Origin of the sequence: Rufibacter hautae (genome assembly GCF_008271695.1) — a bacterium.
Classification (GTDB): domain Bacteria; phylum Bacteroidota; class Bacteroidia; order Cytophagales; family Hymenobacteraceae; genus Nibribacter; species Nibribacter hautae.
The window spans coordinates 1,094,660-1,210,002 of the sequence record NZ_VKKY01000002.1; the positions used below are offsets into that span (position 1 = coordinate 1,094,660).

Below are 115,343 nucleotides of genomic sequence, written 5' to 3' on the forward strand. Positions count from 1 at the left end.
TAGTTACGAGCAGAACCTATCCTTCCTGGGTTTTCCGCTGCGGCACAAAATGGGCGCGGGTTTCCGGTATGATGATATCAGGGGTTCTGAGTTGTCCCGCACCAAGAACCGGACTACTACCCTCTCCCAGGTTCAGAAAGGCGACATTGACGAGCTGAATGCATTTACCTACCTGAGCGAGACCTGGGAACTGACTTCCCGCTTTACTGTGAACGCAGCCCTCCGCGCCGACCGCATCTTTTTCACTTACAGAAGTGCCTTAGTGGGGGAAGGAACACCAGCCGTGCAGAAAAACGCACAGAACCGCTTCAGTTCTAAGCTGAACCTCACCTATGCCGTGTCACCGGTGATGCAGGTGTACCTCAATTCCGGTATGGGCTACCACTCCAATGACACGCGCGTCTCGGCGGGTTCCAGCGGCAGAGCGGCTTTACCCGCTGCCAGGGGCACCGACTTGGGCTTGACGTTTAAACCGGCTAACCGCTGGTTCCTGAATACCGCCGTATGGTTCCTGGACTTAGACCAGGAGTTGGTGTATGTGGGCGATGAAGGCGTGGTGGAACCCTCGGGTAAATCGCGCCGATATGGGTTGGATGTTTCGGTGCGGGGCCAGTTAACCGATTACCTGTACCTGGATACGGATCTGAACCTAGCCAAACCCCGCGCCCGCGAGGAGGAAAAAGGCAATGATTACATTCCGCTGGCTCCTACCATCACCAGCACCGGCGGCCTGAGTTTTCAAAACAAGAAAGGCTGGAAAGCTAGCATGCGCTACCGCTTTGTAGGTGACCGCGCCGCCAACGAGGACTACAGCCTAACCGCTGATGGTTATTTCCTGCTGGATGCCGTGGCCAGTTACACCTTTAAGAACCTGGAATTCAAGCTCAGCGGCGAAAACCTGTTGAACAGCAACTGGAAAGAGGCGCAGTTTGAAACCGAGTCACGGCTGGCCAATGAAGTAGACCCTGTTTCTGAAATCCACTTTACGCCCGGTACGCCATTCTTCCTCAAACTCGGCGTTTCGTATACCTTCGGCTTATAAGTCAACGGCTTCTCATAAGCTGTTTCGGAGCTGTTTTGCTGAAAACGGCTCCGAAACAGAACCTTTCCGTTTCTACCCAATAGGAAACCTAAGCGCCAACTCTTAGAACAATCTGGTAAGAAGTAGCGGATGAACGGAAACCTGGCTAGCTTTGGACCGTCAATCATAAGGTACCAGACAGAAGCAGGATTGGAAAACATCAGATTTCATAAAACCCAGTGCGGAGTTGAGCTGTTACTTAATGTAGGCGCTGGCCATGAACTGCAGCAGATTAGCCCCAGTTTCAACGTCCATGATTCTGGCGTGTACACCACCGACTCCTTTGAAATCTACTTTTTCAAGAAGGCCAGCGGCTACGTGGTCCTTAACCAGCGCAAGATTCAGGTAAGGGACAATACGGTTCTGTTTATGTCCCCTTTTCAGAAAAGGCAGTGGGAACTGGATAAGGGTCCGTTGGATTACACCTTTCTTATCTTTCAGGAAGACTTTCTGAATGACTTCTTCGCCGACAAATTGTTCACGTACCGTCTGCTCTACTTTTACCAATTGGATTATCCGCTTGACCTGGCGGTGCAAAAGGAGGAGTTGGAGAGCCTCTGCGGAAAACTGACCGAGATCAAATCAGAGCTTGTGCGGCCCAAAGTGGACAGTGAGCACCTTGTACGGTCACTGCTGTACTATATCCTCCTGAAACTGAACCGGCAGTATGCCACCCAGAACAACCTGCCGCTGGAGAAACCCGAGCACAACTACGCCTTCCAGTTCAAGAAACTGATTGAACAGCACGTAAAGGAAAAGCAGCGGATAGATGAATATGTGGCCCTCCTAGGCATCAGCCGGATTACGTTGAACAAAGCGGTGCAAGCACAATTCCATGTCACGGCCACGCATCTACTGAAACAAAGGCTGGTGTTCGAGATCAAAAACTACCTGATCCATGCCGAACTGAAGGTCAATGAAATCGCCCAGGTTCTTCACTTCTCAGAACCCAACCACCTGATGCGGTTCTTCAAGGCGCAGACTGGTCTTACCACCTCCCAGTTCCTGGCAGATTATCAAAATGGTACCATTGCCTAACGCTTTGGTAGGAGTACCTCCTTTTCTTTTCCGGACCTTTGCCCTGCGTTCTTCCTCTCTTACTTATGAATGCCAGAGGGGTGAAACGCAATCAGTCACCAAAAAGAAAAGAAATGAAAAAAGTACTTCTAGCAGTAGCGTTCACCTTAACGGCTACCTTCTCCTTTGCCCAAGGCAAAACAAACACCAAAGCCAGTCTTCAGCTAATTAGAAATGCTACCATAGTTCTGGAGTATGCCGGGCATAAAATCCTGGTAGACCCTATGTTGTCGCCGAAAGGAACCATTGAATCTTGGGGAGGGGTGGAAAGAAACCCTACGGTGGAATTGAAAATGCCCGTGAGCGACATCACCAACAATCTGGATCTAGTTATGGTGACGCATAGCCACGCAGATCACTTTGATGAAGCCGCCAGCAAAGCCCTTCCTAAAACCATTGCCTTGATGTACCAGCCCTCTGACAAGGACTTCTTTGCCAAGGAAGGATTCACCAACGCAACGGCCGTGGAAGACAACCACACCTGGAAGAACCTCAACATCCATCGGGTAGCGGCCCAGCATGGCACCGGCGAAGTTTTGAAGATGATGGGCAAAACCTCTGGGTATGTGCTGCAAGCCAAAAATCTGCCTACCGTCTATGTGGTGGGCGATGCCATCTGGACAGAGGAAATCAAAAAGACTATCAAAACCTATAAGCCTGACTATATCATTGTCAACTCCGGTGGGGCTGTCATGAAGGGATTTGAGCAAACGCCCATCCTCATGGAGGAAGAGCAAACCATGGCCCTGATACGGGAAAGCGGCAAAGCGAAAGTTATTGCCGTCCATATGAATGCCCTGGACCATTGCCGCACCACCAGAGCCTCCCTTCGGAAGAAAGCCGATGAGTTGAAGATCAGCCCTAAAAAACTGCTGATACCGCAGGATGGAGAAACCATTGTTCTGTAAAGCGCAAGATCACTAGCGAGATATTGTTTACAGCGGAGGCTGATGAAGGCACTGGTTTCGGTGGCTTTCATCAGCCTCCTTGCGTTTCCGGCACCTGAGGTTTGTGCGGGGCTTTCTCAACTACTCCCTTCGGCTACCGTAGAAAGAGAACCCTTTTGGGAAAACACTCACTAAACGGATGCACACCATGGAACAGAATGATAAAGAACAGGATCCAAATCCTACCACCGGCAAAAAGAGCGAAGCAGATCCTAATGCCACCTACCATTTAGACAGCGAAGAACTGAGAAACAGCCCTTCGTCTTCTATCTATGATGCAGGCTCCTCGGGGAACACTGGCCACGAAGGTTTCCTTTCCCGCCAGGACGAGGACGACCTGAAAAGCAGATCGAACGAACCGGAGAACAGATAATTAATCTCCGCCGGAAGTGGAGTTTTGGGTAAGTACCTAATGAACCGAGGAAGCAACTAAAAGGCTTTAGGTGAAGTAGGTACTTATTTTTTTGTACTTGCAGACCCAGGCTCCCCCGCTTTCCTCCGAGAAACCATCCCGGGTAATTAGTTCCTCCAGAAAAACTTTACCTTACTCCCGAAAGCCATGCGTTTTCAGCCCTGAAACCAAAAAAACAACCCAAAAACTAAAAAAGCCATCATATGAACATAGGAATCTCTGCCGCAACCGGCCAATTGGGCCGCTTGGTGGTGAGCAAACTCAAAGCCCTGGCAACAGACCATACCCTAGTAGCGCTGGTGCGCAACCCGCAGAAAGCGTCTGACCTGGGCGTGGAAACCCGCGAAGCCGATTACGCCAAACCAGAAACGCTGGAAGCCGCTTTGCCCGGCATTGATACGCTGCTGCTCATCTCTTCCAGCGAAGTAGGCCAACGCGCTACCCAGCACAAAAACGTAATTGCCGCCGCTCAAAAGGCAGGTGTAAAACACATTGTCTACACCAGCCTGCTGCACGCCGATACTTCTTCGCTGAGCTTGGCCGAGGAGCACCTGGCCACTGAGGCAGCCCTGAAGGAGTCCGGCATTCCGTACACGCTCCTGCGCAATGGCTGGTACACCGAGAACTACACTGGTTCCATTGGCGGAGCTTTGGCCGGGGGCGCGTTCATCGGCAGTGCCGGCGAAGGCAGAATCTCAGGCTCCACCCGCGAGGATTACGCCGAAGCCGCGGTAGCCGTTCTAACTTCCCCTGGGCACGAGGGCAAAGTCTATGAACTCGCCGGCGATGAAGCCTTCACCTTACAAGACCTGGCTGCTGAGATCTCCCGCCAGACGGGCAAAGACATTCCCTACAAGAACCTGCCAGAGGGAGATTACGCCGCCGCGCTAGCCAGCTTCGGCGTGCCAGAAGGTTTCGCCCACGCCATTGCCGGTTGGGATGTATCTGCCTCTTCCGGTGCCCTGTATGATGAAAGCCACCAACTCTCTAAATTGATCGGTAGGCCAACCACTCCCCTTGCCAAGGCAGTGTCGCAGGCATTGCCATCGGTGTAACTCTTTTTGGCCTTCTTTTCAAGAAAGAGGTTTAAAACAGAAAAGCCTGGGCCAAAAGTTTGGCGCAGGCTTTTCTGTTTTAAGAAGGTAGGCTAATTACTTAATCGCCACCGGCACTTCCAGGTTCTCCCACATCAGGGAAAAACCTTTGCCCGTGATGGCATACTTCAGGCTTTCATTCATTTGGGCCGATTTTTTTGGCGTCACGTTCACTGCGAGCACATTGTTGGCTGGGTCAAAGTTGGCGCCTTCGCGGTTGGTGCCCCACTGGCCGGTCTGCGAATTGAAGATGATTTGCCACTGACCTTCGGTAGGCACCATAAACACGCTGTACTTGCCGGCTTTCAGGGCTTTGCCTTGTACCATGATGTCTTTGTCTGTGGTGAAGGTAGTGGCCTCATTGGCCCCGGCTCTCCAGGCTTTGCCATACGGCACCAGCTCTCCCCACACTTTCCGTCCTTTCACCGATGGGCTGCTGTAGGCGATAGAAATGTTAGCGGCACCCACTTTGCCAGTAGCCGTTTGCGCCGGGCTGGCTTTCGGTTTAGGAGCGTCCTGGGCAAATACCGAGGTAGTCATGGCTAACAGGAAAAGGACTGTTAGTACTAAGAAGTTGTTCTTTGGCGTATTCATAGTTGCATTTTATTAGTTACACCTCTAAAATTAAAGGATTTTCCTTCTAAACGAAATCTTTAGGGATTATTGCTATCCTTGGGTTCCAGAAGAAAAGCTAGTATGATATAATCTTTTGCCTTAAAAAGAAGATTGGCTACAACAACCATAGATTTGGCTACAGAACCCCAGCGCTTTATAAGGAAATTTGCTTCTGTTAAACCTAAAAGCAAATACCATGAAGATTGTAGTAACAGGCTCGTTGGGGCACATCAGTAAACCACTTTGTGAAGAGTTAGTGCAAAAAGGACACGCCGTAACCGTCATCAGCAGCAACCCCGAGAAGCGAAAAGCCATTGAAGCCTTGGGTGCTGCGGCGGCCATCGGCACTCTGGAAGATATCCCATTTCTGGTTTCTACTTTTAGTGGAGCCGATGCGGTCTATACGATGGTGCCCCCCAACAACTATTTTGATCCCTCCCTGGATTTACTGGCCTATTACCGTAGGTTAGGTAAAAACTATGAACAAGCCATCCGGCAGGCAGGTGTAAAACGAGTGGTAAATCTTAGTAGCATTGGAGCGCATCTGGTGAAGGGCAATGGTATTCTGTTAGGGGCCCATGATGTAGAACAAATCTTAAACAAACTGCCTGAGGAGGTAACCATCACCCACCTACGCCCTACCTCATTCTATTATAACCTTTATGGCTATGTAGACATGATTAAACAGTATGGTTTCATTGCAGCAAATTACGGAGCCGAGGACCTGATTCCGTGGGTCTCTCCTATTGACATTGCGGCGGCTGTGGCCGATGAATTAACCAGTCTGGGTCAGGGCCGAATAATCCGCTATGTTGCCAGTGAAGATCTTACCGGAAGCCAAACAGCCCATATCATAGGGGCTGCTATTGGAAAACCAGAATTGGAATGGAAGGTGGTTTCAGATGAGCAAACTAAAAATGGCTTGGTAGCTGCCGGTATGAACCCGCAAATTGCCGCCGGATTAACTGAAATGTATGCCGGTTTCCACAGCGGGTTACTCGCTGAAGATTATTTCAGAAACCGGCCGGCAGAAATGGGCAAGGTGAAACTAAGCCAGTTTGCTCAAGAGTTTGCCGCCGCTTTTCATTAATTTAACTTGAAAACGCGTTATGACAGGCCAGGGACCAATCAGATTCAAAACCATTGCAGCGTATCATCAATACATGGGGCTGCCGAAGCCGGAGCACCCTTTGGTGAGTGTCATCAACCTTGACGCAGTTCCGTATTCCGCGGACCAGGGTACCAGAAGTTTTGTCCTTGATTTTTATTCCATCGCCCTAAAACGCAACGCAAATGTGCGTTTTAAATACGGGCAGCAGGAGTATGACTTTTCTGAAGGCCTGCTATTTTTCATCTCGCCGGGCCAGGTGTATAGAATTGAGGTAAGCAACGAGGAAGATGTCAAAAGGTCTGGATGGATATTACAACTTCACCCAGACTTCCTTTGGAACACCCCGCTGGCGCAGACCATCAAGCAGTATGAATTCTTTGACTACTCCGTGAATGAAGCCTTGTTTCTGTCTGAGAAAGAAGAAACCATTATGACAAGTCTCCTGAAAAGCATACAGCAGGAATATCAATCAAATCTTGACAAGTACAGCCAACCGGTGATCATCGCCCAAGTAGAATTGTTACTAACGTACGCGGAACGGTTTTACCACCGGCAATTCCTCACCCGAAAGATCACCAACCACCAAATCCTGAACCGGGTGGAAGAAATCCTGAACAGCTATTTCAAGAGCGAAGATTTAGAGAAAACCGGATTGCCTACCGTTCAATACATCGCCGATGCCTTACATCTTTCCCCCACTTACCTAAGCAGTTTGCTGAAAGCCCTAACGGGACAAAGCACCCAGCAACACATTCATGACAAACTGATTGAGAAGGCAAAGGAACGATTGTCTACCACCACCTTATCTATCAGCGAGATTGCCTTTGAGTTGGGGTTTGAGCATTCGCAATCCTTCAGCAAATTATTTAAAACCAAGACAAACCTTTCCCCTCTTGAATTTAGGCAATCCTTTAACTAATGAATTCTTACAATTGAAATGGATGCCTCCTTAATTAAATGAATAGATTATCTCCCTGATTTAAAAAAACAGAAGAAAAGCCATGGAAGTATCTCTCCCATGGCTTTTCTTCTGTTTTCTGCAGTTACTCCTTAATCCCGGTTATACAACTTGGTCCACTCGCGCAGCTGATCCTCGGTTTGCTTGTTGATCTGACCCGGCATTAAGCGCCAGCCCCAGTTGCCTTCGCCTTTACCGGGAGTATTCATGCGGCCCAGTTCATCAATGCCCAGAACGTCTTGCAGTGGCAGGATGGCAGTTTTCGCCACAGAGGCATAGGCCAGACGGGCGAAGACCCACCAAATGTCATCTTCGCTTAGGCTGCGGCCCACGTAGTGCTCGATTTGCTGGTGGAACTCCTTGCCTTCGTTGCGGTACCAGCCCAAGGTGGTGTTGTTATCATGGGTACCAGTGTAGGCGATGAAGTTGCGGGCGTAGTTGTGCGGCATGTACGCGTTCTGCGGCATCTCGTCGCCCCAGGCGAACTGCAGGATCTTCATGCCCGGTAGGTTGAAATCATCGCGCAGTTTCAGCACCAGGTCGTTGATCTCACCCAGGTCCTCGGCAATGAACGGAAGGCTGCCCAGCTCCTTCTCCACGAAGGTGAAGAAATCGGCGCCCGGCCCTAGTTTCCACTCGCCTTTTTTGGCGGTGGTTTCCCCGGCGGGTACTTCCCAGTAATCGGCGAAGGCCCGGAAATGGTCTAAACGCACTATGTCAAATAGCTCCATGTTCTTGCGCAAACGGCCAATCCACCAGCCGTAGTCCTGCTCTTTGAGTACCTCCCACTTGAATACCGGCATGCCCCAAAGCTGACCGTCTTCTGAGAAATCATCGGGTGGCACGCCCGCTACGCCTGTCATCTGCCCCTGCTCGTCCACGGCAAAGATCTCGCGGTTACCCCAAACATCTACAGAGTCATAACTGATGTAGAACGGCATGTCACCGAACATCTGGATGCCGCGGTTGTTGCAGTACGTGCGCAGGCGCTTCCACTGTTTGTTGAAGATGAACTGCACCCATTTGGTTTTGTCTACCAGATCGGCGTTATCCTTGGCCAGTTTCTCCAGCGCCTCCGGGTCACGTTGCTTGTACTCATCGGCCCATTGAAACCAGGCGCTGCCGCCGTTCTGCTCTTTCAATAGCACGTACAGTGCAAAGTCATGGAGCCAACTGGCCTCTGAGCCGCAGTAATCAATGAACTGCTGCTGCAGCGTAGGGAAATCACCAGACTTGAACGTCTGCCAGGCTTTTTCCAGTAACTCATCTTTTACGCGCTGGGCCTGCACATAGTCCACGTTGCCGGTCTGCGGCAGGTGGTGCTGGTTCAGGTCGGCCTCGTTCAGCAAGCCTTCTTTGGCCAGCAGCACCGGACTGATGAGCAACGGATTGCCCGCCCGGCTGGAGATGGAGCTGTACGGTGAGTAACCCTGCCCTGCCTCAATGGGATTGAGCGGCAACAACTGCCAGTACTTCTGGTTGCTGGCCTGCAGGAAATCAGCGAATTTACGCGCCTCTGGTCCCATGTCGCCAATCCCGAAGGCCGATGGCAGTGAGGTGATGTGCAGCAGGATTCCCGCGCCGCGCTCGTTCTGTGCCTGCAGTTTGAGCAAGGCCAGCGGGAAAATTCCGAACAAGTCGGCCACGCTCAGTTCATGCGCGTAATTGCCGGTGCTCCGGATGAACATGTCCTGCCAATCCTTTGGTGCGTCTTCCGGGATGATCACCTTGGTGTCTTTCCAGTCGATGTCCTGCACGGTTTCCACGCCTTGCGCTTTGGCCAGGGCGGCCAGGTGCAGCGGTACGGCTACCACGTACCAGGTACGCAGGTGTTTCCGCACGAAAGCCAGCACATGGTCTTTGTATTCACCTTCCACCGCCAGCGGCAGGTATTCGCCTTTGGCAAAAAGGTCGGCGTTGTTTTTGCGCTCGGTGAACAGGGTGCGGGTGAGCCACAGTTTGATGCGGGCATCATAGCGGTTATCCCAGAGTTGCTCCCACAGCACATCCTGCTTGTTGAGGTCATAGTCATGGAGTTCCTCCAGCCATGCCTGCCGCTGCTCATAGTTCACCGCCCGGCGGTTGTCTGGGTCTACCAAGCTGAAGTCCCACAGCTCGGTGCCTTGGTAAACATCCGGAATGCCCGGTGTGGTGAATTTCAGGAGCGTCTGGCTCAAAGAGTTCACAATCCCGAAATCGGTGGTTTTGGCCCTGAATTCCTCAAAACGGGCCCAAAACGGACGGCTCCTGTCCAGCAGTTTCACCGCGAAGTTCTTCGTGGCGGTTTCGTATTCCTCGTTGGGGGTGGTCCAGTAGGAATTGACTTTGGCTTCCCGCAGGGCTTTCTGCAGGTATTCCTGTACGCGGTTCTCAAAATCATCCTCGTCCTGGCCGGGCATTGGGAACGCGCCCAACAAGGTCTGGTAGATGAGGTATTCGTCGTTGACGCTGGGCGCATCGTTCTGCTTCAGGTCTTGGTTCAGCTCGCGCCATTCCTGCACGGCAGCGGTCCACTCCTCTGGTAATTCGGTAAGCACGTTCAGGCGGGCGCGGACGTCCTCGCCGCGTTTGGTGTCATGCGTGGAGGTTCCGTTGATGGCTAGTGGCCATTTCTGCCGCCGCTCCTGCATGGCCGTATGGAATTCCTCGGCGCTCATCCCGAAGGCTTCGGGTGCATCCCCCACTTCGTTGTGCCCGATAAACCGGTTGTAGGTGTACATGATGGTGTCTTCCACCCCTTTGGCCATGAGCGGACCACTGAACTGCATCAGGCGCTGGTAGAACTTCTGCGAGCGCTCCAGGTACGTATCGTCCTCGCCTTCAGGGGCAGCCCCCAGAATCGCTCTTTCCAGCAACTCTACGGCTCCGGCCATTTCGGGCTTACTTTCGCGAATTCGGTTGAAAATCAGCTGCACGGCTTCGGCCTCAGCGCCGTCCAGCGGCATCTGATTTCCATAATAGCGGTACACCGGGCACTGAATCAGGAACTCCCCGATGGCTGCTTTCATGGTCTGGGGCTCCACGCTGCTCAGCACTTCTTCATCTACCAATCGCTGGTGCAGGAACAGTTGGTAAAGGTTCTCCAGTTCACCGCCCATGTGCTCGTTCAGAATGTAGGCTTTCTTCTCATGGATTTGCTCCTGCACCTCGGCACCCTCGCCTACCAGCTGGTGGTAGAGTTGGTTGAAAGCTTCCTCGCCGGGTTTGTAGGTAAAAAGGTTGTTCACCAACGAAAGGAAATCATAGCCGCTGCTGCCCTGGATGGGCCAGTTCTGCGGAAGTTCCTCACCGGGTTCCAAGATTTTCTCTACTACGATATAGGTTTCATCGCCGGCCAGTTCGCGCAGTTGCTGCAGGTACCCGGTAGGGTCATACAGGCCGTCTACGTGGTCAATGCGGAGGCCCTGGAATACACCTTCGTCCTGAAGTTGCTTGATGTACTGGTGATAGGTAGAAAATACCTCGGGGTCCTGGATGTTGAGGCAGATGAGCCCGTTCACCGTAAAGAACCGCCGGAAGTTGATCTGTGAATCGGTTTCCTGCCAATGGCAGAGTTGGTACACTTGTTCCTGGGCTAATTGCAACAGGCGGTCCTTGTCTTGGTTGAAGGCCTGCAGACTCGCCTCCACCGATGTCTGTACCACGTCGTTTTTCATCAGTGACGTGAGTTGCTGCCGGAACTCATCCCATTTCAAAGAGTAGGTCATAGGCTCCTCGGACTGGTGCGCTTGCTCCAGTTTCTCCAGGAGTTGGTCAATTGCCTGGTTGGGCTCTCCCTCTCCTTTCAATAAGGTCTCATAAGAGCGTGGGCTCAAGGGATAGGCACTGTCATAGTACTTGAACACCAGACGCATCTGCTCCTCGTCAAAGGCCACCTGCAGTTCGCCGTTTTGCACCACTTCTTCCAATTTCGCCCCTAAAAACGGCACCATCACCCGGCCGTTGTACAAGGAGCTGGTCCACCCTATGTCAAAGAATGTATGGTATTGGCTCAAGGTCCCTTTCTCCAGCACATCTATCAACCAGGGGTTGTTAGGATGGTAGGCCATATGGTTCGGCACGATGTCCTGTAGCCAACTGATGCCGTTTTCCTTCAAGTGCCCGCTTACCGTTTTCAACTGCTCCTCGGTCCCTACTTCGGGATTCACGCGGTGCGGATTCACCCCGTCATACCCGTGGGTACTGCCCGGCGTGGCCTCAAAGATGGGCGACGCATAAATGGTGCTCACCCCCAATTTCTGTAGATATGGAATAATGCGCTCAAAGTCCTGAAAGGTAAACTCTTTGTGGAACTGCAAGCGGTACGTCGCGACAGGGTTATGCATAGGTTGATGTTTTGGGGATATGGAAATAGCCAGAGGTGATAATGAATCTTTGTGTGGCTTGTCTTACTAGTAAGGCCATGTAGTGTACGGCGGTTTTGGCCGGTTTTACGGAAAATGACCTTAAAAGAGTTATATCTTTTTCACTCTTTCTTTCTGGTCTGGTTTCACAGGAGGTACTTCCCGATAGAAGTTTGCAGGAATGGTTTCAATAGAATGGTCATGATGGCTGATATTCCTATTACCTATTAGAGAAGGGCAACCACAAGGAATTTCTGCTACGGCTTCTCCGCTGGCGCGAGCTTGCAGCTCGTGTCCGCACGCATTCCATGCCAATTGATTTATCAACAATGTGAAGGCATGAGCTGCAAGCCTGCGCCAGCTTGCAGCAACATGCCGCAAGTTTGAGCGAAGCGGTAACTTGTGGCTGGCCTTGATGCCAGTTTGTAACTGGCGTGATTCATAATCAGGTTATTGGGTTTCGCCAGTTGCAAACTGGCGGTCATAGTTACTCCAAGTTACCGCTTCGCTCAAACTTGAAATAGAATAGGAATGGTTTAGGGGCTTCTTTTTGAAAACAGCCCCTAAACCATTTGGTGCGTTGCCTTATGCTCCGTACACCACCACGCTTTCTGGTTGCAGGGTCACTTCTGTTCCGCCGTTTACGGAAGTATCAGTGGCTTGGGGACCGTTCCATTCTGGGGCTGCGGAATCTAGGATCATGTTCCAGGTCTTGCCACCGGATGGCAGGTTCATGGGTTGCGGGGAGGCGGAGAAGTTCATCAGGCAGACTACTTGCTGATCTCCGTGCCAGCGGCGCAGGGTCAAGGTCTTCCGGGCCTCATCACAGGAAACTTCCACAGATTGGCGGTCCAGGTGCTTCAACGCGGGGAGTTCCCGGCGAAGGCGCAGCAGGGTTTGGTAGTACCGGAACATGACTTGGTGCTGTCCTTCCTGAATCAGGTTCCATTGCAGTTTGGAGTTCTGGAAGGTTTCCTCGGCCATGGGGTCAGGTGCTTCGCCTTGGGCGTGGAAAGCGGCGAATTCCGCTTTGCGGCCTTTGCGCACGGCCTCTGCCAGCTCTGGATCCGTGTGGCTCACGAAGTACTGAAAGCGGTTTGGCTCGGCGTACTCCTCGCCCATCCAGAGCATGGGCAGGAACGGGCTGAAGATGACCGCGGTGGCAGCCAGTTTCTGCATCTCAAAGCTTACCAGTTCGCCCAAGCGTTCTCCCAACATGCGGTTCCCTACCTGGTCGTGGTTTTGGGTGAAGACAATGAACTGCTGTCCGGGATTACTTTCGGCTTTGATCCCGAAGGTTTTGTTGCGGTGCGGGGAGAACTGCCCGTCATAGACGTAGGCGTCTTCATAGGCTTTGGCCAGGTGCGCAATGCCGCTGAAGTCTGAGTAGTAGCCGGTGTTCTCACCGGTCATGGTCACCCGTAACGCATGGTGGAACTCGTCTACCCATTGGGCATCCATTCCGTAGCCTTGCTCTTCCAGCGGATTGATGAAGCGGGTGTCATTCAGGTCCAGTTCCACAATCATGTAGTGCTGGCGACCGGTAGAGGCCGTGAGCTCGTTCACGTGCTGCTTCATCTCCCGCAGGATATGGTTCGGGCTGAAGTCTTTGATAGCATGCACCGCGTCCATGCGAACGGCGTCAATATGGAAGTCCCGGAACCACATCAACAGGTTCTCGGTGAAGTAGCGGCGTACGCCATCGCACCAGGCATCGTCAAAGTTGAGGGCTGGGCCCCAAGGAGTATTGTATTTGTCGGTGAAGTAATGGCCATAGAGACCCAGGTAATTCCCTTCGGGTCCCAGGTGGTTGTACACCACGTCCAGCACCACGGCCAAGCCTTTCTGATGACAGGTATTCACCAGGTGCTGCAAGGCTTTGGGCCCGCCGTAAGAATCTTGTACTGCGTACGGGAAAACGCCGTCATACCCCCAGTTGCGGTTTCCGGGAAACTGCGCCACGGGCATGATCTCAATGGCGTTTACGCCCAATTCCTTGAGGTAGTCCAGTTTTTCCTCCAAGCCGGCAAAAGTACCGTCTTCCGAGAAAGTGCCGGTGTGCAGCTCGTAGAGCACATAGTCCTGCAAAGGCAGGTTGTTCCAGTTGTCGTCCGTCCAGTTGAACTTTTGCAGGTCCAGGGCCTGCGAAGGACCGTGCACACTCTGCGGCTGGGAAATAGACGCAGGATCGGGGAATTCCTGGTCTTCGTCTATCCTATATTTATAAGTGTCACCGGGGGCGAGTTGGTCGGTGGTTTCATGCCAGTAGCCAAACTCCCCTTTTCTCAAGGGAATGATGGTGTTGCCCTCGTTCAGGCACAATTCTACTTGTTCTGCCTTGGGAGCCCAGACCAGCACCTCGGCCAGGCCGTTGCTGGTGAAGGAAACTCCCAAGGATCTTTTGGTCACGTCTATTTTATTCATGGTGGGTATGAAAAATAGGGTTCTTCAAGACTAAAACTGAGCGGCCTTCTACGTAGAATGACTCACCGGCCTTATACGTAACGGGTTCTTCCGGTTCCACCTGGTCGCGGAAAGTATCCAGCACCACGGTCCATTTCTCGCCGTATTTTGCATTTGGGGCATGAAACACAATAGAGTCATGGTAAGCATTGAAGATCACGAAGAACGAATCATCTAGTACCACCTCGCCTTTGGGCCCGCGGGAATGCACCCCCCGGCCGTTGAGGTAAACCGCCAGCGATTTAGCGTGGTCCTGCTCCCAATGCTCATAGGACATTTCCTCACCGGTGGGCAGGAACCAGGCAATGTCCTCTACCCCTTGCCCTTTGATAGCCCGGCCCTGGAACCACCGGCGGCGTCTGAACACCGGGTGGTTTTTCCGGAAGTGAATGAGCTTTTTGGAGAACTCCAGGAGGTGTTGGTCTGCCCCGGCCCAGTTAAGCCAAGAAATCTCATTGTCCTGGCAGTAGGCGTTGTTGTTACCGCCCTGGGTACGCCCTAACTCATCACCGGCCACCAGCATGGGTACGCCCTGTGACAGGAACATAGTGGCCAAGAAATTGCGCTTCTGCCGGTTTCTAAGGTCAATGACCCACTGGTCATCGGTTGGGCCTTCCACGCCGCAGTTCCAGGAACGGTTATGGTCATCGCCGTCTTTGCCGTCCTCGCCGTTAGCGTCATTGTGTTTCTCGTTGTAAGAAACCAGGTCATGCAGGGTGAAGCCGTCATGGGCAGTGATGAAGTTGATACTGGCGGTAGGCCGGCGGTAATCATCATAGTAGAGGTCGGAAGAGCCGGTGAACCGGTTGGCGAACTCAGCCAGCATACTTTCTTCGCCGCGCCAGAAATCACGCATGCAGTCGCGGTATTTTCCGTTCCACTCGGTCCAGCCCGGCGGAAAGTTGCCCACTTGGTAACCGCCCTCGCCCACATCCCAAGGCTCGGCAATCAGCTTCACCTGAGAAATCACAGGGTCCTGGTGGATGATGTCAAAGAAGGAGCTCAGCCGATCTACGGCATGCAGTTCCCGCGCCAAGGCAGAGGCCAGGTCAAACCGGAAACCGTCTACGTGCATGTCCAGAATCCAATAGCGCAGGCTGTCCATGATGAGGCGCAGCACGCTAGGCAAGTTGGCATTCAAGGTGTTCCCGGTGCCGGTATAGTCCATGTAATACCGCGGGTTGTCATCTACCAGGCGGTAATAAGAGGCGTTGTCAATGCCTTTGAAAGAAAGGGTTGGCCCACGCTCGTTGCCTTCGCCGGTATGGTTGTAGACCACGTCCAGAATCACTTCAATGCCGGCTTTGTGCAAGGCTTTGACCATGTTCTTGAACTCAATGACCTGCTCCCCCAGAACGCCGCTGCTGGAGTACCGCACATCGGGCGCGAAGAAACCAATGGTGTTATAGCCCCAGTAGTTCGTGAGCCCTTTGTCTTGCAGGTACCAGTCGGTCACGAAGTGGTGCACGGGCAGCAGTTCAATAGCCGTTACGCCTAAATCCAAAAGGTACTGGATGGTGGCCGGATGCCCGATACCCGCGTAGGTTCCCCTGATTTCTTCCGGGATGTCTGGATGGGTCTGGGTAAAGCCTTTGACGTGCGCCTCGTAGATGATGGACTTGTGGTAAGCTGTTTTAGGCGGGGTATCGTCTTCCCAGTCAAAGAACGGGTCAATCACCACCGATTTTGGAATATAAGGCGCGCTATCCAGATCGCTGTAACTGAGGTCTTCATCCTCGTGCCCGAACTTATAGCCGAACAGGGACTCGTGCCAGTTGATGGTGCCGGAGATGGCTTTGGCGTAAGGGTCAATCAACAACTTGTTGGGGTTGAACCGATGGCCCTCTTCTGGCTCATAGGCCCCGTACACCCGGTACCCATACAATTGGCCGGGCTTTAGTTCTGGCAGGTACATATGCCACACCTCATAAGAACGTTCCTCCATTTTAATCCGGGCAGATTCCTTTTCAGACTCAGGGGAATCAAAGAGGCAAAGTTCTACGCCGATGGCGTTATGGGCATATAAAGCAAAGTTGACGCCCTCTCCGTCATAAGTGGCTCCTAATGGGAAAGGCTTTCCCGGATAGGTAATGATGTTCATAGATGCTGGGTCAGGTAAATGGGATGGCAGAACAATGGATTTGTTTTACTCGCGTACCGTCTACGCATAAACCGGGGCAAGGTCTACACCCAAAGTATGAGAATATAGAATTATGTATAAGTTCGGATATTTATACGGATGCCCTCCTGCCCCATATTTTATTCTCATTTACAGAAACTTATACTTGGTGTAGGTGAGCAAAAAAGAAGCTTAAAAAAAATTAACCAATTCCTTTACAAAAGGCCAAAAAAATAAGCCACCCCGGATACCCGAAGTGGCTTTGAGGCCATTTTAGCCAAAACAAGCCTAAAACAGTTTAGAAGATAAACTTGGTGCTAAGGAAGTTGGACTGCTCCTCGCTCACAATCTGGTTTAACAACTGCTTGTTGTTCTCGTTGAACTTGGTGGCCACCAAAGACCTGATGGAAAACGACCGCAAGGCATCCACCACGGAAAGCGTACCCTCGGCAGAATCTTTGCGCCCCGTGAACGGGAAAGCATCCGGTCCGCGCTGGCACTGGCAGTTGATGTTCACGCGGCTCACCTGATTTACCAACGGATCAATGAGCGAGGCGATCTCTGAGGCATACTGGCTGAAGACACTCACCTGCTGACCGTGGGTAGATTCTATCAGATATTGGATGGGTTCCTCCAAGTCATCAAAAGCCACCACCGGAATAATAGGCCCGAACTGCTCCTCGCGGTAGAGTTTCATCTTCTCGTTGACAGGGTACAAAATGGCCGGGTACACGAAAGACTCAAAAGCGGTGCCTCCGCCCGGGTTCACTACCTTGGCACCGTGGGCCTGGGCGTCTTCAATGCATTCATTGAGGTAGGCTGGTTTGTGCGGCTCAGGCAGAGGGGTCAATGAAACGCCTTTCTCCCAGGGCATGCCGTATTTCAGTTTGCTTACGGCTTGGGTAAGCAGTTCCAGGAAAGCGTCTACTTTGGACCGGTGCACAAACGCAATCTTCAAAGCCGTGCAACGCTGCCCGTTGAAAGACAAAGCGCCCAATACCGTTTCCTCCACCGCCAGTTTCAGGTCTGCGTGTTGGGTGATGATGGCAGCGTTTTTGGCGTCTAATCCTAAAATGGCGCGTAAACGGTTCACCTTTGGGTGAAGCTTCTTCAGTTCATCAGCCACCTTGCTGGCCCCGATGAGTGTAAGCACATTCACTTTCCCGGACTGCATCAAGGCTGGCACAATAGCGTGCCCCCGGCCATAAATGGTGTTCACCACACCCTCAGGGAATGAGTCGCGGAAGGCTTCCAGCAGCGGGTAGAACAAGAGCGTACCGTGCTTGGGTGGTTTGAAGAGGATGGTATTGCCCATGATGAGCGCCGGGATCAACGTGGTGAAGGTCTCGTTCAAGGGGTAGTTGAAGGGTCCCATGCACAAGACTACGCCCAAAGGCGAGCGCCGCACCTGTGCCACAATGCCCTGCTCAATCTCAAAGCGGGAGCTCTGGCGGTCAAGGTTCTTGAGGGCGTCAATGGTGGCGTAGATGTATTCCACGGTGCGGTCAAACTCCTTCACCGAGTCGGCGTAGGATTTGCCTATCTCCCACATAATCAGCTTGACCACAATGTCTTTCTGAGCAATAATTTTCTGGGTAAAACGCTCCACGCACTTGATGCGTCCGTCCACCCCCATGGTGGGCCAGGCGCCACGCCCGTTGTCATAAGCGGCTACGGCTGCGTCCAATGCCTCCAGGGCTTCCTTCTCCGTACACACTGGGTAAGTACCAATGAGTTTCCGGGCGTAAGAGCCGTCTGGTTGGGCCAGCGCCACCGGTGAGTACACCTCATGTGAGGGACCGTTCCAAGCCTTCATGAATCCGTTGGAGAGATACTCTTTCTGGTGTACGTCCTGGGGCAGCGCGAACTCTACCGGCACCTCTGCCTCCGTCACGAAAATGGACCTGAGCAGGTCCGCGGTTACTGGTTGGATTTGATCTTTTACTTCCATTAAGATTGGGTCTGAAGACGCGTTTAACATCAAGCTGATTTGCCAATCTTATGCATTATTGAAATAGGCTCAAAACAATTTTTTAATATTTGCCATATTTTAATTTAAACACACCATTTTTTACATTTTTTCATTTTAAAAGCTTTTAAATAAATTATTTTTAAACCAAAAACCCCTAACAGTTGTTTGTTTGATAATTTTTCAATACCAATCACTCTATCTTAGACGTAACGCAAAGGGGCTGTAGCAGGTAAAAAAACTGTAAAATTTATTGGAGTAAAAGAGAAGCTGTCTCTATATTGACGCCGGTAAATTTCATTCCGTAATTAATAAATAAAGAAGGGCTAATTCCGCTGCAAGGGCACTGTGTACCAGGTCAATTGCACTGTCTGAAGAAAACAGATCAGGTAGTGCAAAAAACAGGGCAATTGGTGTGCAACAGGGGGTTTTTGAAAAGAAGTAGGTTCTGCATAACACTTTTCATTTTATGGCTCTTTTGGCTAACTTCGCCGCGAGGCGCAACAACCTAACTAAACACACCTTTAAAGAAGTAATATGTCTGATTTTGCTGAACTAACGCTTGAGGGCAAATCGTACCAGTTTCCGGTAATAACGGGCTCTGAGAACGAGAAGGCCATTGATATTAATGCTTTACGCGCGCAAACTGGTTACATCACCCTTGACTCTGGTTACAAAAACACCGGTGCCACCGAGAGTGCCATCACGTTTCTAGACGGTGAGGAAGGCGTGCTTCGGTACAGAGGGTACCCTATAGAGCAACTGGCAGAGAAATCCTCTTTCATTGAAGTGGCTTACCTGCTCATCTACGGCAAACTGCCTTCTCAAGCGGAATTTGATACCTTCGCAAATCAGATCAAAGTTCATACGCTGGTGAACGAGGACATGCGAAAGATCCTGGACGGTTTCCCTTCCACGGCGCACCCCATGGGTATCCTGTCTGCCTTGGTAAGCTCCCTTACCGCGTTCTATCCAGAGTCTGTGAAATCAAACCAGACCAAAGAGGAGATTGACCTGACCATTATCCGTTTAATGGCGAAGCTTTCTACCATTGCCGCCTGGTCTTACAAGAACTCTGTGGGTCACCCGGTGAACTACCCTAAGAACAAGCTGGACTACTGCTCTAACTTCCTGCACATGATGTTCGCGTACCCTACCGAGGAGTACGAGATCAACCCTGTGGTAGTGGATGCCCTGAACAAGCTGTTGATCCTGCACGCAGACCACGAGCAGAACTGCTCTACCTCTACCGTGCGCCTGGTGGGTTCTGCCCACGCCAGCCTGTACTCTTCTGTATCGGCCGGTATCAGCGCCCTTTGGGGACCATTGCACGGCGGTGCGAACCAAGCGGTGATTGAAATGCTGGAGGCCATCAAAGCCGATGGCGGGGATTCCAAAAAGTACATTGAGAAAGCCAAAGACAAAAACGATCCGTTCCGTTTGATGGGCTTCGGGCACCGCGTATACAAGAACTTTGATCCACGCGCGACCATCATCAAGAAAACCGCCGATGAGGTATTGACGGCCCTGGGCATCAATGACCCTATCCTAAGCATTGCCATGGAACTGGAGCAAGCCGCTTTGACCGATCCTTATTTTGTGGAGCGCAAGCTGTACCCGAACGTAGACTTCTACTCTGGAATCATCTACCGTGCCATCGGTATCCCTACTGAGATGTTCACCGTGATGTTTGCCTTAGGACGTCTACCCGGCTGGATTGCCCAGTGGAAAGAGATGCGTGAGGCAAAAGAGCCAATCGGTCGTCCACGTCAGGTGTATACCGGTGCCCCAGCCCGCGACTACACGCCGGTGAGCGAGCGCTAGTCTTTATATTAAACTAAAAAGGAGAAGGTCAGGCAAAATGCCTGACCTTCTCCTTTTCTAAGCCTTTCTGGTTTAAGGGTTATTTTCGAAAATCGACTTTAAAACATTAAGCTTAATTAGTACAGGTGGTAGGGACGAGAATATATTAATCCTTATCTCTAATTAAAGTCTACTTTACCCCTTCAGTAACTACCGGTTTGCCAGAGATAGGTTGCTGGGACATGGCTTTGCCCCGTTGGTAAGCAATCCAGCCCCGGAAAGTACCTGTGGAGTCATAGTATTCCCAGTTGCCGTGCCATTTGTACATGAGCAGGTTATTTTCCTCAAAGAGGAAAGCCAGACCTTCGTGCGAGACCTTTCCATTAGGGTGGTAAAAGGTTGTTTTGATGCGTTTGAGTTTGGGCTCGTACTTCTCCAGGCGTTCTAGTTGGCCGTTCTCAGAATAGGTTTTCCAGGTTCCTCGTTCCTGTCCATTCCTGAACCGGCCGGTGTACATGAGTTGATCGGGTTTATGGTCATAATAGGCGCGCCACTTCCCTTGCCGATTTCCTTCTTTATTGACCTGGTTCCATTTCCAGGGCCAGGGAAAGCCATGGCCTACAGCCGGAACCAACATAAACACTATTACCGCAAGTACCCAGATCTCTCTTCTTAGAATTTGCACAGATTGGAATTTATAGCCTTTAAATGATATAATCTCTGAAAGGAATATTTAATTTATTTACGGCCTCGCACACTGCCAAAGACCGGAGTGTTAGTCGTAGGGTTTCCTTTTACGAAGGTTTTCACGCCCAAGGGCCGGCCCTCCAAGTCAAAGTACTCCCAGTCTCCCTCCCAGTAGAATTGAACCCCGCCGTCCTCGGCATCGCGGAGGTAAGCCATCCCGCGGTGTGAGACTTTCCCGTTGGGGTGGTAATATACTGTTTTATAGCTTTTGTCGCGGCGCTTTATCTTCTCGGTGAAGTAAAGGTTACCATCGGCAGTGAAGGTTTTCCAGACGCCTACCTCTTTGCCGTGCCGGTACCTGCCTTTGTAATGCAAAACCTTCTCCTCGTAGTCATGGAAGGCCCGCCAGCGGCCGTTTTTCAGCTGCTTGGCATCATAGCGGTTCCAGCTCCAAGGCCAAGCCTGGGCAGGTGGACAGACGAAGATTAGTCCCTGAAATATGGTTACAATCATCCAGGTTCTGGGGGAAAGCGAAGGGTGGTTTAGCGTCTTTTCCATGGTAAAATGGGGATAGAACAAGCTACAGATGAGAAAACGGAAGCTTAAAATTTAATCTTCAAATTATCTTCTTTAAAACGAAATATTCACCATCTTAGGTATCAAGGACGTGCGTCTTTGCATGGCTATTCTTCCACCTTTAAATCCGTTCGTGTGCAGACAGTTAGTAAACCCCGCAAACGAGCCGCTAAGTCGGCTGGTGAGGCAACGAAACAGAAAAAAGCCTTTGTGTTGGACACATCCGTCATCTTGTACGACCACAGCGCCGTGGAGCATTTCGGGGAACATGACGTGGCCATCCCCATCACGGTGCTGGAGGAACTGGACAACTTCAAAAAAGGAAACGACATCAAGAACTTTGAGGCGCGGGAGTTTATCCGCTACATAGACAACCTTTCCTCGCAGCACATGCTCCAGAGTTGGATTCCGTTGGAAGGCTCTAACAAAGGACGGTTTAAAGTGCTGATGGGCAACGGATCTCCAATTGACGCGGAGAAGATCTTCAACGAAGACAAAGCCGATCACAAGATCCTGAACGCTACCCTGTCCCTACAGCACGAAATGCCCGACCACCGGGTTACCCTGGTGACAAAGGACATCAACCTGCGGCTTAAGGCCCGAGCCCTCAATTTATCCGCGGAGGATTACGAGACCGGCAAGATCCAGAACGTAACCAACCTGTACCGCGGCAACGACTTGGTAGAGGATATTCCGCATACGGTGATCACCAAGCTGTACGAGGAGGGCGAGTGCCCGGTGGAGGAAGCCCTGCCCAATCCGCCCAAAGACAACCACTACTTTATTCTGCGCAGCGCCAAATCTTCTGCCCTGGCGTATTACAACCCCGAGGACCGGATTCTGGAACGCGTAGACAAGCCGCATGCCGTGGGCATCAAACCCCGCAACGCCGAGCAGACCTTTGCCTTGCACGCCATCCTGCACCCTGATATCAAACTGGTTTCGATCCAAGGCGTGGCCGGAACCGGCAAAACTTTGCTGGCCTTGGCCGGTGCGTTGGAACAACGGGAAGTGTACCGGCAGATTTACCTCGCCCGCCCCATCATTCCGCTCAGTAACCGGGACCTGGGTTTCCTGCCCGGCGACGTAAACTCAAAAATTGGGCCTTACATGGAGCCATTATGGGACAACCTCAAGTTCATCCAGAACCAGTTTCCCGAGCACAGCAAGGAAAGCAACCGCATCAAAGAAATGGTAGAGGATGACCGCTTAGTCATTACACCGTTGGCGTATATCAGAGGTCGGAGCTTGTCTAACATCATCTTCATCGTGGACGAGGCCCAGAACCTGACCCCGCACGAAATTAAAACGATTATCTCCCGAGCCGGCGAAAACACCAAGATCATCTTCACCGGTGACATCTACCAAATAGACACACCCTACCTGGACAGCCAAAGCAACGGCCTCTCCTACCTCATTGACAAAGTGAAGAACCATCCGTTGTACGCCCACGTGACCCTGCAACGCGGCGAGCGCTCTGAACTAGCCAACTTGGCCAACCAGCTTCTTTGATTGTTGGTTGTTGATTGTTAGTTGTTTTAGAACAAGCCTGTAAAGTAAGAATCCCTTTTGGAGCCGTTTTATGTAAAACAGCCCCAAAAGGGATTCTTAATTAATATTACGCCGTAAAAAAGAACAATCAGTAATTAACAATCAGCCATCAGCCAAATTACAATTTAACCAGGTACCGTTCTTTGAGGATGTTCAGGTGGTGGCGCTCATGGCCGGCAATGATAAAGGCCAGGGCGGCTGGGGTCACGGGGCTTCCGTTGGCGTTGCCAAGCCTGGTCAAACTTACCTCAGGCAGAGAATCAAATAGAGAGATAGTGGCTTCCCTTACAGTATTGTGCTCGGCCAGGAGACCGTTGATGGTGCGGTCTTTGAAAAATGCATGGGCCACATACGTATTCTCATCGAAGCCCGGCAGCGGATTCTGTTCTCCCCGGGCCACGCACAGCGCCCGGTACGCCATGATGCGTTCGGTATCATTCATGTGGCCCAACAATTCTTTTACTGACCATTTCCCTGGCTCATAGGCGAAGTTTGCCTCTCCCTCACTCACGCGGCCAAACAACTGCACCACTTCCTGCCGTTGCTTCTGCAACAGCTCCAGGATATCGGCCTGGTCAGAGATGTTCTGGATATATCTTTCGAAATACTCGTTGTACTCGCCGGGTATGGGTTTCGGAATCATAGTCTGGGGTGTTTAGAATGGAGAACTAAGTACGCAACACTGTGGCAAATTACCAAGGAAAAAGCCACCGCGCAGCGCTTGCTGCCCACCGACCTTTACTTCTGGTCTTTCTGCGGCAAAGCGAAAAATTCAGATTCCTGCTGCGCCTTTTTGCGCTCTGAACTCAGTTTGTTTTTCCTTTTCAGGATGTCTACCCTTATTCGTTCCTGCTTGTCTAAGTACGCCTTGAGTTCTTGGGTGGAGACAAAGGAAACCTTCTGAACTACCGGGTCCTCGCCTTTTTGGCTAAAGTCTTTTATGTTACACTTCAGGGCTTTCAGCTCCCTGATGATGGCCTCATACTTACTGTTGGAGTTGGTAAGCAGAAAGGAATATTGGTCTTCCTCAATGATGCCGTACCGCACAAAAGCCCCGGCCAAAAAAGAGCATTTTTCCTGGTTTGTGGCAAAAGCCTTGGGTTTGAGAACTCCGGTATAGATTTTCTGCTGCTTTTCATCTACCTGGTCTTTCCACTTGAACGTATAAGCCTCGTTCATCTGCTCTACCAGGCGCTTGGCGTGAATCCTCCTGAAATCCTGGCAATAAAAGCAGTTCGGCTTTTCCCATTTCACGTTAGTGAACTGGATTTTATCATAGGTTCTCTTGTTCTCGGCTTTAATAAGGGAATCCAGGAACGTAACCAGGGTGATCTCGGCGGAATGGAATTTGTCCACTACCGTGCTTTCCTCTGGATCGTCTTTGATCCAGTTCCTTCCGTTTGAATCGTCTACCAGCCCCAACACATACGGGGTCAAGGTCAGTCTTTGGGCATTTACCTGCAGCAGAGAAAGGCTGAAAATAGCCAGGAGTAGGAGTTTTTTCATTTGGTAAGACCAGTCAGGGTCAGTGGAGAGTCAATCGTTTACTTAAAAACAAGCGCTTCTCAAAGAATGTGACAGCAGACATCTGCGATTCACTTTCTTGAAAAAACACCTTTTTTAAGCTTGACTGTTGTTTGTCGCTTAAATATATGAAAATTCTATATATCCAAAGTAGACGCCCTCCGTTTCGTGGCTATTTTCCCAAAACAGGCTCCTAACCGAATGCCTATATCTATCCTGTAAAGGCGAACGTATAAGTGGCAAAACTATGAACCTAAACCACCTAGAAGATGAACTCACTCGCAGACAAAGGCTTGAAGATATTCAATAATCCCTTTTTCAAATTCATAATCTCCAAAGCCTCCGGAATCATGAGAAAACCAGTGAAGATTGGGATGCTGCTGACCACCGCCTATGAAAAACTGACCGATGCTAACAGCTCTGAGAGCGGCGTGGATCAGATCAAAGGCATTGGCCAGCGCCTGGTACGTCTGGTGAAAGCCTACTACAACGGCTCTTACCGCGATGTTAGCTCCAAAACGCTGTTACTGGGAGTAGCCGTGCTCTTGTATCTGGTGACCCCGCTGGATTTGGTGCCGGACTTCATTCCGATCATCGGGTTTGCCGATGACCTCAGCCTGATGGCATGGTTTATTTCTTCTTTCCAGGACGAATTGGAAAAATTCCAGGTGTGGGAAGAAGGCACCGTGGCCGTAGGTCATTCTTAAGGAGTATCAAATAGCACGTAGCACGATTTTTAAACCACTGGCTGCGTTCCGGGACTGTTTTCTTAAAAAATAGGCCCGGAACGCAGCCAGTGGTTTTTTGTGATCAGGATTATTTGCGCCTACTTTCCTATTTTAGTTTCATTTCCCCTGCCCTATCCTCCACAATACAAACATCAGGATACTTGCTACTTCTTCGTACTTTTGGTTTTCTCAATTATAAACTAACGTATGTTTAACCGCAAACAACTTTGTCTTTGGGTATTACTGGCCCTAAGCTCTTTCTCGGCTTACGCCGATGAGGGCATGTGGCTTCCTATGTTGCTCAAACAGCTCAACGAAGCCGATATGCAGAAAAAAGGCATGCGCCTTTCTGCCGAGGACATTTACAGCGTAAACAAATCCAGCCTGAAAGACGCCATTGTGCAGTTCGGGGCTGGCTGTACCGGCGAGATCATCTCTAACCAGGGACTGTTGCTTACCAATCACCACTGCGGCTACGGCCAGATTCAGTCGCACAGTTCCGTGGAGAACGATCTGCTCACCAACGGCTTCTGGGCCATGACCAAAGACCAGGAGAAACCAAACCCGGGCCTTACCGCCACGTTCATCGTGCGCATGGAAGACGTTACCAAACAGATTCTGGACGATGTGCCGGCTGGCTTACCGGAGGCTGAGCGGGAGAAACGGGTGCAGGCGAACATCAAGAAGGTGCAGGCCCAAACCACTGCGGGCACGCACTATGATGCCATTATCCGGCCGTTCTTCTATGGCAACGAGTACTACATGTATGTAACCGAGACCTTCAAAGACATCCGCCTGGTAGGCGCTCCGCCCGAAAGCATCGGCAAGTTCGGGGGCGACACCGACAACTGGATGTGGCCGCGCCACACCGGAGATTTCTCTTTGTTCCGCATCTACGCCGGCCCGGACAACAAACCCGCCGCCTACTCGCCCAACAACAAACCCTACGTGCCCAAGCACCACCTGCCCATCTCACTTGCCGGCATACAGGAAGGCGATTTTACCATGGTTTTCGGATTTCCGGGCAGAACCACCGAGTACCTTCCCTCCCAGGCCGTTCGTGAGATCGCCGAGATCTCAGATCCGGCTAAGGTGAAAATCCGCACGGTGAAACTGGGTATCCTGGACCAGGACATGAAAGCCGATCCCAGAGTGCGCATCCAGTACGCGGCCAAATACGCCAGCGTGAGCAATGCCCACAAGAAATGGATCGGGGAAATGCGCGGCCTCCGCAAGCTGAATGCCATCGCTAAAAAGCAAGAATTGGAAAGGCAGTTCGCCAACTGGGTGGCGCAGGAAACCGGCCGCAAAGCCACGTACAGCCAGGTGATGCCGCAGTTTGAGCAGAACTACGCTACGTTGGCCAAGGGCATCACGCTGGCCCGAGACTATTTCAACGAGGCTGTTTTAGGCGTAGAATTGCTAAACTACGCCCAAAACTATATGAACCTGGCCTCGATGCTGCAGGGAACCCCTGAAAACAAAACCGAGGCCCAGGAGCAAGTAGACAAGCTGAGCAAAGGAACCGCTGGGTTCTTCAAGAACTACAACCTTGCCACGGATAAGAAAGTGTTCAGCGCCCTGCTGCAATTGTACGCCAAAGACCTGGAGGCCCAGTTCCAGCCCGAGGTGCTGCAGATCCTGGCCAAACAGTTCAACGGCAACTGGGCGGCATACGCCGATTACGTGTACGCCAACTCCAACCTGACCTCAGAGGAAAAAGTACAGAGCCTCTTGAAATTACCGCCCACGCAACTCCAGGCCAAACTAGTAGCCGACCCGGCAGTGCAGTTGATCCATGGCTTCGCGACAGTGTACCGGAGCAAGGTGCTGCCTACCTACACCACCCTCAATGACCAGAACACCCTCTTGAACCGCACCTACCTGCAAGGCCTGCGCGAGATGCAGAAAGACCGGAAGTTCTACCCAGACGCCAACCTTACCCTCCGGGTTTCTTACGGACAGGTAGATACCTACAAGCCCGCCGACGGGGTGACCTATGACTACTACACCACGTTAGAAGGCATCATTGAAAAAGAAGACCCCACCATTCCGGACTACAAGGTGCCTGCCAAACTGAAAGAGCTGTACCAGAAAAAGGACTACGGGGCTTACGGCATGAACGGCCAGATGCCGGTGGCTTTCATCGCCTCTAACCATACCACGGGCGGCAACTCAGGCTCACCGGTCATCAACGCCCGCGGCGAACTCATAGGAACCAACTTTGACCGTAACTGGGAAGGCACCATGTCTGACATCATGTATGACCCTGACCGGGTAAGAAACATCAGCATGGACGCGCGCTACTTCCTCTTCATCGTGGACAAATTTGCCGGGGCCGGTCACTTAGTAAAGGAAATGACCCTGGTGAACAACGGTCCGCAGCCTCCTGCCCTTGGCACCAACAAAACAAAGCCTGAAGTGAAAATAAAAAGGGGAAAGAATACATCAAAGATGAAGGTAAAAGCCAACTAACCCCGTTTTAGCCTTGATTTCATAAAAAAAGCCCGGAAATGCTCCGGGCTTTTTTTATGCTTGTAATACTCCTGCTTCTACCGCTTCCTTGAAGTACTTTAACCGGTTTTTAATGTCAGCGTGCAACAACCAGTTGATGAATGGGTTCAGTATAAGACCTGCGAATCTTACCTGGAAGTTATACCTGAAATATACCCGGGTAAGTTCTTCTTTTTCAGGCTTAAAACGCCAGCTACCTGAAAACTTCCGGAACAGCCAAGGACCTTTGGTCATCTCCATGGCCACCTGGGTGGGCGGATGAAAACTGATGTAGCGCACCGTCATCCCTATGCCTTTCCGGCTTTCGCAATAGGCTTCCACTCCTTTGGCTGCCTGGGTAGCGCCGTGTTCCAGTCGGGCTACGCCCAGGTACTTGTCCCACACTAACCGCTGGTCATAGTCCTGCGAAAACCAGAACAATGCCTCCGGCGTGCCTTTCACCAACACAGAGCCTTCCAGGGTGGGCATAAACTATTCTTTGTCTGGCTTTGAACCTGTTTTTTTGCCCCGCACCATCTGCTCAATGGTATCCCACATCTCGTGCGGAACCTGGTCCAGGTAGTTGAACTCGCCGCCGCCGTACAGCCACTCGCCTCCGTCAATGGTGACCACTTCGCCGTTCACGTAAGCGGAGTAATCTGAGATAAGGTAAGCCGCCAGGTTAGCCAGTTCCTGGTGCTCGCCGTAGCGCTTCACCGGGATGCGGTTCAAAGGATCAAGCTTCTTGGCCAATGCCTCGGGGAAAAGGCGGCTCCAGGCGCCTTCCGTTGGGAACGGCCCCGGCGCGATGGCGTTTGAACGAATGCCGTACTTGGCCCACTCTGCGGCCAGGGAACGGGTCATGGCCAGCACGCCCGCCTTGGCCGTAGCCGAAGGCACCACGTACCCAGAACCGGTCCAGGCATAGGTGGTCACGATGTTGAGAATGGTGCCGGGTTGTTGGTTTTCAATCCAATGCTTCCCTAAGGTGAGCGTACAGTTGTAGCTGCCTTTCAGGACGATATCCACGATTACGTCAAAGGCTTTGGGAGACAATCTTTCCGTTGGGCTGATGAAGTTTCCGGCCGCGTTGTTTAATAATCCGTGCACCGCCCCAAACTTGTTCAGGGTGGCTTGCAGCATGGCTTCCACTTCCAGGGGCTTGCGAACGTCGCAGGCAACGGGCAGTACCTGTCCGCCGGTCTGCTCTTCCATTTCCCGGGCCGTTTTCTCCAAAACTTCCATTTTCCGACTGGTGATCACCAGGTTGGCCCCCAGTTGCAGAAAGTAGATTCCCATGGATTTACCAAGGCCGGTTCCGCCGCCGGTAATAATGATTGTTTTGCCTTTAAGCGCCCCATCGCGGAGCATTGGTTCTGAATAGGTTCCCATACGTGAATTTCTAAGTTGGAAAGATAATATTTCTGCCCTGCTTTAGAATTAGTTTGAAAAATAATATATTTATCAAAAGATAAAATTGCACCCAAAATGGGGTAATGCGCTACGCCAGAATACTTAAAACTAAGTATTTCAAAAGAATTGCAGTTTACTTAAACTGACCGGACAAACACTTCTGAGTTTTTGGCCAAGCTGTGAATGTAATGAAAAAATTATACTTCCTTTTTTTGTGGTTCATTCTGGCAGCGTTCCCCCTCCTGGGCCGGTCTCCGGTGGTCCTGATGCAGGAGCTGGAGCGGGCTTCCACGCCCCAGAAAAAAGTAGAGCTCTACAACCGGATCAGTGAGTATTACCGGGAAGTAAACCCCCAGCAAGCCATTTTGTACGGCCAAAAAGCCGCAGACTTGGCCCAGCAAATAGATGAACAGAAACAACTGGGGGCGGCTTACAACAACATCAGTATTGGCTATTATTGGCTCAACAACCTCATCAAGGCCTCTGAATTCACCTACAAAGCCCTTAAAATACGGGAAGACCTGCATGATTCCGTGGGCATGGCCTCCAGTTACAATGCGCTGGGAAACATCCACCGGGGCCAGCAGAACTACGAAGAGTCTTTGGCGTTCTTCCAGAAAGCCTTGAACATAGGGCGGCGCATCCAGCGGCGGCGTACCATCAGCACCTCGCTGAACAACATAGGCGCCACCTATGAGCTCATGGAGCAACCCGCAAAAGCCCTGGACTATTACCTGCAGGTGAAGGAAATAAACAAAGAAGACGGAGACAAATATGACCAGGCGCTCAGCGACCTGAACTTAGGCAACATCTATTTCCTTTTGGGGCAGAATAAGAAAGCCCTTGCCCACTTGTATAACTCCCTGGAGATTAGTGAGCAAACGCGAAATGAGATAAACAAAATCTACATTTACCGGTGTCTGGCCCGCATCTATCTGCAAACCAAGGATTTTGCCAAAGCCGCTAGCCTTGGCCAGAAAAGCCTGGGGATTTCACAACAGGTTCCCTCCCCGGAAGGTGTGCAGGAAGCGTCTTTGCTTTTGAATGAAGTGTACCTGGCTCAGAAGAATTACCCTTTGGCGCACAAGTACCTTGCGCTGCATACGGCCTACAAAGACAGCCTTTATAACCGGCAACAAAACGAAGCCCAGGCAGAAATGCACGCCAAGTACGAGTTGGAGAAAAAGGAGGCCGAAAACCACCGCTTACGCGTAGAGCAGGAACTACAGAAAGAGAAACTGGCCCAGAAAGGATTGATTCAGTACGCCACGGGTATTTTACTTTTGATGGCGCTGGCCTTGGCTTACGTTTTCTTTAAAGGTCGCCGGCGAGCAAAAACGGCCAATGAGCAGTTGTCTGATTTCAATCTTGTCATTTTGGAGAAGAACCAGGACATCCAGCACCAAAAGGAGGAACTGGAGAAACTGAACCATCAAAAAGACATCCTTTTCTCCATCATAGCGCATGATCTAAGAAGCCCGCTCATTTCCTTGCAGTCGCTGTTGCAACTGTTGGCCATGGGGAAACTTCCGCCGGAGAAGCTGGACCGCTTTGTAAAAGAACTGGATACCCAACAGCAAAACACCTTGAGTTTGCTGGACAACTTACTTGTCTGGGCCAAGATCCAGATGAAAGGAGTGAGCCTGGAGCCAGAACCGCTGCAGTTGCATGAGTTGGTAGAACAGAACATCAGGTTACTGTTACCGCAGGCGCAGAAAAAAGGCATCCACCTGATTAACCATGTCTCCCCGGATCTCTGGGCCTTGGTAGATGAAGAGACGCTGAAACTGGTCTTCCGGAACCTTATTTCCAACTCCATCAAATTCTGCCATGAAGGCGCTGAGGTGGAAATCATGGCTGAATCCTTGGACGAGGAGCAATTGGTGGTGACGGTGAAAGACTGCGGCGTGGGCATCAGCCCCCAAAACCAGTTGAAACTCTTCGGGGCAAATAATTTCAAGGAAAAAGGTACGGCCAATGAAAAAGGCAACGGTTTGGGTCTGATGCTTTGCAAAGAGTTTATTGAGAAAAACGGCGGCGAGATCTGGGTGGAAAGCGAAGAAGGCGTGGGTTCCCTTTTCCATTTCACCGTGCCGGCCTATCAGTTGCTTGAACACGAAGAAAGCTTCTCCCCTTCGCCCGAGGAAGAGGAATCACTGGTGTAGCTGCTTCACTTTATCTGTGAAATGGTCACGCAAAAGTTTGTGGGCCGCAATGATTCCGCTCAGGCAAACCCCAGGGATACCCTGCCCTGGATAAACGGTATCTCCGCAGACATAGGCTTTCTCACCATCTAAGCGCGCGTCTTTCATTTGCCAGGGCTTGATGCGCTGGTATTGCGGATAACCTCCTACCTGGCCCCACTCTCTTCCGGTCCAATCAATCCAGGCGCCGGGCGTTGCTGCCTGAACAAACCTTACCTGATCTTCGGTGAAGAAACCCTGGCCTACCAGGAAATGGATAACCCATCTTTCCAATTCCTTTTTCTCATGAACCCAATTTTCCGGGGGATTTGGCACATGCGTACTCACGGAGGCTACGCACATTCCCTTGGGTGCTCTTTGCTCATCTTCGAGGTGGCTGAGGCTTACAAAGATGCTTTTGCTTTGAAGGTAGGGCACCCCGCCGGGCACGTGCAACTGGTGGTGCAACACTTTGGGGGTGGCACTACTCCTGGCAAAGACAATTCCCCAGGTAACCGCTCCGTTGATCTGCTTTGCAGGCAATAGATACTTCTGCAACTTCTTATTTACCTTTTCACTCTGGAAAAGTGCGCTCACGTTGTTCAAGGGCAATCCGCAGACCAGGAACTCCGCATAGACGAGTCCTTTGTCCGTATCAATCCGATACCCCTTTCCTGGTTCAGGGGTGATTTGTTTTACAAAGCGGCGGTACAGCATTTGGCCATGATGCTGCTCCAAGTACTGAACTACGTGCTCACTCACTTGGCGCAACCCGCCGGGCATATAATAGTTGCCGTATTGGGTGTAGCACAGGGCCGTAGCCCCGAAGAGGACATTCACCTCAGGGTGGTGGTTCTGGGCTGTGATCAACAACTGCTGGTCAACAAAATCCACGAAGCGGGCATTCTGCAGCAACCCGTGCTTTTGTAGGAGGTCCTGCATGTTCTGGAAAGCCATGGGTACCAGACTAACCTGTTCCCATCTGACGGACTTTGCCGCCTGCCAAAGGTCTGAAAAAGAGCTGAACGGAAAACTTAACTGCCGCAACGAGGTGCGCCACACCTTCTGGCTGAGGTCATAACAGGTTTCCCAAAAAGGTCGCTGCCCTTCAACCCCGAAAACTCGCTCCGCTTCTCTGATCCATTCCTCCAGATTCTGGAAACGGGTAATCAACGTTCCGTCTGTCAGGCGAACCTGCATGGGTACTTCTAGTGGGATAATGGGCAGGGATAATTGGAGTTGGTCTACCAGGTACCGAACCGGCATGTGCTCATCTAAGCCAACCAGGGTAGTAGCTCCGGTTTCAAACCAATACCCTTTGCGCTTGTAAGAGGAGGCACATCCCCCGGGATAGTTGTTTTGTTCCAGAACCGTCACCTGCAGTCCAGCTTTCGCCAGCAGCGCCGCCGCCGTGAGTCCCCCAAAACCAGAGCCGATGACCGCCACCTGTACCTGTTGTGCATCCATGTACAGCATGAACCAAATCCCTAGCGTTTTGTTGCGCTACTGATCATTTAGGGCGTTCTTTGCGACATGCAAAAGACTAGAATCAGTGTGATGGGCTGTGGTTGGCTGGGCTTCCCTTTGGCTCAGGAATTAGTAAAAAAGGGCTATGAAGTGAAAGGCTCTACCACCACTCCGGCCAAAGTGGACGTATTACAGACCGCCGGGATAGAACCGTTTTTGCTCTCTTTTCCGGAAAACAGCTCTGAAACGGACCTGCAGGATTTCTTAGCCACCGATGTTCTGGTCTTCAACCTGCCGCCTTCCAGATCAGCCACAGACCAAAATTCTTATGAGCAGCTTCTGCAAACCGTTTTGGCAGCAGCCCCGGCTGCTTTAAAAGTTATTTTTGTCTCCTCCACCTCTGTCTATCCAGACCTGAACCGCGAGGTAAAGGAAGAAGATGCCGTGGCTTCCCCTAGCGCGGCTTCCCTTATGCTACGGTGCGAATATCTGGTGCAGCAAGCCACCGCCCAGTCAACGGTCGTTCGGTTTGGGGGTTTGATGGGCGGAACCAGGCACCCGGGCAGGTTTCTGGCCGGTAAAACCGAGGTTCCGCAGCCAAACGGTCCGGTAAACATGATTCACTTAGCCGATTGCGTGGGCCTGCTTCTGGAAATCCTCCAACAGGAAAAATGGGGGTTCACCTTTAACGCCTGTGCGCCGGAACATCCAACCCGGCAGGAATTCTACACGCTTGCCGCCAAGGGATTGGGCCTTACGCCTCCTGCTTTTGCCTTAGCTGAAGAAGAAAAGTACAAGATCATCAACAGTGATTTCATTCAGCAGGAATTGGATTATACTTTCTTGTTTCCAGATCCTTTGCAATGCCTTTTTGCACCTAACTTTTAGTATTCCATTTGCCTGTTCTAAACTAATGCGTGCTGTTTTTTGTCTAATTTTGTAGAAGAAAGCGAAAAACAAATGCAAGAGACAGTTGTCATTATTGGAGGAGGCGCGGCAGGTTTCTTCGGGGCCATTACCTGTGCCGAAACCAACCCCTGCCTACAGGTAATTCTATTGGAGAAGACAACTAAACTGCTTTCCAAAGTGCGGGTATCTGGCGGTGGCCGCTGCAACGTGACCCATGCCTGTTTCCAAACTTCCGCCTTTTCCCAGCACTACCCACGGGGCCAGAAAGCCCTGAAAAAGCTACTTCCTTCCTTCGGCGCCGAGGACACCGTGGCTTGGTTTGAGAACCGTGGGGTAAAACTCAAAACCGAGGCTGACGGGCGTATGTTTCCGCAGTCCAATTCCTCAGAAACCATTGTAGACTGCTTAATGCAATCTGCCAAAAAAGCGGGAGTAGAAATTAAGACTGGACTTGGCGTGAATGAGATCCAGGTACAAGGGGAAGCCAACCCCCAAGAGCGGTTTGTCTTGCATTTGAGTAACGGGGAAAGAATCACTGCCTCTAAGCTATTGGTAGCGACCGGGGGCAATCCTAAACCCGAAAATTACCAATGGCTCATTAAACTTGGTCATACCATTGAGTCTCCGGTTCCGTCATTGTTCACCCTTAACGTTCCCTCTTCTCCTTTCAAAGACTTACAGGGTGTGTCAGTCCCAAAAGCTAAGGTGAAACTTACAGGTCAGAAACTGGAAACGGATGGACCTTTGCTTATTACCCATTGGGGTTTAAGCGGACCTGCTGTATTGCGGTTCTCCGCATGGGGCGCCAAGGTCATGCATGGTCTGGCTTACACCGGCACCGCCTTAGTCAACTGGGTGCCCGATTTTTCAGAGGACCAGGTACGTCAGCAGATCCTTCAGCAACGGCAGTCCTCACCCAGAAAGACCGTGTTCACCAATGCACTTTTTGGTCTACCAAGTAGGCTTTGGCAACGGTTATGCGAATTGGCCGAGGTGCCTGACACAGTAAAATGGTCTGAACTGGCCGGGAAAGCCCAAAACAAGCTAATAGAGCTTTTGCTGAGGACTCCTTTTGAAGTGAAGGGCAAGACTACCTTCAAAGAAGAATTTGTTACCTGCGGCGGTATTAAGTTGGAGGAACTGCACCTTGACCGAATGGAAAGCCGCTTGGTACCTGGGCTTTTCTTTGCCGGAGAAGTGGTGGACATTGATGGGATTACTGGCGGGTTCAACTTTCAAGCGGCGTGGACAGGAGGGTTTCTTGCAGGGAAGGCTATGGCGCAAACAGCTTAACTCTGCTTTTCATAAAATAAGGTTCAAAGGCATTTCCTTATTTCACTTTATAGGCAATTATCTGCCAACCTAGTCCGCTTTTGCTGGCGTAACGCCGCATTTTGCGTGGATTCACCCACTATACTGTTGCATAGCTAGGCTCCGAGCGCTCACGGCCGCGGGGCCCCTCCTTCCGGCCTCGCGCTGCGCCAGCTTCCTTTGCTCCCTTCGTTCACAATGCCTTCGGCACCGGAACCTGACAAGGCGCTTAACCGAAAGGCTGGAAACGGAAATGCGTGACAATTCCACAACAATGGCATCACCATCCTTTCACATGGTTCAAGTCTGTGACTTGGACCTACCATGACCGGCAGTTTGCAACTGCCGTGTGGCGAGAGCCTCAGAAGGAACAATTGGGCCCATGTTTACAAAAACAGGTCTAAAACGTTGAAGTATGGGCAAAAAAAAATCGCGGTCTCTTCTGGACCGCGATTTTTTTAAAACAGATACTAAACCCTTTATTAACTTTTAAGCTCTGTCCCTCAATTAAACGGGAGGTTTGTAGCTTGGGTTACAGGATCTGGAAAATATTTCTAGAAATCTCTTCTTTTTCTTTCCCGGAACCCACCGCCGCTGTTTCCACGGTCACGGTCTCCTCCGCCGAAGCTTCTGCCACCGCGGTCACCGCCACCGTAGCTTCTTCCGCCACGATCACCACCACGGTCTCTGTCGCCACCGCCGTAAGAACGGCCGCCTCTGTCTCCTCCACGGTCTCCGCCGTAGCCGCCTCTGCTGCCACCACGGTCACCGCCTCTGTCGCGGTCGCCGCCACGGTTGTTGAAAGGTCCATCGTAGAATTTCTTTCTAGGACGGTCTTCCAGTTCTTGCAGCTCACGGCCACCTTCGGCGGGATCCATGTTTTTCTTCTCGGCCTTCTGGAACTTCACGGTCATGCCGTTGATCTCAGATACCGCTAAGCGTTCCAGGATCTCAGAGGTGTACTCGGTTGGTACCTCAATAAAGCTGAAGCGGTCATATAGGTCAATATCGCCTACTTTACCGCCCGGGATGCTGGTGCTGTTGGTAAGGATATCTACCAGGTCTTTCGGGTGCAGACGGTCTTTCTTGCCCAGGGTCACGAACAAACGATCGAAACCTGGTTTAGGACCACCCTTACCTTCAGCGGCCTCGGCGCTTTTCTCTTTGTTTTTGGTGTCTTTCATCACCATTTTCAACAAAGCCGCGGCAATGTCAATAGTGGTGAAGTCCTGATCTACCAGACGCTCAATCTTGAGGATGTGCTTAGACAAGCCACCTTTCTGAATGACTTCTTTCACCTGATCCAACACCAGCGTGGTGCGAACTTCGGCTACGTCTTCATAAGTAGGAACGTTCTGACGAACGATCTTGGCTTTGGTAAAACGCTCAATGTCGCGCAGTTTGTACAAGTCACGACCAGCCACAAAAGAGAAGGCTTTCCCTGATTTACCGGCGCGTCCTGTACGCCCGATGCGATGTACGTAGTTCTCTTCGTCCTGCGGAAGGTCATAGTTGATTACGGCTTCCACATCGTCTACGTCAATACCACGGGCGGCAACGTCAGTGGCTACCAGGATTTCCAGGGTACCCGCTTTGAACTTAGTCATCACGTTGTTCCGCTGGTTCTGGTTCAGGTCACCGTGCAGACCATCGGCGAAGTAGCCGCGGGCCTGGAGGTTGCTCACCAGCTCGTCTACCATACGCTTGGTGTTACAGAAGATGATCACCACTTTGAAATTGTACATGTCAATGAGGCGAGTGGTGGTTTCCATCTTGCCGCCGCTGCGTACTTCAAAGTAGACCTGCTCAATGTTGGTCACTGTCAGCTGCTGCTGGGTTACCTTCACCACCTCGGGGTTGGTCTGGTACTTGCGCGTCAGCTCCATGATTGGCTTGCTCATGGTAGCCGAGAAGAAAACCGTCTGGCGGTCTTCCGGCATTTTGGTCAGAACAAACTCAATGTCTTCTCTAAAACCCATGTCCAACATTTCGTCGGCCTCATCTAAGATGATGGTTTTAGTGGTTTCTAGACGAAGGGTTCCTCTTTCAATGTGGTCCATCACGCGACCGGGCGTCCCGATCACGATCTGTACCCCTTGCTTGAGGGCGCGTAACTGGCGCTCATAGGGCTGACCACCATAAATAGGCACTACGCTGATGCCTTTTTTGTATTTGATTAGTTTTTGGATCTCTTCTGATACCTGAATGGCCAACTCACGGGTTGGGCACAGAATCAACGCCTGCACCTCGCGGTTGTTAGGGTCAATTCCTTCAATAGTAGGGATCGCGAAGGCGGCAGTCTTGCCAGTACCGGTTTGGGCTTGTCCGATAACGTCGCGGCCTTCCATTAAAATTGGAATAGCAGCAGTCTGAATAGGAGAAGCCTCTTCGTAGCCTAAGTCCACGATAGCGCGCTGGATTTCTTCCGACAACGGAAGCTCCTGGAATTTAATTCTTTCCATTAATTTTTGATAGTGTGATTAAAAGACAATACACCTGCCCTAGGGTATTCGTCATTTATCAAGATTTCGTTGCGGGATTCCGCACAGAGGATTGCTTGAGAAGTGCCTTTTTGCCAAAAATGAGACCAAACGGAGTCTCGGCGTGTATTGTTGTGCAAAGGTACGCAAAAAAATAGTCGGTTCCTATTATATAAAAGAAACCAGCTAATATAACGCAAATAGTTGAAGGCCTATTTAATTTGAGACCTATTTTGTCGTGGTTTCCTGAAAATAGGCCTTAAAACGCGTTGTCTGCCCTACATTGATTTTGCTTTGCTAGTTAAGGCAAGTGTGAACAACCCTAATCTAAAAACCTCGTCTGCTGCTTCAACATCTAGTATTAGCCATTCTTAAGAGGATACTCATGTTGTAGAAAGATCGATACACACGGCAGTTGCAAACTGCCATCAAGTTGGGTCCAAGTCACAGACTTGAACCATGTGTAAGGTAATGATGCCATTGTTGTGGAATTGTCACGCATTTCCGTTTCCAGCCTTTCGGTTGAGCGCCTTGTCAGGTTCCGGTGCCGCAGGCATTGCGACCGCAGGGAGCAAAGGAAGCTGGCGCAGCGCGAGGCTGGAAGGCGGGGCCTCGCGGCCGTGAGCGCACGGAGCCCAGCTATGGAACAATACAGCTAATGCACACACGCAAACAGCGGCGCCACGCCAGCACAAACAGACTAAAATTTTCCATCAGAAAACAAAAAAATGCCTCACCGTTTTAAAGCCATTTTCTAAAACCAAGGGCTAAAACTTTTAACCTACATCTTATTTTGAATTAAGCGCCGGCGCAACATAATTCCCCAACACACTCTCATACTCATCAATCGCCATGACCCGCATTTTGTGTGAGTCATAGGGCTGCAGCACGTTATACCATTGGCGTTCCTGCAGGCGGTTGTCCATCCAAATGTTCTCGCTTTGGGGCGAGAGAATGACGGGCATGCGGTCATGGTAGGGCATGACGGCGCTGTTGGCTTGGGTAGTGATGATACTGAAGCAGGAAACCAACTCTCCGGTGTCGGGAAGAAGGCTTTCGCGCCAGAGACCAGCTAATCCGAAGGGCTCTTCGTTTTTGAGGGTGAACCGATACTTCTGCTTCTGAGGCTTGGCTTTTTTTGAGCGGCTTTTCTCCTCCTTGCTCCGGATGGGGTTGCCAAAAAGGTCCAGCCCCAAATCAGGTTGCGGAGCAGGCGCGGGTTCTTCTAGGTCTTCCTCCAGTTCTTTCCACTCAAAGAATCCGTCAATGGGGATGATGCAACGGTGATGGGGCAACAAGGCCCGAAAACGAGGAATGCGCAGCAGGTTTTCCTGGCGCACGTTGAAGGGAAACGTGGGTTTTCCATCGGGTTCCTTCTCCGGAGAAGCCCAGGTAGCCATGATCGCTTTCTCGGCATCGGGAATGATGACGGGCAGTTTTTGCGAGGGCCGCGCATCAAAATTAGGCTCAAACACCAAGCCTTCCAGCTTGGAGGAAAACCGGTGCTCCTGGGGTACTTTTTTCTTGCTCACCGAGTAACGGCCACACATAAGCATTGGGTTTAAGGCTCAACAGATAAGGAAATATACGCTTTTGCCACAGCATAGGCAAGGATGCCCCTAAGCGCGAAACTCTTCAGACCAATAAATCAAGGGGAATGCTTTGACGTCTTTTGGTTAAAGCACCGTTTTCAGAAATCAGGCATAAAATGGAGTAAAGTAGGAAACTAAATACAATAATTTTCACGCAGGCCTTCCCCAAAGATTGTGCATCTTCGTGGTTCAGGAATTCCGTTTAACGTGTCTATGAACAGATTTGTCTCCCGAGAAGCCGCTGCCAAGGTACTGCAGAAAATACAGGAGTTGGCCTTGCCCGCCACGTATGACTATGAGAAGCACCGAGTGATTCTTTTGGATGCGCAGGGAAACGAACAGGTACTATTCAGGTTGCCCATTACAGTGCCGCCCTTGAAGGAGGACCTCAAGCCTAAGCTTGACAAACCGGCACAGTACGTGATACTGCTCATCCAAGCGGGAAATTGCGCGATGGGTTACTTCAGAGATGGCGTGAACCTCAATCACAAGGTTTTCCGGTCCTATATGGTCCGCAAGAAGCAGGGCAAAAGCCAGATTAAATACCTGAAAACGAAGGGCAAATCAAGGGCGGGCTCTAGGGTGCGGCTAGGCGAAACGGCGGAGTTCTTTGAGAACATTAACGGGCGCCTGCAGGACTACTTTGAGCACCATGAGATCCACCGCATCGCGCTGAGCTGTTCCAAAACGCTCCTCCCCTTCCTCTACGACGCCAAAGTGCCTACTCCTTTCAATAAACGAGATGAGCGCATCTTCAAAATCCCGAAGCACATTCATACGCCTATTTACGAGGTGATGATGAATGCAAACCTTTTCCTGCTGAAAGGCGAACTGATCTATGAACCCATTCATGAAGATCTAATCAACCAACTTCTCCCAGAGGGCTATGGCGAGGGAGATGCAGAAGAAGACTTACCAGAGGAGGAGTATGGTGATGATGAGTTTGGAATAGATACTGATTTTGAGAACTACGAATAGCCATAAGGCTCTTATTCCTCAGGAAAGTCAAGCCAAGGAAATTATAGCCACTTCTTGCGCTTGAAGTACCACAGGAACGCCAGTGAGGAAATCACCATCATAGTAAGGGCAAACGGGTACCCTCCTACCCAGTTCAGCTCCGGCATCACCTTGAAGTTCATGCCGTAAATGCTGGCAATTAAGGTAGGTGGCATGAACACCACCGTCATTACGGTGAAGATCTTAATGACCTGGTTTTGCTCAATGTTCACCAAACCCAGAAAAGTGTTCTGCAGATATTCAAGACGCTCAAAGCTGAATTGGGTGTGTTGCAAGAGGGAGTTAATGTCTTTGATGATGGTGCGCAGCCGCTCTTTCTCCGGCTCTTCCACGGCGTAGCTGCGCAACAGCGAAGAAACCAGCCGCTGCTTATCCACGATGCTCTCCCTGATGAGGATGGTGTTCTCCTGGAGTTCGGTAATCCTGATCAGGATCTCTTCTTCAATGGACTGCTCTTTCACCAGGCGCTTACTTACCACGTTGGTAGTGCGGGTCAGCAACTCAATAAAGTCGGCGTCATAGTCAATCTGGGTTTCCAGGAGCAAGAGCCAGATCTGGAAGGCTTTGGTGGTGGTGCTCCGGAAGGTTTTCATCTTGCGCACGGTCTCCCCGAAGGATTTCATTTCGGTGCGGCGCAGGGTGAACAGTATCTCGTTCTTGAGGATAAAGGAAACCTGGCGGGTGATGTAGGAACCCTCCTGGTGCATGACAAAGGCACTGTTCGCCTCAAAGATGTTATCATCCTCAAAGTAACGGGAAGAACTCTCAATCTCGGCGGCCTCCTGCTGGGTGAAGAACTCTATCCCGAACTCCTCCTCCACCAGGCGCTGCTCATGGTCGGTGGGCGACTGCAGGTCTACCCAGATTATGCGTCCTTTCTCCGGGTCATGGAAGCTCTCCGGGTTTTTCTCCCAGTGGATCTCCCCTCCTCTTATATAGAAGCCTCTAATCATCTCAGCTCATCTAGATTATCCTTCTGCCCGGCGCAACCAGACCATACTCAATTCACGGTGCAAACTTATAGAATAATGTTGGCATGCCGACTATTACCTTCTTGTGATCTGGCTTCTAAATAGGCCATAATCATTTGCATACTAATTCTTCTACTAAAGCTAAAAGCAAATGCACCTTTCCTGCTTGCCCACTTCCGCCACTTGCCTGTGGCGAAGGTTAGATTCACCTTCGGCAACATCCATGTTTATATATAAGCATGTTTATTATTAGATAGGCTAAAAACTTATTCAGGACACCTTCTCTCCTATTCCAATAGTTTTTCTACTAACGCATTAGGATTTCTCCTAATTAATTAGTAGTATTGGTTAAACATTTACCATTATGCAGAAACTAGGGAAACGGGAAGAGCAGATCATGCAGATCATCTGGCGGTTAGAGAAGGCCTTTATCAAGGATATCATAGACGCGCTGCCAGAACCGAAACCACACTACAACACCGTGGCCACCATGGTGAAGATCCTGGACGAAAAAGGATTCCTGCGGTCAGAGAAAGTGGGCAATACCCTGCAATACACCCCGCAGGTGCCCCTGTCCGAGTACCGCACCCAGGATGTTGCCAGCATCAAGCAGAAGTACTTCGGGAATTCTTTCTCCAAGATGATCACTCATTTCGCGAAGGAAGAGAACCTGTCTGATGCGGAGTTAGACGAGCTCATCCAGATCATTAAATCAAAGAAATCATCCTAACTCCATAAGCCATGATAGAATACCTCCTCAAAGTTTCTTTCGTGATTGGCGTGGTTTTCCTGTTCTACAAGATGGTGCTGCAGCAGGAAAGCTTTTTCTCCACCAATCGGTTGTACCTGCTCTGCGGCATCGCGCTGGCGTTTGCGCTGCCTTTTGTCACGCTACCCAAACTGGTGAACAACCAGGGGTTTATCGCAGAGGCTTTCAAGGTAGCCCAGACCGCCGAGGTTAAAGCCACCACCGTTTTAAGCCCCAAAGCCGGAAAACAAGCCCAAAACATTCCGGCCATTGAGGAAACCGCTTCCTCAGCGCAGGTCTTAGCGCAAGAGGAGGTTCTCAGGCAAAGCCAAACTGCTAGCACCTCAAACGCTACCTCTGCGGAGGCGGAGGCCCCTACCACCTGGGTTTTCTGGCTTGTGTTGCTGTACCTGTTCGGGGTGGCGGTCTGCGGGCTCAACCTGCTTTTCCAGATTGCCGGAACGCTCTGGAAAGCCATCCGCAGCCAGGACAAGATTGAGGACGGCGATTACATGATTGTGAACGTGGAAAGCAAACAGGCGCCCTGCTCCTTTTTCAAGTACATCTTCATCCACCCAGACGACTATGACTTTGACACCTATGAGCAGATTATCGCGCACGAGAAAATACACGTGCGACAGGGCCACACCCTTGACTTGCTCCTTGCAGAAGTGGCTGTTATTCTCTTGTGGTTCAACCCTTTGATGTGGTTTTTCAAAAAAGAGGTCGAAAAGAACCTGGAGTACCAGACAGATGCGCTGCTGCTGGAAAAAGAGCAGGTCAGCAAAACCCAGTACCAGTTCAACCTGCTGCAGATTGCCTGCCCGCACAAGCCGCTTTCCATCACCACCAACTACAACCAGTCACTTCTTAAACAACGCATTTTCATGATGAACGCCAAAAAATCTACCCCGCATGCCTTCTGGAAATACACCTTCCTGGCGCCGCTGTTCTTCGGGACGCTGCTGTTGTTGAATGAGCCCGCCACCAGCAAAACCATTTTGGAAGAGATGTCTGACACCTACTCAGCGGTAGCCAGCAGAATGCCCCAGATTCCTTTGGTAAACCCCGGCCCTCAGCTTCAAGACAACACAGTGGCTGAAGCAAGGCCACTTACCGAAGGTCCGGGATCCATCCCGGGACTTGAAAACCTGCCGCCGAACCCTGCCGCACCCCAGGGAATAAAATCCATTCCTTCACTCGGCACCCCTGGCAGCAACCGACCCGCACCATCCAGATTCCGGAACCGGATGAACATCATCGGCAACGCCAACATGACCGAGGGATTCTGGTATGGCCACGCAAACCAAAACGAATACTGCCTGGACCTGAAAGGCAAAAGCAATAACTCTAATTGGAACATCTCCCGGTGCTATCCTAAAAATGCCTTCACCAAGCAAGCCGACAATGTGTTCCAATTGACCCGCGAGGCCGGCACGCTGAAACTGACCGGTAACCTAACCGAGGAAGTAAGCCAGGGTAAATACGTCTTCAGCCAGGATGATGATTTTAAAAACTACCTGTCTAAGAAGGGCATTGCTAACTCAGAGGAGAACCTCCTTTTCCACCTCTTCCTGGCCGACGTGAACAAGAAGTATGTTGATTTCCTGAAATCTACCTACAACGATGTAGACGGAGACCGTCTGCAAGAACTCGCCATCCACGGCATCACCCTAGATGCTTTCCAGAGCTATTTGACTCTGTTCAAGAACCACAGCGCCCAAAAACCGTCTATGGAAGATGTGATTGGCGCCAGAATCCACGGCATCACACAGGAATACGTGCAACAGTTGCAGAATCTGGGTTTCAAGAACCTTTCTATGGAAAAGATGATGGAAGCCAAGATCCACGGCGTGACCCCGGCCTACGTAGGCGATCTGCGGAAAGCCGGTTACAACGACCTTTCCATTGATAAAATCATCGAGGCCAAAATCCACGGCATCACTCCTACCTACCTGACCGAGGTGAAATCCATGGGCTTCGGGGAGTTTACCCTGGACAAATACATCCAGCTCAAAATCCACGGGGTCAATACCGCCTACGTCAAGGACCTGAAAGCCGCGGGGTTCAACAACCTGAGCCTGGATCAAGTGGTGGATGCCAAGATACACGGGGTAAGCGCCAAAGCTGTGGAAGAACTGAGATCCTACGGCTTCAAAGACCTGTCTCTAGACAAATACATGGAGCTCAAAATACATGGCGTCAACAAAGCCTACCTGGATGACCTAGCCAACGCTGGTTTCAAAAACCTATCCGCAGACAAAGCCGTCGAGGCAAGAATCCACGGCGTCAACAGCAACTTCATCAAAATAGCCCGCCAGGAAGGCTACAACCTCAAAACCCTGGACGAATACATTAACGTGAAAATCATGGGCATGGCCCGAAGATCAAAACGCGACTAAATGCCTTTGAATTTCAATCTTCATTAATCAAGTGTTTAAAGCATGATTTCAGAAATTCATATTTAAAACACTTGATTTAAAATGCCTCACAATGGCTGAACCATTACCTTATATAAGTAAAGTAAGGCCATTAGTACCTTGTGACAATTACAGTAACAAAAGTAAAACCTATTAGAACAAGTAAGTACATACCACCATTCACCCGTCCTGCAGGACGATGCAAGCATTGCAGCAGCTCTAGAGCAAAATGTAACATACAGGGAGTTGGAGGTTGGGCGCATGCGTAACCCAACCTCCGACGAGCGCAGGCAGTGGCTCTTCCAGCTGCAGTGGCGTAAGTTATCTATGCAACAGAGGACGGCAGCCAGGTGTCACAAGAATGAAGAAAAGACTGTCTGAGCGTCAGCGAGTTTCTTTTCTTCTTGATTCTTTTGGTTACTTTTCTCATCAAGGAGAAAAGTGACAAACGCGGGCAGACCGCGACTGCAGCCATAAGACTTGGTAAGTAGGAAATAGAAAGAACTACCTCCAAAGTGATTTTGAGGCTAGCGCCTCACTGCAGTTGCAAACTGCAGACCATGGTAGGTCTAAGTCACAGACTTGAACCAGAGGAAGTGGGAGAAGAAGGATCAGCACCAGAAGTCATCCCCCTACCCCCTTCAAAGGGGGACATGCGTTTTGTAAGCATTTTTGCCAGAAAGTTGAAGAACAAACCGTTACAAAGCCTAAAATTTAGGCTAACAAATAGAACCAATCTTTAATCTAGACAAAGGAACCACAGTACACATTTACCTAAACACAATACACTTTCCTTTTCCACTGCCTTTTCCAAATAACAACCACAAACCGAACCACCTAAGCTATTTGTGAATTAATCCCACAACTCAACAGAATACCTTCTATTTCAACAGGTAAAGCAACAAGCAGCTATAATTCTTAAAAAATTATCAGCACCCGTGCAACCGATAAAAGAAACCGGTGTCTTTAGAATACAAATAGCCAGTCTCATCAAAATCTAAAGAAACTACAACTCTAGCTTATGAAAAAAAGATACCTCTTTTTAATGGGGCTGCTATGCCTATGCCTTTTCTTTTCGGAGGAGGTGAAAGCGCAAACCAACCCAGGCACCCCGCCGGCAGCCCAAAACGTGGGGAAAATCTCCGGTGTAGTGACCGACTCAACAACCGGAAAACCGGTGCAATACACAACAGTGTCCTTGGTTAAAAAAGGCTCCAGCACCTCGGTAGACGGAACCCTTACCGATGCGCAGGGGCAATTCACCTTCAAGGGGGTAGCCGCCGGAGAGTACAGTTTGGCGTTCAGCTTTATCGGGTATGAGGCGGTTTCCAGGCACAACCTTGTGCTTACGAATCAGAAGCCTGAGGTATCGGTGGGCACGATCAGGCTGAAGGTAGCGGCCACTAAGTTGAAGGAGGTGACGGTACAAGGCTTGCGGCCCACCATCACCCAGGAAGCCGACAAAATGGTAGTGAGTGTGCAAGGCACCGCCCTGGCCGCCGGAAGAACCGCTTATGATGTGCTTACCCGGGCTCCGGGCGTTTTCATTGACCAGGAAGGGAATATTCAGTTGAACGGCCGTTCTGGGGTAACGGTGATGCTGGACGGAAAACTCACGTACCTTTCGGCGCGGGATCTGCGGTCTCTCCTGGAGGGCATGCCCGCCGAGAACCTCAAAAACATAGAGGTTATCACCAACCCCTCGGCGAAGTATGACGCGGAAGGTTCCTCGGGTATTCTGAACATCAACCTCAGGAAGAACGAGGTGCAGGGCATGAACGGCAGTGTCTACGGGGGCTCTACGTATAACTTCAAGCAGGTGGGCTTCACGCTGGGCAGTACCTTCAACTACAAAACCGGACCCTGGAACTCGTTCCTGAACCTGGATGTGGCCCGGCGCGTGGGCGGCCGCGAAGCCACCTTCACCCGCGTTTTCTACGGCGAGCAGAACACCACCTATTTTGACCAGGTGGCCACCGGTAACTTTGAAGTACAAGGTCCGCCCGCCGTTCGCCTGGGCACCGATTACAGCCTGAACGACAACCACAGCGTGGGTTTCATGACGTACTTCAACACAAACAAACTGCACGCAGATTTCCTCACCGACACTTACATTGGCGGGGCGCCTAATAGCGCCACCCAGTACATAGACGCCAACAACTACAATTCCAACCGGTTCACCAACTTCACCACTAACCTGCATTACCTGGGCAAGCTGGATACGGCCGGCACCACCCTCTCAGCGAACCTGGACTTTGTCCGGATCACGAACCGCGGAGATGCCAACTTCTACAATTACTACTTTGACCTCACCGGAACCAAGCGCGACAGCATAGACTTCCTCTACACCGATACGCCTAACGGGTACAACATTTACTCCGCCAAAATAGATTACACCCATCCGTTCTCCCGAGGACGTAAAGTGGAGTTCGGTGCCAAAGCCAGCCGAGTGGCCTCAGACAATGACTCGCGCTTCTTTTTCAACAACTCAGAAGCCCTGGTGCTAGACCCCCAGCGTACGAACCATTTCATCTACGACGAGGACATTTATGCGCTTTATGCCAACTGGAGCAGCAAGCTAGGCGAGCGGTATTCCCTCCAGGCGGGTTTAAGGGCTGAGCAGACCGTTTCAAGGGGCGAATCCATCACCTATGACCAGGTGAACAAACGCAGCTACCTGAACTTCTTTCCCAGCTTGTTCCTGCAGCAGAAGGTAACCGAGAACTACCAGATCAACTACAGCTACAGCCGCCGGTTGCAGCGGCCCAATTACGGAAACCTGAACCCCTTCATTGCCTACCGAGATCCGTACACCTATTGGCAGGGCAACCCGGGCTTGCGGCCCCAGTACACCCACGCCATCGGGGTAACCCAGACCTTCAAAAAAGATTACTCGCTGGTGGCCAATTACCAGTTGATCAAAGATGTGATGGCCGAGATTCCTATTCTGGATGTGGAACGGGCACTCACCATTTACACCATCGGGAACGTGGATGATGGCCATAACCTCAGCCTCACCGCTAACGTGCCCGTGAAGATCATGAAGAACTGGGACACCCAGAACACCGCGCTGGTATCGTACAGCAAATACATGACCATGGTGGGCGAACAGAAAGCCACCAATGACCAAGTGTTCTATTCCTTCCAGACAAACCACAACATCCTATTGCCCGGCAAGCTGAAAATGGAGATTAATGCCGGGTACCGCGGTCCGGGGGCCTACGGCCTGTACGAGGTGTATAGCCAGTCTTGGGTGAACGTGGGCTTCAAGAAAAGCTTCCTGGAGGACAAGCTGGACCTGAGCGTCAACGCCAACGACATCTTCAAAGGGCAGCGCATCAAAGTGGGTACTATTGGTAGAAACATCAATGAGTTTGACCAATATTTCCGGGCCCGCAGCATAGGCATCAACCTGCGGTACAATTTCAGCCGGGGTGCCAAGTTTGACCCTAAACGCCAGAACAGCATAGATGAGGTAAACAGAACGTAAGCACCAAATTTAAAAATCACCTATGAAAACGCCTGCTCCTCACTTGAGGAGCAGGCGTTTTCATTCACAGAAAGAATTACTTTAAGAACATACAAAAAATTTATCATCTCTTTATTTATAAGAAGCACAGCATCTTACAAGGACAAAAACAAGAATCTCTTTAAGCCTCAATACCTTTGTCTTTCAATTGCCGTTTTCCCATAGGGCTATTCAACCGCTACGTGAATTGATTTTGGGTAAGCGAAACCCTATTTCCAAGAAACAGTCTTCTAAATCACCGACGGCCAAAAAAGTTTTACTCTTATATTGCAGCATGTTTGCGAACGAACTACGGCTGGGCAACATACTTCTGGAAGCGGGCAAACCAGTTGCCTTAGACGCTCCCAGATTAATTTCTATCCTAAGCGGAGACGGGAAGGAGTACGCGCCTATGCCCCTCACGGAAGAATGGCTGTCTGGTGCCACATACAATCCCCTGGAGCACGAGTTCACCTTCCCGCAACTGAGCCAGTGGGCCCTAGACCCCGAGTATAAAGAGATTGTCTTCAACGGCGGCTACATTGCCACCAGCGCTCCGGTAGAATTCGTACACCAACTCCAAAACTTCTTCTTCGTGATGACCGGCGAGGAACTGCCCCTTCCCCTGGAATCTTTCCAGTAAGCAATTGTGCCGCGGCGGGTATTCCGTTTTGCGTCTATATTTCAAAAAAGGCTTCAAAATAAAAAAGCCTTAGCCTCTCGTCAGGAAGGATTATTCTAATGCCTGGCAGCTTTCTCGGCTTCTTCTACCCCAGCCTCGGTGAGGCGGCAGAGCAAGGTCATGTCTTCTGCGTGGTCTAACTGCACCAGTTTCTTGATCTCCAAATCCCGCATCTCCTGCTCAATCTCGCCCAGCGAAAGTCCGGGCGTTTGTTGAGAAATTGCCGCCGCATCTAAGGGGAATTCGGTTTTACTTTCCTGGTCATTTACCAGGGCATACATCGCTTTTAGTATTCTGCTTTCTTTTGCCATTATTTATCCTTTTAGAACCTTGATTGTATTTAGTTGAGCCGATGGAGCCAAAGTCACCAGCTTTTCTGTTCTGAGATTGTACGGATAAGGTTTAAAGAAGGACTACCCGCCTTGATGGTTAAAGACTAACAAGGGGCAAGCTTATGAAAAAAAGCTCCCGTGCTTTAAGCCTGTTTCTTGTAAAACAGACCCAAAACGCGGGAGCCTTAATTTAGAACCTTTTGTAAGAAAGAATTTGATTCAGAAATCAATCCATCCGGAGGTTTTTGACTGGGTTGAGGGTGGCAGCCCTGAGGGCCTGATAACTCACGGTAAGGAAGGCAACCACGCCGGCTAAAATTACCGCGGCCCCAAACACCCAAAGTGGAATGTCAATGCGGTAAGCGAAGTCCTCCAGCCACTTGCGCATGGCGAACCAGGCCAACGGCATGGCAATCAGGGCGGCAATTAGAACCAGTTTCAGGAATTCCTTAGACAGCAAGGATACGATGGAAGAGGTTTCTGCACCCAGAATCTTCCGGATTCCGATTTCCTTTTTCCGGCGCTCAGCGGCGTAGGCCGCCAACCCGAACAATCCCAGGCAACCCACAAATATTGCCATGCCGGTAAAGATCCAGAGCAGGGTTTTCAGCTTGTCCTCAGATTTGTACATCACCTCAAAGTTGTCATCCATGAACTTGTATTCAATGGGGTACTCCGGAGAGAAACCATCCCAGACGTTCTTCACGTGGGCAATGCCTCCAGCCACGTTGCTGCTTTTCATTTTAACGGCCACCTTCCAGTTGGCACCCGGGAAAATCTGCAGGATGGTAGGGTCCATTTTATCGAACAGGCTCTTGAAGTGGAAATCCTTTACCACGCCCACCACTTCGCCTTTTTTAATGGTGTCTTTTTCGGCCCACATCTTCCATTCCATCTTTTGCCCCAAAGCCTTCTGCGGCGTTCCAAATCCCAGTTCCTTTACGGCCGTCTCGTTGATGACGAAAGCCGCGTCTTTATCGGTGGGAAACTCTTTGGATAAACCGCGGCCTGCTACCAACTTCAGCCCCAACGTATTAATGTAGTCATAGTCTACCATGAGGTGCGTGACCGAGTGGCTCACCCGCTCCCCGTTTTTGGTAATATAGATGCCATCTCCGGCGGTAGCATCTCCCGGAAAACCGTACCCGATGGATACGCTGGCCACGTTGGGGTTTTTCAGTAACTCGGTTTTGAAGGTTTCATAGTTTTTGTACATGTTGTCACCCCGCATCTCAAAGAACATAATTTGGTCTTTGTTGAACCCCAGGTCTTTGTTGTGCAGGAAACTCACCTGCTGGTAAACCACCACGGCGCAAATGATGAGGAACACCGACAAGGAGAACTGCAGCACAATAAGGCTATGTCGCAACCACGGGGTTTTACCAGGACCGTTGGTAATTGCTAACCCGCCTTTAAGTACGCTCACCGGCTTGAAGTTCGCCAGCACTACCGCGGGGTAAAGCCCGGCCAGAATACCCACCACCAGTAACAAGCCTAACAGCAGCAAGAGCAATCCAGGGCTGGAGAAGATATTGAACGCCATTTCCTTTTCGGTAAATGCATTCAATGAAGGCAAGAGCAAGGACGTAAGCGCCGCAGCGAACACCACGCTGATGAACGTAAGCAACAAGGTCTCGCCCAGGAACTGCAACATCAACTGCCCACGGCTAGCCCCGATGGTTTTCCGCACCCCCACTTCCTTGGCCCGCTGCAGGGATTTGGCCGTTGCCAGGTTCACGAAGTTAAAGCAGGCAATGACCAGGATGAAGAGGGCAATCACGCTTAAGGCCTTCACATAGGTAATGTTGCCCCGGATAGATTGGTCATATTTGAAACTGGCGGAGTACAGGTGCACTTCCCGCAGGGGCTGCAGGGCCGGCGTGTACTTGAAAGGCTGGTGGGTTTCTTCGTCAATCTGCTTTCTTGTCTCGGCCTGGAACTTGGAAAGCAGTAAAGCTGGATCTGCACCTTTCTTCAATTTAACATAAGTATAGAACTGTTGCCAACCCCAGCTTTTCATGCGTTCAGGCTCCAGCTGCATTCTGGCGATGTTTACCACAAAGTTGACCGGCAGGTGAAACTTGGGGTTGCTTTCAAATACCCCTTTCACCAGGTAAGATTCTTTGTCAATGGTAATTTTCTTCCCCACCGGGTCAGCCGTCCCGAAAACCCTGTCGGAAAACTTATCTGAGATCACCACCGAGGCAGGGTCATCCAACACTTTCTCCGGCGAGCCATAGATGAATTTGAGCGGAAATACCTGGAAGAACGTAGGGTCAGAGACCAAGCCGCCCTTTTCATACATCTTCTTATCGCCCGCCTCCACCAGGCTCTGCCCCTCCCAAGGTTGCATGATGATGCGTAACATGGTCTCTACCTCCGGAAAATCTTCCTTAAGGGTGGTGCCAAACATTGGGGGCACACAGGCAATCTGGTCCGTGGATTCTTCTGACTGCACGTTGTTATAGACGCGGTACACCCGCTCCCCTTCGGGCAGGAATTTGTCGTACTGCAGCTCGTCGTACACAAACAGCCCCAGCAGCAGGCAGGCGGTCAAACCCAAAGCCAGACCGGCAATATTAATGAAGCTGAAGCCTTTGTGTCGAAGCAGGTTACGGTAGGCTATCTTAAAGTAGTTCTGGAACATATAACTAGGCTTTCAAGGATTCTTTTAAAGTTAATTACAGCGAGGGATTCGTACATGGATTTCTGGAAAGTACCAATGGCTATGCCAGGGTAACCTGGGCCTGATCAGCGGTCACTTCGGTCATGATGGTCTGGCCATCCAGCATCCGGATAATTCGGTGGCTGTAGCGGGCATCGTGCTCCGAGTGGGTCACCATGATGATGGTGGTGCCCTGGCGGTTGAGTTCAGAAAGCAGGTCCATGACCTCGTTGCCGTTGCTGGAATCCAGGTTCCCGGTGGGCTCATCGGCGAGGATGAGCGGCGGCTGGTTCACCACGGCCCGGGCCACGGCTACGCGCTGCTGCTGTCCGCCCGAGAGCTGTTGCGGGTAATGGTTCATGCGGTGCGTGATCTGCACTTTCTCCAGCACCTCCTCTACCCGCCGGCGCCGCTCCGGGTTCTTCACGCCCAGGTAGATCAAAGGCAATTCCACGTTCTCAAACACGGTGAGCTCGTCAATGAGGTTGAAGCTCTGGAACACGAACCCGATGCTACTTTTGCGAAGATCGGCGCGCTGGCGCTCTGAGAAATGGGCTACCTCGGTGCCGTTGAACACCAGGCTGCCCGCATCCGGGTCGTCCAGCAGGCCCAGCAGGTTCAGCAGGGTTGATTTTCCGCAGCCCGAGGGGCCCATGACCGCCACAAACTCTCCGGCTTTTACCTCCAGGTTCACCTTGTTCAGGGCGGTGGTATGGATTTCATCGGTGCGGTACACTTTCTCTAAGTTCTGGGTCTGTATCATAGGTGTAGGTCTGGACTAATATTCCTACCGCAGAATATACAGAACAAATGCCAAAAACGCTTCGCACACATTTTCAACCACTTACAGGTTTTACCAGCAATCCGCGCGTGCAGATTCGCTCCCATAGTGTGCGATTTCGCACGTGGTTTCCCAAGGCTAATGCCTAAAAACATTCACTTTCAGGCAGTTGTAAGAATGGCATAATTATCGTTTTTTCGTCTGGCAGAAGATGAACCGGATCCTTTTAGAAATTCATCCACAATTCGGCTTACTGTTTCAGGCCTGTTTTATTGAAATCAGCCTTAAAACAAACTTCTTCTGGCAAGTGCCTGGGCAGTTTAACCACTGCGAGTTGACGATGACAACCCTACATACCCTTTATACCTTTTACCTATGCAATTGAAGAAGGCCTCTGTTCTGGTGATTGACGATGACCCCGATGTGCTGACCGCGGTACGGCTCCTGCTGCGGCCACAGGTAAAAGAGATTGTGGTAGATAAAAACCCCGAGAACCTGCCCTCGCTTTTGAAGCAGCACAGTTTTGACGTGATTTTGCTGGACATGAACTTCGCCTCTTCCATCAACACGGGCAACGAGGGCATTTTCTGGCTAAAAGAAATAAAACGGCTCAAATCCAGCGCCGCCGTGATCATGATCACCGCCTACGGCGATATTGACCTGGCCATCCGGTCGCTTAAGGAAGGCGCCTATGATTTTGTGGTGAAGCCGTGGCACAACGAGAAACTGCTCAACACGCTGCAGGAAGCCGTAAGCGGACAGGTGAAAGGCGCTTCTTCGGCCGCAGCCCCGGACAAAACACTTGGCTTTGGGATGGAACTGCTGGGCGAGTCGGAGGCCATGCAGGACATCTTCTACAAGATCAAGAAAGTAGCGCCCACCGATGCCAACATCCTCATCCTGGGCGAAAACGGCACGGGCAAGGAACTCATCGCCAAGGCGCTGCACCAACACTCTTTGCGCGCTAACCAGCCATTCATCAAGGTAGACGTGGGTGCGCTGACTGAGTCGTTGTTTGAAAGTGAGTTGTTCGGGCACAAGAAAGGCGCCTTCACCGATGCCCGCGAAGAACGCGCTGGTCGGTTTGAGGCGGCGAACAAAGGCACCATTTTCCTGGACGAAATCGGCAACATCTCTTTGCAGCAGCAAGCCAAACTATTGAGTGTGTTGCAGAACCGCCAGGTGATACGGGTAGGTTCCAACGAGCCGATCAACGTGGACGTGCGGCTCCTTTGCGCCACCAACGTTTCCTTAGCAGACCTGGCCAGTGATGCCCGGTTCCGGAAAGACTTGATTTACCGCATCAATACCGTGGAGATTGTGGTGCCGCCCCTGCGCAAACGCGGCAATGATGTGATTCTGCTGGCCCGCCACTACATCAAAGTCTACGCAGATAAATACCTGAAACCCCAGCTGGACCTTACCAACCGGGCCGTAGAAAAACTGAAAAGCTATCCTTTCCCCGGCAACGTGCGCGAACTGCAGTACGCCATAGAGCGCGCTGTGATCATGGCCGATGACCAGGCGCTGGACGCCAAGGACATCATCTTCTCCCCCATTGAAACGTCTCAGGAAGTGGCGGTTCAACCCACGGCTACCAACCTGGAGGAGCTGGAGAAAGCTACCATCATCAGGGTACTGGAGAAACACAACGGGGTCATGACCAAAGCCGCCAAAGAACTGGGCATCACCCGCACCGCGCTGTACAGAAGACTAGGCAAGTATGAGCTTTAAGAACTTTGAAGCCAAGCTGCTATTGCGGGTTTTCCTGCTGCTATTGACGTTGAGCACGCCTTCCATTGTCATAGTCAAAGGCTGGGCCGAGTTGCTGGTGTTTTTGGTACCGCTGCTGCTGTACCAAGTGTATGAGCTGTACCATTTTCTGAAAAAAGCCCAGGAAGAGCTGAACCTGTTCATTGAGGCCATCCACTACCGCGACTTCAACCGGTACTTCAGTGAAAAACCTACTTCGCCGCAGCTGCTGCACCTGAGAAAAGGCTTCAACCAGATCAACACCACGTTTAAAACCATCAACCAGGAAAAAGAGACCCAGCACCAGCACCTGCAACGCATTCTTGAACTGGTAGACACGGGCATCATGTCGTATAACCTGGACAGCGGCGAGGTGGTGTTGATGAATGAGTCACTGAAAAAGCTCTTGCAGATGCCTTTCTTGAAATCGGTGCACGCGCTGGAGAGACGGGACCCCAGCCTGTACGCCGAGGTGCAGAGCCTGCCGCCGGGCCACCCCAAGATTGCGCTTATCCAGACGCCCAGCCTGGAACGAAGCACCTACAAGTTCATGCTTTCGGCCACGGTATTCCAGAACGAGGGCAAAAGGTACAAACTGGTGGCCTTCCAGAACGTGAACGATGCCCTGGAGGAAACCGAATCGGCGGCCTGGCAGAAGCTTTTGAACGTGATGACCCACGAGATTATGAACTCCATTGCGCCCATCTCTTCCCTCGCTGATACCTTGAAAGACCGGCTGCAAATCACCGTACCCAACGGCGTCTCGGCCACCGATCTGGAGGATTTAGAGGAAGGCATCAGCACGATCAAATACCGGAGCCAGGGCTTGTTGAAGTTCGCGCAGACGTACCGCAACTTAAGCAAGATCACGCACCTGAACAAAGAGCGCCTGTTGGTACAGGACATTTTCCAGAACCTGCGCCGGCTCATGCTGCCTTCCCTAGCCCAGAAGAACATCCAGCTCAACCTGCTCCTACAGGAAGAAAACCTGACTTTGGAAGCCGATCCCAATCTCCTGGACCAGGTTCTGATCAACCTGCTGGTCAACGCCGTGGATGCCGTGAAAGAACAACCCGCCCCGGAAATCACCTTATCGGCCTACGCTTCCTCTGAGGGAAAAGTAGTACTCAAAATCTCCGACAACGGCAGCGGCATGTCCAAGCAAGTGCAGGAGAAAATCTTTATCCCATTCTTCAGCAGCAAGAAAAACGGCAGCGGCATTGGCCTGAGCCTTTGCAAACAGATCATCATGCTGCACAAAGGCACCATCCAAGTGCAGTCTGAAGAAGGCAAAGGCACCTCGTTTTTCCTGTTTTTTAAGTAAAACAGGCTTGAAATAGATGTATAATCAAATTCAGCGAGTACTTACAGTGGAGACTCTCCCCTTGAGGGGAGATTAAGAGGGGTGTTTACACAGGAGAACACGCATAGCTGATAATTTCTCATTACATGGATTGGCTAGCGCAAGGGCAACCACAAGGGATTGCCCCTACAGTTCAAATAAGCGTTATCAGCGGATGTAAACACCCCTCTTCGCTCCCCTCAAGGGGAGAATCTCTCTTTTATGAAACTGATAACTACTCCAACTTCGGTTCTGGTCCTCTGAACGCGTCTTTTTTGGATACTGCTGGCAGTTTTACCGAGCGACCTTCTTTGGCGGAATGGTAGATGGCTTCCATGATGCGGTGGTCTTGCAGGCCTTCTTCGCCTGGGGTGTAGGGCGTAAGGTCTTTTAGCACGCACTCAGAGAAATGGTCCATCTCGGTGGCGAACTGGTTTTTGTGGGCGATGTCTATGTCTTCTTTCCGGACCAGCATTCCGTCGGCGCGGGAGGTTTTCATCTGTTGGCCGGTGTAGGAAAAAGCCGGATCCATGTTGATCCATCCGCGCTCGCAAAGCACCCGGTAACGGCGGCTCTCGTGGGTGTTGTAGTGGGTGGCGCACGAGGCGTAAATGCCGTTTGGGAACTTCATTTGCCAGGACATCAGCTCTTCCACCTCCTTGAACAGCGGGTTGCCGGGCGTGCTGTATTGGTACGCAGAGACCTCGGTGGGTTCTGTGCCCAGCAAAAACCGCAGCGTGTTGAGGCAGTACAAGCCAATATCGGGCAGGGCGCCACCGCCGGCTAAGGCTTTCTTGTGCCGCCAATGCTGTGGGTTGGCCGAGCTTTGGCAGTTGAACGCTTCTATAAATTTCACCTCGCCAAATTTCTTGTCCTGCACCAACTGCCGCACGTGCCGGTTGTACGGCTCGTACTGGATGCGGTAGGCCACCATGAGTTTGCGGTTGGCTTTGCGGCAAGCGTCAATCATGGCCTGGCATTCTGCCGATGAGTTGGCCATGGGCTTTTCACAGAGAATGTGCTTGCCCGCTTTGGCGCCACGGATGGTGTACTCGGCGTGAAGGGCGTTGGGCAGCACAATGTAGATGACCTGTACCTCGGGATTGTCTTTGAGCTGATCGTAGGTCTCGTAGCTGTAACAGTTCTCGGGTTTGATGCCGTACTGCTGGGCTACCTTGCGCATCTTCTCGGGACTGCCGCTCACCAGGGCGACTGGTTTTGACTTCTTGCATTGCCCAAAAGCAGGCAGCAACTCTTCTAGAGTTAAGTGGCCTAATCCTACCAGGGCATAGCCTACCCGCTGGTCCGGGGGCATGGGTGTAGGCGTGGGTCCGGACTGGCGATCAGCGTCTGATTTCCAGGCTTCCAGTTTAATGGGCTCGTCTGGCTTGGAAGGCACCTGCGCCGGGGGTGAGACCGCCGGCAGTTTGGGTACGTTCTGGCCAGTGGGTGCGTTAGTACTTCCTACCTCGGAGGCTTGACCTGTGGTCGTTTTGGTGGTTTGGCAGGAAGCCATAAACCCGCCTACTACGCCGGCGGCCATGCCTTTTCCAGCCATTTGCAGAAAACTTTTCCGGCTTACCGGTTGGGTAAATTCATCGGGTACCAGCGTCAACAGTCTGTCTAGGGGAAACATACTATTTGTTTAAAATGAACAGAAAACGCCTGCCTTCCTGACAGACTTCTTTTTTAAACCCTCCTTTTTCAGAAATGTTTACCCGATTATAATAGAATGCGCATCCGTAACATAGCGGTAATAGGAACGCTCCAAGGGCCAAAGCAATACCACCCTTGCCGTTCCCTTTGATGAGGGATGACAAAAGCAGGAGAAGAAGCAATAGACGATTGCCAAGACCAAGACGACTTTATTAGATATAAAAATACTTTGATCAGCAAACGTCATCATCCCCCTACCCCCTTCAAAGGGGGACGGCTAGAACACGTACTAGTAGTAAGACGTAGCAGAGCAGATCAGAACAGAAATCATCTTGTTCTAGAGAAAAGGTTATGCTGTTTCCAACGTCTTTTAAAAAAAACAGCCTATAATCAGAGGCTTACCCACGCATCCGTTACGTTCACTTGACTGCTGCTGTACTCCTTAGTAATCGCCGCATGGCCAGCAAACCCAACAGTGGGCCGAGGGCCAGGAACAGAAACCAGTAGCGGGGAGACACATCGGCTTGCAGGCTGCGCAGAAACTGGATGCTCATGATGGTGATGGCAAACCCCAGGGAGTTCACGATGGTCAGGGCCGTTCCTTTGGCTTGCGCCGGGGCAGATTGGGCCACCAGCGTGGAGAACTGCGGCGAATCCATGACCACGGCCAGGCCCCACACCAGCAACAAGCCTAGGAACAACGGCAAGGACATCTGAAACAGCCACGGCGATACCAGGCAGCACACCATGGAAACCGCCAAGGCGCCGAAAGCCGTTTTGGCGCTCCCGATGTTCCCGGCCAGAAAACCACCGGCTACGCAGGCCAGGGCGCCCACCGCAATAATGGTAAAGGAAAGCAAAGGATTGTTGAGGGGCGTTTCAGGATGGGCTTCGGCGTACAGGGCCAGGATGAAGGGCACAAACGCCCAGAACGTGTACAGCTCCCACATGTGTCCGAAGTACCCAAAAGCAGCCGCCCGAAACTCTTTTTGCCGGAAGATCTGGAAAAAGGCCTTGAAATCTGGTTGGCTGCTATGGCTTCTGAAAGGACCGTTTGGCACCAGCGCAAACAAACTGAATCCGCCTAGCACGGCTAAGCCTGAGGTGGCCCAAATCACGTAGCGCCAGGGCAATCCCTCTGTCATACTTTTAAGCAGATGCGGAAACGCAGTGCCCAACACCAAGGCTCCTACCAGAAATCCCAAAGCCTTGCCCAATCCTTTCTGGTGGTAATCCGAGGCTATTTTCATGCCCACCGGGTAAATGCCGGCCAGGCAGAAGCCCGTGAGAAACCGGGAAAGAACCAGGGCCGGAAAACCATTGGCTAGCAAAAGACTCAAGTTAAACCCCGCTCCTGCCACAGCGCACACCAGGAACACCCAGGAAGGCGAAAACCGGTCAGAAATGGTAAACACGGCAAAAACCAGCGTACCCAGAATAAAGCCCAACTGCACCGCCGAGGTAAGATGACTGAGCGAACTGGCCTCTAAGTGAAACTGCGGAATAAGGTTTGGCAGCACCGCATTGCCCGCGAACCACAACGAGGTACAGGCAAATTGAGCCAGCACAATGGTGGGAAGGATATGCTTTGGGGTTGAAGGCAGCGTGTTGGTCAACTAAAAACAGGTTATTGAAAGAGACAAGATAAAGGAATACCAAAAGAATGGTTCGGCGGTGTGTAGGCAGCGTTAGTACCCGTAGTACAGCAAACTGATGCTGAACGCTTTATTCTTCTAAAACCCTTCTTAGGTAGTTGATCTGCCCTAAATGGTAAGACAGGTGAGCTAGTAAATGGATTAGAAAATACTGGTTTGTCATGGCATACCCCAGCACCTCCTCTTTGTGGGGTTCTTCTAATTGTTCTTCCCTCAGGTGGTGAAAAGATTGTAGCACAACTTCTTTTGTTTCCTCCATCTGCTTTACCAGTTCTTGTGCAGGCACATCTTTCAAGCTAAACTCGGCCTCTCGGTTTCTTACATACGGGTAATTACCTAAGTTCTTCCCGATATACGTTTTCAGATTCCCGACCAGATGTAAGGATAAGTTCCCGGCTGAATTCTTTACCTCTCCTTTGGTTACCCAAAGATTGCTCTCCACCTGAAATGCTTCTATTTCACTTTTAAATCTGTCAAGGTCTCGGATATACAACTTGATCAATTCAGATTTCATTTTATTGGTTTAAAACTTAGGCAAAAAGAATAAAAAGTATCTGCACTGCTGAGGTCAAATGGCTGAATAAACTTGTTTATAGATGAAACTTAGGAATTAGCTTAAGAAGCTCTGCATTGCCCACAAATTAGAGAGAGGTACAGGCTAATTGGGTTAAGACAATAGTAGGGAGATTAATTTAAACTTTTAATAAATTCTAAAGCATCAATTTGCACATTTTCTTTATCTACAACAATCGATTTTTCGATATTTAATGGCTTAGGAAAACAATCAGCATAAACTTTAGCAGTTAAAATAATATTAGTTTGATTAAATACTGATAAATAAAACCCTTTATATAAATCTATTGACCTTTGAGGCTGCAAAGCACTTACCTCAAAAGAAATATAATATTTATCTTTACCTTCTTCAATTTTAAACATTGTAGAATTAAAATTAGACAAATTTATATCTCCGCCCCCATAAAACCTATTTTTGGTTTTATATGGCACTTTCAATGCAGTTTCAGATAAAATGTAATCAGGACTGAAGGGTATTTCGATTTCAACATAGATATCTCTAATACTTATTTGACTAGTATTCGTTAAATAAAAATTAATTTGTTCAGTCTTTTCATTTAACACAAAGTATTCGATGTACTCTCTATAAAAATCCTTATTAACTGTATCTATAGAATTGTGTGAAATTATAAATGCTGTACCATCTTTAGTTTTTGTTATACTATTGTCTATCTTTTTAATCTCTTTATAATCAGGAACATCATCAATACTCTCTACAATAAAATTTTTTAATTTTAAATTAATTTTATCCTTAAATTTAAAATCATTACTTAAAAATCCTAATTCTAAATTTGGAAGTAAAGAAAAATCTTTACTTGAAATAGATTCATTTATTAATTGCCTAGTTTTAATTTCTAAATGCTTGTAAAGCTTATCCCTAAAATCTAAAATATTTTTGTAATTTTCAACTAAGCCATTATCATATGTTTTTTTCTTAAATTCTTTTAACTTTTTATATTGTTCTAAGTCAACATTATCTAATTCAACTTTGGCTTTAGAAAAATAGAGCATAACAATTTTACCATTGGCACCCACTTTTTCAATTTCCTCTATTGTTCCACTATCAAAATCTTCAGTTGGCGAACCTATTCTTGTCCAAAAAACTCCTATTGCCATATCACAATAGTCAACTACATCCCTATTAATAAATTCTTGAGGTCTTTTACCCATTTCTGGTGAAGCATGCGTTTCCCATCTCAAAGGCAATAGAACAACTTTTTTATCATATGAATGCAAATCATTCCATTCTTGAATAACTCTTGCTATAATTTCTCTTTCTTCTTCAACATCACTTGGAGATGCTATTAGAATTCGGAATACTTTAGCAGTATATGGCATATTTTTTCTAAATTAAATAAGTGAATAAAGTTTACACCGCCACCGGCGCCTTAATCCCCGGCCACGGCTGGTAGTCTTCCAGCGTGAAATCCTCAAAAGAAAACCCGAAAATATCTTTCACTTCGGGGTTAATCTTCATCTTAGGCAGCGGGCGCGGCTCGCGGGAAAGCTGCAGTTCAGTTTGCTCCAGGTGGTTCGTGTAGAGGTGCGTGTCACCGCCGGTCCAGATGAACTCGCCGGGTTCCAGGTCGCACACCTGGGCTACCATCATGGTGAGCAGCGCGTACGAGGCAATGTTGAAGGGTACGCCTAAGAAAACATCGGCGGAGCGTTGGTAGAGTTGGCAGGATAGTTTGCCCTCGGCTACGTAGAACTGGAAAAAGGCATGGCAAGGCGGCAGTTTCATGTTGTTGACCTCGGCCACGTTCCAGGCACTCACAATGAGGCGGCGCGAGTCGGGGTTGTTTTTGATCTGGTTGATCACCTGGGTGATCTGGTCAATGTGGCCACCGTCGGGGGTTGGCCAGGAACGCCACTGCGAGCCATACACCGGTCCCAGGTCCCCGTTTTCATCGGCCCATTCGTTCCAGATGCTTACGCCTCGCTCCTGCAGCCAGCGCACGTTGGTCTCGCCGCGCAGAAACCATAGCAGCTCGTAGATAATAGACTTCAGGTGCACTTTCTTGGTAGTCACCAACGGGAAGCCCTCCTGCAGGTTAAACCGCATCTGATAGCCAAACACACTCAACGTACCCGTGCCGGTACGGTCTTCTTTCTTCACGCCGTTGTCCAGAATGTGGCGCATTAAATCTAAGTAAGCCTGCATATGGTTAATAAGTAAGGTCTGATGGAAAATAGAGGGTTAGAAGCTTGAAGTTAGCAAAAAGTGCCCACTACCAAAGGGAAGCCCCTAAAAGTACCCCCTCCATTTCGCCACGCAATACCCGTAATACCATCTTGAAATAGGTGCCCGTATTAGGGGCGTTTTCCTGAAAACGCCTCTAAAAGAGTTGGTTAAAACCCCGCTCCTATTTTTTCTGCGGTCTATGCGCCTGAAGGAACGGGCCAAGCTTTTTGTTACCTATCTTTAGAGCCCTTAGCCAACCACAAACAAGACCCTATGAAAAAATTGATGCTATCGGCTGTATTGGCCGGAGCGCTGCTTTCCTCCTGCCAGAAAAAGGCAGAGACCACCGCGGCCGCTAACGTGGCCAACAATACGCAGCTTACCACCCTATTTGAGAACTATTGGGAGCAGAACGCCCGGTTCTTTCCGCTGGATGCCACCGCCCAGGGCGATAACCGGTACAACCACCTCCTGCCCAATGACAACACCCAAGCCTTTCGGGACAGCCTTAAAACCTTCTACCAGCAATACCAAGACAAGTTGCACCAGTTTAAGCGCGAGGACCTGAACGCCAACGACCAGATCAGCTACGACATTTTTGAGTACGAGACCAAAACCCGCCTGGAAGGACTCCAACGCAACACCTGGATGATCCCGTTCCAGCAGTTCTGGGGCTTGCCGCTCACCATGGGCCAACTGGGATCGGGCACCGGAAACCAGCCGTTCAAGACCACCAAGGACTACGAGAACTGGCTGGGCCGGGTGCAGGGCTTCACCCTTTGGGCCGATAGCGCTATCAGCAACCTGAGAAGAGGCATGGCGGCCGGGGTGGTGTTGCCTAAACCACTTGTCACCAAAATGATCCCGCAGATGCAGAGCATGGTGGTCTCTGACCCTACCAAAAGCTTGTTCTACGGACCCATCCAGAATTTCCCCGCCGAGGTTCCGGCGGCAGACCGGCAGCGCCTGACCCAGGCCTACAAACAAGCCATCAGCACGCAGTTAGTGCCTACGTATCAAAAACTTGCCACTTTTCTGCAGCAGGAATATCTGACTAAATCCCGCACCAACACCGGCATACAGGACATTCCGGGCGGCAAGGACCTCTATACCTACTATGTGAAGTATTGGACCACTACGGACCAGACCCCGAACGAAATCTACAAAACCGGCCAGCAGGAAGTAAAGCGCATCCACGGCGAAATGGTGAAGGTGAAAGAACAGGTGGGCTTCAAAGGAACCATGGAGGAGTTCTTCACTTTCCTCCGCAACGATCCCAAGTTCACGCCTTACAAAAATCCGGAGGAGGTGTTGAATGCCTTCCGCGCTATCCAGGCCAAGATTACTCCCAACCTCCAGAAGATGTTTGGCCGCACGCCTAAGACTCCGTTTGAGATCCGCCAGACCGAGGCTTTCCGGGCGGCTTCTGCCTCGGCTGAGTACAACCAGGGCTCGCCAGACGGTTCCCGGCCCGGTATTTTCTACGTGCCTATCTTAGACGCCACCAAGTTCAACACCACCTCGGGCATGGAATCACTGTTCCTGCACGAGGCCATTCCGGGCCACCACTACCAGATTTCTTTGCAGCAGGAAAACGAGAATCTGCCTAAGTTCCGTCGCTTCAGCTGGTACGGAGCCTACGGCGAAGGCTGGGCACTCTACACCGAATCACTAGGCAAGGAATTGGGCCTCTACTCAGATCCGTACCAAAACATGGGCGCCCTGGGTGACGAGATGCACCGGGCCATCCGCCTGGTGGTAGACGTTGGCATGCACACCAAAGGCATGACCCGCGAGGAAGCCATCCAGTACATGATGGCCAACGAAGCCATTTCTGAGGAAGGCGCCATTGCGGAGATTGAGCGGTACATGGCTATTCCCGGCCAGGCGTTGTCTTACAAGATTGGCCAATTGAAGATCAGGGAACTGCGGGCCAAATACGAGAAAGAACTAGGCGATCAGTTCAAGCTGGCTTCTTTCCATGATGAACTGCTCAAAGACGGCAACATGCCTTTGAGCGTGTTGGAGAAGAAAATGGACAGCTGGGCCAAAGCGCAGTAGAAGTAAACCCAATTCCTATTCCACAGAAGTTAGAATTCTGACTTTCTCCACCAAAAATTAAAAAGCCTGCAGTCACTTCACTGCAGGCTTTTTATTTAACTAAAGAATGATGCTTTGTGAAGCCCCATCAGCTACTCTAAACTGCTTATTTCGGAATCCTTTATAGGGTATTTTTCCGTAGTAATATTAACACAGGCAGTGAACCCCCTACACTGCCGGAAAACACCTATAGATAAAGGCTTTATCCAAATAAGAACGCCCTGTTTCTACCTTGGCTTCACCTTAAAGCTTGCGCTTGTATAGAACTAAAGATTGAAATATTTTCATATATTAGATACATATTCAAAGGGCTCTACTTACACATCAAAATTCATCTTCCACCTTGGTAGTTATTTATAATAGCAAGTAGAAGAGCCTGAATGAATATCTGGCAGGATTAATGTAAGCCATCTGTCGTTTTTGGCGTATTTTTACAACATCAATCCTTAACCAGAAAGCTGGAGAAAGGATAATCACCTTAAGTGCAAGTATTTATAGTAGCATTTCGAATTTATGAAGATCGTATACCCTGCCCTGATTGCTTTCTGTTTGCTGCAGCCCGCTGTGAACGCCACGGCCCAAACCCTGGCCACGCCTCCTGCCAGCAGCAAGCCTGCTGTCGCCAAAGGACAAGATTCTAACCTGGGAGCGAAAGTCAATGCTATTATAAAGAAGCAGAGTCCCCAAACCACTACCACACCGGTAAAGCCAGGTACGGCGGTTTCTACCTCGGCAGCCACTACCACCCAAACGCCTACGGGCCAAACCAACCCTACTGCTGCGGCAGCGGGTGCGACGGCAGGTGCTGCGGCGGAGAGCCCAAACAAACCCTCTGCCGTTACCCAGCGGCTGAGCAAAGTAGACCGGCTTATCATTGAGCGGGAGCAGTTGGTGCTCAAATATGACTACCTCAAAACCCAGAGCAACAATTTCTGGGGCAAGGCCTCTAAAGAAGACCTGCTGGCTGTGGTAGAAGCCCTCAAAGAAGTTCTGCAGAAAGATGAGCAGATCATTCAGGCGGTAGAGCAGTCTAACCTGGAGACCCGCCGTGCCATGGCCAAACGGGCCGCTGAATTGGAAGCCGAGTCCAAAAAACTCAACAGCCAGGTACGCGGCGACAAACGCGTCATCACCGACAACATCTACGACCTCAAAACCTCCCTGGCCAACGCCCAGAACCTGCTCAGAAACAAAGACCGCAAGGTGAAAGACCTGGAGGAGCAATTGCAGGCGTCTAAAGATGCCCGGTTTGACCATGACGCCATTGCCGCTTTCTTCGCCATGCTGTGCCTGGTGCTGGTGGGCTATATTGTGCGGCTCCGAGGTCAGTTGGCCAGCAACCGCGATGCGAAGCGCGTGAAAGCATGAGTGAACGCCTGGTGCCCGCGGCCAAATACCTAACCTACACCGAGGCCATCGGGCTGTACAATGCCCTTACCCAGGTGGGCGTAGTGGCTATGGTCAAAACCTGCGGGCCGCCCAGCCTACCCTTCGGCGATGGGTTGTACTACCAGCTTCAGCTCCAGAAAAAAGACCTCGCGGCGGCTCAGCCCGTTTTAGAGGAGTTTTCCCAAAAACAAGCTCAAATCAGCGAGGAGGCGCAAACCTGCCCCCATTGCGGCTCCGTATACGTATGGCCTGAGCGCGATCTGGCCTGGTGGAAGAAGTTGGTTTACGCCGGCACCACCGTGTACAAGTGCCAGAACTGCAGCCATTCATTCTTTTCATAAGACATTAGTATTTAAGCGCTAGATGTTAGAAAGACTGATTCTGGAGAGATATCTAAGAATCCAGTATCCAAAATCTACTATCTAGCGTCTTACCACATAAATGGACAAAATTCTGAACGAATTATTAGACGTGCGGGCGCTCCTGAAACTAGAGCAGGACGAGGACCGCAAACAATACCAACTCAAAAACGCCCAGACCAGCATCACCGAGCGCAAGCGCCTGGGCATCTGCTGGTATCCGGTGAACGTGATCAAACAGCAGGTGGGTTTTGGCAACAAGATGGTGGTGGAACTGGAGCGCATCTCGGGCCGCGACCAGCTGCACATGTTCCAGGCCGGTTCCTCGGCGGCTCTTTTCACCAACGGCGAAGGCGGTGCCCTCAACGGCGTGGTGCTGGAAGTGAAGCGCAACAAACTGCGCCTGGCCACTTCCCGCGAAGACCTCCCCGACTGGATTGAAGGCGGCTCGCGCCTAGGCGTGGAATTGACCTTTGACGAGGTGAGTTACCGTGAGATGGAGTTCGCCCTCATGAAGGTGATGGAGGCGGAGAAAACCCGGTTGGCGCAATTGCGTGATATCCTCCTGGGTGCCGAACCCGCCATCTTCCGCCGCGAGCGCGAGGTCACCCCCATTCCGGCCCTCAATGACTCGCAGAACGCCGCCGTCAAGAACATGATGCAGGCCAAGGATGTAGCCATCATCCACGGACCTCCGGGCACTGGCAAAACCACCACCCTGGTACAAGCCATCCTGAAGACTTTGGAAGCGGGTGAGAAGAAACTGTTGGTCACGGCTCCCAGCAACACCGCCGTGGACCTGCTCACCGAGAAACTGGCCGAACAAGGCGTGAATGTCATCCGCATCGGGAACCCGTCCAGGGTGTCTGAGGTCCTGCTGGAACACACCCTGGATTCCCAGATCATGCACCACCGCGAATACAAGCAACTCAAAAAGCTCCGGAAACAGGCGCAGGAATACAAGTCCATGGCGGGCCAGTACAAGCGCAATTTCGGACATGAGGAGCGGCAGCAACGCCAGTTCATGAAAGAGGAAAGCAAGCGCATCCTGTCCCAGGCCGATGACATAGAAGATTACATCACCGAGGATCTGCTGGACCACGTGGAGGTAATCACCTGTACGCTGGTGGGCTCTGCGAACCGGGCCATTCGCCACCTGCAGTACGACACCGTGTTCATTGACGAGGCCGCACAGGCCCTGGAACCCGCCTGCTGGATTCCCATCACCCGGGCAAACCGCGTGGTGCTGGCCGGCGACCACCACCAGTTGCCGCCCACCGTCAAATCCATGGCTGCCGAGCGCGGCGGACTGGCCAGAACCCTGTTTGAGAAGTGCATTGAGCGCCAACCCGAGACCGCCGTCATGCTCACCACCCAGTACCGCATGCACGAGCACATCATGGGCTTCTCCAACGGGCAGTTTTACCGCGGCGAGCTGCAGGCCCACCAAAGCGTGGCCTCTGCCACCCTGCCCGACGTACACCCGGTGTTCCAGCCCGGACTCATTGTGGAGTTCATTGACACGGCCGGCTGCGGCTTCAATGACCAGACCATTGGCGAGGGCAGCAGTACCGCCAACCCCGAGGAAGCCGATGTCCTGATCAAGCACCTGGTGAACCTGCTCATGCCGTATGAACCCGTGGGCAAGGACGAGGAACTCCCCGAGAAACCGTTGCGCATCGGGATTATTTCGCCGTACCGCGCCCAGATCAACTACCTCAATGATCAGGTAGAGCATCAGCCCAAACTGGCGGCCATGCAGGCGCGCCGGCAACTCTCGGTGGGGACGGTAGACTCTTTCCAGGGCCAGGAGCGCGACATTATCTACATCAGCATGGTGCGCAGCAACCCTGAGGGAGAGATAGGTTTCCTGGCGGATATCAGGCGGATGAACGTGGCCATGACCAGGGCCAAAAAGAAGATGGTGATTGTGGGCGACAGCGCCACGCTGGGGCAGCACCCCTTCTACCAGGAATTCCTGACATACGCCGAGAACATTGGGGCTTACCGCAGCGCCTGGGAACTGCTTTCCACCGACCCTGAATAAATCCTTTGGCGCGGCTGCCACGTTAGAGGCAATAAAGGGACTTTTTCAAAAACGAGCCCAAAACCGATGGTCTCCCTTTTTGGCCCCGGCCGAAATGCGTGATACTTTCCGCTGAATTTCTACCTTTACATCTATCAACCATAAACGGTTCACCAAATGAAAATAGAAGAGAACAAAGTGGTGTCGCTCACCTACGAGCTACGTGTTACCGACGAAGAAGGCGAAGACACCCTGGTGGAAACCGCCGACGAAGAAAATCCGATGGTCTTTTTGTTTGGTGTGAGCGGTCTGCCTGAGAAATTTGAGCAGGAACTGGAAGGCAAAGCTGCGGGTGACACATTCAAATTCACCGTGGCCTCTGATGAAGGATACGGCGACCTGGACGAGTCTGCCATTGTACCCGTACCTAAGAACGTGTTTGAGGTAGACGGCAAAATTGACGAGGATATGGTGCAGGTAGGCAACTACATTCCCATGTCTGACAACGAAGGCAACCACATGCAGGGCCGCATTGTAAGCGTGGAGCAAGACCACGTACTCATGGACTTCAACCACCCACTTGCCGGCATGGACATGCACTTTGAAGGCAAAGTGATCAGCGTACGCGAAGCCACCAAAGAAGAAATCTCCCACGGCCACGTGCACGGCGAAGGCGGGCACCACCATTAATATTCAACCAGTAACCACAAGAAACCAAGTTGTTTCTAATCTGGTAATATAAGCAAACAGAACAGCCAACCTTAATGGGTTGGCTGTTCTGTTTTTAAGGCTTTTTCAAGAAACTGGCCTTTAAATAAAAACGGTTCAAAACCCTTTTAGCATCCTCTCTTTAACTCGTCCTCCACAAGTTTATATTGCTTCAGGGTGCCAGCATTGTCAATTGAAAGTTTCAGTGCGCGTTTGTAGTTCTAAAGACTAAGTTTAAGGAAGTTAAAGCCAAAAATGATGTTGGAAGTGATGGAAGTTTTAGACTCCAAAGTTGCAATGGCAAAGCGTCTGTACATCACAGTCTTCCCATAATGCTTCTTTCCTTCTCAAGACCATGTGTTTTGTTTTTGGTCACTAAAAAATTATAAAAACCGATGGATGATATGGAGTACAACTGGTGCTTTGTTTCAGTGGAAAAATTTCAAAAACGTGCCAAAAAGAAACACCCGTAACTTCCTTAGAAAAGCTCCTATTAAGGTCCATGAGTTCCTCTTTTCAATCAGGATAAAAGAATTACTTCTTTCTGAACGTAGTGCTGAAGCTCTGGGAAAAACCGCTCGAACTCCAACTGGTAGAACGAATAATTTAGGAGTAGCTCCTCTCCTGCAGTTTCCATCCCAGAGTCAAACTTTGCCCGTGAACTCAGGCCCTGGAGCGCCCTGGTAATGCCTTCTATTTGAGCATACGAAACTAGCCAGTTGTGGCGCACCATGTACGGCAAAAAATGGTGCACCCTTTCGGGTAGCAGCTCAGGGCGGGCTTGTACCTGGGCATAGGCTAATTGGGCGAAATCTGGTAAGGGCTGCGGGCTGAAGGCCTGGAAATTGGCCGCCAAAAAATGGTCATAGTAGACATCGGCGACTACGGCGGCGTACTTCCTGAATTTAGGCCTTAACCGCTCTTTCGTTTCTGCCACAATGGGGTGCGAATCAGTGAAGGAGTCTATGAGGCGGTGTAGCCTGATGCCCTGCTGCACGCGGTCTGGGTAAAGCAGGGTCTGGGCCCCGCGCACGCTGTCGGCAATGAAGTTTCCCAGGCGCAGGTCCTCATCGTCACCAGATAGAAATAAATGGGCCAGGTAATTCAAGGCATCGGGTTTAAACCAAAGGTACGTATTCTGGTTATGAAAAGACGATTGGCCGCAAAAAGAACCCTAGGCGGATGCCACCCGTATTCCTGTAAAGCATTTATTGACCTCATCTAACTATGGAAAATCAACAAAGCGAAAAACAGGGCGACTTGAAAGCCCTTATAGACAAGATCAAAGACATTGACACGGCTATGTTCAGCACCGTGGAGCCCGATGGCACCATCCGGTCGCGGCCCATGCGCCACATGACGGTGCAGCAAGATGGCACCATCTGGTTTTTCACCGGCTATGAGTCAGGCAAATCACACGAGATAAAGCAGGACAGCCACGTGAACCTGAGCTACGCAAAACCCAATGACACCCTGTATGTGTCCGTATCTGGCCATGCGCAGGTGCTGCGGGACCAGCAGAAGATTGACGAACTCTGGAACCCAGCCCTGAAAGCCTGGTTCCCCGAAGGAAAGGATGATCCAAACATTGGGCTCATCAAAGTGACCATTGACCAGGCCGAGTACTGGGATACGCCCAACAGCGCGGTGGTTCACCTCTTCGGCGTGGTGAAGGCGGCGCTCACCGGCGAGCCGGCCAGGCCAGGCGAAAACAAAAAGATCAATTTGTAGTTCTGTTAAGAAAGGGAGTTTCGGCTCCCTTTTTTCATGCCTGCGCGGGTGTTTGTTTGGCTTCCGATTTTAGGCTACTTTTAAGAAAACAGGCGTAAAACCTTCATTACATATCCTTGCTTGGCACCTCCCGCTCCTTCTGCTCCCGCCCATACCACCCTTTCCCTGTTTGGCGTGAAGCCCGGCCATTGGCGCTGGGGATTGGCCCAGATGGGTACCTCCCTCCCAGCGCTGCAGAAGGTAAAAGGCCTCAGTTTTTATAAGCTGTTGGGCAGCGGCCAGGGCCGAGGCTTCAGCCTTAAGCCCAACTGGTACCGCTACGGCTTTATGGCTACCTGGGAGAGCCCGGCCGCGGCCGAAGACTTTTACCAGGGCCACCCCCTGCTGGAAGAATACCGCCAGCACACCTTTGAGCAGTACACTCTGGCCTTGCGTCCGCTGCAGGCGCACGGCCTGTGGAGCGGCCGCAATCCATTCACCCAGGAGACCCATCCCTCCCCGGTAAACGCGCCCATCGCTGTGCTTACCCGGGCCTCTATCCGCCTGACGAAAGCCATCGATTTTTGGAAAAACGTGCCAAAAGCCAGTGCCAGCCTAGATCATGCGGAGGGACTATTGGGCTCCATCGGGTTGGGTGAGGCTCCCTTTGTCCGGCAGGCTACCTTCAGCCTCTGGCGTGATGAGGCCACCATGAAAGCCTATGCTTACCGGATGGCCGAGCACCGTGAGGTTATCAAACGCACCCGCACCCAGGGCTGGTACTCAGAGGAGCTGTTCGCGCGTTTTACGCCGCTCTCCAGCCAAGGCACCTGGAACGGCGAAGATCCGCTTGCCGGGTTGCTGTAGATTTAATATAAAAAGCCTTGTACAAAAATTTGTACAAGGCTTTTTATATTTAGATTACCTAATTAGTCAATGTTTATGGTGATGTTACTGAGATAGATGGTCCTAAGTAATGTAAATAATTATCCTCAAGCTTTAGTTATCATTCTTAAAAATAAACAAGAACAGGCTAAGAAAACATCTTCTTATATCTCTCCAAGTCTCAATTTAGCAGGTCCCACATCATTACTAGATACTTTTAAGAACTCAGATGAATCACTTAAAACAATAACGTGATTTTTAAATAGGTCTAACCAAATTGAGGGCCTGTAAATATATTTGACATCGTTGTAAGTAAGCCAAATACCGGCCAAGGCAGTTGCATTGGTTCCACCAATAAAGATAGACTCGGAATAGATTATGTCCGAAATACTTCCGGCGCCAAGTTTAAGGTTTACAGAACCATTGACTTCGGGATTATCAATGTAAGTCTCTAAAATCAATTCTTGTTTAGTAGTATTTTTGATTTGGTAGCTTAACGTTCCCGGATAAACATGTACTTCTTTAGAACTACTAATATTCCCAACTGTTAAAGTAACAGAATAGGTACCTGGCATTTTATAACTATGAGTAACATTATAACTTGCCACTAAGGATGTTCCATCTCCAAAATTCCATTTGTAATCTATACCTTTTAACGAATCTTCAGCCATAAACTCAAAATCATTATGCAAATAATCTGTGTCTTTTTGTATAATGAAATTGGCGTTAAGTTGATCAACTTCCTCGAATCGATCTTTACAAAAAGAAAACAATAAAGAAATAAAACAAATCAGCAGTAAATAAATCTTTCTCACCATTAAAATTTAATAATTAATTATAAAAACTTATTTAATAAAAATCAACACAATTATAAGCAATAATTTAAGCTTCTATTTTGGGGTATTTCAATCCAATACTGGAAATATAATGGTCAACCTATATTTTTTACTTCTTAATATCATAAATTCAAGAAGCTACTGTTCAATAGATATTAAAAGCTAAATATAGTTTATTAAAAATATACTTTCAAACCAACTAGTGGAATATTTGAGATTCCAAATGTTTATTAGAGTTGCCTAGAACAAGCTAATCTTCTTTGAGCATCAATAATTAATCTGTAGTAATCTAGAGCCGACTTTAATCAATTAAAATTTTATTACTTATCTATTCTTACGATTTTAATCAAGCAGCCCTGCGGATAAACTAGTAAAAGGCACATCAAGCAAAAACGGCCACAAAACGTATTGATTAGGCTACAAAGAAATTCCTTACTTTTGCCTTTGGCCCTTTCTGGCCTGTTGAACCTGAACCTAATACCTGAAACCATACCCATGTCTGAGTACGATTACCGGAATATTGAGCAGAAGTGGCAGCGCTTCTGGAGCGAGAACAAGACGTTCAAAACCGATATCAACCCAAGCAAACCCAAGTTCTACTCCCTGGACATGTTCCCGTATCCGTCTGGGGCCGGGCTGCACGTAGGGCACCCGCTGGGCTACATCGCCTCTGACATTGTGAGCCGCTACAAGCGCCTCAAGGGCTTTAACGTGTTGCATCCCATGGGCTTTGACTCGTTTGGCTTGCCCGCCGAGCAGTACGCCATCCAGACCGGGCAGCACCCTGCCGTGACCACCAAACAGAACATTGAGCGCTACATTGAGCAGCTGAACAACCTGGGATTCTCTTTTGACTGGGACCGCGAAGTGCGCACCTCAGACCCCGATTACTACAAGTGGACCCAGTGGATCTTCATGCAGCTCTTCAACAGCTGGTACAACTATGCCACGGACAAAGCCGAACCAATTGACACGCTCGTAGCGGAGTTCAAGATGCGCGGCAACACCCACGTGAACGCCGCCTGCGACGAAGACACCCCGCACCTGACCGCCGATGCCTGGTCCCGTTTGTCTGAGAAAGAACAACAGGATTTTCTGCTCAAATACCGCCTGACGTTCCTCTCCGAAGCCGTAGTGAACTGGTGCCCGCAGTTGGGAACCGTTCTGGCCAATGACGAGGTGAAGGACGGCGTTTCTGAGCGCGGTGGTTACCCGGTGGAGCGCAAACTCATGAAGCAATGGATGATGCGCATCACGGCTTACGCCGAGCGCCTGCTTCAAGGCCTAGACACCATTGACTGGCCAGAGCCGGTGAAAGAGATGCAGCGTAACTGGATCGGGAAATCGGTGGGTGCTGAGCTGCACTTTCAGGTAGACGGCCACGAGCACAAGCACATCACCGTGTTCACCACCCGCATAGACACCATCTTCGGGGCGAGCTTTGTGGTGCTGGCGCCTGAGCACGAGTACGTGGAGGACATCACCACCCCTGAGCAGCGCGCCGAAGTAGAAGAATACGTGACCTGGGCCAAGAACCGCTCTGAGCGCGACCGCATGTCTGATGTGAAGCACGTGACGGGAACGTTCACGGGTTCTTACGCCATCAATCCTATCTCTGGGGAGAAAATCCCGGTTTGGATCGCGGATTACGTGCTGGCGGGTTACGGAACCGGTGCCGTGATGGCCGTACCGGGCCACGATACCCGTGACTACGCCTTCGCGAAGAAATTCAACCTGCCTATCCCGGAAGTAGTGGCCGGTGGTGACCTTACCAAAGAAGCGCACGCGGCTAAGGAAGGAAAAATCATCAACTCGGATTTCCTAAACGGATTGGACGTGAAAGACGCCATCAAGGCCGGAATCCAACGCGCTGAGGAACTGGGCGTAGGCAAGGCCCGCATCAACTACCGCATGCGCGATGCCGTGTTCGGCCGTCAGCGGTACTGGGGTGAGCCGGTGCCGGTGTACTACCAAGATGACATTCCAGCCCTGCTGGAAGAAAAGGAACTGCCTTTGGTTTTGCCAGAGGTAGACGCTTACCTGCCCACCGAGACCGGTGAGCCGCCGCTGGGACGGGCGCAAGGTTGGAAATACCGTGGCAAGTATGAGTATGAACTGAGCACCATGCCCGGTTGGGCCGGCTCCAGCTGGTACTGGTACCGCTACATGGACCCTCAGAACGACCAGGAATTCGCCAGCAAGGAAGCCATTGACTACTGGCAGAACGTGGATTTGTACATCGGTGGATCTGAGCACGCCACGGGTCACCTCCTCTACTCCCGCTTCTGGAACAAATTCCTCTTTGACCTCGGGCTTGTGAATCAGGACGAGCCGTTCAAAAAGCTCATCAACCAAGGCATGATCCAGGGCCGGTCTAACTTTGTGTACCGCATCAAAGATTCCAACACGTTTGTTTCCTACGGGTTGAAAGACCAACACGAGACCACTGCCCTGCACGTGGATGTGAACATCGTGGAGAATGATGTGCTTGACCTTGAGAAATTCAAAGCCTGGAGACCTGACTTTGCAGATGCGGAGTTCATTCTGGAGGAGGGCAAATACGTGGTGGGCGTGGAGATTGAGAAGATGTCCAAATCCAAGCACAACGTGGTGAACCCCGATGTCTTGGTAGAGGAATACGGCGCCGATACGTTGCGCATGTACGAAATGTTCCTGGGGCCCTTGGAGCAGTTCAAACCCTGGAATACCAACGGCATGGACGGCGTGTACAAATTCCTGCGCCGCTTCTGGAAACTGTTCTTTGATGAGGAAGGTACTTTTACCGTGACCGACGAGCAACCTACCCCGGCCGAGCTGAAGTCGCTGCACAAGACCATCAAAAAAGTAGAGGAAGACATTGAGCGTTTCTCCTTCGGGACCAGCGTGAGTCAGTTCATGATCTGCGTAAACGAACTCACCTCGGCTAAAACGAAGAAGCGCGCCATCCTAGAACCATTGACGGTTGTATTGGCCCCTTTCGCGCCGCACATCACGGAGGAACTTTGGAGCAGATTGGGCCACCAGGAGAGCATCACCTACGCCGCTTACCCAGCATGGAAAGAGGAATTCCTCACCGAGAGCACCTTTGACTATCCTATCTCCATTAACGGCAAGGTAAAAACCAAACTCACCTTCGACCTTAAAACTCCTAAGGAGGAAGTAGAGAAAGTAGTTCTGGCCTCTGAGCAGGTGCAAAAACTTCTGGAAGGCAAACCGGTGAAGAAAGTGATCGTGGTTCCGGGTAAAATCGTGAACGTGGTGATCTAAGGTTTTTGCCTGATTTTCTAAAATAACCCTAAAAACAGAAAAGGTCAGCTACTATAGCTGGCCTTTTCTGTTCACATGCCCCTTATTTCTTCTGGTTTCCTTTACCGGCCCAAACCTAATGGGGATAACATACCTGATGGGCATTTTCCTTCCGTTGTGCATTCCAGGGGTAAACTCCAGTAATTGAACCACCCGCATCGCTTCTGCATCGGTTTCTTTTGTAAGGCTTTTCAGGAGAATTGGCTCCCTTACCTGACCTGTGGAATCAATAACGAATTGCACCACTACCGTACCTTCCGCACACTCCTTGTATCTTAAATTACGTTGAATAAACGTTAACATGGAAGGCAATCCTCCGTGTTTGTATTCAGGTTGTTGTTCAATTGGAAAAATACAGATCAGTGTATCTGTTACTTCACCTTTTGCCTTCTGAATGGTTGAATAATCAGGTGGCCTATTTTGCCCCAAGCTACACTTGGAGGACAGAAAAAGAGAAAGGATAATTAAGAGTATAGCAGTAGGTTTTAGAATCTTTTTGTAAAATGCAGGTCTAAAACAGGACGCTATCCTGCCCTGCATTCCATACAATATCAACCCTATACAAGATAAAATTTATCATCTATGAACATTTATCATCTATGAACAAACGCTATGATATTCTCCTGGGCTTAGCCTTGTTAGCGGCCGTAGCAACCGGATACTTCTTCAACCAGAACAGGTATTTTCATGTGACCACCGGCGAGGAAGTCAACAAAGCAGTTTTTAATGGCTTTGAGAACAAAGCCAAATGGCAGGTGGAGTGGCACTTCAACTATGAGGCTGGCTTTACTGCCGGAATCGGTACCCTGGGCCTCGGGTTAATCCTGTTTGGCGTGGCTGGAAAAAACCGGAGAAGAGTCTCCAGAGTAAGCTGATTTGTTCCGGTTTCCTTTACAGCCCTAACTCCGCTCTCACCTTCTTCGTCATTCCGGCTACCACCAGATCATACGAGTGGTCAATGAGTTCGGTCATCAAACCCATCGGGAGGAAAGCCTCCGGGAGGACGGTGTTCCAGTGTTTCTTGCTCATGTGGTACCCTTCCTTGATGGCAGGGTACTGCTCTCTTAGTTCCACCGCCCGCTCCGGGTCACATTTCAAAGCAATGCCAGCGACGTAGTCAGACAGGCTGCAAAGGGCAAACATTTTACCAGCCACTTTGAAGACCAGCGTGTCCTGGTCAAACGGAAGGGTTTCTTCTACGTGCGGTTTGCTTAGGCAATACTCTCTTAATTCTTCAATGTTCATAGGGCTTGAAGGTAACTAAAAAAGCCGCCTTCCCAAAGCGGGAAAGCGGCTCCTATTTTAAGCCTTGGCCTAAATAGACTACGCTACCGTTTCTTTCTCGGCAGTAGGCTCCTGCACCAGCGTTGTCTCAGTTGCGTGCTCCGCAGCGGTGAGTTGCTCATAGGTAAGAGGCTTTTCAAAGTCCATAGCGGTTTCCTCTTCAGCGGAGGCAAGCTCTGACGCTGTACCTTTTTTACGGTTGAAGAACCTTTTCAGGCCGCTGAACAACGCCACCAAAGCCAGGGCAATCAGTTTCCAGAACTTCAGGGCAGCTAACAAAATCACTTTGAAGAACTTGGCGAACAAAGCGAAAAACCCAACCTTGGCCAATACCTTACCAGCAATTAGCCCTCCTATTCCGTAGGAAGCCACTTTGTCTAAGGAAGGATTGAAGTCGGCGTACTGGTTTCCATCGTTGAACTCCACGCTGGCCAGCAGGGCCGGAATATCTTTCTTAATACCCGGCAGCATGTTCATATCCCCGATGGCGTTCAGCATCAGGTAGCCTTTCCGGCCCAGAATCCGGATGTTGTAGTTGAGCGTGTTCACGCCTTCTTCCTCGCCAAACTTCAGCTCCTTGGCCCAGTGCAGTTTATGGGAAGCAGCGTCGTAGAAAGGCGCCACGGCCCAACCCACCAGTTCCACCGGCTGATAGCCTTGTTCCACCCGTGCCTCGTTCTCAGACTCCGTATCGGCTTGCATCTCCTCCAGCAGGTCGGTATAGTTGATGTCTTTGGCGTCATCGTCTTTGATGTACCCGTCTTCTGAGTAGGTCACGTCAATGGCCCACGATTCCGCATCGGCGGGCCCGCTGGCTTCCGGGAAAAGCATGCCCAAAGAACCATCTCCGGGAGGGTTGCCCCAAAGATCGGTCAAGACCTGGTTACTTTTTTTCGCGTCAAGGTACTTGTAACCTTTGGGAACCATGATTTTGGCGATGCCGTCTTTAAGCACGATTTCGCCGGTCTTAAAGGAATAGGAGGCGTTGACACTGTCTCGCCACACCTTTAGAGAATCTACCCCGGCAGCATACATCAGCTGAGGCAAGGCGCAAAAAAGAAAGGTAAAGAGTAAAAGTTTTCTCATGTACTAATTGAATAAAGGGTGTAGGTTAGATTTTAGAACTAAATTAAGCTTATTTGTTGAATCTCAGTGGCGTAGAGCTGAAAATAAAAAATCCGGCGCCGGGCCGGATTCCTATAATAATCTTCTTGAGGTCTCTGAAAGACCGCCTCTAACATGAAAATTCCCATTTAAGGGCCGTTTTCTAGAAACTGCCTCCTAAATGGGAATATATCCTTATAGTTGAAACAATTAGCGCATCATCAGTTTAAACACAAGGTAGACTAACCCGCACAGGAACATGATCATAGACACCTTATTAATGGTGTGCATGGTGCGCAGGTTGAAATTGGTTTTGCGGTTTGGGTCCTTCTTGCGGAAGAAGTAAGTTGCCACTTCGGTGAAATCAAATAGGCCTTTCATATAGGTTATTATCTGCTGTTTAGTGTGCTTCTGTATACTATTAGAACAATCTTGGGCCTGGAATGATTTACCTGAATGCAAATATATTTAGGCCTCTACTCCTACCGGCTCATTCCAATTTCCGTCTTCCCTAATGAGCTCAATCAACTCATCCACCGCGCGTTCCTCGGGCACCGATTTCTTGATCACCTGCTGTCCGCGGTACAACGCGATCTTGCCTTTGCCCACGCCCACGTAGCCGTAATCGGCGTCGGCCATCTCGCCGGGACCGTTCACAATGCAACCCATGATGCCAATCTTCACGCCCTTGAGGTGATCGGTGCGCTTCCGGATCATGGCGGTGGTTTCCTGCAAATCAAACAAGGTGCGCCCGCAGCTTGGGCAGCTGATGTACTCGGTCTTGCTCATGCGCGTGCGCGCCGCCTGCAGAATCCCGAAGGAGAGTTTGTTCAGGCTTTCCAGGGTGAAAAGCCAGTCTTCTTTGCTGCGGGTGCTCAGGTCCTGGGTGCTTAGCAGCACGCCGTCCCCGAAACCGTCAATCAGCAGCCCACCCACATCCGTGGCCGCGTAGAGCTGCACCTGTTCATCGGTGAGGTCTTCGTAAGAGCGCTTGATGATGACCGGCACGGGTTGCCCCTGGTTCATGAGCCGGATGAACGCCTTGCGCTGCTCGGGCATGGCATGCTCGTTCTCCGTCTCCAAAACCAAAACCACATCCGGCCGATTATGGAGCGTTTCTATGAAATCATTGGTTAACTGGCCCAGCGATACCTGCACGAAGTTCAGCTGCGGATGAAAGCTGCTGGCCATTTCAAACTGCACAGCAGTGTACAGCGGGTAACGCTCCTCGCGCTGCTCCGCCTCCAGCCATGCGGTGTAATCCACGATCTCTTTGAGGCCGTTGGGCAACATGAACGAGATAGGTGCGCTGCCGGTGTAGACGTAATCCGTGCCTTGGTCAGACATATGGAATTTGTCCAGCGCAGGTGAGTAAATGTGCCCTACCGGACGCAGGTCCTCGTAGGTGATTTCTTCCATGCGACTCAAGTCAGCAATTACCCGGGGTACGTTGTGGCCGCCCAGGTTCAGGACTTCGCGTGTTTCGCGGCGGTGGTACTGGTACGGGTTGTACGGTAAATTGCAGATGGGTTTGATAGGCGTGTGCCCAGCCCGGGTGGTGTAGCGGTCAATGAGCATTTTGGCCACCGGCGCTTCCAGTTCAGGAGCCTCAGTAAGGGAAACCCGCACGGTATCGCCTAAGCCATCTTCCAGCAAAGTACCAATGCCCACCGCTGATTTCACGCGGCCGTCCTCGCCTTCCCCGGCCTCGGTCACGCCTAGGTGCAATGGATAAGGCTGTAGTTTTTCTTCTTCCAGTTTCTGCACCAACAAACGGTAGGCCTGCACCATCACCTGGGTATTGCTCGCTTTCATGGAAAGCACCACGTCATAGTAGTTAAGGTCTTCGCAGATGCGCAGGAACTCCAGCGCGCTTTCCACCATGCCTAGCGGCGTATCGCCGTAGCGGCTCAGGATGCGGTCAGACAAGGAGCCGTGGTTCGTGCCAATGCGCATGGCCGTGCCATACTCCTTACAGATTTTCACCAAAGGCGTGAAGCGTTCCCGGATGCGGTCCAGCTCGGCCTGGTACGTAATGTCTGTGTATTCAATTACCTGAAATTTCTTTTTATCGGCGTAGTTGCCGGGGTTTACGCGCACTTTCTCTACCAACCTCGCGGCCAGTTCGGCGGCGTTGGGCGTAAAGTGGATGTCGGCGATCAAGGGCACGTGGTAGCCGCGCAGGCGCAGCTCCTTTTTGATCTCGCCCAGGTTCTCGGCTTCCTTCACGCTGGGCGCGGTGATGCGCACGTACTCACAGCCGGCCTCCACCATCCGGATGACCTGCTCCACCGAGCCCAATGTATCCATGGTGTCTACGGTAGTCATAGACTGCACCCTGATGGGGTTTTCGCCCCCCATGGCCAAATCGCCAATACGGACTTCACGGCTGAGGCGACGGGTATAATCGGTGAGGCTAGGGCAATAGATTCCGCCCAGAGAAAGGGATTCTGTGTTCATGGGAAATGATGTTTCCATATTTCTTTAACCAACGGCCAAACCAGATTGTTCAGCGTAGCTTTTGTAAAAGTACGAGGTTTTTTTGAGCTGTGCTCTTATGTGTTTGCCTGCCTGTACACCAAAAACTCTTCCAATATTAAATGCTTAAGCTTGACATAGCATTTTATTTTCAGGCTAAAAAACCAAAAACAGGCACATTCTGGAAGTATCCACTTGCTTTAACTACTTATACCTTAGAGGTTAAACTCATTACAGGGCAGATTTTTTGATCTTGGGAGCTGCTTTTTGGGTTCATTGGCCTCATGGCGTTGGGCTTCCATTTGCATGAAACAGAAAACACCTATGTTAAATAGGCGTACAATATTATGGTAAACTAACTGGAACTATGTCTCTACTGTTTTTATCCCAAAGCCAACGCCAGGTAACTGCCTTGCTCCGGAAAGCAGGCATGGACAACATCAACATTCCCAACACCATCCAAACCACCCGCGAAACCGCTGAGAATTGGCTTTACCAGGAAATGGAGCAGGGCAATCTGCCCCTGGTTTTCCAGATGGTGAAAGGCGATTGCCTGGAGAAAGACTCACAGCTTTTGTTTGATGAACTGAAGGATGTGGTGGTGGCCAAGTACATCATGCGCATGGGCATGGCCTATGACGCCGCCTCCAAGACCGCCTCGGTGATTTTGCCCTTTATCCTGAAGGCCATGGTGGAGTTGCTCCAAAAAAACCCTATGTTCAAGAACTGGTGGGACAACCTGGACCTGCGCAAACACCTGCCCAGCAAAGAAGACATCAAGTCAAAATTCAGGACCGTGGGCAAATCTTTTTCCGGCAACCAGTCATCAGAAAACAGCGCCTTCGCTTAAACAAAAGAATTGTTTTAAGGCCGATTTTTCAAAAGAAGGCTTAAAATGGCTTTACTGCTTTTCTTTAACTATAAGCCAACGATCCTTTACTCCTGCTCTGTATCACCATTCCTTAGCAAAGGATCTTCTGTGGAGGCATTGGCCTCGCCTTGTTCTTTGAGGCGGTCAATGCGGTTGGCGATGCGGTGATGGACGCGGTCGTCTTGCAGGTAGGTTTGCTGGTCCAGGTCAAATTCTGCGGGGTTGAACTCCCGGGCCAGTTCATGCAATTGGTAAATATAGGTGTCAATGCGGTTGATGGCCTCCGACACAAATTCACTGGCATGGTCATTTTCCTCAGATAGGCCTTCCTTTACTTCCTCAGCCTGCCGTATCTCTTGCTGAATGACCGCCTCGGGCTGGGTTCCTTTCATGCGTTCATTCTCTAGCCGTTTCTTGAATTCTGGGATGTCAAAGTCCATAAGCGTTGTATTTGATCCTTGTTGGTTTAACCGAGTACGTGTTATCTGCCTCTGAGTTAAGTCTGTAAACTAACCAAATTGCTGGTTTACCCGTAGCTTCAAGAAAACCCCTTATTACCCAAATATGCCCGTTCCCTTTCTTCAGAGAAGCCATGCCTTTGCGGCGCAGCTGCTGCACAAAGCCGGTTTAAAGGCCAGCCAGATTCCGCAGGCCATTCAGGTTACCCGCGAGACCGTGGAGCAGTGGCTGCAGAAAGAACTGGAAAGCGGCAACGCTCAACAGGTGCTGGAGGTTCTCAAAGGCCACGTACAGGAGAAAGGCCCCAAACTCTTGTTTGATAAACTGAAGGATATGCTTTTGGTACGGCTTATGCTGCACCTGGGAATCAGAAGCGCTTTGGCTTCCAATATTGTCACCCTCATTCTGCCGTTCGTGCTCAAGCGGATCTTTGACCTGGCCAGGCAAAACCCCAAGATGCAAGCCTGGTGGCGCGAACAGGAATGGCGCGAGCAGATGCCTACCCTCAGCCAGATCAAATCCAGGATAAAGGAACTGGGGCAAAATTTCTCCCCTAACCGAACGAACCCACCAAGTGATCAACCGCTGTTTATTTGATTAGAGTCACCTGACCGATACATCGATTTAAGGCTGATCTTGAAAAACGAGCCAAATAAAAGGATAGAAACAAAAAGCCCCTGCTCACTGGCAGGGGCTTTTTGTTTCTAAGAATACGTTCTATTAATGACGGAACATCATCTCGCGGTATTTCACCAATGGCCACTGCTCATCGGCTACAATCAGCTCTAGTTTGTCTACGCTGTAACGGATGGTCTCAAAGAAAGAAAGCACTTCATCGGTGTACATGATAGCCCGCTCGCGGGTGTCTTCAATCTTGTTGGCCACTTTGCGTTGCTCAATCATGGCATCCACGTTCGACTTGATGGTGGTCAAGTGACTTGAGATGGTTTTGATGGTTTCCAGCGTGGATTGGGTGTACTCGTTGTCTTCCAATCCAATATCGCGAAGACCTTTGATGTTCTCCACCAGAGTGGTCTGGTAAGCGATGGCGGTAGGAATGATGTGGTTCATGGCCAGATCCCCCATCACACGGGCCTCAATCTGCACCCGCTTGATATAATCCTCAAGCAGAATGTCATGACGGGCATGTAACTCACGGGAACTGAAGATGTTGTGCTTGGTGAAGATCTCCATAGCGGTCTCATCTACCAGTTTGTCCAGAGCCTGCGGTGTCTTGCGGATGTTGCTCAACCCACGACGCTCGGCTTCTTCTTCCCACTCCTTAGAGTACCCGTTTCCTTCAAAACGCACGGCTTTGGAAGAAATCACGTACTCGCGCAGCACATCAATAATGGCTACTTCTTTTTTCTTGCCCTCGGCCATCATGGCATCCACGCTGTTTTTGAAGTCGATCAACTGATCAGCGACAATGGCGTTGAGGGTGGTCATGGCGTTGGAGCTGTTAGCCGAGGAACCTACCGCGCGGAACTCAAACTTGTTACCAGTGAAGGCAAAAGGCGAGGTACGGTTACGGTCGGTGTTGTCCAGCAGGATTTCAGGGATCTTGTCGATGCCCAGTTTCAGGTACACGTTATCGCCTTTGTCCAAAGGCAATTTGGCGGTACGCTCCAGTTCATCCAGAACCTCGGTCAATTTTTTACCCACGAACACAGACATGATGGCCGGTGGAGCTTCGTTAGCACCCAGACGGTGGTCGTTGCTCGCAGACGCGATGCTGGCACGCAGCAGATCGGCGTAGCGGTGCACCGCTTTCACGGTGGTGATGAAGAAGGTAAGGAACTGCAGGTTTTCTTTCGGCCGACGGCCCGGGGCGAACAGGTTCACGCCGGTGTCGGTGCTTAGGGCCCAGTTGTTGTGCTTGCCGCTTCCGTTCACGCCTTTGTATGGCTTCTCGTGCAGCAATACCTTAAAGTGGTGCTTCTCAGCCACACGGTCTAAGATATCCATTAACAATTGGTTATGGTCTACGGCCAGGTTGGCTTCTTCAAAGGTAGGAGCGCACTCAAACTGGTTAGGTGCCACCTCATTGTGACGGGTTCTTAACGGAATGCCCAACTTGTGCGACTCGGCCTCAAAGTCAATCATGAAGGCGTGCACGCGGGAAGGAATGGCTCCGAAGTAGTGGTCTTCCAGCTGCTGGCCTTTGGCCGGCTCATGGCCAAACACGGTTCTGCCGGTCATCACCAGGTCTGGGCGGGCTTCGTACAAGGCGCGGTCTACCAGGAAGTACTCCTGCTCAATACCCAACGTAGTAGTTACCCTGGTGACGTCTTTGTCAAAGTACTGGCAAACATCCAGGGCCGCTTTCTCTACCAGGTTAAGGCTTTTCAGCAAAGGCGCTTTGAAGTCAAGGGCCTCACCGGTATAGGAAACGAAGATAGTAGGGATACAAAGGGTCTTGGCGCCGGCGTTTTCAATGATGAAGGCCGGTGAGGTTGGGTCCCAGGCAGTATAACCGCGGGCCTCAAACGTGTTCCGGATGCCGCCGCTTGGGAAGGAAGAGGCATCTGGCTCTTGTTGTACCAGGGCGCTGCCTTTGAATACCTCAATGGCACGTCCGTCTGAGCTCAGGTCAAAGAAAGAGTCGTGTTTCTCGGCGGTCTCCCCGGTCAACGGCTGGAACCAGTGGGTGTAGTGGGTAGCACCACGGCTCAGGGCCCAGGTTTTCATGGCTCCCGCCACGGCATCGGCTAGGTTACGGTCTACTTTGCTGCCGGTTTTAATGGCAAACTGCAGGCGTTTGAAATAATCTCCTGCCAAAGTAGCGCGCATGGCCTCTAAACCGAATACGTTACTTCCATAATAATCAGAGATTTTGTCAGAAGGTAGCTTCACCTCTACTGGCGTCCGTTGGTTTACCAACTCAAGCGCCTTAAAACGAAGAATGGCCATGAAATTTGTTTGTGATGAAAAGATGCATCAAATGTAGGGTAGAAAATCATACTTTCAAGCATTGCCCCTATTTTTTTAACTACTTTTTTAAAACTTACCTCTACTTTCAAGAGAACAACCCTCTATTTACACACCTATTTTCCCAAACAAGCATTAGAATTACCTCAACACCCCCTCAAAATACATAGTCTTCTAAAAAGACGCTCTTTTTTGCCGATGTCCTTTATGCGGTATATTTGACCCGTGAAAAGAATACTATTCAAAGCCTTCGGGTATTTTTTCTTCTGGACTCTCTTATTTGAGATATGCCGGGCAGTTTTCCTCCTCTATCATTCTGCCAAAACCGATGCCTTAACCTCTGGTGAGATCGGGAAAGTGTTCTGGTACGGTCTCCGGATGGACCTTTCCTTCGCCGCTTACCTGAGTGTGATTCCGTTCCTGCTCTTTTTGAACGAAGTGGCTTTCAGAAAAAGGGTCTTTTTGAAAATTGTCTCTGTTTTCACCTATGTGCTGCTCCCTATTCTGGTGCTGTTGGTGACCATTGACCTGGAGCTGTATTCGGCCTGGGGTTTTAGGCTGGACTCTACCCCTCTGCAGTACCTTAACACGCCCGCCGAGATGCTGGCCTCTACGGCATCGGCCCCGGTCTGGCTCTTGGCGCTCCTTTATTTATTGCTGCTGGTAATTGGCGTGGTAGGCTACCGATTCCTCAGCCGGAATTGGGCTGTTTCTCCAAAAAGAGGCGTAAAACAACTATCCGGTGAACTTCTGCTCAGTCTGTTTCTGCTTGCGTTGTTGGTGCTGCCTATCCGGGGCGGTTGGCAGCAGATTCCCCTGAACCAAAGCGACGTTTACTTTTCTTCCAAACTTTTCGCGAACCATGCGGGCGTGAACGTGCCTTGGAACGTGATGCACTCTTTGCTTAAAAAGAACCACAACACCAAAAACCCTTACCAGTACCTGGACGAGAAACAGGCCCAGGCCATGGTGCAGGAGTTGTACCAGTCCAAAAATGATTCTGTTCCTTCTTTGCTTCGGGTGAAAAAGCCTAACGTGCTGTTCATCATTCTGGAAAGCTACACCGCCAAGTTCATCGGGGCGCTGGGTGGCCCGGTGGAGGTGACGCCTAACTTCAACGCATTGGCCAAAGAAGGCATCCTGTTCCAGAACATCTACGCCGCCGGCGACCGAAGCGAGAAAGGCATGGTGGCGCTCCTAAGCGGCTACCCGGTGCAGACCACCACCTCCATTATCAAAACCCCGAAAAAGACGGAACGCCTGCCCCAATTTGCCTCAGAGCTGAAAAGGCTGGGCTATGGCACCAGCTACTACTACGGCGGGGAATTGGCCTTTGCCAACATCAAGTCTTACCTCATCAACGGGCAGTATGACAAGCTGGTGGAGAAGTCTGATTTCCCGAGCGAGAACTACAACTCCAAGTGGGGTGTGCATGACCATATTCTGTTTGACCGGGTCTTAGCCGAGCACCAAAACCCCAAGCAGCCGTTCTTCACCACCGTCTATACCCTCAGCAGCCACGAGCCCTATGACATTCCCATTCCGGTCAAGTTCCCGGGCACCGATGAGGAAACCAGGTTCAAGAACGCTTTCTACTACACAGACTGGGCTTTGGGCCGTTTCCTCTCTGCCGCAAAGAAAATGCCCTGGTGGCAAAACACGCTGGTGGTGCTGGTAGCCGACCATGGGCACCATTTCCCCGGCCGTGACCAGAACGATGCCCCCAGCAAATTCAGGATTCCCTTGCTCATGACCGGCGGGGCCTTGGCCGTGAAAGATACTGTGGTGACGAACATCGGGTCCCAAACCGATCTGGTGTCTACCCTTCTGCAGCAGATGGGACAACCCACCCACCAGTTTGCTTGGAGCAAAAACCTGCTGGATGCCAAGGCTACCCCGTTTGCTTTTTACGTCTTCAACGATGGCTTTGGGATGGTCTCACCGCTAGGCGCCGTCACCTTTGACAACGTCTCCCAAAAACCAATCCTCCGCGACCCTGGAGTTACAGACAAGCAGGTAGAGCAAGGCAAAGCCTACATGCAAACCAGTTTCGGGGATTTCCTGAAGAAGTAGTGGTTGATGGCTGATTGTTAGTTGCTGATTGTTTTTAGGCTTGTTTTCTGGAAATCAGCTTAAAAACATCTTCAGACTAATCAGTGATTGTTGTAGGGGCACCTCTTGTGGGTGCCCTTTTGCTTGGGCAGTCGTATGATAATCTACCTTGAGAATTACTCGCGTGGCATAACGACGCTTGCTCTTGGTTTTAGACCTGATTTCCAGAAAACAGCCCTAAAACAACCTTCTAACTGACAACTATCAACAGACAACTTATAACTATTTCCCGTTTCTCCGTACCTTTGTGCCTTGATTATGAAAAAGGTAGCATTCTATACATTAGGCTGTAAGCTCAATTTCTCTGAGACTTCTACCCTCTCCCGCATTTTCCAGGAGCGTGGGTTTGAGAAGGTGGAGTTTACAGACACCCCAGATATTTACGTCATCAACACGTGCTCCGTCACCGACAATGCCGACAAGAAATGTCGGAAAGTGGTGAAGGAAGCGCTCAAACACTCGCCTAACGCGTTCATTACCATTGTGGGCTGCTACGCCCAGCTCAAACCAAAAGAGATTTCCGAGATCCCCGGGGTGGATGCCGTTCTGGGCGCCGCCGAGAAATTTCAGTTGGTAGACATCCTGGAGACGTTTGAGAAGAAAGACGCCCCGCAGGTCCACGCCAGCCCGGTATCGGAGGTCAATACCTTCGTGAACGCCTACTCCTTCGGGGACCGCACCCGTACGTTCCTCAAAGTGCAGGACGGCTGCGATTATTCCTGCACGTTCTGCACCATTCCGCAGGCCCGGGGCAAAAGCCGCAGCAACACCATTGAGAAAGTGGTAGCCGAGGCCCGCAGCATCGGGGACTCCGGCGTGAAAGAGATTGTGCTCACTGGCGTGAACACCGGCGACTTCGGGTTGCAAGAAGGCGTGCGCGTGGAGAACTTCTACCAGCTTATCCAGGAACTGGACCAGGTGGAGAACGTAAGCCGCTTCCGGATTTCTTCTATCGAGCCTAATCTTTTGAGTGAGGAGATCATCAATTTTGTGGCAGGCTCTCAGCGCTTTATGCCGCACTTCCACGTACCGCTGCAGTCGGGTAGTAACAAGGTGCTGAAACTCATGCGCCGCCGTTACCTGCGCGAGCTGTATGCCCAGCGGGTAGAATGGATCAAGACCGCCATGCCGCACGCCTGCATCGGCGTAGACGTGATCGTGGGCTTCCCCGGTGAGACCGAAGAAGATTTCCTGGAGACCTACAACTTCCTGAACGGGTTGAACATCAGTTACCTGCACGTGTTCCCGTACTCTGAGCGCGCCAAGACCCTGGCCTTGGATCTGCCGAGCGTAGTGCCGCAGAAAGAGCGGAACCGCCGCGCCGATATGCTGCGCATCCTGTCTGAGAAGAAAAAGCGCGCCTTCTACGAAAGCCAGATCGGGTACGAAGGAAAGGTCTTGTTTGAAGCCGATATCACCGATGGCTTTATGGAAGGTTTCACCGAGAACTACGTGCGCGTAGTAGCCAAATATGATCCAGTGCTGGTAAACGAGCAGAAACATGTTCGGCTCACGAACATCACGGCTGCCGGATTAATGGAGGCTGAGGAAACGTACCATGAACTGCTGGCGCACTAACGCGCTGCACCTACACCATATAATAGAATGAAAATGCCCTGCCGGATTAATCTGGCAGGGCATTTCTGTTTTTGAAGCTGGAAAGATGCTGTTATTGAAATTAAGACACTAAAAACTAAGCCGAAGAAACCTCTAGGTTGGTCTGCTGCCGCGCCATGCGCTGGGCCAAAATACTGGCGGCGATCAACTGCAGCGCGTGGTACAGCATAAGCGGCAAAAGGATAATGCCGACGATATTGGCATCGGGGAAAATGACCTTGGACATAACCGTGCCGTGCACCAACGACTTCTTGGAGCCGCAAAAGATGGATGTGATCCGGTTCTCGCGCGAGAAGCCCAGCAAATTTCCCAGCAGGTGAATCAGCCAGAAAACGAGGAAGAACAACGCCACCATGGCCCCGCCCAGCATCAGCAACTGCTGGGCACTAAAGCCTTTGAACATCTCCCGCGCGAAGGAATCGCAGAAAGAGGAATAGACGATGAGCAGGATAATGGTCTGGTCAAACAGCCGCAGCCGGCCCTTCTGCCGCTCGGCAAACGCCCCAAACCGTTTGTTCAGCAGCACGCCCAGCGTGACCGGCAGCAACACCTGCAGCATGAGTTTGAGAATGATGCTGCCCAAGTCCATCTCGGCGGCCGAGCTGGTGCTCATGAACAGCCCCATCCAGAGCGGCGTCATAAACACCCCGATGAGGCTGGAGATACTGGCGTTGAAGATTGCAGACGGGATATTCCCTCCCGCAATGGACACCATCACCACCGAAGAAGACACCGTAGACGGCAGGGCCGCCACGTAAAACACCCCCAGCCACAAGAGTTGGTTCTCACCTCTGCCCAGCAGCAGGTTTGCCAGAAACACCAGCATGGGAAACAGCAGGAACGTACTCAGCTGCACCACCAGGTGCAGGCGCCAATCGCTGAGGCCGGCTTTGAGTTTGGCGGGGCTGAGACGCAGGCCGTAAAAAAAGAATATGAGCGACACGCCATAGGTGGTGATCTCTTCCAGGGGCAAGGGTCCGTTCTCCTCGCCTACGTGCGGCCACAGGTACGCCAGCAGAATCATAGCCAAGAGCGCCAGCAGGAAATTGTCCAGCCCCAGGCGCTTCATGAATTTACTCGCCCGCTCCCGCACCGGAACCAGGGCTACTCCGTTGTTTTCAGTTTCCAAAGCAACTCCTCCGGCTTTAGTACAGGTGATTTTTTAGAACCCGTTTAAAGCCTTATTTTTAAAATTCAGCCCAAAAATAGAAGTACGAATCCCCGAGCTAAAGTTTTTCTCTATATAATAAAAAGGGTGCCGCTGGAGTTGTCATTATTTTAGCCCCCACACTCCTTGTTCTTGCCCAGGCAAATCCTTCTTTGACCAGGCAACCATTCTGGGAGACAGCGCATCTAACCAAAGAAACCAAGTTGCTTCCTCTTTTTAGGTTTGATGGCCGGGTCAACCAGTATTCCGCTTAGCAAAAGAAGGTGCTTTTGGTCAATGACAGCTGATCAAATTTGGTCATGATTTTAAGAAACCAGCCTAAAAACGAATTAGATGCACTTCTTGTCACTCATAATAAATATTTTAAAATAATTTGAAACAGTACCTTGCTTTACATAGTACCTTATTATATCTTTGTTTCATTCTTAGAGAAAAATACAACTTAATCCTTCAATAGCCATGGAAACTTTAACCATCTTTCAGCTGCTCCTACAGGTATTGTGCTTCCTAGGCTCCTTTACAGCCCTGGTTTTCGCCTATGTGTACCTGTTGTCAGGCCACGGAGCATCTCGCCAGAAGAAAGCGTTTACCTCCCCTGGACCCTTCCACCTGTAGCCCTGAGGCTTTTTTTTTCTACATGTACCTTGTATAACCCAGTACTATAAAGTATCCAACTCCCAAAATTCATACCGATATGAAAAAGTTTTATCACTTCCTCCTCTTGTTGGCCGCCCTGGCTTTCCTTACCCAGGCTGCCTTGGCCCAAACCCCTGGCACTATCACCGGTTTGGTGGTGGATGAAAAAGGCGAACCGCTCCCTTACGGCACCGTGGCCCTCCTCAAAGCCGCAGACGCCTCCCTCCTAACCGGCACCGCCATTGAACTGGACGGTACCTTCAAAATGAAAAGCCCGGCCCCGGGGAAATACCTGCTTCGCATCAGCGCCATGGGTTTCGCCAACAAAGACCTGCCTGTGCTGGAAATAAGCACCGCCGGTTTTTCGCATGATTTCGGGAAAATAGCCCTGAAACAGGATTCCAAGGTGTTGAAGGAAGTGACCGTGAACAACCTGCGTCCCGCGGTAGACGTGCAGGCCGATAAGATGGTGGTGAGTGTGGAGGGAACCGCCATGGCCGCCGGCAACACCGCCTACGAGGTGCTGGCCAAATCGCCGGGCGTGTGGGTAGACCAAGATGGCAACATCCAGCTGAACGGCAAACAGGGCGTGAAAGTGATGATAGACGGAAAACTGACGTACCTGGACGGCAAACAACTGCAAACCATGCTACAGGGCATGCCCGCTGATAACCTGAAGAACCTGGAAATCATCGCCAACCCCTCCTCCAAGTTCGATGCCGAGGGAACCGCCGGCATCATCAACATCAACCTGAAGAAAAATAACTTGGACGGCCTCAATGGCAGCGTGTACGCCGGTTACCAGAACAACACCAAAACTACGGCCAACGGCGGCCTCAACCTGAACCTGAAACAAGGCAAATGGAGCTCCTCAGCCACCGTTGACCTGGCCCAGCGCCCTCGCAAAAGAACCTTCTCTATGAACCGCACCTTTGAGCAGGAAGGCGAGAACTCATATTTGAACCAGTCCGGCAAAGAGGAAGGCACCACCTTCGCTCCTTCCGCACGCCTCACCACCGACTATGACCTGAACAAGAACCACAGCGTAGGCGCTACCCTGGGCTTGTCGCATTCCCGCACCAACTCCGGCGTGAACACCAGGTCTACCCTGTTGGATCCCAGCGAGGATGGCGCCATCTACAACCAGACCACTACCCACAACAGAGGCAAATTCTCCAGCGTGTCGGTGAATGCGCACTACGCAGGCAAACTGGACACCCTGGGCACCACCCTCTCGGCCGATGTGGACGTGGCCCGCATCAAAGACAACAGCCCCAGCGATTTCCTCAACTACAGAACCCACGCTACTACCGGGGCTATGGAGAGCGAGTACTTTGAGACCCTCAACCCTACCTCTTACCAGATCTACTCAGCTAAAATGGACTTTGTGAAGCCTTTCCCTTCCATCAAAGGCAAACTGGAACTGGGCGCCAAGGCCAGCTACGTGGAGTCTGACAACCAGATAGACTTCTTCACCCTGGAAGGCAGCCAGCGCATCCCCGATGCCAAACGCAAAGGTGATCACTTCATCTATGACGAGAACATCTACGCCGCTTACTCCAACTTCAGTGCTACGCTCACCCCAAAAGTGACCCTGCAGGCCGGGCTTCGCGCCGAGTACACCGATTCTGAGGGAAACTCCATCCCAGAGCAGAAAGTAACGCCCCGTTCTTACCTGGATCTGTTCCCTAGCGTGTTTGTGCAGCAGAAAATCTCAGACAACTACACCATCGGGTATAACTACAGCCGCCGCATCTTCCGTCCGCGTTACAGCAACCTGAACCCTTTTCGGTTCTACATTGACGCCAACACCTACGCCCAGGGCAACCCGTACCTGAAACCTGAGTACACCAACTCCTTCCAGGTGACCCAGACCTTCAGACAGAACTACAACCTGATCTTCGGGTACGCCCACACCAAAGACGATATTTCTGAGGTGCCTGCTTTCTACCCCGAGACCAACACCATGGTGTTTCAGCAGCGCAACGTGGAAAGCGAGGCCTGGAACGCCACCCTGGTAGCCCCGGTGACCGTTACCTCCAAGTGGAACATGAACAACAACGTGACCATCGCTTACCAGATCTTCAACACCCTCGTGGACGAGAGAACCATCCGCAACGCCCAGACCATGGTCATGGCCCAAACCAGCCACAACATCCTATTGCCTAAGAACTTCAAAATGGAGGTAAACGGCTCATACCGCGGCAAAGGGGTGTTCAACGTGTACAAAACAGACCCGGCCGGTTGGGTAGACGTAGCGGTGAAACGCTCTTTCCTGAAAGACCAACTGGAAGTGAACCTGGCCGTGACTGATATCTTCCGGACCCAGCGCATGAAAGGAACCTCTGAGGTGAACGGCAACATCAACCACATCAACATGTACCAATTTGGCCAGAGCGTGCGTTTGAACCTGCGCTACCGCTTCAACAAAGGCGAGAAATTTGAGATGAAACGCCGCAATGGCAACCTTGACGAGGTGAACCGGGCCGGCGGAAATTAATCTCTTGCCCTCCACTTTCTCCGGCTTACAATTAATTTTCTTAAATTGAGGCCTAAACCCATGAACATGGTCCGCGGAAAACCATTCGCGGACCATGTTCATCCCTTTTTAAAACAATTAACTACAGACTGTGAGCGTATCTAAAAAGCTTATTTTACTGGCTGTCTTATCAGCTTCCTTTGCCGCCTGCAACACCGACAAGGCTCCTAAACAAACCACTGCTGCCACCACGGAGACCACTCCGGCCGCGGCCACCACCGCCACCGAAGAAGATGAGGACGCCCCTGCCGTGGCAGCGCCTACCGCCGAGATTGTGTTCGTGAACTCAGATACCCTTCTGAACAGATACCAGTACTTCAAAGACGTGAAAGCCCGCTTGGAGGCCAAAGGCAAGAGAATGGAAACTGACCTGAGAGGCAAAGCAACCAGTTTCCAAAAGGAAGTGGAGCAATACCGCCAGACCGGTGCCGGCATGACCCAGGAGCAACGCGCCGCCACCGAGCAGCGCCTGGCCCAGAAAGAGCAGCAATTAGCCGCCCAGCAGCAGAGTTCCGGAAACCAACTGGCCAAAGACGAGAACGATGAGATGAAGAAGATCTACGAGAAAGTAGAGGCGCACCTCAAGAAGATCAGCAAAGACAAAGGCTACAAAATGGTCTTGACGTATACCCGCGGTAACAGCGCCATCCTGTACGGAGACGCAGCCCTTGACATCACCGAGGAAACCGTAAGGGGCCTGAACGAGGAATACAAAGCGAACAAACCCGCTGCGAAGAAGTAATCTGTGAAAATTTCAGATAGAAAAGCCTGGCTTCGGTCAGGCTTTTTTTGTGCCCTTTTCAGAAAACCAGGTCAAAAAAGGCGGCGTTTGATGGCTGCCAATCTTATGCCTGCCTCCCTGGCGTAGTACGGGTGCTTGCTGTTTTCCACCACCTGCGCCCCATAGATGCCCGTGTGCCCCGAGAAAAGGTAAGCCACGGCACAAGCCAGGCCAGCGTACAAGCCAATGCTCCCGCCGAACAACTCCATGGCCATCAGCAGGCAAGCCAATGGTGTATTGGCTGCGCCCGCAAAAACCGCTACAAAACCTAACGCAGCCAGCAACTCCAGTGGCAAAGGAAGCCAGGGAAAAAGCGTGTTCCCCAAGGTGGCCCCAATGAAAAACAAAGGGGTTACCTCGCCACCCTTGAAGCCGCAGCCTAGCGTGAAAGCAGTCAATGCCAGTTTGACCAGAAAATCATGAGAAGGCAACTGGGTTGAAAAGGAAGCCAGGATAGTAGGAATTCCCAACCCGATGTACTTGGTGGTACCCAGAGACCAGATAACCAAAGCCAATACCAACCCACCCACTACTGGCCTGAGCGGCGGATAGGCTACATGTTTCTTGAAAGTGTTTCCCACGGCGTGAGAGGCTACAGAGAAAAGCCGGGCGGCCAGGGCAAAGCAGATGCCTGCCAGCAAGGTAGCCCCCAGGGTCCAAACGGTCATGGACGGTACTTCCACCACGGGGTACAGGGTATGCCCTACACCCCAGGCTGAGGTCACCGCATCAGCGATGATGGCTGCCAGGAAAGAAGGCAAAAGCGCATTATACCTGAGTTGCCCCAGCAGGAAAACCTCCAAAGCGAACACTGCCCCCGCCAGCGGCGTCCCGAAAACAGAGGCAAACCCGGCACTCACGCCGCAGATCAGGAGCATTTTCCGGTCGCGTGGCCGCAGCTTGAAAACAGTCGTAAGCTGATCGGCGAGGGCGCCGCCCATTTGCACGGCTGTGCCCTCGCGGCCCGCTGACCCGCCTACCATATGCGTCAGCACGGTAGCCACCAGCACCAACGGTGCCATGACCAGCGGAATCTTTTTAGACGAAGGCGTTTGGATGGCCTGCAACAGGAGATTATTGCCACCTTCGGCTTCGCGGCCCCACTGGTGATAAACCCAACCCACCAGAAAGCCGCCCGCGGGTAAAAGCCAGATAATCAAGGGATGGGTTTCCCGGTAGCTGGTTGCCAAATCGAGCAAGACCAAAAACAAGGCCGAGGCGCTGCCCGCCATGACGCCTACCAGCAAGGCAAGCCCCAACCAGCGGAACAGGTATTTTGAATTCAGGTAAAAATCAAGCGGAAAAGAACTCCTAAAGAAAGCAGAAAAGGAAAATCCAGGCTTCTTGAAAAAGGACATACAAATCATTTGCTTCTTCCTTCCCAACGTTTTTAGGGAAAGCGGTGAAAAGGAAGAATTAAAAAGCCTTTGGTCACGAGCAGGTGGCCAAGACAGGGATTACTATTCGTACCGTAAAGACTCTATAGGGTCCAGTTTAGAGGCTTTGTAGGCAGGGTAATAGCCGGAGAGCAGCCCCACGGAGATACAGATCAACATACCCACGATCATCCAAAGCCAAGGCACAAAGAACTCGCCTTTGCCTATGAGCATGGCAATGCCGTTGCCCATGAGAATCCCTAGGACAATCCCCACAATCCCGCCCAACACGCAGATAACAATGGCCTCAATAAGGAACTGCAGCCTGATTTGCTTGATGGTAGCCCCCAACGCTTTCCGGATACCGATTTCCCGCGTCCGCTCGGTCACGCTCACCATCATGATGTTCATCAATCCGATAGAGGCACCCAGCAAAGTGATGAAACCCACCAGAAAGCCGCCGGTTTTAAGGTAGCCCGTGATTTTGTTTAACTCCTGCTCCACAGAATCGCTGCGGGTAATCCGGAAAGAATCTTCCTGGCCCAGTTCATCTTGCCGCACTTTCCGCATAATGCCGGTCGCTTCTTCCATGGCAAAGGCCAGGCTGCTCCCGTTCAGGATGGCAGTTTTGATCTCAAAGGTGAGCTGTTCCGGCGTTGGGATTTGGGTGGCGGTTTCCAGGGGAATGATGATCCGGCGGTTGCTTCCGCCCCCACCCAGGCCACCGCCCTGGCTTTTGATCTTCCCAATGACTTTAAACCTACGGCCCATCAGCACCATGCTTTTGCCCTCGGGGCTTTGTTTGGGGAACAGTTTGTTGGCTACTTCCTCGCCAATGATGGCCACCGGCGCACCGCTCTCAATCTCCAGGTTAGAGAAAGGCCGGCCCAGTTCAAGGTCATAGTTTTCGTTGACCAGGTAGTTCTCGTCTCCCCCAATCAGGCTCATGTTGGGGTTGGTTTTGATACTGCCCGCCTTCACCGAGACGTTTCCGCTCACCCAGGTAGACAAACTCACCCGGGCTTTATCGGCCATCAGGTCTTTGTACTGCCGGGCCTGGAACTCGGTGATGTTGGGGTACACCTTGTTCTGGCGGCCGCCGCGCTGTCCGCCCCCGTCCCATTTCTTTTCAATGTCAAAAGAATTGGCCCCCAACGTAGAAAATGTGCTGGAAACGGAATACTTGATGCCTTCAATTGCCGTTAGAATACCTACCAATGACATAATGCCGATGGAGATGATCAGGGCGGTGAGCACCGTCCTTAGCAAATTGCCCTGAATAGAGCGGAAGCCTTCTTTCGTGTTTTCTACAAGATCCATGTTTTCTCTGTAACCAGTACCCAGTCTACTATTTGTCGTACAACTGAGCGCTTTCTTACTGTTATAAAAGTAATGGTTTTCCCGTTTATTGCCCGATTTTCTTAAATTCGTTCCAAACCGATTACTGATGAAGAATTTGTGCCGGAATTTATTTCTTCTGCTCCTGCTGCTGGCCATTGCGCCGGCAAGCTGGGCCTCTTACCTGCTCCTGCCCATGGACCAGTCGCAGAAGAACCACTTAAAAGCCTATGGCGTAGCCTATTGGGCGCTGCAGCGGCAAGTAGAGGTGGAATGGCTCCTGAACTACAAAGGCGGGGCTTTTGCCATGAAGCAGGCCACTCCGCTGGAAAACGAACTGGTGGTGCGAGGCATCGGCTACCAGACCATCTCAGACGCGCAATACAGCCAGATTCTAAACGAGATTGCCGCCCCGGAGTCTAACATGGACGTGATGAAACTGGAGAAGGCGCCCAAGATTGCGGTGTACTCGCCTAAGTCAAAACAGCCCTGGGACGATGCCGTGACGCTGGTGCTCACCTACGCCGAAATCCCCTATGACATTATCTATGACCCAGACATCTTAGAAGACAAGCTTCCCAAATACGATTGGCTGCACCTGCACCACGAAGATTTTACCGGCCAGCACGGCAAGTTCTACACCGCTTTCCGCAATGCACCCTGGTACATTGAGCAGAAACGTGAGTCCGAAGCCACGGCCAAGCGGTTTGGGTTTGCCAAGGTGCCGCAGCTGAAAAGCGCCGTGGCCCAGCGCATCCGGGACTTCTGCGCCGGCGGAGGCTTTATGTTTGCCATGTGCTCCGCCACCGACACCTATGACATCGCCCTGGCCGCCGTAGGCCTGGACATCACCGAGAGCATGTTTGACGGCGATCCCGCCGATCCTACAGCCCAGCAGAAGCTGAACTTCTCTAACACCTTTGCCTTCAAAGACTTTACTCTTATCCGAGACCCTTATCATCCGGAGTTCTCCAACATTGACAACTCCCAACTGGAACGCGGCCTGCGCGAGAACAACGATTTCTTCCAGCTCTTCACCTACTCCGCAAAGTGGGACCCCATTCCTACTATGCTCACCCAAAACCACGTGAAAACCATCAAAGGCTTTATGGGCTTAACTACCGGTTTCAAGAAAAAGCTGATCAAATCTGAGGTGGTGGTCATGGGCGAGACTAAGTCCATTGACGAGGCCCGCTACATCCATGGCACCTTCGGGAAAGGCACTTGGACTTTCTATGGCGGCCATGACCCCGAGGACTACCAGCACTTTGTGGAAGAAGAACCCACCGACCTCGCCCTCTACCCCAACTCCCCTGGTTATCGGCTGATCTTGAATAACATCCTGTTCCCGGCGGCCAAGAAGAAGAAACAGAAGACGTGATATATAACCTTGTAGCGTCGTTACACCGTAACGACGTGGCTTTGTGAAACTATTACCATCATTAAACCAACGGTTTATCTACACAGCAATTTTAACGAAAAAGGAATGTGGAGGGAAGAAACGCTCTAGCTGCGTAGAGCTACGTCGTTACGGTGTAACGACGCTACAAGAAGGTGTTTTAAGCCACATTTCAAAATATTAGCCACAATACACCCGGAGCGTTTTTGATGTAGATTTCACTCCATTACTTTTCGAAATTAATGAATCCTATCGGGCCGGTGTTCCAGGTTGGCGATGATGTCTGCCTCAATTTGCAGGAGCTCCTGCAGGCGGGCATCTACTACATCTTTGGGCATGTATTCTTTGGCCAGCTTCACGAAACTCACGTAATGGCCGGCCTCTGAGACCATGAGTTCATAGTAGAACTTCTGCAGGTCCTCGTCTTTGAGGTTCTTCCAGAGCAGCTTGAATCGCTCGCAGGAACGGGCCTCAATCAGGGCGTTGACCAGAAGGTGGTCCATCAGTTGGCGTTCCCGTCTATCCCCCTTCCGGATGTGTTTGCTCAGCTGCACCACGTATTCATCGGGGCGGTTGCGGCCCAACTCATAGCCGCGTTTTTTCAGTTCCTCCAATACCCGCTCAAAGTGGCTCCACTCCTCGGCTACCAAGGCCGTCATTTCCTCCACTAACTTGGTCTTATCTGGGTACTTCACAATAAGCGAAATGCCCGAGGTGGCGGCTTTCTGTTCACAGTACGCATGGTCCACCAGAATATCCTGGATGTTCATCTCCGCGATGTTCACCCAGCGGGGATCGGTGGGTAGTTGAAGTTTAAGGATTGACTTGGCCACTTTTACAAATTTGAAGATGTGAAGATTAGGAAATTTGGAGATTTGGAATGTGTAGATTTAAGGATGTGAGGTTAAATTTAATGCTTATGATGCAGACAGGTTTAGAAGGTGAAATTGAAAAAAGATGAAGTTACGTTTAGGGGCTAATTTTGAGAAAACTGCTCAAAACGAAAGCTGCTTTTCCGGTCAAATCATTCTCTTCTTTCCTATTTCCTATTCTTTACATCTTCAAATTTCCAAATCTCCAAATTTCCTTTTAATCATAGAAATTCCACTGCAAACCGAAGATGAAGCTGAACGGGTTGGCTGGGTAGTAGGGCGTGGTGAAATAACCCGGTTCCCAGGCGCTGGTCACTGCATTGAGGTTGCTCAGTTTCAGGAACAAGTTCACGGTTTTAATATCCGTGTTCAGGAACAGGTCTAGCGTGGGGTAACGCCTCACCAAGAACCGGTTCTGCAGGTGAAACTGCTGGGTCACGGGCATGTACCCATCGGCGTAGTAGCTGGAGTGCCAATTCATCTCCACACCGGTCTGCACATTGATGGCTCCTTTAAAGAGCGGACCCTGCAGATAGGCTTTGGAGTTGACGTACCATTCCGGCATCCGGATCACATCATTCCCGGTTACTTTGTTGTAGTAGACGGTATTGTCCAGCACGAAGGCCTTTACGTTGAACTTGTAGCGTACACTGGCCTGCACCAGGTTGATTCCGCCGGTTTCCTGCGCCGGGGTGGCCCAAAGGGTTCGGTTATTGTTTACTGAATCCTGGTAGTAGACGTAATTCTGCAGGTTGGTGTACTGCACCTGCGCATGGAGGTAGTGGCTCTTGTAACCCGCCTCTAGTGAAGCGGCCGTTTGGGTGGCCTGGGTATTCTCAAAATCATTGAACCACTCATAATGGTTACTGATGAACACCCGTTGCAGCAGCGTTGGCGAGTAAGAGGTACGAGTCTGGCGCAGGGTCAGGAACTTGTAGCGGGCTTGGGCATTAAGCCGGTAATCGCCGCCTCCAATCTGGAACTCGGCATCGGTGGTGACATAGATGTCGTTTTTAAGCCGGAACTGGGCATCGCCGCCGATGAAGTTATCTGCAATGGTTCTTTTCTCCTGATCCACATAGTACTCCAGGGTATCTTCCTGAGGAGGACGGACCACATTCCTTACACCTTCGGCAGTGACTCTATAAGAGCCATCGCGGCGTTTGGCGTAGGCCCGGTACACAAACAGTTTGCTGCTGCCCATCACCCCAAAGGTGTTTTCCATCTGTTTGAAGTAGGAATCATCATACGTCCGGGTTGTATCACGTAGGGCCTGGGGATAGAATTTCAGAACCTGCTTATTTCCTTCGGTGTCATAAGGCAATTGCTGGTCTGAGTAATCGTTGGTTTGGGTATTCACATCTACCGTGTGGTACAGCTGCAGCCCGGCACCCAGGAGCTTGTACCAATGGGTGGCATGGAAATCGGTGCGTTTTTCATTGGAGGCGGCTTTCTGCAACCAAACCGGCTCATCACTATAGTCGAACAGGCTGTCTACTGTATCAGTCTCTTTGGGTCTGATGCCGCCGCTTTCAATTTGTTCATGGCTGGTTTGGTTGAAGTTGGCCATGAACCGATAGCGCTCATTTTTACTAAAATAGTGCGTAAACGCCTGAATGCCGTAGTGGCTGATCATCCCGTTCCGGTTGCTGAAGGCCCCGATTTGCCGCTCCGCCCCAACGCGTTCGTACCCAATGCCCACGTTCCAATTGGCAGAAACGTTCCGGGTGTGTTTGGCCCGGAAGATGGACTCACCCAGACTCCCCTGCATGTAGTTCAGAAACGTGAACGGCGACTTGGTGTCATAATAAGGCGCAGTGTTGGGGTTTACCACGTAAGTATCAAAAGCGTTCCGGCCCAGACGGTTACCCAATTTGGTAGGCATGCGCCAGAAAAGCGGCTGCGAGGCCGTGCCTACATTGCCCAGGTTCTGCTGCAGCGTGGTGTCATAGTACCAGTGCCGGAAATTCTGCAGGTTGGTTAAGGAGGTGTCTATGCGCGATGCTTTGAGATTACCTTTGAAGATATCAGCCTCATAGATCACATTGGTGGTTGCCGAGCCATAGATGGCTTTGGTGGAGTCATTGAGAATTTGCGCAGAAGCCGGGGAAAAGGCACCCAGCCCAACCAGAAAAGCCGCAGCGAAGAGTTTCTTGTAAGTCACGTCCAAAATTAAGAATTAAAATCTGAACCCGGTGGAAGTACCCATTCGCTCATGGTGGCATCAAACGAGGCTTCCTGCGGGGCAAACGTATTGGTAATAGGCAGGTAGAAAACCGGGAGTTCGCGCCATAGGCTTTCCAATTCAGGTGCCTGCCATTTTACGGCATCTTTCTGCGTCATCAGGATACTTACCTGCGGGTCCTGCAATGTTCGGTAAAAAGCCACCACCTCTTCTACCCGCTCGCGGGTCACGGCCGCATGGTCTGCCCATTCAAAGTGCCGCACCAGTTCAAATCCTGTGCGGGACAGGTGCTGCACCAGCGGATGGGCATTGGCGATGCCGGTGACCAGGATCAACCTTTTCCCTAACGATTTTACAAGTCCAACAGGTACAGCCGCACCGTAGACTATTTGCGAGAAAAAAATAGGAGTTCCGTGGGAAGTATAACGCTGAATCTGTTTTCGGATAAAGGCTTGTTGCTCAAGGGAAACTTCTCCCGGGCATTTGGTCACCACCACGGCCTGGGCCCGGTGGGATCCGGTTCTGGGTTCCCGCAATCTACCCATGGGCAGCAGGTAATCCTGGGTGAACAACCGGTTGAAATCTGTGAGGAGCAGATACTTGGAGGCCTTTACCGCGCGGTGCTGAAAAGCGTCATCCAGTAAAATAACTTCCAGGTCTGGGAAGCGCTTCAACAACTGTTGGATCCCCACTTTCCGTTTCTCGCAGACTGCCACTAAAACGCCTGGTAAACTTTGGGTATACTGAAACGGCTCATCGCCCAGGGTGGTCGCTGAAGAATGGGCATCTGCCAAGACAAACCCTTTGGTGGCGCGTTTATAGCCCCGGCTGAGGATGGCGATCTTACGGGGCTGCAGCAGGCGGGCCAGATATTCTACCTGCGGAGTTTTGCCGGTACCGCCCACACTCAGGTTCCCCACGCAAATGACCGGAATAGGTGCCTCGTAGACAGAGAACACCTCTTTGTCGTATAGCAGGTTCCGCAGCCGCACAATGCCGCTGTACACCATCGCGAACGGAGAAAGCAGGAAAGGTAGCAGGTGCGGTATAGCGGGCATAAGGAACAAAAGTACATGAATTTTGCCTTTCTTTGCCCTTAACGGCCTTAAACCTAAAGAATGACGAAGATTAAAGAAGTGGTGCAGGTGCTGGAGCGGTACGCGCCCCCCGCCTATCAGGAATCTTATGACAACGCCTTGCTGCAGATCGGGGATCCCGAGGCAACCGTGACCGGCGTACTGGTTACGTTGGATTGTACCCTGGAGGTAGTGCAGGAAGCCGTGGACCGCGGCTGCAACCTTATTGTGGCGCACCATCCGGTCATCTTCAAGCCGCTCAAAAGCCTCACCGGCAAAACACCGGTAGAGCGCATCCTGCTCAAAGCACTGCAGCACCAGGTGGCCATTTTCGCCTGCCATACCAACCTGGACCACGTGCACAACGGCGTCAACGCCAAACTCTGCGAAAAGCTGGGCATCCAAAACCCCAAAGTGCTTTCGCCTAAAACCCAGCTCCTGACCAAACTGGAGACCTATGTGCCACTTGAAGACACCGAGAAAGTACTGGAGGCGCTCCACCAGGCGGGCGCCGGACAGATTGGCGAGTACACCGACTGCAGCTTCCGGATAACGGGTACAGGCCGGTTCACGCCTTCGCCCCAGGCCAATCCGCACATCGGCGAACCCTGCAAAACCGAGGAAACCATTGAGAACAAGATTGAGGTGATCTTCCCCACCTTCAAGCAGAACCAGATCATGCGGGCTTTGCGGAAGGCGCACTCCTATGAAGAGGTGGCCCATTACCTGGTGACCCTGCAGAACGAGAACCAGGAAGTAGGCGCCGGCATGGTGGGTGAACTAGAGGAAGCGCTCTCGGCCGAGGAGTTCGTGCGGCACGTGAAAGAGAAGTTACAGATCTCCACTTTTCGGCATACGGCTTGGCCGCAGAAGCCTATCAAGCGGGTGGCTGTTTGTGGTGGGGCCGGCAGTTTTCTCATCCGGCAGGCCAAAGCGGCCTCCGCCGATGTTTTCCTCACCGCCGACCTGAAGTACCATGAGTTCTTTGAGGCCTCCAGCCAAATGGCGTTGGTAGACGTGGGCCACTACGAAAGCGAAGTTTATACGAAGGAGCTTTTTTATGATATACTTACAAAATCTTTTCCTAATTTTGCGGTTGATTTGTCATACACTGACACAAATCCCGTAAGACACAGCTAAATTATACATGGAAAGTACTGTAGCAAGTAAGTTAGATGCACTTCTAAGACTTCAGAGCTTAGATTCTCAATTGGACAAGATTCTACAAATTAGAGGCGACCTTCCGGAAGAGGTTCGTGACCTGGAAGATGAGATTGCCGGCTACCAAGTACGCGTAAGCAAATTTGATGACGAGATCGCTGAGTTGCAACAAGCCATCGCCAACCGCAAACAAGGCATCAAAGACGCTGAGAAACTGATCAAGAAATACGAAGAGCAACAGGAGAATGTGCGTAACAACCGCGAGTTTGACGCCATCACCAAAGAGATTGAACTTCAGAAACTGGAAATCCAGATCAACGAGAAAAAAATTCGTGAGGCTAATTTCCAGATAGAGCAGAAAAACCAGGAAATCCAGGAAACCAAAAACCGCCTGGAAGAGCGCCAGAAAGACCTCAACACCAAGAATGCCGAGTTGCAGGTGATGGTGAACGAGAGCGAGGCAGACGAGCGCAAGCTCAACGAGGAGAAGGAAGAAGCCATGACGCACATTGAAGAGCGCCTTCTTTTCGCCTACAACAGAATCCGCAAGAACGTACGCAATGGCCTGGCTGTGGTAACCGTTAAGCGCGATGCCTGCGGCGGATGCTTCAACACCGTTCCCCCACAGCGTCAGTCTGACATTGCTGCCCACAAAAAAATCACCGTATGTGAGCACTGCGGCCGTATTCTGGCCGATGTGGAGCAGAAAGCTATCGTGTAAACAGACAAATAGGTTTATATAGTGAAAAGGATGGTGTGACTACCATCCTTTTTTTATGCCTGTTCCTTTGTCTCTTTCAGGTGGACGACTTGCGTTTGTCTCTTGTATCCGATTTTAGCTCGTTTTTGAAAAATAGCCTTGAAACGGCAGTAAGGTTATCCTACCGCCAACTCAAACTACAAATCCCCAGGTAGAAACTCCTTATATTTGTCGCCTGATTTCTCTTTCAGTTGCCGCCATGCGCCAATTCACCTTGCCCTTTGCCTCGCTCCCGGTTTCTGTTCTTCTCTGGAAACAGCAGGCCTTGGCATGGGCAACCCAGCAGCACGAGGTAGTGGCCTACTATGAACCCAATAACATTGCCTACCGCCACCGCCCCTTCACCAACATGTTGGGCCTTCGCCGCCGGAGAAGCCCGGAGGACATTACCTCTTGGACTGCGCTGCAGGAAAATTTGCGCCTCAAACGGGAAACGCCCTTATTCGGATTTCTGACCTATGACCTTAAAAATGGCTTGGAGCAACTGCACAGCCAGCACCCAGATTACGTAGGCTTTCCTGAACTGTACTTCTTCCAGCCCGAGACCTGGCTCCTCTGGACTGAGGATACCGTTACCATCCACTCCAGCGTGGAAGATCCGGAGGTGATTGCCAAAGCCATCGAAAGCACCCCGATTTCAGCCTCCTTTTCCCAAAACAGTATCAAAACGCAGCCGCGGGTTTCTAGGGAAGTTTACCTGCAGGACGTGGAAAGTCTTCGGCAGCACATTTTGGAGGGCGATGTGTACGAGGTGAATTATTGCCAGGAGTTCTACGCCGAAGCTGTTTCGCTGGACCCGCTCCCACTCTTCTGGAAACTGAATGCCGCCTCTCCCACCCCATTTGCAGGATTTCTTAAGCTAGAAGGTCATTACTTGGTGTGTGCCAGCCCGGAAAGGTTCTTGAAGAAAGAGGGCAACCTGCTCATTTCTCAGCCAATCAAAGGCACTATTCGGCGCGGCAAAACTCCTGAAGAAGACCAAAGCCAGAGGACTGAACTGGCAACCAGTGAGAAGGAACAGGCCGAGAACATGATGATCGTGGACCTGGTGCGGAATGACTTGAACCGGGTGGCCGAAACCGGTACGGTACAGGTGGAGGAACTGTTTGGTTTGTACGGATTCCAGTACGTATGGCAGATGATCTCCACTGTTACCGGCCAGATTCCGGAAGGTGTGAAGGAAGTAGAAATCCTGAAGGCCACCTTCCCGATGGGCAGTATGACAGGCGCGCCTAAAATTAGGGCACTGGAGTTGATTGAACAATACGAGAAAACCAAACGCGGCCTCTACTCCGGCTCTTTCGGGTACTTCCTGCCCAACGGTGACTTTGACTTCAACGTGGTAATCCGCAGTTTGCAGTACAACGGTCAGACGGGCTATCTCTCTTTTGAGGTAGGCAGTGCCATCACCTATGACTCAGACCCCGAGCAGGAGTACCAGGAATGCCTATTGAAAGCCGCCGCTATTAAGAACGTGCTGGAAAACCTGTAACCACAGCTGGTACTTACGCAGTTTCTTGCCTAGAATTTTCCAGGCTGGCATTTAGCGGCTGTTTTTAAGAAACAAGCCTCTTTTTGCCTTTAAAATATTACCTGCCATTCTGTCACAAACGGGTGAATATGCTTATCTTTGTGTTTTTACTTGCAAGCTATGCACGCACCCATTCTGGACTTAGACTTCATTGATAACCGCACGCCGGAACAAGCTGCCGCGTGTGACACCAAAGTAACGGTTGATTCCAACACCGGACGCCAGCGGAAACTCTACATAGAGAGCTACGGCTGCCAGATGAATTTCTCTGACAGTGAGATCGTTTCCTCTATTTTGTTTGAAGCCGGCTTTGACACAACGTCAGAGGTGACCAACGCTGACCTGGTGTTGCTGAACACCTGCTCCATCAGGGAGAAGGCCGAACAGACCGTGCGGCACCGTCTTACGCAGCTGCAACATTTGAAGAAGAAGAAACCAGGCTTGGTGGTAGGTGTGCTGGGTTGTATGGCCGAGCGCCTGAAAAAGAACCTGCTGGAAGAAGAGAAAATGGTGGACCTGGTGGTAGGCCCTGACGCGTACCGCGACCTTCCCTCTCTTATCAATGAGGTAGACGGCGGCCAGAAAGCGGTGAACGTGCTGCTCTCCCGCGAGGAAACCTACGCCGACATCAACCCGATCCGTTTGAACAGCAACGGTGTGAGCGCCTTCGTGTCTATCATGCGGGGTTGCGACAACATGTGCTCTTTCTGCGTGGTACCGTTCACCCGGGGCCGCGAACGCTCCCGCGATGCCCATTCCATCGTACGCGAGGCCCAAGAACTGGTGAACCAGGGCTACAAAGAAGTGACCCTGTTGGGCCAGAACGTGGACTCCTACAAATGGGCCTCCGAGGATGGTTTAGAGCGCGTGAACTTCGCCCAACTCTTGGAGATGGTAGCGTTGATTAGCCCAGATCTGCGGGTAAGGTTCTCTACCTCCCACCCCAAAGACATTACAGATGACGTGCTGTACACCATGAAGAAGTACGACAACATCTGCAAATACATCCACTTGCCGGCCCAGAGTGGCAACTCGCGCGTGCTGGAGCTCATGAACCGCACCTATGACCGTGCCTGGTACATGGAGCGCATAGACGCCATTCGGCGGATTTTGGGCGTGGAATGCGGAATTTCCACGGATATGATCTCTGGTTTCTGCTCTGAAACCGAAGAAGAGCATCAGGACACCCTGTCGCTTATTGATTACGTGCAGTATGACTACGCCTACATGTTTTTCTACTCCGAGCGCCCCGGCACGTTGGCGGCCCGAAAGCTGAAGGACGATGTTCCTTTAGAGACGAAGAAGCGTCGACTGCAGGAGATAATTGACAAGCAGCGCTTCTACTCGTTGGAGCGGAATAAACTGGATGTAGGCAAGGTGTCAAAAGTGCTGGTTGAAAACTTCTCCAAGCGTTCAGACGACATGCTCAGCGGCCGCAACGACCAGAACAAAGTGGTGATCTTCCCCAAGATGCACTTCCAGAAAGGCGACTACGTGAACGTGCTCATCACTGACTGCTCCGTAGGTACCTTGTTCGGGGAACCCGTTTTATAATGTGCTAATTATTAATTTATTAGTGTGCTATTCTTAAACCTTAATAGCACATCGGCACATTCAACCATTAGCACATTAACGAATGCGTGATATTGAGATACAATCGGTGAAGCAGCGGTTTGGCATCATCGGGAACTCACCTTTGCTAAACTACGCCATCCAGGTGGCGGTGCAGGTGGCTCCTACTGACATGACCGTGCTCATTACCGGTGAAAGCGGCAGCGGGAAAGAATCCTTCTCCAAAATTATTCATCACCTGAGCCCGCGCAAGCACGGCCAGTTCATCGCCATTAACTGCGGCGCCATCCCAGAGGGCACCATCGATTCAGAATTGTTCGGGCACGAGAAAGGCTCCTTCACTGGGGCCGCTGAAGCCCGGAAAGGGTATTTTGAGGTGACCAACGGCGGGACCATCTTTTTGGATGAGATCGGGGAAATGCCCCTGGGAACGCAGGCCCGTTTGCTGCGCGTGCTGGAGAACGGCGAGTTCATCAAGGTAGGTTCTTCCAAAGTGCAGAAGACCGATGTACGCGTGGTGGCGGCTACGAACGTAAACCTGATGCAGGCCGTGGAGCGGGGTCAGTTCCGTGAGGACCTTTATTACCGCCTTAATACCGTGCCTATCACGGTACCACCATTGCGCGAACGCGGCGAGGACACGCACCTCCTGTTCCGTAAATTTGCCAGCGATTTTGCCGAGCGTTACCATGTAAAGCCCATCACCTTGCAACCCGATGCGGTGCAGGAATTGCTGCGTTACCGCTTTCCGGGCAACATCAGGCAGCTGAAGAACATCGTGGAGCAGATTTCGGTGTTGGAGTACGAGCGCGAGATCAATGGCGCTACCCTGCGCAAATACCTCCCGCAGGAACAGCAGAACCAATTGCCCGCCCTCTTCCACCCCAACGCACCGGCAGACGGCGCTGGCGGAATCTCTGAGCGGGACCTGCTTTACAAGGTCTTGTTTGACATGCGCAAAGACATGAACGACCTGAAGCAGGTGGTGTTTGACCTGCTCTCGCACCAGCAAGAGGATGCGGAACTTCTCAAGAACAATCGGCATTTGTTTGAGGAGATGGGGCCGTACGAGCAACCCGTGTACCGCGCCCCAGACCGCCGCGACGGTTACATGCTCTCCGTAGACGAACCAGAGGAATACGAGGACAAAGTAGAAGACATCTCCCATGAGACCGAAGAAGAAAGTCTTTCTTTGGAGCACAAGGAAAAGGAAATGATCTTGAAAGCGTTAAAGAAGCATGGGAACAAACGGAAATACGCCGCCAAAGACCTGGGCATCTCAGAACGCACCTTGTACCGAAAATTAAAACAATACGACCTTGAAGACCTATAACCCTTTGAAGTACCTTCTCCTGCTCTGCCTGCCATTGCTGCTGAGCGGCTGCTATTCTTTTACAGGCACCAACATCTCGCCGGAGGTGAAAAGCATTTCCATCACCAACTTCAACAACGCCTCCGGTCAGGGACCATCTAACCTACAGCAGTTTGTAACCGAGGACTTCAAGGATTACTTCCAGCGGAACACCAACCTGCGGATTTTGCCACAAGCCGGCGACCTGCAGATTGAAGGCCAGATCCTGAGCTATACCTTCAGCCCGGCGGCTATCCAGCGCAGCGATATCCCTACCGGGAGCAACATCGGGTTGGACCAGGCCGGTGCTAACCGTCTGACTATTGTCGTGCAGATCAACTACACCGACACCAAGAACCCCACGAACAACTTTGACCAAAGCTTCTCCGGTTTCGCCGATTTTCCTCCTTCCCTGGATATCAACCAGATAAGCCAGGCGCAGATCAGGCAAATCACAGAACGCATTATCTACAGCGTTTTTACCAAAACGGTAGCAAATTGGTAAGTATCTTTGCAGAACCAAAAAAGGCACTGAAAACATAAATTTCAGTGTCTTTGTCCTGTATTTCCCTAATAACTAGTAATTTGAGCTTGCCGGCTTCTCGGCAGTGCATCCACAAGTTTCATGAACAAAGCGGCGTTTTTAAATATTGTCCGGCAGGTTGCCCCTATCCAGGACCAGGAAGTTGATGACCTGGAGCGCTTGGTGGTGTCTTTCCCGTACTGCCAGACCGCCCATGTTCTGCTGGCCAAGGCGGCCCATGACCGGGGCAGCATGCTCTCAACCCAGAAACTGAGAAGAGCCGCCGCTCATGTTTCTAACCGGCAGTTACTGAAGCAATTGGTATACGCCACCCCTTCGGTAGAGGAAACTCCTACCTATGTAGAAGAGGAACTGGAGACTTCTAACCATTCTGTTTCTGGTCAGATTTTAGAAAATGAGCCACAAAACGAGGTGTTGGCTTATGAGGAAGAACCTGAAGTACTTGCTGCTGAGCCTGAAACCGATGCCGTAGAAACTCCTCTCCTTCTAAATGAGGAGTTGGAGGAGTCAATTGTTGACCTTGCGCCAGTTGCAGAGGAGACCTTTGATGCGCTTGCAGTAGAGGAACCAGCGTTAGACTTCACTGAAGCTGAGCAAGAATCAGTTTATGTTCCTGTACCGGATGAGGCAAATGAACCTAGGCCTGAGCAACCAGAAATTGAGCTAGAGGCACCTGTTATTAAAGAGGAATCAGCGCTCGTAGAAGAAATCACTTCAGAAGACAATGTGTCTGAACCTGAGGCTTCGTTGGTTGAAGAACCAGAAATGGCCTTCGAGTCAGAAGCCATAGCAACTTCTGCAGAGGTGGAAGAAGACATTGAGGTGGACGTAGACGTGGATGTTTCTCTCTCTGAGGAAGAAGACAATTTGGATGAGTTGCTGGAGCTGATTCAGATCAGTAGCCTTGCCTCTTTCAGTGCGCCCATACCCAGCGTAGACCTTTCGCATGAAGAAATTGTCTCAGAGCTAACCTCGACCGGAGACACTTCCTATACTGAAGAAGAGACTGCCTTACTGGCCGCTACCTTGCCTCCGCATGGCGTGGCCCTCACCGGCAAAGAAGAGGATAAAGGCTTAAGCGCTTACCTGGAGATTGCCGAACTGGACTCCTTGTATGATACCTCGGGCTATGAGTTTCCTACCTTGAAACTGCCGGAGGTAATCCAGAACCCTGCCGCCCAGGAGAACCAGGATCCTTACTTGTCCATCTTCACCCAGAACAACTTGGCCTACTGGATGGGCTCCAGCCGTCTGGGAGAGAGTATCCAACTCAAGGATGACCTCACCTCGGTAACGCCCTTCTACTTCCAGCCCGAATTGATTCTGGAGCATGTGAAGGAAAAGAACGCGCCGGCACCGGCACCTGAGGTGAGCCCTACCGCCAAGTTGGACATGCAGCTGGACATCATCAACCAGTTCCTGAAGGCTACGCCCAAGCGGAAAACCCTGGCCAACGCGCAACTCAGCCAGGAGCCGCAGGAAGATTTGTCTGCCAAGAGCTCCAAGATCAAGAAGAACCTGGTGTCTGAAAACCTTGCCCTCATCCTCATTAAACAGGGAAAAGGCAAGAAAGCCATCAAAATTTATGAACAACTTATAGTGAAGTTTCCCGAAAAAAAGAGTTACTTTGCTGAACAAATTGAAAAATTAAGAAACGAATAGTCCAATTATGTACCTTGCTCTGATCAGCGTTATTATTTTCCTGTGCGTGCTGTTGGTTTTGGTGGTATTGTCCCAGAACTCCAAAGGCGGCGGATTATCCAGCCAGTTTGGCGGCGGCGGCACCAGCCAATTAATGGGTGTGAAACGCACCGGTGACCTTCTTGAGAAGCTTACCTGGGGTTTCGCGATCGGGATCATTGTATTGACTTTGGCTTCTCATACTATTGTCAAGGATGGCGCGGGTGCAGATAACCGCACAATCAACGAGCAACGTGCTGGGCAGGCGGCCCCTGCTCCTGCCGCTCCGGCTATCCCGCAGCAAAACGCTACTCCGGGTACAGCCACCCCTGCTCCGGCAGCTGCCCCAACAGGAGACTCGGCAAATCAATAACAAAGCCGATACTGACAACCCTTTATTTGGAGTCCGTACCTTCACTGGTTCGGACTCTTTTTTTTACCTCCGTTTGAAGGCGCTTTTACCAAAAACAGGCTTAAAACATTTTTTCGCCTACCGGCATTCTGACAAAATTGAGGTTTCTGCCAACGCACGTGTCAGGGTAAGTGAAAGCCTGACAGCCTTCCGCCTGCCACAATACGGCAAGTTTGGCAGATATGCGCAATTGGCACAAGAATCGCTAATAGGCTAACCGTCCCGGACAGGCTTGCTGCCGGGCGTAATCGTTAACTTAATCTAATCTTATAACAAACCTATGGCCTTAGATCTAAAACCATTGGCAGACAGAGTAATTGTGTTACCTGCTGCGGCTGAAGAAAAAACCAAGTCTGGTATCATCATCCCGGATACTGCCAAAGAAAAACCACAACGCGGCGAAGTAGTAGCCGTAGGAGAAGGCAAAATCTCCGATCAAGGTGTTTTAGTAAAGTCACAGTTAAAAGTTGGCGACCAGGTATTATACGGCAAATACGCCGGCACCGAAATCTCCCTGGATGGCGCAGATTACCTGATCATGCGTGAATCTGACATCCTGGCGGTTCTTTAATCATTCAATCTAATCATCAACCATAATCTATCATAAGAAGCTATGGCATCTAAAAACATCACTTTCGACGTAGACGCGCGCAATAAGATTAAAAAAGGCGTGGACACTCTGGCGAACGCCGTGAAAGTAACTTTAGGCCCTAAAGGCCGCAACGTAATTATCGATAAGAAATTCGGTGCTCCTAGCATCACCAAAGACGGTGTTACGGTTGCCAAAGAAATTGAACTGAAAGACGCCGTGGAGAACATGGGTGCTCAGTTGGTGAAAGAAGTAGCTTCCAAAACCGCTGATATGGCCGGTGACGGAACTACCACTGCTACTGTATTAGCCCAGGCTATCTACACAGCCGGTTCTAAAAACGTAGCGGCAGGTGCCAACCCAATGGACCTGAAGCGCGGTATTGACAAAGCCGTTCACAAAGTGGTTGAGAACCTGAAAGCTCAGTCCAAGAAAATCGAGAACTCTTCTGAAATCGCTCAGGTAGGTACTATCTCTGCCAACAATGACAGCGAAATCGGGCAGATGATCGCCGATGCCATGGACAAAGTGGGTAAAGACGGCGTAATCACCGTAGAAGAGGCAAAAGGTACTGAGACCGAAGTGAAGACTGTAGAAGGTATGCAGTTTGACCGCGGTTACCTGTCTCCTTACTTCGTGACCAACCCAGAGAAAATGGAAGCCGAGTTTGAGAACGCGTACATTTTGATCTATGACAAGAAAGTTTCTACCATGAAAGAATTGCTTCCGGTATTGGAGCAAGTGGTACAAACTGGAAAAGCGTTGGTAATCATCTCTGAAGATGTAGACGGCGAAGCTTTGGCTACCCTGGTAGTAAACAAACTGCGTGGATCTTTGAAAATCGCGGCGGTCAAAGCCCCAGGTTTTGGTGACCGCAGAAAAGCTATGTTGGAAGACATCGCTATCCTGACAGGTGGTACCGTGATCTCTGAAGAGCGTGGTTACAAACTGGACAACGCTACCCTGGACTACTTAGGTCAGGCGGAGCGCATCATCATTGACAAAGACAACACTACTATCGTGAACGGTCGTGGTGAGAAAGACGGCATCACCGCCCGTGTGAACGAGATCAAGTCTCAGATTGAGAAAACCACTTCTGACTACGACAGAGAAAAACTGCAAGAGCGTTTGGCTAAACTGTCTGGCGGTGTGGCTATTCTTTACATTGGTGCCTCTACTGAGGTGGAAATGAAAGAGAAGAAAGACCGTGTGGACGATGCCTTGCACGCGACAAGAGCTGCCGTGGAAGAAGGTATCGTCGCTGGTGGTGGTGTGGCCCTCATCCGTGCTATTGAAGCCCTGAGCGAAGTGGATACCCGCAACGAAGATGAGAAAACAGGTGTGCAGATTATCCGCACAGCTTTGGAGTCTCCTTTGAGAACGATTGTAGCTAACGCCGGTGGTGAAGGTTCTGTGATTGTAAACGAAGTACGTGCCGGTAAAGCTGATTTCGGTTACAATGCCCGTGACGACAAGTTTGAGAATATGTTCGCGGCTGGTATCATTGACCCAACCAAAGTTACCCGTCTGGCCCTGGAGAACGCTGCTTCTGTAGCCTCTCTGTTGCTGACTACTGAGTGTGTGATTGCTGACGAGCCTGAAGAAGGTGGTGCTGCAGCCGGTGGCGGAATGCCAGGTGGTATGGGCGGCATGGGTGGCATGATGTAATCTGTCCCTCAGCGTACGCTGAACATATAAGAAAGGCCCCGGTTGTTGAACCGGGGCCTTTTCTTTTTACTATCCATTTAGGTCTGATTTTCTAAAAACAAGCCTAAAAGAAAAGACTATTTCACGACTTTGATCTTGATCTTGATTTCATGTGGCGCCGTCTCATCTCCCCCGAAATACGGGTACAGCTGGTAGCCTTTTCCTTCTCCGGTGCAAGCCCGGTCATGCTCTACCGTCTTTTCTCCCACCTTGTAGATGTACTTGGTATCGGTGAGGGTAAGTTCGCAGGTATAAGTTTTCTTCAGGTCAATGGCCGTGATGAAGGTGGAGGTGTTCTTGCTTCCTTTGTAAGAGTAAGCGTGCAGCTCCAGTTTGTTTTTGTACCAGCGCCAGCCAAAGCGCGCACTGTTATCATGGTGGAACGTACCGCAGTCTGACATACCGAATAGTTTGTTTATGTCGGCCTGGTTGTTGGGGTCTTTGGTGCTGTAAATGGCGGTAGAGTCAAAAGCCACCTCAAACCTCATAGTATTGGCGGTGATCAGTTTCAGAGGATTGGTTGTTTCATGTCCGCCCATGTTGATTACGTAGGTGGTACCTTCTTCTACCTCGGGGTTTTGGGGTTTTATAGCATCTTCCACTACTTCACAGGACAAAAGCAGGAAGGGCATTGCCAGCAGCAATGGTACTTTGTTAACAATGGATTTCATGGGTTTAGATAGGTTGTCGCAATTTATGCAAGCGCAACCGCATCTAAAGGCTTATGGTTCGGTTTTCTTTGAACTTAGCTAAGATTCAGGTTTAAGTGAAATGTAAGGAAAGATAGGTTACATGTTTTCCGGCTCGTAGCACATATTGTACAGATCTTCCATGGTGCCGTTGAAAACGTTCAGGTCCAGGTTGCCCTTCACACCTTTTAGCTTGCCCCTCTCCGTATGCTGCCAGAAGACCCACTTGTGGTCGGCCACCTGGTGGCTCTTGTCTGGGTTGTAATGCGCAATCCAGAGAGGGTAATCGTCAAAATGGCCCGCCAGGTGCTTTTCATAAAAAGCGTAATTGGTGTAGATGATAGGCTTGAGATCATACTTCTCCTCTACTACATCCAACCAGAGCTGCACCCCGGCCCGTATCTCCTCGTCTGACTGGTGGTTCGTGACCTCCACATCCAGTACCGGTGGTAAGTCGCCGGCTTCCAGCTTTACTTTTTTCAAAAAGCTTCTGGCCTGCTCCTCGGCATCGCGGGCGGGCAGAAAGAAATGGTAAGCCCCCCTGAGCACATCGTGCTTCTTGGCCTGTCGCCAGTGCCTGGCGAAGTACCGGTCCTGGTGGGTGATTCCTTCGGTGGCCTTGATGAAGGCAAATTTGATCTTCTGGGACTTAACCGCTTTCCAGTCTATCTGCTGCTGGTGATGTGAAATATCCAAGCCTGTCACCTCGTACCCCGCCGGGCTGAAGGTTGACATGGTATTGGTCTGAGTGGCCTCCTCCACCTTGTGGCGCAGGAACGCCAACCGGCCCCCTTCCTTGAAGTATTCAATGCCCAGGCACAGCACCAGAAAGGCCCCTACTCCCAAAGACAGCGGCTTCCACCAGGTACCGGAGGGCGTCTGCTTTTTGCGGGTGTTTGCTTTAGCGGTTCGTTTACGTGGGGCCACAGGCTCTTTCTTCATTTCCCAACTACTAGATCAAGGCACAAGATGTGCTGCTTTCTACTCTCTACAAATTTACCAATTTCTTCTCACCAATATGGCCTCACATAAAAAAGCCTTTGCCGCTTTTGGCGGCAAAGGCTTTCAGATCACAGTGGGTTACTGTTATTGGATACCGTGCATTTTCTTTTTCAGGGTTCCGTTCAGGCCCAGCATAACAAGCCCGGCCAGCATTGGAAGAATGGTGAAAATGAGGAAAAACACGGTGATGGAATAGTTCTCAATGATTGGGTCAATGAAGGAACCGGTCAAACCTGCCAGGTAGTTGGCCACGAAGTTGGCGATAAACCAGATCCCGAACATCAAACCTACCAGTTTGGGAGGTGACAGCTTACTCACGTAAGACAAGCCTACCGGAGAGATGCAGAGTTCACCCATAGTATGGAAAAAATAGGCCAGAATCAGCCAGATCATACTCACTGATGCGGTCTTGGCACCCTGCGGAATAGAAAGGCCACCATAGGCTAGAATCCCGAAACCTAGGCCTAACAGGAACAAGCCAATCGCAAACTTCACCGGACCGGACGGGTTGAAACGGCTTTCCCAGATTTTAGAGAAGATAGGTGCGCAGGAAATGATAAAGAACGAGTTCAGAATCTGGAACCAGGAAGCAGGCACCTCTGTGGCATCTGAGCTGAATTCACGTTGCAGCATCCAGATGATGATACCCCAGATAATCACAAAGCTTAGGCCCAGGAACAGGTTGGAAAAAGGAATGCTCTTATAGGTTTGTTTGAAGAGGTTACCCAGCACTAAGGTTAAGATCAACATAGGCACCACCACCAAAGTGGCGTTGGCCCACTTGAAGATAGTACCACTACTGCCTACCAACACCCGATTGGTGTAATCTGCGGCAAAAATGGTCATAGAACCACCCGCCTGCTCAAACGCCATCCAGAAGAAAATCACAAAGAATGCCAGAACCGAGATCACAATGATTCTGTCTCTTACTACATGTGCCGGCTCTTCAACCGTTTTCACCTCGGTTTCGGCTCCAGTGTTTATCTGGTTTTTAGTGGCCAAGCCAATGTTCCCGAAGAGTTTTTTAGAGAAGGCAAACTGCAGCATGCCAAACAGCATGAAGATACCCGCCAGGCCAAAGCCCCAGCTCCAGCCTACTTTCTCCCCAATGTACCCGCAAAGCAGAATTCCAAGGAAAGCCCCTGAGTTGATGCCCATATAGAAGATAGTGTAGGCAGCATCTTTTTTAGCCGGGTTCTTGGCGTACAGCTGACCCACCATGGAAGAGATATTTGGTTTAAACAACCCGTTCCCCAGAATGATAAGCCCCAGACCTATATAAAAGAACATCTCAGACTCCATGGCCATACTGGCGTGGCCCAAGGTCATGAGCAAAGCCCCAAAGATGATAGATTTGCGGTAACCCAGGAAACGGTCTGCTATGTAACCACCCGCAATTGGGGTAAGGTACACCAGACCGGTATAGATACCATAAAGTTGCAAGGCCTCATCACGCTGCCAGGCCCAGCCCCCATTGGTGAGGGAAGACGTTAAGAAGAGCACGAAAAGCGCCCGCATCCCATAATAACTAAAGCGCTCCCACATCTCGGTGAAGAAGAGCACAAACAACCCGGGAGGATGCCCGCTCTCTAGTTCCACCGGATGCT

General features: G+C 50.9%; 89 protein-coding genes (2 of these 89 running past the window's edge). 48 read left to right on the forward strand and 41 right to left on the reverse strand.

Annotated features, from left to right (window positions below):
- The 5 genes from FOA19_RS13415 to FOA19_RS13435 form a co-directional block, all read left to right on the forward strand.
- A protein-coding gene (locus FOA19_RS13415; RefSeq protein WP_149091311.1) for a TonB-dependent receptor crosses the window boundary here: on the forward strand, nucleotides 1-1,042 show its 3' portion. It extends 1,232 nt beyond the left edge of the window; the window shows 1,042 of its 2,274 coding nt (coding positions 1,233-2,274); its start codon lies off the left edge, out of view; it ends in the stop codon at nucleotides 1,040-1,042.
- Nucleotides 1,043-1,231: 189 nt separating this feature from the next.
- Nucleotides 1,232-2,119 carry a helix-turn-helix domain-containing protein gene (locus tag FOA19_RS13420; RefSeq protein WP_223808889.1) on the forward strand — a complete coding sequence of 296 codons (888 nt, stop codon included), beginning with the start codon at nucleotides 1,232-1,234 and terminating at the stop codon, nucleotides 2,117-2,119.
- 113 nt (nucleotides 2,120-2,232) lie between these two features.
- On the forward strand, nucleotides 2,233-3,066 hold the full coding sequence (locus tag FOA19_RS13425; protein WP_149091313.1) for an MBL fold metallo-hydrolase: 834 nt from the start codon (nucleotides 2,233-2,235) through the stop codon (nucleotides 3,064-3,066).
- Between the two features lie 187 nt (nucleotides 3,067-3,253).
- Nucleotides 3,254-3,478, forward strand: coding sequence for a hypothetical protein (locus FOA19_RS13430; RefSeq protein ID WP_149091314.1), 225 nt, complete (start codon nucleotides 3,254-3,256; stop codon nucleotides 3,476-3,478).
- Between the two features lie 242 nt (nucleotides 3,479-3,720).
- Entirely contained in the window at nucleotides 3,721-4,572 is an 852-nt protein-coding gene (locus FOA19_RS13435) for an SDR family oxidoreductase (RefSeq protein ID WP_149091315.1), read from the forward strand.
- A 96-nt stretch (nucleotides 4,573-4,668) separates the two neighbouring features.
- Here FOA19_RS13435 and FOA19_RS13440 read toward each other — a convergent pair whose 3' ends face one another.
- On the reverse strand, nucleotides 4,669-5,205 hold the full coding sequence (locus tag FOA19_RS13440; protein WP_149091316.1) for a DUF2911 domain-containing protein: 537 nt from the start codon (nucleotides 5,203-5,205) through the stop codon (nucleotides 4,669-4,671).
- A 217-nt stretch (nucleotides 5,206-5,422) separates the two neighbouring features.
- Here FOA19_RS13440 and FOA19_RS13445 point away from each other — a divergent pair, with 217 nt between their 5' ends.
- Nucleotides 5,423-6,316, forward strand: coding sequence for an NmrA family NAD(P)-binding protein (locus tag FOA19_RS13445; RefSeq protein WP_149091317.1), 894 nt, complete (start codon nucleotides 5,423-5,425; stop codon nucleotides 6,314-6,316).
- 19 nt (nucleotides 6,317-6,335) lie between these two features.
- Nucleotides 6,336-7,256 (forward strand): AraC family transcriptional regulator, encoded by a 921-nt coding sequence (locus tag FOA19_RS13450; protein WP_149091318.1) that lies wholly within the window; start codon nucleotides 6,336-6,338, stop codon nucleotides 7,254-7,256.
- A gap of 131 nt (nucleotides 7,257-7,387) precedes the next feature.
- On the opposite strand, the gene treY is transcribed toward FOA19_RS13450, so the two are convergent.
- From treY to FOA19_RS13470, 4 genes are all read right to left on the reverse strand, one after another.
- A complete protein-coding gene (treY, locus tag FOA19_RS13455; RefSeq protein ID WP_149091319.1) occupies nucleotides 7,388-11,620 on the reverse strand; it encodes a malto-oligosyltrehalose synthase in 4,233 nt (1,410 codons plus the stop codon).
- A 603-nt stretch (nucleotides 11,621-12,223) separates the two neighbouring features.
- Nucleotides 12,224-14,062, reverse strand: a complete 1,839-nt coding sequence (gene treZ, locus FOA19_RS13460) for a malto-oligosyltrehalose trehalohydrolase (RefSeq protein WP_149091320.1) — start codon at nucleotides 14,060-14,062, stop codon at nucleotides 12,224-12,226.
- Nucleotides 14,055-16,202 (reverse strand): glycogen debranching protein GlgX, encoded by a 2,148-nt coding sequence (gene glgX, locus FOA19_RS13465; RefSeq protein WP_149091321.1) that lies wholly within the window; start codon nucleotides 16,200-16,202, stop codon nucleotides 14,055-14,057. Before glgX ends, treZ begins: the two co-directional genes overlap by 8 nt.
- A gap of 316 nt (nucleotides 16,203-16,518) precedes the next feature.
- Nucleotides 16,519-18,171: an NADP-dependent glyceraldehyde-3-phosphate dehydrogenase gene (locus FOA19_RS13470; protein ID WP_149091322.1), complete on the reverse strand. Its 1,653-nt coding sequence runs from the start codon at nucleotides 18,169-18,171 to the stop codon at nucleotides 16,519-16,521.
- A 555-nt stretch (nucleotides 18,172-18,726) separates the two neighbouring features.
- On the opposite strand from FOA19_RS13470, the gene FOA19_RS13475 reads away from it, so the two are divergent.
- Nucleotides 18,727-20,013: a citrate synthase gene (locus tag FOA19_RS13475; protein ID WP_149091323.1), complete on the forward strand. Its 1,287-nt coding sequence runs from the start codon at nucleotides 18,727-18,729 to the stop codon at nucleotides 20,011-20,013.
- A 169-nt stretch (nucleotides 20,014-20,182) separates the two neighbouring features.
- Here FOA19_RS13475 and FOA19_RS13480 read toward each other — a convergent pair whose 3' ends face one another.
- Nucleotides 20,183-20,629: a toxin-antitoxin system YwqK family antitoxin gene (locus FOA19_RS13480; RefSeq protein ID WP_149091324.1), complete on the reverse strand. Its 447-nt coding sequence runs from the start codon at nucleotides 20,627-20,629 to the stop codon at nucleotides 20,183-20,185.
- A gap of 101 nt (nucleotides 20,630-20,730) precedes the next feature.
- Nucleotides 20,731-21,237: a toxin-antitoxin system YwqK family antitoxin gene (locus tag FOA19_RS13485; protein ID WP_149091325.1), complete on the reverse strand. Its 507-nt coding sequence runs from the start codon at nucleotides 21,235-21,237 to the stop codon at nucleotides 20,731-20,733.
- 228 nt (nucleotides 21,238-21,465) lie between these two features.
- Here FOA19_RS13485 and FOA19_RS13490 point away from each other — a divergent pair, with 228 nt between their 5' ends.
- Nucleotides 21,466-22,767 carry a PhoH family protein gene (locus FOA19_RS13490; protein WP_394344094.1) on the forward strand — a complete coding sequence of 434 codons (1,302 nt, stop codon included), beginning with the start codon at nucleotides 21,466-21,468 and terminating at the stop codon, nucleotides 22,765-22,767.
- A 157-nt stretch (nucleotides 22,768-22,924) separates the two neighbouring features.
- Here FOA19_RS13490 and FOA19_RS13495 read toward each other — a convergent pair whose 3' ends face one another.
- Both FOA19_RS13495 and FOA19_RS13500 read right to left on the reverse strand, forming a co-directional pair.
- Nucleotides 22,925-23,449: a DinB family protein gene (locus tag FOA19_RS13495; RefSeq protein WP_149091327.1), complete on the reverse strand. Its 525-nt coding sequence runs from the start codon at nucleotides 23,447-23,449 to the stop codon at nucleotides 22,925-22,927.
- 95 nt (nucleotides 23,450-23,544) lie between these two features.
- Entirely contained in the window at nucleotides 23,545-24,312 is a 768-nt protein-coding gene (locus FOA19_RS13500) for a hypothetical protein (protein WP_149091328.1), read from the reverse strand.
- A gap of 287 nt (nucleotides 24,313-24,599) precedes the next feature.
- On the opposite strand from FOA19_RS13500, the gene FOA19_RS13505 reads away from it, so the two are divergent.
- Together FOA19_RS13505 and FOA19_RS13510 are read left to right on the forward strand one after the other, a co-directional pair.
- A complete protein-coding gene (locus FOA19_RS13505; RefSeq protein ID WP_149091329.1) occupies nucleotides 24,600-25,037 on the forward strand; it encodes a YkvA family protein in 438 nt (145 codons plus the stop codon).
- A 228-nt stretch (nucleotides 25,038-25,265) separates the two neighbouring features.
- On the forward strand, nucleotides 25,266-27,533 hold the full coding sequence (locus FOA19_RS13510; RefSeq protein WP_149091330.1) for a S46 family peptidase: 2,268 nt from the start codon (nucleotides 25,266-25,268) through the stop codon (nucleotides 27,531-27,533).
- A gap of 54 nt (nucleotides 27,534-27,587) precedes the next feature.
- Here the strand turns inward: FOA19_RS13510 and FOA19_RS13515 are convergent, their stop codons facing one another.
- Nucleotides 27,588-28,040: a type II toxin-antitoxin system RatA family toxin gene (locus tag FOA19_RS13515; protein ID WP_149091331.1), complete on the reverse strand. Its 453-nt coding sequence runs from the start codon at nucleotides 28,038-28,040 to the stop codon at nucleotides 27,588-27,590.
- A 3-nt stretch (nucleotides 28,041-28,043) separates the two neighbouring features.
- A complete protein-coding gene (locus tag FOA19_RS13520; protein WP_223808891.1) occupies nucleotides 28,044-28,943 on the reverse strand; it encodes an SDR family oxidoreductase in 900 nt (299 codons plus the stop codon).
- A 209-nt stretch (nucleotides 28,944-29,152) separates the two neighbouring features.
- On the opposite strand from FOA19_RS13520, the gene FOA19_RS13525 reads away from it, so the two are divergent.
- Nucleotides 29,153-31,129 (forward strand): tetratricopeptide repeat-containing sensor histidine kinase, encoded by a 1,977-nt coding sequence (locus tag FOA19_RS13525; RefSeq protein WP_149091332.1) that lies wholly within the window; start codon nucleotides 29,153-29,155, stop codon nucleotides 31,127-31,129.
- Here FOA19_RS13525 and FOA19_RS13530 read toward each other — a convergent pair.
- Nucleotides 31,118-32,623: a phytoene desaturase family protein gene (locus tag FOA19_RS13530; protein ID WP_223808892.1), complete on the reverse strand. Its 1,506-nt coding sequence runs from the start codon at nucleotides 32,621-32,623 to the stop codon at nucleotides 31,118-31,120. The genes FOA19_RS13525 and FOA19_RS13530 overlap by 12 nt on opposite strands.
- A 57-nt stretch (nucleotides 32,624-32,680) precedes the next feature.
- Between FOA19_RS13530 and FOA19_RS13535 the strand changes: the two genes are divergently transcribed.
- Nucleotides 32,681-33,502, forward strand: a complete 822-nt coding sequence (locus FOA19_RS13535; RefSeq protein WP_149091333.1) for an SDR family oxidoreductase — start codon at nucleotides 32,681-32,683, stop codon at nucleotides 33,500-33,502.
- Between the two features lie 72 nt (nucleotides 33,503-33,574).
- The gene (locus tag FOA19_RS13540; RefSeq protein WP_149091334.1) at nucleotides 33,575-34,816 is read left to right on the forward strand and encodes a BaiN/RdsA family NAD(P)/FAD-dependent oxidoreductase; all 1,242 of its coding nucleotides are present in this window, start codon (nucleotides 33,575-33,577) and stop codon (nucleotides 34,814-34,816) included.
- A gap of 572 nt (nucleotides 34,817-35,388) precedes the next feature.
- Here FOA19_RS13540 and FOA19_RS13545 read toward each other — a convergent pair.
- Together FOA19_RS13545 and FOA19_RS13550 are read right to left on the reverse strand one after the other, a co-directional pair.
- The gene (locus FOA19_RS13545) at nucleotides 35,389-37,296 is read right to left on the reverse strand and encodes a DEAD/DEAH box helicase (protein WP_149091335.1); all 1,908 of its coding nucleotides are present in this window, start codon (nucleotides 37,294-37,296) and stop codon (nucleotides 35,389-35,391) included.
- Nucleotides 37,297-38,102: 806 nt separating this feature from the next.
- Complete coding sequence (locus tag FOA19_RS13550) at nucleotides 38,103-38,864, reverse strand: SOS response-associated peptidase (protein WP_190300398.1); 762 nt, start codon at nucleotides 38,862-38,864, stop codon at nucleotides 38,103-38,105.
- Nucleotides 38,865-39,119: 255 nt separating this feature from the next.
- Between FOA19_RS13550 and FOA19_RS13555 the strand changes: the two genes are divergently transcribed.
- Nucleotides 39,120-39,884, forward strand: a complete 765-nt coding sequence (locus tag FOA19_RS13555; protein ID WP_190300399.1) for a hypothetical protein — start codon at nucleotides 39,120-39,122, stop codon at nucleotides 39,882-39,884.
- A 41-nt stretch (nucleotides 39,885-39,925) separates the two neighbouring features.
- Here the strand turns inward: FOA19_RS13555 and corA are convergent, their stop codons facing one another.
- The gene (gene corA, locus FOA19_RS13560; RefSeq protein WP_149091337.1) at nucleotides 39,926-40,876 is read right to left on the reverse strand and encodes a magnesium/cobalt transporter CorA; all 951 of its coding nucleotides are present in this window, start codon (nucleotides 40,874-40,876) and stop codon (nucleotides 39,926-39,928) included.
- 382 nt (nucleotides 40,877-41,258) lie between these two features.
- On the opposite strand from corA, the gene FOA19_RS13565 reads away from it, so the two are divergent.
- The 4 genes from FOA19_RS13565 to FOA19_RS13580 all read left to right on the forward strand — a co-directional run bounded on the left by FOA19_RS13565 (nucleotide 41,259) and on the right by FOA19_RS13580 (nucleotide 48,213).
- The gene (locus FOA19_RS13565) at nucleotides 41,259-41,624 is read left to right on the forward strand and encodes a BlaI/MecI/CopY family transcriptional regulator (RefSeq protein ID WP_149091338.1); all 366 of its coding nucleotides are present in this window, start codon (nucleotides 41,259-41,261) and stop codon (nucleotides 41,622-41,624) included.
- Between the two features lie 11 nt (nucleotides 41,625-41,635).
- Entirely contained in the window at nucleotides 41,636-44,044 is a 2,409-nt protein-coding gene (locus FOA19_RS13570; RefSeq protein WP_149091339.1) for a M56 family metallopeptidase, read from the forward strand.
- A 1,039-nt stretch (nucleotides 44,045-45,083) separates the two neighbouring features.
- Complete coding sequence (locus FOA19_RS13575; RefSeq protein ID WP_149091340.1) at nucleotides 45,084-47,552, forward strand: TonB-dependent receptor domain-containing protein; 2,469 nt, start codon at nucleotides 45,084-45,086, stop codon at nucleotides 47,550-47,552.
- Between the two features lie 313 nt (nucleotides 47,553-47,865).
- Entirely contained in the window at nucleotides 47,866-48,213 is a 348-nt protein-coding gene (locus tag FOA19_RS13580; RefSeq protein ID WP_149091341.1) for a hypothetical protein, read from the forward strand.
- Between the two features lie 95 nt (nucleotides 48,214-48,308).
- Here FOA19_RS13580 and FOA19_RS13585 read toward each other — a convergent pair whose 3' ends face one another.
- From FOA19_RS13585 to FOA19_RS13595, 3 genes are all read right to left on the reverse strand, one after another.
- Nucleotides 48,309-48,563: a hypothetical protein gene (locus FOA19_RS13585; protein ID WP_149091342.1), complete on the reverse strand. Its 255-nt coding sequence runs from the start codon at nucleotides 48,561-48,563 to the stop codon at nucleotides 48,309-48,311.
- Between the two features lie 247 nt (nucleotides 48,564-48,810).
- Complete coding sequence (locus FOA19_RS13590) at nucleotides 48,811-51,231, reverse strand: ABC transporter permease (RefSeq protein WP_149091343.1); 2,421 nt, start codon at nucleotides 51,229-51,231, stop codon at nucleotides 48,811-48,813.
- 79 nt (nucleotides 51,232-51,310) lie between these two features.
- Nucleotides 51,311-52,012, reverse strand: a complete 702-nt coding sequence (locus tag FOA19_RS13595) for an ABC transporter ATP-binding protein (protein ID WP_149091344.1) — start codon at nucleotides 52,010-52,012, stop codon at nucleotides 51,311-51,313.
- Nucleotides 52,013-52,405: 393 nt separating this feature from the next.
- On the opposite strand from FOA19_RS13595, the gene FOA19_RS13600 reads away from it, so the two are divergent.
- Together FOA19_RS13600 and FOA19_RS13605 are read left to right on the forward strand one after the other, a co-directional pair.
- The gene (locus FOA19_RS13600) at nucleotides 52,406-53,764 is read left to right on the forward strand and encodes a sigma-54-dependent transcriptional regulator (protein WP_149091345.1); all 1,359 of its coding nucleotides are present in this window, start codon (nucleotides 52,406-52,408) and stop codon (nucleotides 53,762-53,764) included.
- On the forward strand, nucleotides 53,754-55,106 hold the full coding sequence (locus tag FOA19_RS13605) for a sensor histidine kinase (protein WP_149091346.1): 1,353 nt from the start codon (nucleotides 53,754-53,756) through the stop codon (nucleotides 55,104-55,106). Before FOA19_RS13600 ends, FOA19_RS13605 begins: the two co-directional genes overlap by 11 nt.
- A gap of 253 nt (nucleotides 55,107-55,359) precedes the next feature.
- Here the strand turns inward: FOA19_RS13605 and FOA19_RS13610 are convergent, their stop codons facing one another.
- The 5 genes from FOA19_RS13610 to FOA19_RS13630 all read right to left on the reverse strand — a co-directional run bounded on the left by FOA19_RS13610 (nucleotide 55,360) and on the right by FOA19_RS13630 (nucleotide 61,172).
- Nucleotides 55,360-56,760 (reverse strand): Gfo/Idh/MocA family protein, encoded by a 1,401-nt coding sequence (locus FOA19_RS13610; RefSeq protein ID WP_149091347.1) that lies wholly within the window; start codon nucleotides 56,758-56,760, stop codon nucleotides 55,360-55,362.
- Between the two features lie 439 nt (nucleotides 56,761-57,199).
- Complete coding sequence (locus FOA19_RS13615; protein WP_223808893.1) at nucleotides 57,200-58,396, reverse strand: MFS transporter; 1,197 nt, start codon at nucleotides 58,394-58,396, stop codon at nucleotides 57,200-57,202.
- Between the two features lie 109 nt (nucleotides 58,397-58,505).
- Nucleotides 58,506-58,949, reverse strand: coding sequence for a DinB family protein (locus FOA19_RS13620; RefSeq protein ID WP_149091348.1), 444 nt, complete (start codon nucleotides 58,947-58,949; stop codon nucleotides 58,506-58,508).
- Between the two features lie 173 nt (nucleotides 58,950-59,122).
- Complete coding sequence (locus FOA19_RS13625) at nucleotides 59,123-60,346, reverse strand: hypothetical protein (protein WP_149091349.1); 1,224 nt, start codon at nucleotides 60,344-60,346, stop codon at nucleotides 59,123-59,125.
- A gap of 31 nt (nucleotides 60,347-60,377) precedes the next feature.
- Nucleotides 60,378-61,172 (reverse strand): thymidylate synthase, encoded by a 795-nt coding sequence (locus FOA19_RS13630; RefSeq protein WP_149091350.1) that lies wholly within the window; start codon nucleotides 61,170-61,172, stop codon nucleotides 60,378-60,380.
- Between the two features lie 294 nt (nucleotides 61,173-61,466).
- Here FOA19_RS13630 and FOA19_RS13635 point away from each other — a divergent pair, with 294 nt between their 5' ends.
- The 5 genes from FOA19_RS13635 to FOA19_RS13655 all read left to right on the forward strand — a co-directional run bounded on the left by FOA19_RS13635 (nucleotide 61,467) and on the right by FOA19_RS13655 (nucleotide 67,757).
- Nucleotides 61,467-63,254, forward strand: coding sequence for a DUF885 domain-containing protein (locus FOA19_RS13635; protein ID WP_149091351.1), 1,788 nt, complete (start codon nucleotides 61,467-61,469; stop codon nucleotides 63,252-63,254).
- A 552-nt stretch (nucleotides 63,255-63,806) separates the two neighbouring features.
- Nucleotides 63,807-64,661 (forward strand): hypothetical protein, encoded by an 855-nt coding sequence (locus FOA19_RS13640; RefSeq protein WP_149091352.1) that lies wholly within the window; start codon nucleotides 63,807-63,809, stop codon nucleotides 64,659-64,661.
- On the forward strand, nucleotides 64,658-65,023 hold the full coding sequence (locus FOA19_RS13645) for a hypothetical protein (protein WP_149091353.1): 366 nt from the start codon (nucleotides 64,658-64,660) through the stop codon (nucleotides 65,021-65,023). The genes FOA19_RS13640 and FOA19_RS13645 overlap by 4 nt, the downstream gene beginning before the upstream one ends.
- A 100-nt stretch (nucleotides 65,024-65,123) precedes the next feature.
- Nucleotides 65,124-67,088 carry an AAA domain-containing protein gene (locus FOA19_RS13650; protein ID WP_149091354.1) on the forward strand — a complete coding sequence of 655 codons (1,965 nt, stop codon included), beginning with the start codon at nucleotides 65,124-65,126 and terminating at the stop codon, nucleotides 67,086-67,088.
- Between the two features lie 156 nt (nucleotides 67,089-67,244).
- On the forward strand, nucleotides 67,245-67,757 hold the full coding sequence (locus FOA19_RS13655) for an FKBP-type peptidyl-prolyl cis-trans isomerase (RefSeq protein WP_149091355.1): 513 nt from the start codon (nucleotides 67,245-67,247) through the stop codon (nucleotides 67,755-67,757).
- A 538-nt stretch (nucleotides 67,758-68,295) separates the two neighbouring features.
- Here the strand turns inward: FOA19_RS13655 and FOA19_RS13660 are convergent.
- Nucleotides 68,296-68,883: an acyl carrier protein phosphodiesterase gene (locus FOA19_RS13660; RefSeq protein WP_149091356.1), complete on the reverse strand. Its 588-nt coding sequence runs from the start codon at nucleotides 68,881-68,883 to the stop codon at nucleotides 68,296-68,298.
- A gap of 119 nt (nucleotides 68,884-69,002) precedes the next feature.
- Between FOA19_RS13660 and FOA19_RS13665 the strand changes: the two genes are divergently transcribed.
- Both FOA19_RS13665 and FOA19_RS13670 read left to right on the forward strand, forming a co-directional pair.
- On the forward strand, nucleotides 69,003-69,506 hold the full coding sequence (locus FOA19_RS13665; protein ID WP_149091357.1) for a pyridoxamine 5'-phosphate oxidase family protein: 504 nt from the start codon (nucleotides 69,003-69,005) through the stop codon (nucleotides 69,504-69,506).
- Between the two features lie 120 nt (nucleotides 69,507-69,626).
- A complete protein-coding gene (locus tag FOA19_RS13670; RefSeq protein ID WP_149091358.1) occupies nucleotides 69,627-70,352 on the forward strand; it encodes a spheroidene monooxygenase in 726 nt (241 codons plus the stop codon).
- Between the two features lie 182 nt (nucleotides 70,353-70,534).
- Here FOA19_RS13670 and FOA19_RS13675 read toward each other — a convergent pair whose 3' ends face one another.
- Complete coding sequence (locus FOA19_RS13675; protein WP_149091359.1) at nucleotides 70,535-71,188, reverse strand: PKD domain-containing protein; 654 nt, start codon at nucleotides 71,186-71,188, stop codon at nucleotides 70,535-70,537.
- Between the two features lie 513 nt (nucleotides 71,189-71,701).
- Between FOA19_RS13675 and leuS the strand changes: the two genes are divergently transcribed.
- Nucleotides 71,702-74,473, forward strand: coding sequence for a leucine--tRNA ligase (gene leuS / locus FOA19_RS13680; protein ID WP_149091360.1), 2,772 nt, complete (start codon nucleotides 71,702-71,704; stop codon nucleotides 74,471-74,473).
- Nucleotides 74,474-74,524: 51 nt separating this feature from the next.
- On the opposite strand, the gene FOA19_RS13685 is transcribed toward leuS, so the two are convergent.
- The gene (locus FOA19_RS13685) at nucleotides 74,525-75,052 is read right to left on the reverse strand and encodes an energy transducer TonB (RefSeq protein ID WP_149091361.1); all 528 of its coding nucleotides are present in this window, start codon (nucleotides 75,050-75,052) and stop codon (nucleotides 74,525-74,527) included.
- Between the two features lie 59 nt (nucleotides 75,053-75,111).
- On the opposite strand from FOA19_RS13685, the gene FOA19_RS13690 reads away from it, so the two are divergent.
- Entirely contained in the window at nucleotides 75,112-75,387 is a 276-nt protein-coding gene (locus FOA19_RS13690) for a hypothetical protein (protein WP_149091362.1), read from the forward strand.
- Between the two features lie 16 nt (nucleotides 75,388-75,403).
- Here the strand turns inward: FOA19_RS13690 and FOA19_RS13695 are convergent, their stop codons facing one another.
- From FOA19_RS13695 to ispG, 4 genes are all read right to left on the reverse strand, one after another.
- The gene (locus FOA19_RS13695; RefSeq protein ID WP_149091363.1) at nucleotides 75,404-75,757 is read right to left on the reverse strand and encodes an MmcQ/YjbR family DNA-binding protein; all 354 of its coding nucleotides are present in this window, start codon (nucleotides 75,755-75,757) and stop codon (nucleotides 75,404-75,406) included.
- A 78-nt stretch (nucleotides 75,758-75,835) separates the two neighbouring features.
- Complete coding sequence (locus FOA19_RS13700) at nucleotides 75,836-76,882, reverse strand: DUF2167 domain-containing protein (protein WP_149091364.1); 1,047 nt, start codon at nucleotides 76,880-76,882, stop codon at nucleotides 75,836-75,838.
- A 228-nt stretch (nucleotides 76,883-77,110) separates the two neighbouring features.
- Entirely contained in the window at nucleotides 77,111-77,281 is a 171-nt protein-coding gene (locus FOA19_RS23385) for a DUF6728 family protein (protein ID WP_190300401.1), read from the reverse strand.
- An 87-nt stretch (nucleotides 77,282-77,368) separates the two neighbouring features.
- Nucleotides 77,369-79,360 carry a (E)-4-hydroxy-3-methylbut-2-enyl-diphosphate synthase gene (gene ispG / locus FOA19_RS13705; protein WP_190300402.1) on the reverse strand — a complete coding sequence of 664 codons (1,992 nt, stop codon included), beginning with the start codon at nucleotides 79,358-79,360 and terminating at the stop codon, nucleotides 77,369-77,371.
- A 385-nt stretch (nucleotides 79,361-79,745) separates the two neighbouring features.
- On the opposite strand from ispG, the gene FOA19_RS13710 reads away from it, so the two are divergent.
- Nucleotides 79,746-80,228, forward strand: a complete 483-nt coding sequence (locus tag FOA19_RS13710) for a hypothetical protein (protein ID WP_149091365.1) — start codon at nucleotides 79,746-79,748, stop codon at nucleotides 80,226-80,228.
- 86 nt (nucleotides 80,229-80,314) lie between these two features.
- On the opposite strand, the gene FOA19_RS13715 is transcribed toward FOA19_RS13710, so the two are convergent.
- Nucleotides 80,315-80,689 carry a hypothetical protein gene (locus FOA19_RS13715; RefSeq protein WP_149091366.1) on the reverse strand — a complete coding sequence of 125 codons (375 nt, stop codon included), beginning with the start codon at nucleotides 80,687-80,689 and terminating at the stop codon, nucleotides 80,315-80,317.
- Nucleotides 80,690-80,813: 124 nt separating this feature from the next.
- Between FOA19_RS13715 and FOA19_RS13720 the strand changes: the two genes are divergently transcribed.
- Nucleotides 80,814-81,305, forward strand: a complete 492-nt coding sequence (locus FOA19_RS13720; protein ID WP_149091367.1) for a hypothetical protein — start codon at nucleotides 80,814-80,816, stop codon at nucleotides 81,303-81,305.
- Between the two features lie 123 nt (nucleotides 81,306-81,428).
- Here FOA19_RS13720 and FOA19_RS13725 read toward each other — a convergent pair whose 3' ends face one another.
- Nucleotides 81,429-83,621, reverse strand: coding sequence for a glutamine synthetase III family protein (locus tag FOA19_RS13725; protein WP_149091368.1), 2,193 nt, complete (start codon nucleotides 83,619-83,621; stop codon nucleotides 81,429-81,431).
- Nucleotides 83,622-83,864: 243 nt separating this feature from the next.
- Here FOA19_RS13725 and FOA19_RS13730 point away from each other — a divergent pair, with 243 nt between their 5' ends.
- Together FOA19_RS13730 and mtaB are read left to right on the forward strand one after the other, a co-directional pair.
- Nucleotides 83,865-85,712, forward strand: a complete 1,848-nt coding sequence (locus tag FOA19_RS13730) for an LTA synthase family protein (RefSeq protein ID WP_149091369.1) — start codon at nucleotides 83,865-83,867, stop codon at nucleotides 85,710-85,712.
- Between the two features lie 297 nt (nucleotides 85,713-86,009).
- Nucleotides 86,010-87,329 carry a tRNA (N(6)-L-threonylcarbamoyladenosine(37)-C(2))-methylthiotransferase MtaB gene (gene mtaB / locus FOA19_RS13735; protein ID WP_149091370.1) on the forward strand — a complete coding sequence of 440 codons (1,320 nt, stop codon included), beginning with the start codon at nucleotides 86,010-86,012 and terminating at the stop codon, nucleotides 87,327-87,329.
- A gap of 115 nt (nucleotides 87,330-87,444) precedes the next feature.
- On the opposite strand, the gene FOA19_RS13740 is transcribed toward mtaB, so the two are convergent.
- Entirely contained in the window at nucleotides 87,445-88,437 is a 993-nt protein-coding gene (locus FOA19_RS13740) for a bile acid:sodium symporter family protein (protein WP_149091942.1), read from the reverse strand.
- 558 nt (nucleotides 88,438-88,995) lie between these two features.
- Here FOA19_RS13740 and FOA19_RS23390 point away from each other — a divergent pair.
- The 3 genes from FOA19_RS23390 (at nucleotide 88,996) to FOA19_RS13750 (ending at nucleotide 92,453) form a co-directional block, all read left to right on the forward strand.
- Nucleotides 88,996-89,151: a hypothetical protein gene (locus tag FOA19_RS23390; protein ID WP_190300403.1), complete on the forward strand. Its 156-nt coding sequence runs from the start codon at nucleotides 88,996-88,998 to the stop codon at nucleotides 89,149-89,151.
- A gap of 79 nt (nucleotides 89,152-89,230) precedes the next feature.
- Nucleotides 89,231-91,672, forward strand: coding sequence for an outer membrane beta-barrel family protein (locus FOA19_RS13745; RefSeq protein ID WP_149091371.1), 2,442 nt, complete (start codon nucleotides 89,231-89,233; stop codon nucleotides 91,670-91,672).
- Between the two features lie 130 nt (nucleotides 91,673-91,802).
- On the forward strand, nucleotides 91,803-92,453 hold the full coding sequence (locus FOA19_RS13750) for an OmpH family outer membrane protein (protein WP_223808894.1): 651 nt from the start codon (nucleotides 91,803-91,805) through the stop codon (nucleotides 92,451-92,453).
- Nucleotides 92,454-92,524: 71 nt separating this feature from the next.
- Here the strand turns inward: FOA19_RS13750 and FOA19_RS13755 are convergent, their stop codons facing one another.
- Nucleotides 92,525-93,850: a voltage-gated chloride channel family protein gene (locus FOA19_RS13755; protein WP_149091372.1), complete on the reverse strand. Its 1,326-nt coding sequence runs from the start codon at nucleotides 93,848-93,850 to the stop codon at nucleotides 92,525-92,527.
- A 102-nt stretch (nucleotides 93,851-93,952) separates the two neighbouring features.
- Nucleotides 93,953-95,188 carry an ABC transporter permease gene (locus FOA19_RS13760; protein WP_149091373.1) on the reverse strand — a complete coding sequence of 412 codons (1,236 nt, stop codon included), beginning with the start codon at nucleotides 95,186-95,188 and terminating at the stop codon, nucleotides 93,953-93,955.
- Between the two features lie 127 nt (nucleotides 95,189-95,315).
- Between FOA19_RS13760 and FOA19_RS13765 the strand changes: the two genes are divergently transcribed.
- Entirely contained in the window at nucleotides 95,316-96,587 is a 1,272-nt protein-coding gene (locus tag FOA19_RS13765; protein ID WP_149091374.1) for an asparagine synthetase B, read from the forward strand.
- Nucleotides 96,588-96,844: 257 nt separating this feature from the next.
- Here FOA19_RS13765 and miaE read toward each other — a convergent pair whose 3' ends face one another.
- The 3 genes from miaE to lpxK all read right to left on the reverse strand — a co-directional run bounded on the left by miaE (nucleotide 96,845) and on the right by lpxK (nucleotide 100,720).
- Nucleotides 96,845-97,438, reverse strand: coding sequence for a tRNA-(ms[2]io[6]A)-hydroxylase (miaE, locus tag FOA19_RS13770; RefSeq protein WP_262713905.1), 594 nt, complete (start codon nucleotides 97,436-97,438; stop codon nucleotides 96,845-96,847).
- A 256-nt stretch (nucleotides 97,439-97,694) separates the two neighbouring features.
- The gene (locus FOA19_RS13775; protein WP_190300404.1) at nucleotides 97,695-99,641 is read right to left on the reverse strand and encodes a putative porin; all 1,947 of its coding nucleotides are present in this window, start codon (nucleotides 99,639-99,641) and stop codon (nucleotides 97,695-97,697) included.
- 8 nt (nucleotides 99,642-99,649) lie between these two features.
- The gene (gene lpxK / locus FOA19_RS13780; protein ID WP_149091376.1) at nucleotides 99,650-100,720 is read right to left on the reverse strand and encodes a tetraacyldisaccharide 4'-kinase; all 1,071 of its coding nucleotides are present in this window, start codon (nucleotides 100,718-100,720) and stop codon (nucleotides 99,650-99,652) included.
- Nucleotides 100,721-100,780: 60 nt separating this feature from the next.
- On the opposite strand from lpxK, the gene FOA19_RS13785 reads away from it, so the two are divergent.
- The 10 genes from FOA19_RS13785 (at nucleotide 100,781) to groL (ending at nucleotide 112,006) form a co-directional block, all read left to right on the forward strand.
- Nucleotides 100,781-101,878, forward strand: coding sequence for a Nif3-like dinuclear metal center hexameric protein (locus FOA19_RS13785; RefSeq protein WP_149091377.1), 1,098 nt, complete (start codon nucleotides 100,781-100,783; stop codon nucleotides 101,876-101,878).
- A gap of 7 nt (nucleotides 101,879-101,885) precedes the next feature.
- Nucleotides 101,886-102,620, forward strand: coding sequence for a zinc ribbon domain-containing protein (locus FOA19_RS13790; protein ID WP_149091378.1), 735 nt, complete (start codon nucleotides 101,886-101,888; stop codon nucleotides 102,618-102,620).
- Between the two features lie 238 nt (nucleotides 102,621-102,858).
- On the forward strand, nucleotides 102,859-104,151 hold the full coding sequence (pabB, locus tag FOA19_RS13795; protein WP_149091379.1) for an aminodeoxychorismate synthase component I: 1,293 nt from the start codon (nucleotides 102,859-102,861) through the stop codon (nucleotides 104,149-104,151).
- Between the two features lie 159 nt (nucleotides 104,152-104,310).
- Nucleotides 104,311-105,744 carry a tRNA (N6-isopentenyl adenosine(37)-C2)-methylthiotransferase MiaB gene (miaB, locus tag FOA19_RS13800; RefSeq protein ID WP_149091380.1) on the forward strand — a complete coding sequence of 478 codons (1,434 nt, stop codon included), beginning with the start codon at nucleotides 104,311-104,313 and terminating at the stop codon, nucleotides 105,742-105,744.
- A gap of 82 nt (nucleotides 105,745-105,826) precedes the next feature.
- On the forward strand, nucleotides 105,827-107,095 hold the full coding sequence (locus tag FOA19_RS13805; protein ID WP_149091381.1) for a sigma-54 interaction domain-containing protein: 1,269 nt from the start codon (nucleotides 105,827-105,829) through the stop codon (nucleotides 107,093-107,095).
- A gap of 4 nt (nucleotides 107,096-107,099) precedes the next feature.
- Nucleotides 107,100-107,618, forward strand: coding sequence for an LptE family protein (locus FOA19_RS13810; RefSeq protein ID WP_223808895.1), 519 nt, complete (start codon nucleotides 107,100-107,102; stop codon nucleotides 107,616-107,618).
- A gap of 120 nt (nucleotides 107,619-107,738) precedes the next feature.
- The gene (locus FOA19_RS13815; RefSeq protein WP_149091382.1) at nucleotides 107,739-109,319 is read left to right on the forward strand and encodes a hypothetical protein; all 1,581 of its coding nucleotides are present in this window, start codon (nucleotides 107,739-107,741) and stop codon (nucleotides 109,317-109,319) included.
- Nucleotides 109,320-109,326: 7 nt separating this feature from the next.
- Complete coding sequence (gene secG, locus FOA19_RS13820; protein ID WP_149091383.1) at nucleotides 109,327-109,710, forward strand: preprotein translocase subunit SecG; 384 nt, start codon at nucleotides 109,327-109,329, stop codon at nucleotides 109,708-109,710.
- A 319-nt stretch (nucleotides 109,711-110,029) separates the two neighbouring features.
- The gene (gene groES, locus FOA19_RS13825; RefSeq protein ID WP_062546033.1) at nucleotides 110,030-110,320 is read left to right on the forward strand and encodes a co-chaperone GroES; all 291 of its coding nucleotides are present in this window, start codon (nucleotides 110,030-110,032) and stop codon (nucleotides 110,318-110,320) included.
- A gap of 42 nt (nucleotides 110,321-110,362) precedes the next feature.
- Nucleotides 110,363-112,006, forward strand: a complete 1,644-nt coding sequence (gene groL / locus FOA19_RS13830; RefSeq protein ID WP_149091384.1) for a chaperonin GroEL — start codon at nucleotides 110,363-110,365, stop codon at nucleotides 112,004-112,006.
- A gap of 116 nt (nucleotides 112,007-112,122) precedes the next feature.
- On the opposite strand, the gene FOA19_RS13835 is transcribed toward groL, so the two are convergent.
- From FOA19_RS13835 to FOA19_RS13845, 3 genes are all read right to left on the reverse strand, one after another.
- Nucleotides 112,123-112,716: a hypothetical protein gene (locus tag FOA19_RS13835; protein WP_149091385.1), complete on the reverse strand. Its 594-nt coding sequence runs from the start codon at nucleotides 112,714-112,716 to the stop codon at nucleotides 112,123-112,125.
- A gap of 117 nt (nucleotides 112,717-112,833) precedes the next feature.
- Entirely contained in the window at nucleotides 112,834-113,676 is an 843-nt protein-coding gene (locus tag FOA19_RS13840; protein ID WP_149091386.1) for a glycoside hydrolase family 25 protein, read from the reverse strand.
- A gap of 144 nt (nucleotides 113,677-113,820) precedes the next feature.
- On the reverse strand, nucleotides 113,821-115,343 hold the 3' portion of the coding sequence (locus FOA19_RS13845) for a peptide MFS transporter (protein ID WP_149091387.1). It continues 61 nt past the right edge of the window; only the last 1,523 of its 1,584 coding nucleotides appear in the window; its start codon lies beyond the right edge, outside the window — the gene reads right to left on this strand; its stop codon occupies nucleotides 113,821-113,823.

Excerpts from the sequence above, each read along its gene's own strand:
- secG (WP_149091383.1), top strand. The coding sequence starts at position 109,327 with ATGTACCTTGCTCTGATCAGCGTTATTATTTTCCTGTGCGTGCTGTTG.
- FOA19_RS13550 (WP_190300398.1), bottom strand. The coding sequence starts at position 38,864 with ATGTGTGGCCGTTACTCGGTGAGCAAGAAAAAAGTACCCCAGGAGCAC.
- FOA19_RS13685 (WP_149091361.1), bottom strand. The coding sequence starts at position 75,052 with ATGCAGGGCAGGATAGCGTCCTGTTTTAGACCTGCATTTTACAAAAAG.
- FOA19_RS13815 (WP_149091382.1), top strand. The coding sequence starts at position 107,739 with ATGAACAAAGCGGCGTTTTTAAATATTGTCCGGCAGGTTGCCCCTATC.
- FOA19_RS13630 (WP_149091350.1), bottom strand. The coding sequence starts at position 61,172 with ATGCAGGCTTACTTAGATTTAATGCGCCACATTCTGGACAACGGCGTG.
- FOA19_RS13530 (WP_223808892.1), bottom strand. The coding sequence starts at position 32,623 with ATGCTGTACATGGATGCACAACAGGTACAGGTGGCGGTCATCGGCTCT.
- FOA19_RS13765 (WP_149091374.1), top strand. The coding sequence starts at position 95,316 with ATGAAGAATTTGTGCCGGAATTTATTTCTTCTGCTCCTGCTGCTGGCC.
- corA (WP_149091337.1), bottom strand. The coding sequence starts at position 40,876 with ATGATTAGAGGCTTCTATATAAGAGGAGGGGAGATCCACTGGGAGAAA.
- treZ (WP_149091320.1), bottom strand. The coding sequence starts at position 14,062 with ATGAATAAAATAGACGTGACCAAAAGATCCTTGGGAGTTTCCTTCACC.
- lpxK (WP_149091376.1), bottom strand. The coding sequence starts at position 100,720 with ATGCCCGCTATACCGCACCTGCTACCTTTCCTGCTTTCTCCGTTCGCG.
- FOA19_RS13840 (WP_149091386.1), bottom strand. The coding sequence starts at position 113,676 with ATGAAGAAAGAGCCTGTGGCCCCACGTAAACGAACCGCTAAAGCAAAC.
- FOA19_RS13805 (WP_149091381.1), top strand. The coding sequence starts at position 105,827 with ATGCGTGATATTGAGATACAATCGGTGAAGCAGCGGTTTGGCATCATC.
- FOA19_RS13545 (WP_149091335.1), bottom strand. The coding sequence starts at position 37,296 with ATGGAAAGAATTAAATTCCAGGAGCTTCCGTTGTCGGAAGAAATCCAG.
- FOA19_RS13430 (WP_149091314.1), top strand. The coding sequence starts at position 3,254 with ATGGAACAGAATGATAAAGAACAGGATCCAAATCCTACCACCGGCAAA.
- FOA19_RS13595 (WP_149091344.1), bottom strand. The coding sequence starts at position 52,012 with ATGATACAGACCCAGAACTTAGAGAAAGTGTACCGCACCGATGAAATC.
- FOA19_RS13565 (WP_149091338.1), top strand. The coding sequence starts at position 41,259 with ATGCAGAAACTAGGGAAACGGGAAGAGCAGATCATGCAGATCATCTGG.
- glgX (WP_149091321.1), bottom strand. The coding sequence starts at position 16,202 with ATGAACATCATTACCTATCCGGGAAAGCCTTTCCCATTAGGAGCCACT.
- FOA19_RS13495 (WP_149091327.1), bottom strand. The coding sequence starts at position 23,449 with ATGATTCCGAAACCCATACCCGGCGAGTACAACGAGTATTTCGAAAGA.
- FOA19_RS13755 (WP_149091372.1), bottom strand. The coding sequence starts at position 93,850 with ATGTCCTTTTTCAAGAAGCCTGGATTTTCCTTTTCTGCTTTCTTTAGG.
- treY (WP_149091319.1), bottom strand. The coding sequence starts at position 11,620 with ATGCATAACCCTGTCGCGACGTACCGCTTGCAGTTCCACAAAGAGTTT.
- FOA19_RS13575 (WP_149091340.1), top strand. The coding sequence starts at position 45,084 with ATGAAAAAAAGATACCTCTTTTTAATGGGGCTGCTATGCCTATGCCTT.
- FOA19_RS13450 (WP_149091318.1), top strand. The coding sequence starts at position 6,336 with ATGACAGGCCAGGGACCAATCAGATTCAAAACCATTGCAGCGTATCAT.
- groES (WP_062546033.1), top strand. The coding sequence starts at position 110,030 with ATGGCCTTAGATCTAAAACCATTGGCAGACAGAGTAATTGTGTTACCT.
- leuS (WP_149091360.1), top strand. The coding sequence starts at position 71,702 with ATGTCTGAGTACGATTACCGGAATATTGAGCAGAAGTGGCAGCGCTTC.
- FOA19_RS13645 (WP_149091353.1), top strand. The coding sequence starts at position 64,658 with ATGAGTGAACGCCTGGTGCCCGCGGCCAAATACCTAACCTACACCGAG.
- FOA19_RS13480 (WP_149091324.1), bottom strand. The coding sequence starts at position 20,629 with ATGTTGGTTCCGGCTGTAGGCCATGGCTTTCCCTGGCCCTGGAAATGG.
- miaB (WP_149091380.1), top strand. The coding sequence starts at position 104,311 with ATGCACGCACCCATTCTGGACTTAGACTTCATTGATAACCGCACGCCG.
- FOA19_RS13720 (WP_149091367.1), top strand. The coding sequence starts at position 80,814 with ATGCCCGTTCCCTTTCTTCAGAGAAGCCATGCCTTTGCGGCGCAGCTG.
- FOA19_RS13525 (WP_149091332.1), top strand. The coding sequence starts at position 29,153 with ATGAAAAAATTATACTTCCTTTTTTTGTGGTTCATTCTGGCAGCGTTC.
- FOA19_RS13650 (WP_149091354.1), top strand. The coding sequence starts at position 65,124 with ATGGACAAAATTCTGAACGAATTATTAGACGTGCGGGCGCTCCTGAAA.
- FOA19_RS13475 (WP_149091323.1), top strand. The coding sequence starts at position 18,727 with ATGTCTGATTTTGCTGAACTAACGCTTGAGGGCAAATCGTACCAGTTT.
- FOA19_RS13485 (WP_149091325.1), bottom strand. The coding sequence starts at position 21,237 with ATGGAAAAGACGCTAAACCACCCTTCGCTTTCCCCCAGAACCTGGATG.
- FOA19_RS13510 (WP_149091330.1), top strand. The coding sequence starts at position 25,266 with ATGTTTAACCGCAAACAACTTTGTCTTTGGGTATTACTGGCCCTAAGC.
- FOA19_RS13725 (WP_149091368.1), bottom strand. The coding sequence starts at position 83,621 with ATGGCCATTCTTCGTTTTAAGGCGCTTGAGTTGGTAAACCAACGGACG.
- FOA19_RS13535 (WP_149091333.1), top strand. The coding sequence starts at position 32,681 with ATGCAAAAGACTAGAATCAGTGTGATGGGCTGTGGTTGGCTGGGCTTC.
- ispG (WP_190300402.1), bottom strand. The coding sequence starts at position 79,360 with ATGAACACAGAATCCCTTTCTCTGGGCGGAATCTATTGCCCTAGCCTC.
- FOA19_RS13425 (WP_149091313.1), top strand. The coding sequence starts at position 2,233 with ATGAAAAAAGTACTTCTAGCAGTAGCGTTCACCTTAACGGCTACCTTC.
- FOA19_RS13470 (WP_149091322.1), bottom strand. The coding sequence starts at position 18,171 with ATGGAAGTAAAAGATCAAATCCAACCAGTAACCGCGGACCTGCTCAGG.
- FOA19_RS13600 (WP_149091345.1), top strand. The coding sequence starts at position 52,406 with ATGCAATTGAAGAAGGCCTCTGTTCTGGTGATTGACGATGACCCCGAT.
- FOA19_RS23385 (WP_190300401.1), bottom strand. The coding sequence starts at position 77,281 with ATGAAAGGCCTATTTGATTTCACCGAAGTGGCAACTTACTTCTTCCGC.
- FOA19_RS13440 (WP_149091316.1), bottom strand. The coding sequence starts at position 5,205 with ATGAATACGCCAAAGAACAACTTCTTAGTACTAACAGTCCTTTTCCTG.
- FOA19_RS13690 (WP_149091362.1), top strand. The coding sequence starts at position 75,112 with ATGAACAAACGCTATGATATTCTCCTGGGCTTAGCCTTGTTAGCGGCC.
- FOA19_RS13635 (WP_149091351.1), top strand. The coding sequence starts at position 61,467 with ATGAAAAAATTGATGCTATCGGCTGTATTGGCCGGAGCGCTGCTTTCC.
- FOA19_RS13590 (WP_149091343.1), bottom strand. The coding sequence starts at position 51,231 with ATGTTCCAGAACTACTTTAAGATAGCCTACCGTAACCTGCTTCGACAC.
- FOA19_RS13620 (WP_149091348.1), bottom strand. The coding sequence starts at position 58,949 with ATGAAATCTGAATTGATCAAGTTGTATATCCGAGACCTTGACAGATTT.
- FOA19_RS23390 (WP_190300403.1), top strand. The coding sequence starts at position 88,996 with ATGGAAACTTTAACCATCTTTCAGCTGCTCCTACAGGTATTGTGCTTC.
- FOA19_RS13515 (WP_149091331.1), bottom strand. The coding sequence starts at position 28,040 with ATGCCCACCCTGGAAGGCTCTGTGTTGGTGAAAGGCACGCCGGAGGCA.
- FOA19_RS13740 (WP_149091942.1), bottom strand. The coding sequence starts at position 88,437 with ATGAAGCGCCTGGGGCTGGACAATTTCCTGCTGGCGCTCTTGGCTATG.
- FOA19_RS13700 (WP_149091364.1), bottom strand. The coding sequence starts at position 76,882 with ATGAGAAAACTTTTACTCTTTACCTTTCTTTTTTGCGCCTTGCCTCAG.
- pabB (WP_149091379.1), top strand. The coding sequence starts at position 102,859 with ATGCGCCAATTCACCTTGCCCTTTGCCTCGCTCCCGGTTTCTGTTCTT.
- FOA19_RS13570 (WP_149091339.1), top strand. The coding sequence starts at position 41,636 with ATGATAGAATACCTCCTCAAAGTTTCTTTCGTGATTGGCGTGGTTTTC.
- FOA19_RS13505 (WP_149091329.1), top strand. The coding sequence starts at position 24,600 with ATGAACTCACTCGCAGACAAAGGCTTGAAGATATTCAATAATCCCTTT.
- FOA19_RS13625 (WP_149091349.1), bottom strand. The coding sequence starts at position 60,346 with ATGCCATATACTGCTAAAGTATTCCGAATTCTAATAGCATCTCCAAGT.
- FOA19_RS13785 (WP_149091377.1), top strand. The coding sequence starts at position 100,781 with ATGACGAAGATTAAAGAAGTGGTGCAGGTGCTGGAGCGGTACGCGCCC.
- FOA19_RS13665 (WP_149091357.1), top strand. The coding sequence starts at position 69,003 with ATGGAAAATCAACAAAGCGAAAAACAGGGCGACTTGAAAGCCCTTATA.
- FOA19_RS13675 (WP_149091359.1), bottom strand. The coding sequence starts at position 71,188 with ATGGTGAGAAAGATTTATTTACTGCTGATTTGTTTTATTTCTTTATTG.
- FOA19_RS13520 (WP_223808891.1), bottom strand. The coding sequence starts at position 28,943 with ATGGGAACCTATTCAGAACCAATGCTCCGCGATGGGGCGCTTAAAGGC.
- FOA19_RS13710 (WP_149091365.1), top strand. The coding sequence starts at position 79,746 with ATGTCTCTACTGTTTTTATCCCAAAGCCAACGCCAGGTAACTGCCTTG.
- mtaB (WP_149091370.1), top strand. The coding sequence starts at position 86,010 with ATGAAAAAGGTAGCATTCTATACATTAGGCTGTAAGCTCAATTTCTCT.
- FOA19_RS13790 (WP_149091378.1), top strand. The coding sequence starts at position 101,886 with ATGGAAAGTACTGTAGCAAGTAAGTTAGATGCACTTCTAAGACTTCAG.
- FOA19_RS13715 (WP_149091366.1), bottom strand. The coding sequence starts at position 80,689 with ATGGACTTTGACATCCCAGAATTCAAGAAACGGCTAGAGAATGAACGC.
- FOA19_RS13585 (WP_149091342.1), bottom strand. The coding sequence starts at position 48,563 with ATGGCAAAAGAAAGCAGAATACTAAAAGCGATGTATGCCCTGGTAAAT.
- FOA19_RS13500 (WP_149091328.1), bottom strand. The coding sequence starts at position 24,312 with ATGAAAAAACTCCTACTCCTGGCTATTTTCAGCCTTTCTCTGCTGCAG.
- FOA19_RS13610 (WP_149091347.1), bottom strand. The coding sequence starts at position 56,760 with ATGTTTCCCCTAGACAGACTGTTGACGCTGGTACCCGATGAATTTACC.
- FOA19_RS13835 (WP_149091385.1), bottom strand. The coding sequence starts at position 112,716 with ATGAAATCCATTGTTAACAAAGTACCATTGCTGCTGGCAATGCCCTTC.
- FOA19_RS13435 (WP_149091315.1), top strand. The coding sequence starts at position 3,721 with ATGAACATAGGAATCTCTGCCGCAACCGGCCAATTGGGCCGCTTGGTG.
- FOA19_RS13640 (WP_149091352.1), top strand. The coding sequence starts at position 63,807 with ATGAAGATCGTATACCCTGCCCTGATTGCTTTCTGTTTGCTGCAGCCC.
- FOA19_RS13605 (WP_149091346.1), top strand. The coding sequence starts at position 53,754 with ATGAGCTTTAAGAACTTTGAAGCCAAGCTGCTATTGCGGGTTTTCCTG.
- FOA19_RS13540 (WP_149091334.1), top strand. The coding sequence starts at position 33,575 with ATGCAAGAGACAGTTGTCATTATTGGAGGAGGCGCGGCAGGTTTCTTC.
- FOA19_RS13745 (WP_149091371.1), top strand. The coding sequence starts at position 89,231 with ATGAAAAAGTTTTATCACTTCCTCCTCTTGTTGGCCGCCCTGGCTTTC.
- FOA19_RS13760 (WP_149091373.1), bottom strand. The coding sequence starts at position 95,188 with ATGGATCTTGTAGAAAACACGAAAGAAGGCTTCCGCTCTATTCAGGGC.
- groL (WP_149091384.1), top strand. The coding sequence starts at position 110,363 with ATGGCATCTAAAAACATCACTTTCGACGTAGACGCGCGCAATAAGATT.
- FOA19_RS13555 (WP_190300399.1), top strand. The coding sequence starts at position 39,120 with ATGAACAGATTTGTCTCCCGAGAAGCCGCTGCCAAGGTACTGCAGAAA.
- FOA19_RS13695 (WP_149091363.1), bottom strand. The coding sequence starts at position 75,757 with ATGAACATTGAAGAATTAAGAGAGTATTGCCTAAGCAAACCGCACGTA.
- FOA19_RS13445 (WP_149091317.1), top strand. The coding sequence starts at position 5,423 with ATGAAGATTGTAGTAACAGGCTCGTTGGGGCACATCAGTAAACCACTT.
- FOA19_RS13655 (WP_149091355.1), top strand. The coding sequence starts at position 67,245 with ATGAAAATAGAAGAGAACAAAGTGGTGTCGCTCACCTACGAGCTACGT.
- FOA19_RS13580 (WP_149091341.1), top strand. The coding sequence starts at position 47,866 with ATGTTTGCGAACGAACTACGGCTGGGCAACATACTTCTGGAAGCGGGC.